Annotated in this window: 104 protein-coding genes, 1 pseudogene and 1 riboswitch (2 of these 106 running past the window's edge); of the genes and pseudogenes, 41 read left to right on the forward strand and 64 right to left on the reverse strand. The window is 37.8% G+C overall.

From position 1 onward, the window contains the following. On the reverse strand, positions 1–288 hold the 5' end (the start) of the coding sequence (locus MKY30_RS03790; RefSeq protein ID WP_341082852.1) for an NUDIX hydrolase. It extends 288 nt beyond the left edge of the window; the window shows 288 of its 576 coding nt (coding positions 1–288); the start codon lies at positions 286–288; its stop codon lies beyond the left edge, outside the window. 160 nt (positions 289–448) lie between these two features. After that, complete coding sequence (gene htpG / locus MKY30_RS03795; RefSeq protein ID WP_339283452.1) at positions 449–2,326, reverse strand: molecular chaperone HtpG; 1,878 nt, start codon at positions 2,324–2,326, stop codon at positions 449–451. Positions 2,327–2,484: 158 nt separating this feature from the next. On the opposite strand from htpG, the gene MKY30_RS03800 reads away from it, so the two are divergent. Further along, positions 2,485–3,195, forward strand: a complete 711-nt coding sequence (locus MKY30_RS03800) for an NAD-dependent protein deacylase (protein ID WP_147211749.1) — start codon at positions 2,485–2,487, stop codon at positions 3,193–3,195. Positions 3,196–3,260: 65 nt separating this feature from the next. On the opposite strand, the gene MKY30_RS03805 is transcribed toward MKY30_RS03800, so the two are convergent. From MKY30_RS03805 to MKY30_RS03815, 3 genes are all read right to left on the reverse strand, one after another. Beyond that, the gene (locus MKY30_RS03805; RefSeq protein ID WP_147211748.1) at positions 3,261–3,848 is read right to left on the reverse strand and encodes a YpjP family protein; all 588 of its coding nucleotides are present in this window, start codon (positions 3,846–3,848) and stop codon (positions 3,261–3,263) included. A gap of 170 nt (positions 3,849–4,018) precedes the next feature. Continuing rightward, complete coding sequence (gene tenA, locus MKY30_RS03810) at positions 4,019–4,687, reverse strand: thiaminase II (RefSeq protein WP_156985230.1); 669 nt, start codon at positions 4,685–4,687, stop codon at positions 4,019–4,021. A 39-nt stretch (positions 4,688–4,726) separates the two neighbouring features. Then, a complete protein-coding gene (locus MKY30_RS03815) occupies positions 4,727–5,995 on the reverse strand; it encodes an acetylornithine deacetylase (RefSeq protein ID WP_341082853.1) in 1,269 nt (422 codons plus the stop codon). Positions 5,996–6,079: 84 nt separating this feature from the next. Beyond that, positions 6,080–6,189, reverse strand: a riboswitch (TPP riboswitch). A 140-nt stretch (positions 6,190–6,329) separates the two neighbouring features. Here MKY30_RS03815 and MKY30_RS03820 point away from each other — a divergent pair. The 4 genes from MKY30_RS03820 to MKY30_RS03835 all read left to right on the forward strand — a co-directional run bounded on the left by MKY30_RS03820 (position 6,330) and on the right by MKY30_RS03835 (position 9,447). After that, positions 6,330–6,752 carry a hypothetical protein gene (locus MKY30_RS03820; protein ID WP_341082855.1) on the forward strand — a complete coding sequence of 141 codons (423 nt, stop codon included), beginning with the start codon at positions 6,330–6,332 and terminating at the stop codon, positions 6,750–6,752. 42 nt (positions 6,753–6,794) lie between these two features. After that, positions 6,795–7,829 (forward strand): S66 family peptidase, encoded by a 1,035-nt coding sequence (locus tag MKY30_RS03825; protein ID WP_341082856.1) that lies wholly within the window; start codon positions 6,795–6,797, stop codon positions 7,827–7,829. Positions 7,830–8,175: 346 nt separating this feature from the next. Then, the gene (locus MKY30_RS03830; RefSeq protein WP_147211743.1) at positions 8,176–8,472 is read left to right on the forward strand and encodes a DUF2653 family protein; all 297 of its coding nucleotides are present in this window, start codon (positions 8,176–8,178) and stop codon (positions 8,470–8,472) included. A gap of 312 nt (positions 8,473–8,784) precedes the next feature. Next, positions 8,785–9,447 carry a TerC family protein gene (locus MKY30_RS03835; RefSeq protein WP_246145202.1) on the forward strand — a complete coding sequence of 221 codons (663 nt, stop codon included), beginning with the start codon at positions 8,785–8,787 and terminating at the stop codon, positions 9,445–9,447. Between the two features lie 53 nt (positions 9,448–9,500). Here the strand turns inward: MKY30_RS03835 and MKY30_RS03840 are convergent, their stop codons facing one another. Then, positions 9,501–10,706: an MFS transporter gene (locus MKY30_RS03840; RefSeq protein WP_341082857.1), complete on the reverse strand. Its 1,206-nt coding sequence runs from the start codon at positions 10,704–10,706 to the stop codon at positions 9,501–9,503. A gap of 189 nt (positions 10,707–10,895) precedes the next feature. Between MKY30_RS03840 and MKY30_RS03845 the strand changes: the two genes are divergently transcribed. After that, positions 10,896–11,477 carry a TetR/AcrR family transcriptional regulator gene (locus MKY30_RS03845; protein WP_341082858.1) on the forward strand — a complete coding sequence of 194 codons (582 nt, stop codon included), beginning with the start codon at positions 10,896–10,898 and terminating at the stop codon, positions 11,475–11,477. A gap of 579 nt (positions 11,478–12,056) precedes the next feature. Here MKY30_RS03845 and MKY30_RS03850 read toward each other — a convergent pair. Then, positions 12,057–12,785: a MurR/RpiR family transcriptional regulator gene (locus MKY30_RS03850; RefSeq protein WP_147211740.1), complete on the reverse strand. Its 729-nt coding sequence runs from the start codon at positions 12,783–12,785 to the stop codon at positions 12,057–12,059. 178 nt (positions 12,786–12,963) lie between these two features. Here MKY30_RS03850 and MKY30_RS03855 point away from each other — a divergent pair, with 178 nt between their 5' ends. The 5 genes from MKY30_RS03855 (at position 12,964) to MKY30_RS03875 (ending at position 17,108) form a co-directional block, all read left to right on the forward strand. After that, complete coding sequence (locus MKY30_RS03855; RefSeq protein ID WP_147211739.1) at positions 12,964–13,575, forward strand: AAA family ATPase; 612 nt, start codon at positions 12,964–12,966, stop codon at positions 13,573–13,575. 56 nt (positions 13,576–13,631) lie between these two features. Then, positions 13,632–13,955, forward strand: coding sequence for a PTS sugar transporter subunit IIB (locus MKY30_RS03860; RefSeq protein WP_147211738.1), 324 nt, complete (start codon positions 13,632–13,634; stop codon positions 13,953–13,955). 90 nt (positions 13,956–14,045) lie between these two features. Further along, complete coding sequence (locus MKY30_RS03865) at positions 14,046–15,350, forward strand: PTS sugar transporter subunit IIC (protein WP_222595745.1); 1,305 nt, start codon at positions 14,046–14,048, stop codon at positions 15,348–15,350. 41 nt (positions 15,351–15,391) lie between these two features. Then, the gene (locus MKY30_RS03870; protein ID WP_147211736.1) at positions 15,392–15,730 is read left to right on the forward strand and encodes a PTS lactose/cellobiose transporter subunit IIA; all 339 of its coding nucleotides are present in this window, start codon (positions 15,392–15,394) and stop codon (positions 15,728–15,730) included. A 136-nt stretch (positions 15,731–15,866) separates the two neighbouring features. Beyond that, on the forward strand, positions 15,867–17,108 hold the full coding sequence (locus MKY30_RS03875; RefSeq protein ID WP_341082859.1) for a serpin family protein: 1,242 nt from the start codon (positions 15,867–15,869) through the stop codon (positions 17,106–17,108). A gap of 54 nt (positions 17,109–17,162) precedes the next feature. Here the strand turns inward: MKY30_RS03875 and csaA are convergent, their stop codons facing one another. Further along, positions 17,163–17,495, reverse strand: coding sequence for a chaperone CsaA (gene csaA, locus MKY30_RS03880; protein WP_147211734.1), 333 nt, complete (start codon positions 17,493–17,495; stop codon positions 17,163–17,165). Between the two features lie 230 nt (positions 17,496–17,725). On the opposite strand from csaA, the gene MKY30_RS03885 reads away from it, so the two are divergent. From MKY30_RS03885 to MKY30_RS03925, 9 genes are all read left to right on the forward strand, one after another. After that, positions 17,726–18,433, forward strand: coding sequence for an ABC transporter ATP-binding protein (locus tag MKY30_RS03885; RefSeq protein ID WP_341082860.1), 708 nt, complete (start codon positions 17,726–17,728; stop codon positions 18,431–18,433). After that, a complete protein-coding gene (locus tag MKY30_RS03890) occupies positions 18,430–19,677 on the forward strand; it encodes an ABC transporter permease (protein ID WP_341082861.1) in 1,248 nt (415 codons plus the stop codon). Before MKY30_RS03885 ends, MKY30_RS03890 begins: the two co-directional genes overlap by 4 nt. A gap of 70 nt (positions 19,678–19,747) precedes the next feature. Next, complete coding sequence (locus MKY30_RS03895; protein ID WP_341082862.1) at positions 19,748–20,425, forward strand: response regulator transcription factor; 678 nt, start codon at positions 19,748–19,750, stop codon at positions 20,423–20,425. Beyond that, complete coding sequence (locus MKY30_RS03900; protein WP_341082864.1) at positions 20,422–21,810, forward strand: HAMP domain-containing sensor histidine kinase; 1,389 nt, start codon at positions 20,422–20,424, stop codon at positions 21,808–21,810. Before MKY30_RS03895 ends, MKY30_RS03900 begins: the two co-directional genes overlap by 4 nt. 454 nt (positions 21,811–22,264) lie before the next feature. Next, positions 22,265–23,344 carry a Gfo/Idh/MocA family protein gene (locus MKY30_RS03905; protein ID WP_339283474.1) on the forward strand — a complete coding sequence of 360 codons (1,080 nt, stop codon included), beginning with the start codon at positions 22,265–22,267 and terminating at the stop codon, positions 23,342–23,344. Between the two features lie 14 nt (positions 23,345–23,358). Next, entirely contained in the window at positions 23,359–24,234 is an 876-nt protein-coding gene (locus tag MKY30_RS03910; protein ID WP_339283476.1) for a sugar phosphate isomerase/epimerase family protein, read from the forward strand. An 85-nt stretch (positions 24,235–24,319) separates the two neighbouring features. Then, positions 24,320–25,747, forward strand: coding sequence for a GntP family permease (locus tag MKY30_RS03915; protein ID WP_341082866.1), 1,428 nt, complete (start codon positions 24,320–24,322; stop codon positions 25,745–25,747). A gap of 199 nt (positions 25,748–25,946) precedes the next feature. Beyond that, positions 25,947–26,996 (forward strand): ABC transporter permease, encoded by a 1,050-nt coding sequence (locus MKY30_RS03920; RefSeq protein ID WP_341082868.1) that lies wholly within the window; start codon positions 25,947–25,949, stop codon positions 26,994–26,996. Position 26,997: 1 nt separating this feature from the next. Next, complete coding sequence (locus tag MKY30_RS03925) at positions 26,998–27,687, forward strand: ABC transporter ATP-binding protein (RefSeq protein WP_341082869.1); 690 nt, start codon at positions 26,998–27,000, stop codon at positions 27,685–27,687. Positions 27,688–27,731: 44 nt separating this feature from the next. On the opposite strand, the gene MKY30_RS03930 is transcribed toward MKY30_RS03925, so the two are convergent. Beyond that, the gene (locus MKY30_RS03930) at positions 27,732–28,454 is read right to left on the reverse strand and encodes an FCD domain-containing protein (protein WP_156985241.1); all 723 of its coding nucleotides are present in this window, start codon (positions 28,452–28,454) and stop codon (positions 27,732–27,734) included. 233 nt (positions 28,455–28,687) lie between these two features. On the opposite strand from MKY30_RS03930, the gene MKY30_RS03935 reads away from it, so the two are divergent. Then, a complete protein-coding gene (locus MKY30_RS03935) occupies positions 28,688–30,130 on the forward strand; it encodes a processed acidic surface protein (protein ID WP_341082870.1) in 1,443 nt (480 codons plus the stop codon). A 125-nt stretch (positions 30,131–30,255) separates the two neighbouring features. After that, positions 30,256–30,633, forward strand: coding sequence for a DUF488 domain-containing protein (locus tag MKY30_RS03940; protein ID WP_147211725.1), 378 nt, complete (start codon positions 30,256–30,258; stop codon positions 30,631–30,633). Between the two features lie 50 nt (positions 30,634–30,683). On the opposite strand, the gene MKY30_RS03945 is transcribed toward MKY30_RS03940, so the two are convergent. The 15 genes from MKY30_RS03945 to MKY30_RS04015 form a co-directional block, all read right to left on the reverse strand. After that, on the reverse strand, positions 30,684–31,391 hold the full coding sequence (locus MKY30_RS03945) for a UTRA domain-containing protein (protein ID WP_156985243.1): 708 nt from the start codon (positions 31,389–31,391) through the stop codon (positions 30,684–30,686). A gap of 292 nt (positions 31,392–31,683) precedes the next feature. Continuing rightward, complete coding sequence (locus MKY30_RS03950; RefSeq protein WP_341082871.1) at positions 31,684–32,805, reverse strand: amidohydrolase/deacetylase family metallohydrolase; 1,122 nt, start codon at positions 32,803–32,805, stop codon at positions 31,684–31,686. A 50-nt stretch (positions 32,806–32,855) separates the two neighbouring features. Continuing rightward, the gene (locus MKY30_RS03955) at positions 32,856–33,470 is read right to left on the reverse strand and encodes a YesL family protein (protein ID WP_147211815.1); all 615 of its coding nucleotides are present in this window, start codon (positions 33,468–33,470) and stop codon (positions 32,856–32,858) included. 47 nt (positions 33,471–33,517) lie between these two features. Beyond that, positions 33,518–34,414 (reverse strand): carbohydrate ABC transporter permease, encoded by an 897-nt coding sequence (locus tag MKY30_RS03960; RefSeq protein ID WP_147211722.1) that lies wholly within the window; start codon positions 34,412–34,414, stop codon positions 33,518–33,520. 15 nt (positions 34,415–34,429) lie between these two features. Then, positions 34,430–35,365, reverse strand: coding sequence for an ABC transporter permease (locus MKY30_RS03965; RefSeq protein ID WP_147211721.1), 936 nt, complete (start codon positions 35,363–35,365; stop codon positions 34,430–34,432). Positions 35,366–35,729: 364 nt separating this feature from the next. Then, positions 35,730–37,352: an extracellular solute-binding protein gene (locus MKY30_RS03970; RefSeq protein ID WP_246145201.1), complete on the reverse strand. Its 1,623-nt coding sequence runs from the start codon at positions 37,350–37,352 to the stop codon at positions 35,730–35,732. A 323-nt stretch (positions 37,353–37,675) separates the two neighbouring features. Next, a complete protein-coding gene (locus tag MKY30_RS03975) occupies positions 37,676–38,689 on the reverse strand; it encodes a lactonase family protein (protein WP_341082872.1) in 1,014 nt (337 codons plus the stop codon). Positions 38,690–38,744: 55 nt separating this feature from the next. Next, positions 38,745–40,652, reverse strand: a complete 1,908-nt coding sequence (locus tag MKY30_RS03980; RefSeq protein ID WP_341082873.1) for a beta-N-acetylhexosaminidase — start codon at positions 40,650–40,652, stop codon at positions 38,745–38,747. Positions 40,653–40,933: 281 nt separating this feature from the next. Beyond that, entirely contained in the window at positions 40,934–42,181 is a 1,248-nt protein-coding gene (locus MKY30_RS03985) for an oligosaccharide MFS transporter (RefSeq protein ID WP_147211718.1), read from the reverse strand. A 64-nt stretch (positions 42,182–42,245) separates the two neighbouring features. After that, positions 42,246–43,670 (reverse strand): glycoside hydrolase family 32 protein, encoded by a 1,425-nt coding sequence (locus MKY30_RS03990; protein ID WP_341082875.1) that lies wholly within the window; start codon positions 43,668–43,670, stop codon positions 42,246–42,248. Positions 43,671–44,023: 353 nt separating this feature from the next. Beyond that, on the reverse strand, positions 44,024–44,875 hold the full coding sequence (locus MKY30_RS03995; protein ID WP_147211716.1) for an ROK family protein: 852 nt from the start codon (positions 44,873–44,875) through the stop codon (positions 44,024–44,026). A gap of 111 nt (positions 44,876–44,986) precedes the next feature. Next, complete coding sequence (locus tag MKY30_RS04000; RefSeq protein WP_339283491.1) at positions 44,987–45,970, reverse strand: LacI family DNA-binding transcriptional regulator; 984 nt, start codon at positions 45,968–45,970, stop codon at positions 44,987–44,989. Positions 45,971–46,122: 152 nt separating this feature from the next. Continuing rightward, entirely contained in the window at positions 46,123–46,479 is a 357-nt protein-coding gene (locus MKY30_RS04005) for a YxeA family protein (RefSeq protein WP_341082876.1), read from the reverse strand. A gap of 1 nt (position 46,480) precedes the next feature. Next, on the reverse strand, positions 46,481–48,340 hold the full coding sequence (locus tag MKY30_RS04010) for an ABC transporter permease (RefSeq protein ID WP_341082877.1): 1,860 nt from the start codon (positions 48,338–48,340) through the stop codon (positions 46,481–46,483). Beyond that, on the reverse strand, positions 48,327–49,094 hold the full coding sequence (locus tag MKY30_RS04015; RefSeq protein ID WP_147211712.1) for an ABC transporter ATP-binding protein: 768 nt from the start codon (positions 49,092–49,094) through the stop codon (positions 48,327–48,329). Before MKY30_RS04015 ends, MKY30_RS04010 begins: the two co-directional genes overlap by 14 nt. A 208-nt stretch (positions 49,095–49,302) precedes the next feature. On the opposite strand from MKY30_RS04015, the gene MKY30_RS04020 reads away from it, so the two are divergent. Together MKY30_RS04020 and MKY30_RS04025 are read left to right on the forward strand one after the other, a co-directional pair. Continuing rightward, a complete protein-coding gene (locus tag MKY30_RS04020) occupies positions 49,303–50,013 on the forward strand; it encodes a response regulator transcription factor (RefSeq protein ID WP_147211711.1) in 711 nt (236 codons plus the stop codon). A 66-nt stretch (positions 50,014–50,079) separates the two neighbouring features. Beyond that, on the forward strand, positions 50,080–51,453 hold the full coding sequence (locus MKY30_RS04025) for a sensor histidine kinase (RefSeq protein ID WP_339283494.1): 1,374 nt from the start codon (positions 50,080–50,082) through the stop codon (positions 51,451–51,453). A gap of 47 nt (positions 51,454–51,500) precedes the next feature. Here the strand turns inward: MKY30_RS04025 and MKY30_RS04030 are convergent, their stop codons facing one another. The 10 genes from MKY30_RS04030 to MKY30_RS04075 all read right to left on the reverse strand — a co-directional run bounded on the left by MKY30_RS04030 (position 51,501) and on the right by MKY30_RS04075 (position 61,564). Continuing rightward, positions 51,501–52,265: an ABC transporter permease gene (locus MKY30_RS04030; RefSeq protein WP_339283495.1), complete on the reverse strand. Its 765-nt coding sequence runs from the start codon at positions 52,263–52,265 to the stop codon at positions 51,501–51,503. Continuing rightward, positions 52,262–53,197, reverse strand: coding sequence for an ABC transporter ATP-binding protein (locus tag MKY30_RS04035; RefSeq protein WP_339283496.1), 936 nt, complete (start codon positions 53,195–53,197; stop codon positions 52,262–52,264). Before MKY30_RS04035 ends, MKY30_RS04030 begins: the two co-directional genes overlap by 4 nt. Then, the gene (locus MKY30_RS04040; RefSeq protein ID WP_147211707.1) at positions 53,194–53,406 is read right to left on the reverse strand and encodes a PLDc N-terminal domain-containing protein; all 213 of its coding nucleotides are present in this window, start codon (positions 53,404–53,406) and stop codon (positions 53,194–53,196) included. Before MKY30_RS04040 ends, MKY30_RS04035 begins: the two co-directional genes overlap by 4 nt. After that, complete coding sequence (locus tag MKY30_RS04045; protein WP_339283497.1) at positions 53,403–54,533, reverse strand: helix-turn-helix domain-containing protein; 1,131 nt, start codon at positions 54,531–54,533, stop codon at positions 53,403–53,405. The genes MKY30_RS04040 and MKY30_RS04045 overlap by 4 nt, the downstream gene beginning before the upstream one ends. Positions 54,534–54,706: 173 nt before the next feature. Next, positions 54,707–56,251: a solute symporter family protein gene (locus tag MKY30_RS04050; protein WP_147211705.1), complete on the reverse strand. Its 1,545-nt coding sequence runs from the start codon at positions 56,249–56,251 to the stop codon at positions 54,707–54,709. After that, positions 56,248–56,595 carry a DUF485 domain-containing protein gene (locus MKY30_RS04055; RefSeq protein WP_379544685.1) on the reverse strand — a complete coding sequence of 116 codons (348 nt, stop codon included), beginning with the start codon at positions 56,593–56,595 and terminating at the stop codon, positions 56,248–56,250. The genes MKY30_RS04050 and MKY30_RS04055 overlap by 4 nt, the downstream gene beginning before the upstream one ends. Positions 56,596–56,903: 308 nt before the next feature. Further along, positions 56,904–57,659, reverse strand: a complete 756-nt coding sequence (locus MKY30_RS04060; protein ID WP_307725853.1) for a LytR/AlgR family response regulator transcription factor — start codon at positions 57,657–57,659, stop codon at positions 56,904–56,906. A gap of 14 nt (positions 57,660–57,673) precedes the next feature. After that, a complete protein-coding gene (locus MKY30_RS04065; protein ID WP_147211812.1) occupies positions 57,674–59,413 on the reverse strand; it encodes a LytS/YhcK type 5TM receptor domain-containing protein in 1,740 nt (579 codons plus the stop codon). Then, positions 59,413–60,954 carry a solute symporter family protein gene (locus MKY30_RS04070; protein WP_222595744.1) on the reverse strand — a complete coding sequence of 514 codons (1,542 nt, stop codon included), beginning with the start codon at positions 60,952–60,954 and terminating at the stop codon, positions 59,413–59,415. The genes MKY30_RS04065 and MKY30_RS04070 overlap by 1 nt, the downstream gene beginning before the upstream one ends. A gap of 220 nt (positions 60,955–61,174) precedes the next feature. After that, positions 61,175–61,564, reverse strand: a complete 390-nt coding sequence (locus MKY30_RS04075; protein ID WP_339283502.1) for an RDD family protein — start codon at positions 61,562–61,564, stop codon at positions 61,175–61,177. A 212-nt stretch (positions 61,565–61,776) separates the two neighbouring features. On the opposite strand from MKY30_RS04075, the gene MKY30_RS04080 reads away from it, so the two are divergent. The 6 genes from MKY30_RS04080 to MKY30_RS04105 all read left to right on the forward strand — a co-directional run bounded on the left by MKY30_RS04080 (position 61,777) and on the right by MKY30_RS04105 (position 68,838). Continuing rightward, positions 61,777–62,664 (forward strand): fructose bisphosphate aldolase, encoded by an 888-nt coding sequence (locus MKY30_RS04080; protein WP_147211810.1) that lies wholly within the window; start codon positions 61,777–61,779, stop codon positions 62,662–62,664. Positions 62,665–62,857: 193 nt separating this feature from the next. Beyond that, entirely contained in the window at positions 62,858–63,793 is a 936-nt protein-coding gene (locus MKY30_RS04085) for a sugar-binding transcriptional regulator (RefSeq protein WP_339283504.1), read from the forward strand. 218 nt (positions 63,794–64,011) lie between these two features. Next, positions 64,012–64,905, forward strand: coding sequence for an aldo/keto reductase (locus tag MKY30_RS04090; protein ID WP_339283506.1), 894 nt, complete (start codon positions 64,012–64,014; stop codon positions 64,903–64,905). A gap of 32 nt (positions 64,906–64,937) precedes the next feature. Continuing rightward, a complete protein-coding gene (deoC, locus tag MKY30_RS04095) occupies positions 64,938–65,702 on the forward strand; it encodes a deoxyribose-phosphate aldolase (protein WP_339283508.1) in 765 nt (254 codons plus the stop codon). A gap of 191 nt (positions 65,703–65,893) precedes the next feature. After that, positions 65,894–67,453 carry a xylulokinase gene (locus tag MKY30_RS04100; RefSeq protein ID WP_339283509.1) on the forward strand — a complete coding sequence of 520 codons (1,560 nt, stop codon included), beginning with the start codon at positions 65,894–65,896 and terminating at the stop codon, positions 67,451–67,453. A gap of 443 nt (positions 67,454–67,896) precedes the next feature. Continuing rightward, positions 67,897–68,838, forward strand: coding sequence for a hypothetical protein (locus MKY30_RS04105; protein WP_339283510.1), 942 nt, complete (start codon positions 67,897–67,899; stop codon positions 68,836–68,838). 316 nt (positions 68,839–69,154) lie between these two features. Here the strand turns inward: MKY30_RS04105 and MKY30_RS04110 are convergent, their stop codons facing one another. The 6 genes from MKY30_RS04110 to MKY30_RS04135 all read right to left on the reverse strand — a co-directional run bounded on the left by MKY30_RS04110 (position 69,155) and on the right by MKY30_RS04135 (position 78,974). Next, positions 69,155–71,149, reverse strand: a complete 1,995-nt coding sequence (locus MKY30_RS04110) for a methyl-accepting chemotaxis protein (RefSeq protein WP_156986131.1) — start codon at positions 71,147–71,149, stop codon at positions 69,155–69,157. A 239-nt stretch (positions 71,150–71,388) separates the two neighbouring features. Beyond that, positions 71,389–72,828 carry a YfcC family protein gene (locus MKY30_RS04115; RefSeq protein WP_147211820.1) on the reverse strand — a complete coding sequence of 480 codons (1,440 nt, stop codon included), beginning with the start codon at positions 72,826–72,828 and terminating at the stop codon, positions 71,389–71,391. A gap of 116 nt (positions 72,829–72,944) precedes the next feature. Next, complete coding sequence (locus MKY30_RS04120) at positions 72,945–74,096, reverse strand: M20 family metallopeptidase (RefSeq protein ID WP_147211821.1); 1,152 nt, start codon at positions 74,094–74,096, stop codon at positions 72,945–72,947. A gap of 221 nt (positions 74,097–74,317) precedes the next feature. Beyond that, complete coding sequence (locus MKY30_RS04125; RefSeq protein WP_147211906.1) at positions 74,318–76,225, reverse strand: PTS fructose transporter subunit IIABC; 1,908 nt, start codon at positions 76,223–76,225, stop codon at positions 74,318–74,320. A gap of 21 nt (positions 76,226–76,246) precedes the next feature. Continuing rightward, positions 76,247–77,116, reverse strand: a complete 870-nt coding sequence (locus MKY30_RS04130; protein WP_147211822.1) for a ketose-bisphosphate aldolase — start codon at positions 77,114–77,116, stop codon at positions 76,247–76,249. Positions 77,117–77,132: 16 nt separating this feature from the next. Next, positions 77,133–78,974 carry a BglG family transcription antiterminator gene (locus MKY30_RS04135; protein WP_341082878.1) on the reverse strand — a complete coding sequence of 614 codons (1,842 nt, stop codon included), beginning with the start codon at positions 78,972–78,974 and terminating at the stop codon, positions 77,133–77,135. 375 nt (positions 78,975–79,349) lie between these two features. Between MKY30_RS04135 and MKY30_RS04140 the strand changes: the two genes are divergently transcribed. After that, complete coding sequence (locus MKY30_RS04140; RefSeq protein ID WP_147211824.1) at positions 79,350–79,937, forward strand: LysE family transporter; 588 nt, start codon at positions 79,350–79,352, stop codon at positions 79,935–79,937. 174 nt (positions 79,938–80,111) lie between these two features. Here MKY30_RS04140 and MKY30_RS04145 read toward each other — a convergent pair whose 3' ends face one another. From MKY30_RS04145 to MKY30_RS04185, 9 genes are all read right to left on the reverse strand, one after another. Continuing rightward, the gene (locus MKY30_RS04145; RefSeq protein WP_147211825.1) at positions 80,112–80,753 is read right to left on the reverse strand and encodes a class II aldolase/adducin family protein; all 642 of its coding nucleotides are present in this window, start codon (positions 80,751–80,753) and stop codon (positions 80,112–80,114) included. A gap of 22 nt (positions 80,754–80,775) precedes the next feature. Continuing rightward, the gene (locus tag MKY30_RS04150; protein WP_341082879.1) at positions 80,776–82,050 is read right to left on the reverse strand and encodes a TRAP transporter large permease; all 1,275 of its coding nucleotides are present in this window, start codon (positions 82,048–82,050) and stop codon (positions 80,776–80,778) included. Continuing rightward, positions 82,047–82,538: a TRAP transporter small permease gene (locus MKY30_RS04155; RefSeq protein ID WP_147211827.1), complete on the reverse strand. Its 492-nt coding sequence runs from the start codon at positions 82,536–82,538 to the stop codon at positions 82,047–82,049. Before MKY30_RS04155 ends, MKY30_RS04150 begins: the two co-directional genes overlap by 4 nt. Before the next feature lie 5 nt (positions 82,539–82,543). Further along, entirely contained in the window at positions 82,544–83,533 is a 990-nt protein-coding gene (locus tag MKY30_RS04160; protein ID WP_341082880.1) for a TRAP transporter substrate-binding protein, read from the reverse strand. Positions 83,534–83,543: 10 nt separating this feature from the next. Then, positions 83,544–84,572, reverse strand: a complete 1,029-nt coding sequence (locus MKY30_RS04165; protein WP_339283521.1) for a zinc-dependent alcohol dehydrogenase — start codon at positions 84,570–84,572, stop codon at positions 83,544–83,546. A 27-nt stretch (positions 84,573–84,599) separates the two neighbouring features. Continuing rightward, positions 84,600–85,220: a GntR family transcriptional regulator gene (locus MKY30_RS04170; protein WP_147211907.1), complete on the reverse strand. Its 621-nt coding sequence runs from the start codon at positions 85,218–85,220 to the stop codon at positions 84,600–84,602. Positions 85,221–85,244: 24 nt separating this feature from the next. Next, positions 85,245–86,591: a four-carbon acid sugar kinase family protein gene (locus tag MKY30_RS04175; RefSeq protein ID WP_246145211.1), complete on the reverse strand. Its 1,347-nt coding sequence runs from the start codon at positions 86,589–86,591 to the stop codon at positions 85,245–85,247. Positions 86,592–87,090: 499 nt separating this feature from the next. Further along, positions 87,091–88,032, reverse strand: a complete 942-nt coding sequence (locus tag MKY30_RS04180; RefSeq protein ID WP_341082881.1) for a nucleoside hydrolase — start codon at positions 88,030–88,032, stop codon at positions 87,091–87,093. A gap of 115 nt (positions 88,033–88,147) precedes the next feature. Then, positions 88,148–89,146, reverse strand: coding sequence for a LacI family DNA-binding transcriptional regulator (locus tag MKY30_RS04185; protein ID WP_341082882.1), 999 nt, complete (start codon positions 89,144–89,146; stop codon positions 88,148–88,150). A 368-nt stretch (positions 89,147–89,514) separates the two neighbouring features. Here MKY30_RS04185 and MKY30_RS04190 point away from each other — a divergent pair, with 368 nt between their 5' ends. Continuing rightward, entirely contained in the window at positions 89,515–90,756 is a 1,242-nt protein-coding gene (locus MKY30_RS04190; RefSeq protein ID WP_341082883.1) for an MFS transporter, read from the forward strand. After that, positions 90,731–92,227: a glycoside hydrolase family 32 protein gene (locus MKY30_RS04195; protein WP_341082884.1), complete on the forward strand. Its 1,497-nt coding sequence runs from the start codon at positions 90,731–90,733 to the stop codon at positions 92,225–92,227. The genes MKY30_RS04190 and MKY30_RS04195 overlap by 26 nt, the downstream gene beginning before the upstream one ends. 227 nt (positions 92,228–92,454) lie before the next feature. On the opposite strand, the gene MKY30_RS04200 is transcribed toward MKY30_RS04195, so the two are convergent. The 8 genes from MKY30_RS04200 to MKY30_RS04235 form a co-directional block, all read right to left on the reverse strand. Further along, entirely contained in the window at positions 92,455–94,038 is a 1,584-nt protein-coding gene (locus tag MKY30_RS04200) for a BCCT family transporter (RefSeq protein ID WP_147211834.1), read from the reverse strand. Positions 94,039–94,424: 386 nt separating this feature from the next. Beyond that, on the reverse strand, positions 94,425–95,141 hold the full coding sequence (locus MKY30_RS04205) for a GntR family transcriptional regulator (RefSeq protein ID WP_341082885.1): 717 nt from the start codon (positions 95,139–95,141) through the stop codon (positions 94,425–94,427). Positions 95,142–95,363: 222 nt separating this feature from the next. Next, positions 95,364–96,728, reverse strand: a complete 1,365-nt coding sequence (locus MKY30_RS04210) for a hypothetical protein (RefSeq protein WP_339283526.1) — start codon at positions 96,726–96,728, stop codon at positions 95,364–95,366. Positions 96,729–96,823: 95 nt separating this feature from the next. Continuing rightward, positions 96,824–98,176: a PTS ascorbate transporter subunit IIC gene (locus MKY30_RS04215; protein ID WP_339283528.1), complete on the reverse strand. Its 1,353-nt coding sequence runs from the start codon at positions 98,174–98,176 to the stop codon at positions 96,824–96,826. A 62-nt stretch (positions 98,177–98,238) separates the two neighbouring features. Further along, positions 98,239–98,514, reverse strand: a complete 276-nt coding sequence (locus MKY30_RS04220; RefSeq protein WP_147211838.1) for a PTS sugar transporter subunit IIB — start codon at positions 98,512–98,514, stop codon at positions 98,239–98,241. A 23-nt stretch (positions 98,515–98,537) separates the two neighbouring features. Continuing rightward, entirely contained in the window at positions 98,538–99,272 is a 735-nt protein-coding gene (locus MKY30_RS04225; RefSeq protein WP_147211839.1) for a sugar isomerase domain-containing protein, read from the reverse strand. 3 nt (positions 99,273–99,275) lie between these two features. Further along, positions 99,276–99,728, reverse strand: coding sequence for a PTS sugar transporter subunit IIA (locus MKY30_RS04230; RefSeq protein ID WP_341082886.1), 453 nt, complete (start codon positions 99,726–99,728; stop codon positions 99,276–99,278). A gap of 365 nt (positions 99,729–100,093) precedes the next feature. After that, a complete protein-coding gene (locus MKY30_RS04235) occupies positions 100,094–100,957 on the reverse strand; it encodes an oxidoreductase (protein ID WP_156986135.1) in 864 nt (287 codons plus the stop codon). Positions 100,958–101,081: 124 nt separating this feature from the next. On the opposite strand from MKY30_RS04235, the gene panB reads away from it, so the two are divergent. From panB to panD, 3 genes are read left to right on the forward strand one after another with little or no spacing between them, the layout of a single operon-like run. Then, positions 101,082–101,873 (forward strand): 3-methyl-2-oxobutanoate hydroxymethyltransferase, encoded by a 792-nt coding sequence (gene panB, locus MKY30_RS04240; RefSeq protein WP_147211909.1) that lies wholly within the window; start codon positions 101,082–101,084, stop codon positions 101,871–101,873. Further along, positions 101,870–102,730, forward strand: coding sequence for a pantoate--beta-alanine ligase (panC, locus tag MKY30_RS04245; RefSeq protein WP_341082887.1), 861 nt, complete (start codon positions 101,870–101,872; stop codon positions 102,728–102,730). The genes panB and panC overlap by 4 nt, the downstream gene beginning before the upstream one ends. Further along, positions 102,723–103,106: an aspartate 1-decarboxylase gene (panD, locus tag MKY30_RS04250; RefSeq protein ID WP_339283531.1), complete on the forward strand. Its 384-nt coding sequence runs from the start codon at positions 102,723–102,725 to the stop codon at positions 103,104–103,106. The genes panC and panD overlap by 8 nt, the downstream gene beginning before the upstream one ends. 99 nt (positions 103,107–103,205) lie before the next feature. Here panD and MKY30_RS04255 read toward each other — a convergent pair whose 3' ends face one another. The 3 genes from MKY30_RS04255 to MKY30_RS04265 all read right to left on the reverse strand — a co-directional run bounded on the left by MKY30_RS04255 (position 103,206) and on the right by MKY30_RS04265 (position 108,729). After that, entirely contained in the window at positions 103,206–105,083 is a 1,878-nt protein-coding gene (locus MKY30_RS04255; RefSeq protein ID WP_341082888.1) for a beta-glucoside-specific PTS transporter subunit IIABC, read from the reverse strand. 36 nt (positions 105,084–105,119) lie between these two features. Continuing rightward, positions 105,120–106,535: a glycoside hydrolase family 1 protein gene (locus tag MKY30_RS04260; protein WP_341082889.1), complete on the reverse strand. Its 1,416-nt coding sequence runs from the start codon at positions 106,533–106,535 to the stop codon at positions 105,120–105,122. A 289-nt stretch (positions 106,536–106,824) separates the two neighbouring features. Then, complete coding sequence (locus MKY30_RS04265; RefSeq protein WP_341082890.1) at positions 106,825–108,729, reverse strand: BglG family transcription antiterminator; 1,905 nt, start codon at positions 108,727–108,729, stop codon at positions 106,825–106,827. A 267-nt stretch (positions 108,730–108,996) separates the two neighbouring features. Here MKY30_RS04265 and MKY30_RS04270 point away from each other — a divergent pair, with 267 nt between their 5' ends. Both MKY30_RS04270 and MKY30_RS04275 read left to right on the forward strand, forming a co-directional pair. Further along, positions 108,997–109,371: a YbaN family protein gene (locus MKY30_RS04270; protein WP_147211847.1), complete on the forward strand. Its 375-nt coding sequence runs from the start codon at positions 108,997–108,999 to the stop codon at positions 109,369–109,371. Positions 109,372–109,489: 118 nt separating this feature from the next. After that, positions 109,490–109,942 (forward strand): DUF2269 family protein, encoded by a 453-nt coding sequence (locus tag MKY30_RS04275; RefSeq protein WP_156986137.1) that lies wholly within the window; start codon positions 109,490–109,492, stop codon positions 109,940–109,942. Positions 109,943–110,017: 75 nt separating this feature from the next. On the opposite strand, the gene MKY30_RS04280 is transcribed toward MKY30_RS04275, so the two are convergent. Both MKY30_RS04280 and MKY30_RS04285 read right to left on the reverse strand, forming a co-directional pair. Next, positions 110,018–110,758 (reverse strand): hypothetical protein, encoded by a 741-nt coding sequence (locus MKY30_RS04280; protein ID WP_147211848.1) that lies wholly within the window; start codon positions 110,756–110,758, stop codon positions 110,018–110,020. Positions 110,759–110,976: 218 nt separating this feature from the next. Continuing rightward, on the reverse strand, positions 110,977–111,285 hold the full coding sequence (locus tag MKY30_RS04285) for a hypothetical protein (RefSeq protein WP_147211849.1): 309 nt from the start codon (positions 111,283–111,285) through the stop codon (positions 110,977–110,979). A gap of 336 nt (positions 111,286–111,621) precedes the next feature. Between MKY30_RS04285 and MKY30_RS04290 the strand changes: the two genes are divergently transcribed. After that, the gene (locus MKY30_RS04290; protein ID WP_147211850.1) at positions 111,622–111,912 is read left to right on the forward strand and encodes a hypothetical protein; all 291 of its coding nucleotides are present in this window, start codon (positions 111,622–111,624) and stop codon (positions 111,910–111,912) included. Between the two features lie 109 nt (positions 111,913–112,021). Here MKY30_RS04290 and MKY30_RS04295 read toward each other — a convergent pair. Next, positions 112,022–112,256: pseudogene (locus tag MKY30_RS04295) on the reverse strand (cation:dicarboxylate symporter family transporter); the annotation flags it as partial. Positions 112,257–112,570: 314 nt separating this feature from the next. Further along, positions 112,571–113,347, reverse strand: a complete 777-nt coding sequence (locus MKY30_RS04300; RefSeq protein WP_147211851.1) for a MurR/RpiR family transcriptional regulator — start codon at positions 113,345–113,347, stop codon at positions 112,571–112,573. A gap of 116 nt (positions 113,348–113,463) precedes the next feature. Between MKY30_RS04300 and pfkB the strand changes: the two genes are divergently transcribed. Both pfkB and MKY30_RS04310 read left to right on the forward strand, forming a co-directional pair. Further along, the gene (pfkB, locus tag MKY30_RS04305; RefSeq protein ID WP_339283535.1) at positions 113,464–114,384 is read left to right on the forward strand and encodes a 1-phosphofructokinase; all 921 of its coding nucleotides are present in this window, start codon (positions 113,464–113,466) and stop codon (positions 114,382–114,384) included. A 17-nt stretch (positions 114,385–114,401) separates the two neighbouring features. Next, positions 114,402–115,343, forward strand: partial view of a fructose-specific PTS transporter subunit EIIC gene (locus tag MKY30_RS04310; protein WP_341082891.1) — the 5' end (the start) only. Its footprint extends 957 nt past the window's final position; 942 of the gene's 1,899 nt are visible here — the first part of the coding sequence; it begins with the start codon at positions 114,402–114,404; its stop codon lies off the right edge, out of view.

A 115,343-nucleotide genomic window follows, 5' to 3' on the forward strand; every position in this document is an offset into this window, starting at 1 on the left:
GACAGCTGATTCAACCGGTCTTTCATCTGGGTCTACATGACCGCCTGGCTGCAGCCATTTTTTCAAGTTTTGATGAAGCATCATTAACATATAATCAGGATTGGATTCTTTTATTATAATTGCACTTGCAGTGATGTGTCCCGGGAGTGATTTTTTCGAAAAAATATCTGTTTTATTTTCGTTAAGCTGATGAATAAGTGGTGCTAACCTTTCCTGCTCTTCAGGATAAAGAGATAAATAATTTTCTACCTGTTTGTTAATTTCATTTGCAATTACGCTTACCCTCATAAAATCCTCTTGCCATATAAAAAATTATATTGATATCATTTTAACATTCTGAATTCACAAAATAAATATATCGTTCCTGCAGAGATTCAGAAATGCTGATGAATAAAGTAAAAAACACCGTATAAAAGGTCTCCCTCTATACGATGTTTTCTAAATGGAATCAAACCATAATCTTACTCATATCATTCGTAAATGCCACCGGATCTTCAATCGGCAGCCCTTCAATTAACAGCGCCTGGTTATAAAGTAGATTTGTATATAATTCTAATTTATCCTGATCATTTCCCTGTGCTGCTTCGAGTGCTTTAAAAATACTATGATCTACATTAATTTCAAGTACTTTGTCTGCTTTAATCTGCTGGTCATCCGGCATAGCGTTTATAATTTTCTCCATCTCCAAGGAAATCTCTCCATCTGCAGAAAGGACAACCGGATGTGATTTCAGACGTTTGGAGGCTCGTACATCCTTCACTTTATCTCCGAGAACCTCTTTCATTGCTTTGAACAGCTCATTATGGCTTTCCGTTTCTTCCTTCTCTTCCTCTTTATTATCCTCTTCAATACCCAGGTCTCCGCTGGAAACAGAACGGAATTCTTTCTCCTGATATTTCATCAGCATTTTAATTGCGAATTCATCAATCTCATCTGTGAAATAAAGGATTTCATAGCCTTTATCGGCAACAATTTCAGTCTGTGGGAGTTTTTCAATACGCTCATTGGAGTCCCCTGAAGCATAATAAATATATTTTTGGTCCTCCGGCATGCGTGATACATATTCCTCTAAGGTTACCAGCTTCTTTTCCTTCGAAGAGTAGAACAGAAGCAGATCCTGCAGTTCTTCCTTATGCTGGCCAAAATCACTGTACACACCAAATTTAATTTGCTGGCCAAATGCTTTAAAGAATGTTTCATATTTCTCTCTGTCATCGCGCAGCAGGCTGAGCAACTGTTGTTTTATTTTCTTATGAATATTTTTCGCAATGATTTTCAGCTGACGGTCATGCTGAAGCATTTCCCTGGAAATATTTAAGGACAAGTCTTCTGAATCAACCATCCCTTTCACAAAGCTGAAGTAATCAGGCAGTAAATCTGCACATTTTTCCATAATCAACACACCATTAGAATACAGCTCCAGACCTTTTTCATATTCTCTGGAGTAGTAATTAAAAGGTGCCTGTTCTGGTATAAACAAAATAGCATTATAACGGACGGTACCATCCACATTAATATGGATATGACGTAATGGCTGATCAAATCCGTAATGTTTTTCCTGATAGAAGTTCTGATAGTCCTCATCTGTCAGTTCGCTCTTATTTTTCTTCCAGATTGGAACCATTGTATTGAGCGTCTGTTCTTCAATGACATCTTCATACTCATCTTCTGTACCTTCTTTTAACTTACTTTCAGTAACATCCATTTTAATTGGATAACGGATAAAGTCAGAGTATTTCTTTACGATTTGTTTTAACTTGAATTCATCTAAAAATTCATCATAATTTTCTTCGTCTTCATTTTCTTTTATTTCAAGAATAATCTCTGTTCCAACTTCTTCACGTTCAATTGGTGTAATTGTGTAGCCGTCTGATCCCTGTGAAACCCATTTATACCCTTCTTCACTATCAATTGATTTCGTAAGTACAGTTACTTTATCTGCCACCATAAATGCAGCGTAAAAGCCAACACCAAATTGGCCGATAATATCATGACCATCTTTAATTTCATTTTCAGATTTAAAGGTGTGTGAGCCGCTTTTAGCAATCACCCCAAGGTTATTTTCCAGCTCTTCCTTTGTCATTCCAATCCCCGTATCAATGACTGTCAGTGTACGCTTATCTTTATTTGGAATCAGTTTAATGTAGTAGCTGCTCTGATCAAAAGTTAAAGAATCGTCTGTTAATGCTTTATAATAAATTTTATCAATCGCATCACTTGCATTTGAAATTAATTCACGCAGAAAAACCTCCCGCTGTGAATAGATTGAATTAATTACCATATCTAATAACTTCTGTGATTCTGCTTTAAATTTCCGCTTTGCCATGACATTCCCTCTCCTTTTTCTTTTTTTAGCACTCTTGCACGCAGAGTGCTAAACCTCTATTACATGTAATACCATATTCTATTTTACCTGTCAATATTAGTCGCATATAGCTCCAACAACATGTATAATAGAAAACATATAGAAGAGGAGGGGTCTCGATGCTTCATGAATGGTTAAAAGATTCCAATCATACCGTTATTTTCACTGGTGCAGGAATGTCTACAGAAAGTGGACTGCCTGATTTTCGTTCAACAAACCGAGGAATTTGGAGAAAAAAAGACCCGAGTAAAATCGCAAGCGTAGATGCTTTAAATCATCACGTAGAAGATTTTACCGAATTTTATCGGGAACGTGTTCTTGGTGTAAAGGAATTCGGTCCGCATAAAGGCCATCAAATTCTAGCCGATTGGGAGAAGAATGGACTTATTCAGGCCATCATTACTCAGAATGTAGACGGCTTCCATCAGGATGCAGGCAGCAAACATGTTCATGAGCTTCATGGAACGCTGCAGAAGCTTCATTGCCAAAGCTGCGGAAAAGTTTATGACAGCTCTGCTTATGTAGATGAAGATTACTACTGTTCCTGTGGTGGAATACTCAGACCTTCTATTGTGTTATTTGGAGAAATGCTCCCAGAGGATGCCTTCTCTGCTGCTTTTGAACTTGCAAAGCAGGCTGATTTATTTATTGTACTGGGATCCTCCCTATCCGTAACGCCTGCCAATCAATTTCCGGAAATCGCAAAACAAAATGGTGCAAAGCTCGTCATTGTGAATCAGGAGAAAACACCATTAGATAATTATGCAGATTTAGTTGTATTTGACCGGAAGATTGGAGCTTATTTAGAGGAAACGAATAAATTATTATAAAAAAAAAGGCAAGGAAGCGCTCGTCGCCTCCTTGCCTTTCTTAATATAAAAACATAATTTTGTTCTTATGCCATCCATTTTGGCGGTGTATTTTTATCCCAATAGATATCCCCGATGTGATAATGCTTTTGGAACCTGTCTTTATTTAAATGATAATGAAAATTAAAATAATGTCCTTCTAATGGCCGGTTTTCACGACGGACATGAAACTTTACCAATGTTTCATTTGTGTTGTTATTAGAAACATTAAAGATTCGTTCTCCATAGCCTTCTGACGGCTTTTCCGTAATAGCGATATCTTTATATTCCTCAGAATGTTCAACAAGATCTGCAAGTAATGTTTCCATTTGCGGCAAAATAACTGCGGCAAATTCGTTCTCTACTTTATCAGTGATTCTTGGTCCAAACTTTTCCAGACTCAATTCTTTTGCCTCTTTATGCAGATGTTCCAGATAAACTTCCTTTGGATTCCCTACAATATATGATTGGGTGGTTTCCTCAATAACAGATGTTGTTTCTATATCAGATGAAGAAGATAAATTACTGTCGCTCCGTTTATCTGCATCAATTTCTAAAAGGTTAGTCGGTGTATATATCCCCAACGTTAAGATAGTTATAAATACGACTGCTATTCTTCTCCACCAGAGCTTCATCTGCTTCACCCATCTTCCATATCCGTTTTCTTTATTTTACCATGAATCTATTCATTGTCTATCCAACCATTCTACTTTTTTCAATTTTATAGACAATATTGTTATACCAAACATCCTATTTATACACTATTTCACAAATGGCTTATATCTTATAGGTAATCTCTTTGCCATTAAACCGGCCAGCCTTCACGCTTATACGCCATATCCCAAAACATATATTCATAGCGGCTGGTATTCAGAAAAATAGCTTCTAAATCATTCAGTTCTGTTTCCGTACAGCCTTCAGCAAGTTCATCCAATTTTTCAATCAGCCACTTACCGATGGAACCAAATTCATCCGAGCTGTACATTTTCACCCATTCTCCGTACTGCTCATGCTCCAGCGCACCCGGCTTCTTCGCCAGCTCCAGACCAATTTCGTGATAACTCCAGGCACACGGCAGAATTGCTGCAATCAAAGCTGCTAAAGAGCCCTTCTGCGCTTCTGCAAGCATGTTACTGCTGTAAGCAAGAGTTACAGGACCTGGAACAGTAGATTCCAGTTCATCCCTTGAAATACCAAGATGTTCAGCATACTGACGATGAAGATCCATTTCAAAATTTAACGTTTCGTCCAGCGATTTAGCAAACCCGGACATCGTATCTAAATCTTTTGCAAGCACCGTTCCCAACGCAATTACTTTGGAGTACTCTATCAAATACTTGTAATCCTGACACATATAAAATTTAAATGCCTCTATATCGAGTGTTCCATTACCAATCCCTTGTACAAATGGATGCTGATGACTTTTCTCCCAAACCGGGTCTGCTTTCTTGCGAATACGCTCTGAAAATTTCATGTTATAAAAGCTCCTTTTATATATTTTTTATGAACAACGCTATTTCTGTTTTTTTGTATTACACCATTTCAAAATAAACCGCAGTAATGACGCTGTATAGTCTAATAGCTCATCTATATCTATCTGTTCATCGACTGCATGAGCGTGCTTTAATTCTCCTGGGCCATAGCAGACAGTAGGAATACCATAGGCTGCAAGCCATCCCCCATCTGTTACTGTTTCAGACATACGACTGGAAGCTTTCTTACCGAATGCTTCCTGATGACTCTCCTGTAAAAGAGCAAAGGCTGCATGCTCCTCATCTACTGAGAATGATGGGAAAATTTCACCCCGGTCAACAATCATCGATTCGCCCCCCCACTCAAATTCCGGCGGATTGTCTCTCATCCAGACGTCTGCTTCCGCTGTTTTTCGTAAATGCAGCTCAATTTCTTCTGCGACCTGTTCAGCTGTCTCATCCGGATAATAGTGAACGGTAATCCACAGGCGGCATTCATCTGCGATAAATGCGGCATGTCTACCTCCCTCAATAACTGCAGGGTTAATCGTATTCGTGCCCGACGGGAAACCTGGATAAGATTTAGTCACTGCCCAATGGCGCTCCAGCTCCTGCAGGGCAGTAATCAGCTTGTTCATCTTTTCAATCGCACTCGCTCCCTTCATTCCGCCTCCTGCATGAATAAGTTGTCTACGTGTACCATCATGATGCGTGGTTGGGCTTTTCACTATAACCCAGCCCGTAATAACACCGCCCTGTCCATGAATTTCACAATGACTAGTGTCTGCAACAATGGCATAATCTGCTGTATAACCACGCTCACCACATTGCTTCGTTCCTGCTTCGCCAACTTCTTCACCAATGACTGATTGAAGAATGACATCTCCTCCCAGCTCAACCTGATGGTCATGCAAAATTCTCATAGCAAATAAACAAGCTGCCAGTCCACCTTTCATATCCGCTGCGCCACGTCCGTATAATGTACGGTCTTCTACTGTCGGTTGAAATGGCGCATGCTTCCATTTTTCATCCTCTTCAATAGAAGCGACATCGACATGTGCATTAAGAATCAAACTATTATATGCATCAGAAGAAGTTCCTTGTAGACGGCCGACGACATTTGGATCCCCCGGATAAACATCCCATTGTTCTGTTTCAAAACCCATTTTCTTCAAATACTTTGCAATATAAGCCTGGATATCCGCTGTATTTCTTGCAGGCGGCGCCGGTGTCCTGAAGCGAATCAAATCGCTGAGTAGCTCTACCAGCTCTTTCTCCCGGTTCCATACATCCTGAACTATTTTATCCATTAAAATAAACCTCCTTTAAAGCACGCAAAAAAGCCATCTCCCCAGGAAGGAAGATGGCAGAAAGTTTTATCTCATTTGCCTATAGGCATATCCCGCCCACTTCCCTCCGCTAGTACAAACTAGATCAGGTTGGTAAGGGTTAAGGCAGTATATACATGCCTCTCTCAGCTTTATAAGCACCCCTAGTGGATTATTGCGTATTTACTTGTCAGCTTTAGATTACCATAAGGGTTTACAGGCGTAAAGCAGGATTTTATCAAAGATTATTCTGTACCTGTTTGTCTTTTCGCTATTGGGAATCTTTTCTCTCTTATTTTTAATGTCATATGTTTTTATGGGAAAAGCTGTTATAAGTGTTGTTCAATCCTATAGTGGCAATAAAATAGAAATCGAGGCTTTTATTTTCAATAAAGAGCGTGATTATAATGCCGGCCTCCATAGCACAAATTCATACTATTTGCATTTATCCTTTTACGCGGAAGATATAGAAGAAGAAACTTTTATTTCCAAACAAGTATCCTCTCGTATTTTTCCTCAAAATCGTGATTTAATAAATATCCGTTATCCTGAAGGCCAGCCTTATAAAGCGTACATATCAGGAACCAAATTCAGTGATTTTATAGGATCTAGTTTTATTATTTACAGCTGTGTTATCATCGTTACCGCTTTATTAATATATGCAGCCATATTAATGCGAAGAAAGAAGAAAACTGGATCTTATTATAAAAAACAGAAAAAGGATTTTTCAAATAAGTAACGAATACATAGTATATACCATTCACAGAAAGGAGCCTCATTTATGCTTATTCAGCCAAAAAAATTATCGCCTGGTGATAAAGTAGCAACTGTCAGCCTTTCCTGGGGAGGAGCTGGTGAACCATCACTGCGTTGGCGCTATGAACAGGGCGTGGAACGCTTAGAATCCGTCTTTGGACTTGAAGTTGTACCAATGCCCAACAGCTTAAAAGGACAAGCTTACATAGCTGAACACCCCAAGGCACGGGCTGAGGATTTAATGACCGCTTTTCAGGATCCTGAAATCAAAGGGATTATTTCTAATATTGGCGGAGATGATAGTATCCGCCTGCTTCCCTATATTGATTTTGATATTATCCGTAAAAACCCAAAGATTTTTATGGGTTTCTCTGACACGACGATTGCCCATTTATTCTGCTTCCATGCAGGATTATCTTCCTTCTACGGTCCGGCAATTATGACAGACTTTGCAGAAAATGTTGCAATGGATGATTACACAGTGAATGCCATTCAAAACATGCTTTTTAAAGTGGAAGCAGTCGGCAATATCTCTGCACCGGAGAAATGGACAAGTGAATTCCTGGAATGGGATATTTCCAATAAATTCATTGCAAGAACAAGATATCCTGATCGGGGTTATGAACTCCTGCAGGGAAGCGGTATCGCAAAAGGAAACCTTATCGGAGGCTGTATCGAAGTACTTGAATTTGCCAAAGGAACAGAAATCTGGCCACAGCAGGGAGCATGGAAGAATAGCATTCTCTTCTTTGAAACATCCGAGGAGCAGACAGAGCCCGAGTTAATAAAAAGATGGCTTAGAAACTATGCAGCTCAAGGAATACTCCACCAGGCAAATGGAATGATTTTTGCAAAACCTTATGGGGAGGTACATTATGAAGCATATAAGGAAATTATCTTATCTGTTCTAGCAGAAAGCGGGCTGGTTGATCTTCCTGTTCTTTATGGTGTTTCTTTTGGACATACTGAACCAAAAACACCTATCCCATATGGAAGATTAGCACAAGTTGATTGCCATCAAGCATCCTTTTCGATTATAGAAGCAGCTGTTACGGATTAAGGACAGCTGCTTTTCTTTAGTTAGAATAGATTTACGCCTCTCTCATTATTAAATCAAATAAGACAGTGATATACTATTGATATACTTCCTGTTTAGAAATGTTAGTTAAACGAAGTAATGACTAAGCTCTTCTGAGGCTTCGCGCTCTCTCCATTGCTCTTTTTCCCATAAAGGTTAACAATAAAATTATCCTGATTAGAAGAGTCAAGAGAAAGATTATGCCCCTATAACTACTTCCTGCTTCATGCAAATAGGGAATTTGTAGTAAGATAGAATAGAATGGGCACCATCGCTAAAGGCGGATATTAAATAAGCCGTCCAACCATATGCAGGAGGAATTTGAGGTATGCAAAAACTTATTATTCCTGAAGAGGATATTGTGCTTGCTATATGTATGTACATTGCTGAAGAACAGAATATGAATGCAGATGACGTCCAGGTAGAGTTGTTTTATGATGATTACACTGGTTTTTCAGCAGAAATCATAACGCCGTCCGGAAAACAGGAATGGATGACCAAGCAAATTATTACTGCATTAAGAAAATGGATCAAAGAGAATCTTCATGCTGATCCATATGCAGGCTTAAAGCTGGATTTAAACAGACGAAACGGCATTTACGCGCGCCTTCGCAGTGATAGCTAGTTTCTCATAAAAACTTGATAATATTTTTTAAGCTTATTTACATATTTTCAAATGATTCAAGGCCAACAGCCTCTATTCAATTGAATATAGCATTTATTTTAATTTTTTCTTAACAAGTTTTCTTTTGACAAAAAAGAGCAGGAAGGCCTCCTGGCATGTACGTACATATAAAACAGTTAACAACCCTTTTATTTCCTTTGGATAAAAAAATAAAAGGGTTTTCATTTGCCGTTCTTTATTTTTTTCTCTCCTGTTCTGATTCCTCGTACAAGCTCATATACTAAAATATCGAGCAGACAGGAAAGGAGAGATATGTTGGAGTTTATACAGACAGTCGGACAAATTCTCCTTATCAATATTTTATTAAGCGGGGATAATGCTATTGTCATTGCGATGGCGAGCCGAAATCTTCCGGAACATCTTCAAACACGCGCCATCCGCTGGGGAACTTTTGGAGCAATTGCGCTTCGTATCCTCTTTGTTTTTATCATGATTTACTTGCTACAGCTGCCTTTTATTCAACTAATTGGCGGATTTCTCCTATTGTATGTAGCATATAAATTACTGGTTGATAAGCAGGATCAAAGTCAGATGAAGAGCGGGAATTCTTTGCGTGAGGCGATAACAATTATTATTTTTGCAGATGTCATCATGAGTCTGGATAATGTACTGGCCATCGCTGCCATTGCAGACAGCGATTTGCTGCTGGTAATTGCCGGAATCATTTTAAGTATCCCGATTATTTTAACAGCCAGTGAACTCATTCTAAAATTAATCCAGCGCTTCCCAATTATTATTTATATCGGTGCAGGCTTACTTGCTTGGACAGCTGGAAAGATGCTGTTAGAAGAGGCATTTGTACAGCAGCTTTTCGCTTCAATGAAATATGGACAGCTTATCTTCCTCAATATCCTTACTATTTCCATTCTATTTATTGGTAAGTGGCGCAGAAATCAATTAGAAATGACCGTATAAAAAAACCTCTTATGTGACAAAACATCGCATAAGAGGTTTTTTTAGCTGCAGTTTTACAAACTTTGATAGGTTTTTGCTTTTTTAAATAGTACTGTTGTAATAATCAAGCCTATCGCCGCAAAGCTTAGCAGGATAACTTGAATAGAAATATCAGCAGCTGACAATCCAGAAACAAGAGCATATGAAATTGGATCGAATCCATTCATAGCCAGAAAAATAATACTCATGACTCTTCCCATAATATAGTCTTCTGTCTGCTCCTGAGCAGCTGTAAAGAACGGAATAAATACAAACGACATAGAAAATCCAATAAAGAATACAACAACCGTAAGCATTGTTAAATTAGGGACAAGTGCAAAAATAACGTACGATATTAACGCCCCCAATAAGCCGAACAGGGAAATTCTGCCTTTCCTTTTTATCAGCACGGTACTGAGTACCCCTGTCCCGGCAACCAGACCTATACCCAGACTGGCTTCCATGTAGCTTAGATTAAGCGGTGTTCCTCCATAGCTCTCCACTAAGAAGGGAATCGCAATATGCAGGGTTCCGAATACAAAGAAGTTCAGTGTAATTAAAACCGCTAAGCCTGTCAGCAAAAAGCGTGAATTACGAATATATGCCAGACCTTCTTTGATTTCCTTTATCGGTTTTTGTTTTTCCTGCAGTGCAACAGGGCCTTCATTAATAAAACGCGGATAAATAATTACCGCAGAAAGCAGCGCTAAAATCATTGCCACAAAATAACTTCCGCTGACTCCAACAGATTCCATCAGTATTCCTGCAATAATTGGACCTGCTACAAAGGAAACCTGGTCCACTCCCTGGAATAAGGCATTGGCACGCTGAAGCTGGCTTTTCTCAACAATTTTAGGAATCATCGAGGAACTTGCTGGACCGAAGAAAGCATCCAGCATCCCAAAACCGGCTGCAATCACTAGAAGCAGGCTAAGAGATAATCCATCATTTTTAATGAGGATATATAAAATAAGCAGAAGAACTGCTTGCACAAAATTTGCTAAAAACATAATCGTGGTCTTCTTATAACGGTCTGCCACCACTCCGCCGAAAATCATCATCGCAATTCTCGGAACCGTCGCAGCAATTAATACAAGCCCTAAAGAACTTGCAGATCCGCTCTCGCTGATAACAAACCATGTTGTTGTCGTCAAGAACATACTGAAGCTGACTACGCCAAAGATGCCAGCAACGAACAACAGCACAAATGTACGATTTTTAAATAACGCTTGTCCTTCCATATTATCTTTCCTCCGACTTTTTTACTGGCGAAATAAAGCTATACTGGTAACCGAAAGCTTTATATTTATCTTTTTAGATGACATGCCGCTAAGCATACTCTATAATATGAATCAACGGAACCTACCGACCGTTCGTTTCTAAGAAAATTCTACCCTAGTATAACTATTTTGTCAAAGGAGAATCACACCATGCACACAAAAGAAAAAATTCTAATGGAAGGAATGGAGCTGTTTGCAACGCTCGGTTATAACGGTACTTCCATGACAAAGATTGCTGACCGGGTCGGACTGCAGAAATCCTCGCTCTATGCACACTACAGCAGTAAAGAAGAATTATTTATGGATGTGACGACAAAGATTGCTGCCGACTATGTACACTTTGTAAAGTCAACCTTTGAAAATGATGGGCAAACAACAGAAGAAAAATTCCATCTCTCCTTTCAAGCACATGTAAAGGATCTGGCAAATCATGACAGCAGCATTGAATTTTATAATCGTTTCTCTTCTTATCCTCCAAAAGGATTTGAGAACAGCATTTTAGGGTTGCTGCGTAATAGTGAGGAGCAGGCAAGAGCTGTATTTAAAGAAAAAATAGAAAAGGCGCAAGAGGCTGGAGACATTACTGATGAAATTTCTCCGGAAGAAGCTGCACATGCTTTTTACGGCTTATTAGATGGGCTGTCCTATGAAACCAGTTATTACAATATAGATATTATTGAACGCCATGGCGAATTTATGTGGAAAGTATTTTGGAGAGGCGTTAAAGCTTAAAAGGAACAAAAACGCAGAGCGCCTGCTTAAAAACGTAGAGATTGCGCCCCCGGTCTTTGGGGGTGGTTCGACCTTGGTCGGACTTCCTTTACTTTAAACCGATGTTGACTTTCACCCGCGGGCATAAGTGCGGCGGTTTTGATGGGACGAGTAATCGCAAAAGCACTTCGATGGGGCGAGTAATCGCAGTCCCAGTCCCAACTTTACCTCTGTCTACGCCTGACGGCTTGACAATCACTAAGTCTTCTTTATCGTAGGGCGTGACGTGAAATCTCTAAAGTTTGGCGCTCGAAGCTGGACGCGGCTGTTTTTTTATAAATAGTTATCCACAAGACAATAATTCTATAATTTCCTCTGCAGCTAGAAAAAAGTCAACAGCATCTCGAAGCAGTTGACTTTTTTCTAGCTTTTTAATTTTTACCAATACTCCCCTTAAAACTGATACATTTTAGATTTTAACGGAATTTCAAGACTATCCTGGCAAATAAATCTCTAAAACTTTTTTCAAACTTAGAACATGTTTTAAGTTTCCTTCTGCTTATACTCAATCCCTTTCACCTATGCTACGATAAAACCGTATTATTCGTTGCGCTGTTTCGAGTTTTCTAAAAAATCACTAAACAGATATTCAAATATCAAAATTGTCTCTCCAAAGAAGGTATTCGGCATATATTGAAGATCTCTCAACTGGTTGTACTCATTAATTATAATTGGAAGTGTGGAACACGGTACTGCAGACGAGTTTGCATTTCCAATAAATGAAATGATGTCTATCCCATTTTGACTGGCATTCTTTATTATATCCAGCGCTCTCGGTGTTTCGCCTGATTGAGATATAAATATCAGCAGTACTTCTCCTTGATATGCTTCTGAGAAAAGCTGGAGATGTGTATTTGAAATACTGTTCCAGCCATTTATCAATAATTTCTCATTCATATAATTGGCGATAAGCTGTGCGTAACCCAGGCCGAAAACAACTACTTTTTTGGATTGATATTTTTGAAACAATTTCCGGAAAGCTCTGCTGTATTGCTGGACCATTTCCGTCGATATTGTAAACAAGTCACCTTTCATTGTTTCTGTTTTTTGATTTTTCGAAAATATTATATGGTACACCATATCTGTATATCCTTCAAAATGCAGCTTTTTAGCTAAACGAATAATGGTCGATATGGAGGTATTATTATCTTGCGCTGCTTTGCGAATACCAAGCTTACTTAATGGCTCTGGATAATTGACCAGATAAGTTAATAATTTCTTTTCTAAATGATCTAATTGATGCTTGTCGTAAAGATGCTCTATATTCATTGTTAAGTCTCCTATTTAAGCCGATTACAATTTTTATTGTACATTAACAATTCCAGGCTTACAATGCTGCTTCTTACAAGCATTTAGATTTATTGTGCTGCAATAGGCACAGCTTTAATAAGGAACATATTTATGAGACAAGTACCCTGAAAGCAGAACTTTAAGAGGAGGAAATAAAATGCAGAATTTCACAGAAGATCCATGGGCAAGAACCTATACTAGAAACGGGTTTATTTCCGAGGAAATAATATCGAGTTTACAAAAAAGTATCCGCAGAGGAAAAGAAGAAGATGCATGTGCATTTGCGTATGAGCTCTATATCACTTCTCCACAGGCGGAGGACAAGCTATGGAGACGATTAATTGCAATCTCTGTAGAAGACATTGGCATGGGAAACCCCCAAGCAGCTGTCTTAGTTAATAACTTACATGATATGAGTCGAAAATTTGTTTACGCAGATGGCGATCGTCCATTATTCTTCTTCCATGCCATTCGTTATTTATGTGCGTGTGAAAAAGACCGCTCCAGCGACTTATTAAAAAATATTGTTGCTAAAAGCTTTGCAATGGGATATCTTCCAGAAATTCCAGATATCGCTCTTGATAAACATACAACAAGAGGAAAAGAAATGGGACGTGATTCTTTCCACTTCTTAAATGAAGCAAGCAAAGTTATCCCTCAAAAAGAAGTAGATAATGATTACAAAGAACGTTATGAAGCAATTCTCAAGAAATATAACCCGGAAGAGGCTGTAGAGTCCACATTTAAAAACAACTCTTGGCAGTACTAAAGCATAATAAAGCTAGATAAAGCATGCTGTGATTCTGACTAAAGGAGAGATTATTAATGAATATTCTTTTAATTTGTGAAGCAGGTGCATCCACTGGCTATTTAGTTCAAAAAATGCAGGCGTTTATCGCGGAGCATGAAAAGCTAAAGCATAAAGAAATGAACGTGGAAGCAACCTCTGTAAACCAATTGGGACCTACCCTTGAAGCCAAAGATATCGATGTGGTGCTTATCGCTCCGCAAATTCGTTCCAGAGAAGACTCCATTCATGAAGTGTGTGAGCATCATCAAGTAAAGGTGAGCACGATTGATTTAGTCGATTACGGGCGTATAGATGCTCCGGCAATTATTAAATTAGCAATTAAGCTGTACAAAAGCTAGATAATCTTAATAGCAGATACTGCAAAAGAGGCACCTCTCTTGCAGTATCTTATTTCAAAATAAAACGCTTCATAGAGGAGTTGAATGGCGTTGGCCGAGACAGAATCAAGATTTCAACAATCATTACAGAAATACTTATTACCTGTTGCCAAAAAAATAGAAAACCAGGTGCATATTCAAGCAGTTAAAGAAGGCATGATGAGTATCGTACCAATCATTATTATCGGCTCTTTTTGTTTATTATCGATTGCTTTAATGAATATTCTCCCGGAAGGAAACAGTATCGCAGCTTTTATCGGTAATCATCTCGATAAATTTATGCTGCCATTTAATTTCACAATGGGAATCATTTCGCTATACTCTGCATTCTTTATCGCGGAATCGCTGGCAAGAAAATATAAGATGAACTCCATTGAGATTGGAATAACAGCTGTTATCTGTCAATTTATTGTCGGTGCAGAAGTAATAGATGGAGGTTTTGGAACAGCAAACCTTGATGCACAAGGACTGTTTGTCAGTATTATTGTCAGTTTAGGAATTGTAGAAATCACACGCTTTCTAAATAGCAAATCACTTGTTATTCGTCTGCCAAAAGATGTTCCAAGCATTGTTGCTAAGAGCTTTAACAATTTAATTCCCATGGTTATTAACATTGTCGTATTTACAGTAATCTCTATTCTTTCCTTCGAATTTGCCGGCAAGGCATTTTCGCAGGTTATTATGGGCGTTCTCGCTCCCGCAATTCAGAGTATTGACAATATTTTTGCTGTAATGCTGATTCTTTTCTTAACGCAGCTGCTCTGGTTCTTTGGTTTACATGGTGCTGCCATCACTTCCAGTGTCTGGCTGCCAATCGCTACTACCTATATGGCAACGAATGCAAACAACATTGCTGCCGGCGGTGAGGCTGCGCATATCTTTACAATGGGCTTTTACTACAGTATATTATCGGTAACAGGATCGGGAATTACCCTGGGGCTTGTATTCTTAATGATGCGAAGTAAATCAGATACATTGCGTCCAATTGGAAAGGTTGCTTTTATTCCATCTTTATTCGGTATTAATGAGCCAGTAATTTTCGGAACACCGATTGTACTGAATCCATTTTTATTTGTCCCATTTATCTTTGCTCCACCAATTATTGGCGGAATTTCCTACCTTCTCTTCAGCTCTGGTTTGATTGGTTATCCAATTGTAGAGCCGCCTGGATTCTTACCGCCTGGTGTCGGGGCATTTATTATGACGCTTGATTGGAAAGCTGTCATCCTGCCATTTGTAAATATTATTGTGATGGGACTTATCTATTATCCTTTCTTCAAGGCAATGGAAAAAGCTCAATTGATAAAAGAACAAAATGAGAAAGAAATAGAGGAAGATGATGCATTTGATTTCTAAATTGCTTCACACTCTTAAATAATGATTGGAGGACACAGTCCATGGAAGAGAATCAACAAAACGAAACCCCTTCTCTAGAAGCAAGTGCTTTTGAGATTATTGCACTTGCCGGGCAGGCTAAAAGTGATACACTAGTCGCTTTAAAAAAGGTAAAAGTGGACGAGTATGAAGAAGCACGCAAGCTGTTAAAAGAAGCAAATGATCTAATCGTACAAGCATCAAGCGTACATCTGAAACTTCTTTCCAGGCTGTCGGAAAATTCGGAGGAAAATTTGCCCTTTCTGGTTATTCATGCGGAAGACCATTATTCTCAAGCTTCTTACTCTTATGAATTGGTTTCGGAACTATTAGAGATTTTCGAACAAAAGCTTTCTTCATAACGGCAATAGCAACCATATTAAGCCTGGGGCTTAATATGGTTTTCTTTTATTCAATTTAGTTTCCTTCCATATTAGCTTGTTCCTCTCCTTCATGTATGATATGTTTAACAAAATTAAATGAGGAGATGCTGTTAAAATGATGAAAAAATTTCTTTGTTTTTTTACAGTCATTTTTTTAAGCGCTTGCAATACCTCTAATTCGGAGCAAGAAAACCCAGCTGACGATATAGAACAGCCGGACAATGCATCCAAAGAAACTGTCCAGTCAGGATTGAACCAGCTTGGTTTTGAAACACTCTCCGGATTAGACAAAAATGAGGATGGCAATTTATTTATTTCTCCTATAAGTATTTGGACTGCATTAAATATGACATATCACGGTGCCGGAGGAGAGACAAAAGAAGAAATGGCTGAAGTACTTGGGATAGAGAATATTGATTCTGATGCCTTACTTTCTGCAAACCACGATTTGTTAATGAATCAGGCAGGGGATAATCAGGAACTGGAGCTGTATCTCGCAAATGCCGTCTGGTTCAGGGAAGATATGGAGATTGAATCTGCTTACCAGGAAATGCTGGAAACATCTTATCTTGCACAAGTAGAGCCCCTGACAACAGAAGATGCCATTAATGATTGGGTTGCTGAACAGACAAATGACCGGATAGATAATATGATAGATGAGATTTCACCTAATTTAATTTTATTCTTGCTCAATGCTGTTTACTTTCAAGGTGATTGGACATATCCTTTTGATGAAAGCTTAACAGAGGAACAGGAATTTCATTTAGCAGATGGCTCTTCTATTGAAACACCTACGATGGTATTGTATGAGGAAGAATTAAATTACTCAGAAAACGATGATGTTCAGGTTGTTTCTCTGCCTTATGAGGAGGAAGAAACAATACAAATGCAAATTTTCCTGCCTAATGAGGATAGCAGCTTTACAGATTTCCAGGAAGACTTTTCTTTAGAAAAATGGCAGGAATGGACAGATGATATGGAGAAACAAACAGGAACCGTATTTCTTCCCTCCTTCACACTGGAATATGAATCCATATTAAATGATCTTTTTATTGATCTCGGTATGGAGCAGGCCTTCGACCCAAATTACGCTAATTTTTCTAATATGTTTACGTCAATAGAAGATAAAGGGGCTTATATCGACGAAATTTATCATAAAACATTTATAGACGTTAACGAAGAAGGTACGGAAGCAGCAGGAGCTACCTCTGTTTCTATAGAAGAAACTGCTGCGATTATACAGGATACCTTCCAGATGGATATCAATCGTCCGTTTCTATTCACAATTACTAATACAGAAGAGAATATTATTTTATTTATGGGAAGTATGGAGCAGCCTGTGAATGAAAGTGAATAGAAAAATGTCCATTCGCTGAATAATTTTTAATTCATGTGAATGGACATTTTTTATTCACGAAATTTTCGTGCCATTCGCCACTTGTTCATCTGGACCAAGTAAAACTACATCCCCCTCTCCCTCTACTCCACCAACGACAAGTACCTCTGATTTAAATCCGGCAATTCTGCGCGGCGGAAAATTAACGACTGCAACAATCTGGCGCCCTATCAAACCCTCAGGTGTATAGCGTTTGGTAATTTGTGCCGAGGATTGTTTTTCACCAATCTCTTCTCCAAAATCAATCCGTAATTTAATCGCAGGGACACGTGCCTTTTCGAGCGGTTCTGCGTGTAATACAGTACCTACACGTAAATCAATCTTTAAAAAATCCTCAAACGTTGCCATTTCATAAACCTCCTTATGCAGCAATTTTCAAATTGTTTATATTATATCTATCTTAATGGGGAAGCATACCTGAAAGCAATCAAATAAAGTCAAGTTAATACAATTGCTGCGGTAAATGAAAGTAGCTTTTAAGGTCTTTGTATCTTATTATAACGAAACTTTTCCGCCTGATTATCGTATATCTAATATACATAAATGCAAATATATCCTATAACTCATGGAGGGATTCTATGCTGCAAGTACATATAGATTCTGCAGGCTATCAGCAAAAAAAGCTTTACTTGGAAGATATTAATTTCACCATCAATCCCGGTGAAATTGTCGGTCTTATCGGGGCAAACGGTGCAGGAAAAAGTACCACTATCAAATCTATTATCGGTACCATTGAGTATTTTCACGGAAGCATTGAATTAGAAAAAGAAAAAAAGCTGGCATATATCCCCGAAGAACCCATTCTTTATGATCGGCTTACACTCTGGGAGCATCTACGTCTTGCAGCAACCTCTTATGAAATGGCAAAGGATATTTGGGAGTCACGGGCAAAGGATCTTTTAAAAAAATTCTCCCTTACCGGCAAGGAGCATGAGCTGCCTATTCATTTTTCTAAAGGAATGCGGCAAAAAACATTGATTTGTCTCAGCTTTATGACAGAAGCGGATATTTACATTATTGATGAACCATTTATCGGCTTAGATCCAATAGCAACAAAACATCTGATCACCCTGCTGCAACAAGAAAAAGAACGTGGAGCGGCTCTGTTAATGTCTACGCATGTACTTGATTCCGCAGAAAAACTATGCGACCGGTTTATTCTTTTAAACGAGGGACACACTATTTTTCAAGGGAAGCTGCAGGAACTGCAGACAGCAACAAATCAACCCGCCGGCACATCTCTATTAGACTGCTTTTATGAATTACTGGAGGAGGGTGTATCATGAAGGAGACCGCACGCATCATATTCTTCAAACGGCTCCGGTCTGATTTTCAAAATTTATGGAAAGCGAATAAGCTCGTAATGGATTGGACATTATTTGTTTATTTATTGATACCCGGAGCCGCTACTGCTGCATTTTTCTATATGGAGTGGCTCGGTGATATACCATTTACCTTAAATCTGATTGGCTGGTACGGCTGGATGATTATATTCGCGATAAGTTTTTTCCTGCATAATATAAAGTTATTCACATACCTGGCAGATCAGCTTTTTCTAAGCAGAAATATTCCCTTACTGCGGTGCATTTCCCAATACGGAATCATCTACTCCATCAGTACTTTGTTAATTATCGCAACATTGCTGTTTCTACCAGCTTTACCTTTTCTATTTAAAATATTTTCTTTATCTCTTCTTTCTTCGGGATATCTCTGGATTTACTATCTCTCGGGAGTAATTGTTGTTACGTTGTGGAAAAAATATGCACAAATACATATTCCATCATTCATTCTACGCATGCTATCTTATCTTACAGCCCTCGTGTTGTGGATAAGTTTATCTCAGATTATTATAACTACTCCTTTCCTGTGGATATTGTGGATAATCATTAGTTTCATAGTTATCATAACCCTGGCTCACACACTCTCTTATAATGGAATGCATTTTTTAAAAATTGCTGAAATGGATGAACAGACTAGAGTCAAATGGGCTAACCTATTGCTTACAAATATCAAACAGCAAGGTTATAAGCTGCCTTCCACAAAACCAATATGGCTTTGGAAAAAATCACAGGTTATGTTTCAAAGGCAAAATAGTGAAATGATTTTTACAGATGCCTATTTTAAATCCTTCTTTCGTAATTTACCAGTTTTGATGCCGCTTGTTCAGCTAACAGGTCTTTTAATTGCTGTGCTGATATTATCAGCACCATACTGGACCGGCTACTTATTTTGGCTTGCTTCCATTTATATCATTGTGGATATCACTAAAACCGGCTGGCTAGGTTTCAGATTCAATTCCTTTATTGAACTCTTCCCTTGGAAAGAAGCTTTACTGCGGAGTTCTCTGGAAACAAGTGTACTACGTTTGAGCTCGCCTATTCTTCTAGTTATCGGGCTCCTGTTTGGATATTTGAAATTTGGTATCTTAGGAATGCTGATTTTTTCTATTATCAGTGTATTACTGGGATTATGTATGATATATTGGCATATCCGCTATGTTCCTGTTAATAAGTTAACGCCAGCCGAATAATTTGGCAGCTTCCTCTGATTTGCAGTAAGCTTAGATCAAGTAATATTTAATGTGAATGGAGATTACCCACATGAAAAGTATATTAATTGTTGATGATGATACCCATATCCTGCAGCTTGTCCATATTCAACTGGAAAAGGAAGGCTTTCACGTTTCTGAAGCAAAGGATGGTGCAGAGGCTTTAGCTATATTAAAAAAGACACCTTGTGATTTAGCTGTTGTTGATGTGATGATGCCGTTTATGAATGGATTTCAACTGACAAAGGAAATTCGCGAAAAATACGATATTCCAATTATATTACTCACAGCCAAAGGGCAAATTGAGGATAAAGAAGAAGGATTTCTTGCGGGAACAGATGACTATTTAGTAAAGCCATTTGAACCCCGTGAGCTCAGTTTTCGTATTAATGCATTATTGCGCCGTTATCAGAAGAAAAAAGATACACATACTATACAATTTGGAGATACAGAAATTAATTTAAACAACTATGAGGTAAAGATTGGGGATAAAACACTTTTACTTCCCTTGAAGGAGTTCGAATTATTAGCACTATTGGCAAGTTATCCACAGCATGTATTTCCTCGTGCACAGCTGATTGAAAAAATATGGGGATTGGATTACGAAGGAGATGAGAGAACTGTAGATGTACATATTAAACGTCTTAGGCAGCGTTTCTCTTCCCTGACTTCTTCATTCTCCATTAAAACTGTCCGCGGCATCGGATACTGTTTGGAGCCGGCAAAATGATGCGGTCACTCTATGTTAAATTCGCTGCAGTCACCATTGGCATTATGTTTCTTAGCGGTGTAGTTGCCTTTCTCATCTCGAACACCTATTATCAACATTCCCTAAAGCCTCAAAATGATGAAAAGAACACCAAAATCGCTTTAGAGATGGCCGCTTTTATTGAAAATAACCCGGAAATCACCATGAGCGACTACTTATCCAATATGGCAGATATAGGTTATCAACTATACCTTGTGGATAACGATGGACGTGAACAATTATTTGGAGCAGAATTCCGGGAAAATAACTTAACAGACAGTGATATACAGAAGGTACTGGATGGAGAAATCTTTCATGGGATGGTCCATTTTCCCAGGCAGACCTTTGTCACAGGCTTCTTTGCGAATGAATTAAAAAATTCTATCGGCGTTCCTGTAACCTACCAAAATTCGGACTATGCATTATTTATCCGGCCTGATATCAAGCTGTTATTTAATGAGATGCATTTATTATTTGGTGTACTCTTTGCTTTAACAATTATTCTTAGTATTTTATTTGTTCTCTTCAGCACAAATTATCTGGTCAAGCCCATTTCCCGGCTTAGCACTGCAACAAAACAGCTTGCTAAAGGAAAACTCCAAGTAAATACCTTACCAACGAAGCGAAAAGATGAATTAGGAGAGTTATCCACAAGCTTTTCACAAATGGCAAAGCAAATTGAGAAAAATGACCGGCTGCGTAAGGAATTTGTTTCAAATATTTCACATGATATTCAATCCCCATTATCAAACATTAAAGGGTATACGAATTTACTCAACGACAAGGAGACTTCAGAAGAAGAAAAGAAACAGTATACCTCAATTATTAACGAAGAGATCAGCCGGCTGTCTATTATGACAGATCAGCTTCTGCTTCTCTCTTCTCTTGATCAGGATCAGCATATTGTGAAAAAGAAGCGGTTTAATATCAGCAGTCAGTTAAAGGATTTACTAACGAGCTATCATTGGTTGATTCAGGAAAAAGAAATCATGCTGAGCTATACACTTCCTGACTTGGAGATTGACGCTGACCCCTCTCTGTTAAATACAGTTTGGGATAACCTGCTGTCCAATGCCTTAAAATATAATCATCCAGCCGGCAGCATCGATATCCAGCTCACTTACACAGAGGGCCACTGCTCCATTTCTTTTACAGACACAGGGATCGGTATATCCAAAGAAGAAACGGAACGTATATTTGATCGTTTTTACCGCGCAGATGCTTCTCGTACCAGAAGTGTAAAAGGAACTGGATTAGGATTATCTATTGTTGCAACGATTGTAGAATTGCATGGCGGAACAATTAGTGTTCAGTCCGATAATATGGCTGGAACTACTTTTATTGTGAAATTGCCTTTAAGAGGATAATAATATGTATTAATGCAGCATCTGACCTTTTTGTCAGATGCTTTTTCTATTTCATTACAAAGAGAAAAATGTATATAATTTCCATAATATTACATATTTATCTATTTTACTACCTATCATAACAAAAATAAATTTTCCTGATGAGATTCATTTCTTGTTTTAATCAGAAGCTGTCTACTCTGTAGATTGGCGCCTTTTATATGAGGACTGAGACGGATTTCAGTGAATTATGTTTTTATAATTTTATAGCATTCTAAAAATAAACACTTGTCAAAATGAAAAGTTTCTTATAGAATACCTGTATACAAGTGTTCCGAATAAAATGAAAAAGAAATCTTTTATCTTAACTTATCTACATAATCTGCCAAAGATATTTTTAACATTTTATGTAAGCGCTTAAAAACAAAGATATTTAACAGTTAATCTACCACTGTTTATGGAAGGAGAATGGAATATGACAAAATTAAGAACAGCTATTATTGGCTGTGGAAAAGTAGCAGATTTTCATGCAAAAGCATTTGTTAATCTACCTAATTCCGATTTTGTAGCCGTTTGCAATCATCGATTAAAAGGTGCAGAGGACTTTGCTTCAAAATATAATGTAAATGCTTACGATAATGTACATGACATGGTTGAACAGGAAAAAATCGATATTGTCAGTATCTGCACCCCCCATCCGCTGCACGCTCAAGCAGCAGTTGAGGCAATTGAAAGCGGAGCCCATGTATTAATTGAAAAACCTCTGGCATCTTCCCTGAAAGATTGTGATGCAATTTTATCAGCTGCCGAAAAAGCAGGAAAAATAGTAGGGACTGTATCTCAACGCCGCTTTTATCAGTCTTGCATGCGTATAAAGGAAACAATTGATCAAGGAAAAATCGGCAAACCAGTACTTGGAACAGTTCATATGCTTGGCTGGCGTGATGAAACTTACTATCAAAGTGATGCATGGCGCGGAACATGGGACGGAGAAGGCGGTGGAGTTTTGGTAAATCAAGCACCACATCAATTAGACCTTTTATTATGGTATATGGGCGAGGTTGAAGAAGTTTATGGTGTTTGGAGTAACCTGAATCATCCGTACATTGAAGTAGAGGATACAGCAGTAGCAGTTATTAAATTTAAAAACGGCGCTCTTGGGAATGTAGTTGTCAGTAATTCTCAAAACCCTGCATTATATGGAAAAGTTCATATACACGGAGAAAATGGTGCATCAATTGGTGTACAAACAGATGGAGGAGCTATGTTTATTGCCGGCATGTCTTCTATTACAGAGCCTCCTTATAATGATATGTGGACAGTTCCAGGGGAATCCCAAATGTTAGATACATGGAAACAAGAAGACAGCGCATTTTTTAATAACGTGGACTCTATGTATTATTATCACGAATTGCAGATTAAAGACTTTATAGACGCTATTTTTAATAATACCTCCCCTCTTGTAGACGGGTACGAAGGAAGAAAAACAGTAGAGTTGTTTACAGCTATTTATGAGAGCACAAAAGAAAATAAAGTTATTAAATTCCCATTATAAAAGGGTGATTAAAAATGAAAATAGGATATAACGAAGCAACGGCAAAGGACTGCTCTACTTTGGAAAAAGATTTGGAGCTTTGTGAGAAATACGGATTTGATTATATTGAAATACGCTTAGATATGTTAAAGGATTATTTGAAAACGCACACATCAGATGATCTGAAAAAATTCTTTGAAACAAGTCATATCAAGCCTCATGCCATGAATGCCTTATACATTTACGAGGATTTATTCTCAGAGAAGGATGATTCCATCAAGCATAAAGAAGTAATGGATGATTTTTTATTGGGCTGCGAGACAGCACAGGAAATTGGATCAGAATATTTTGTAGTTGTAGCTCCTTTGAACCGTAATCCGGCTGAAGGTCCATACATTGGAGAATGGCCGTCTATTTTTAACAATTGTGTGCGTATTTTAAAAGAACTTGCAGATATAGCAGAAGGATATGGCGTAAAGCTGTGTTTTGAACTCGTCGGCAGCAAGTATTGCTCTGTACGAACAGTAGATCAGGCTTGGGAGATTGTAAAAACAGTAAATAAAAACAATGTTGGTTTAGTGTTTGACGTATTTAATTTATATTTATTTAACAAGCTGGAGGATTTTTCTGTGATGGAAATGGTTGATCCGGAAAAAATCTATGCTATTCACATTAATAATGCTGATGATGCAGCTATGGAAGAATTAACACAAGCTAATAGAAGATTTTGTGATACAGGAGAGATTAATCTAGAGAACTTTTTCCACGTACTGCAGCGCATGAATTATGATGGCATGGTTTCTATAGAAACCTTTCGTCCTGAGTATTGGAACAAAGCGTCTGATTGGGTAATTCAACATGCCTATGAGACTACTCTAAAAACATTGAAACAATTTAAAGCAATTATCTAGTTCTTATTTATAACAGAGGAAGAACCCATTAAATATTTATGTTAGTAGAATATATTAAAATGTAGATAAAATAGGAGATGAAAACATGACGCCAACAGTATTTATTTGTCTGATGATTGTTGCTGTTGCTTTACTTACTTTTATGACTTTGAAATTGAAGATGCATCCAGTTATGACTTTATTTATTATATCCGCCTTCTTAGGAATTGCACTCGGGGACTCTTTATTAGAAACCATGCAGAAAATTAATGAATACTTCGGATCCACATTATCAGGTATCGGGATTACCATTATCTTTGGAGCAATTATAGCTATGGGTATTCAGGATACTGGTGCAGCAACTCGTATTACAAACTTTTTTATTAAACTTTTTAAAGGAAAAAGGCTAGAGCTTGCGCCATCTTTATCAGCATTTGTGATGAGTTTATCCGTTTTTGGAGATATTACAATGGTATTAACATCTCCAATTGCTGCCATATTAGCATTACGAAAGAAAATCAATATGGTTATCATGGCACCATATGTTAACTTGGGGCTGACATTAACACATGGTCTAATTCCACCGACACCAGGTATTTTAGCGGTTGCTATTCTCTTAGGAGCAGATATCGGTCAAGTAATTATTTGGGGATTTGTTATTAGTTTAGTTTCTTTTGTACTTACTTATATTTTAACAAGACCAATTCTGGCAAAAGGAGAGTTTATTCCTCCAAATCCAGAATTTACAGAAGGCTATAAACCAGCTCCAAAAGGGGCCAGTTTAAATGAATTATATATTAAAGAGGATAATATCCCTTCTACTTTCTTATCATTTATGCCATTGATTATTCCTTTAATCTTAATTTCAATTGGATCATTTGCAAATATGATTTTTGAAGAAGGTTCTACCGCATATACTGTATTAGCTTCCATTGGGGATAAAACATTCGCATTATTTGTCGGAGTTATTCTCGTTGCCTTATTAGTAATGAAGAGGAAACAAAAAGTCTTGAACAACGCTCAGAAGCATGAATTTGAAGTGCCAAATAATGCCTCTGCATTAGAGATTTCAATGAATAATTGGGTAGTGCGCGCATTGAAAATTGCGATTATTCCTTTAATTATTACAGGTATGGGGGGAGCAATGGGAGGAATTCTGCGAGAAAGTCCCGTGATTGATGAAATTGGAGATTCTATTATTTCAATGAACTTCCCGACACTACTTATTCCATTTGCTCTTGCTGCTATTTTAATGGCCGTAACAGGATCGATGACAATTGCTGCGATGACAGCAGCTGCATTAGTTTATCCAATGCTCGGTGCACTTGGTCTATCTCCAGTTGTTGCAACATTAGCTGTAGGTGCAGGGTCAATGGTATTCTGGCATGTAAATAACAGCGGTTTCTGGATGATGACATCTCTCTTTAACTTTAATACAAGGCAAGGTTTGAAATACTTTACAACTATTAATGGTTTGGGGGGAATTGTAGCTTTTGCTGTTCTTTGCATCATCGCCTTCTTAGGCTGGGCATAGTGTTAGCATGAAACTGGGAACGAAGAAAGAGAAACAGATCACAATGCAAATAAAAGTGATTTGTTTCTCTTTCTTTTTTAATATCAAACGTTTTATATTTTTTCTTCTAGATTCTCATTTGAAAACTCCTGTTCATACTGTGTTCATATTCCCTTTATATACTTCTGGATATACAAAAGATACAGGAGGTTTAAACAAGATGAAAATGGCTTGGAAGGAAATGAAGAAAAATAAATTACGTTATACCATCTTAGGCTCGATTGTTTTCCTAATCAGCCTATTAACTTTTATTATATCCGGACTGGCAAACGGGCTCTCACAGGATAATGCTTCACTGATTAAAAATTTGCCAGATGGAACATTTTATATGGAGGAGGAAGCAGATGAAACCTATAGCTTCTCCAGTCTGTCAGATCAACAGCAGCAAGAAATAATAAAAAAACAGTCTGAAACAGCTTTTTTCTCAATTCAGATGGGAAATTTTATAGATCCCTCAGATAAACAGCGCAGTGTTGCTTACGTATCTGCAACAGACAGTGCATATTTTCAGGAGGTTAATTCCGGTGAAGTAATTTTAGATGCATCTCTTGAAGAAGAAGGAATAGCAGTTGGAGACGAGATAACAAATGAACAATGGGATCAATCATTAACAGTAGCAGGGTTTGTCGATCACGAAAAATATAGCCACTCCCCTGCAGCATTTATAAATCCAGATGATTTTCAAGCATTATTTCATACTGATACGATGCAAATCGCATTTATTGCTGATTCCGCAATACAAAATACAGATGGTGCACCAGCTTTTAAAGGGCTGCAAGCCTTCTCAAATAGTGAATTCTTAAATACCATCCCAAGCTACAGTGCGGAACAAATGTCACTGAATATGATTGTTATTTTTCTTCTGGTTATCAGCGGGATGCTGTTTGCTATCTTCTTCTATATGATTAATGTTCAAAAGCTTGGTATTTACGGTATTTTAAAAGCTATTGGTGTAAAAACAGGCAAGCTGTTTCAAATGATGTGGGCACAGATGTTTATTATCTCTGCTGTCTCTCTGATATTATCTATATCGATCAGTCAAGCATTCCAGTTGATGGCACCAAACGGCATGCCTTTTCACCTAACCTGGCAGGCAACAGGACTGCTTTCTCTCGTTTTTATCATCATTGGATTTATCGGGTCAACATTATCCGGCATTCAAATTAAGCGTGTAGAACCAATACAGGCTATACAACAAGGAGAGATGTAAAATGAGCTTATTTACAATGGAGAACGTTCGAAAAACATTTGCTCAAGGAGAAGTAAAAGAGGAAATATTAAAAGGAATTAATATCTCCCTGTCAAAAGGGAAAATTACTGCCCTGACAGGGGCCTCTGGTTCAGGCAAAAGTACATTGCTGACCATTGCTGCCGGATTACAGACACCCTCAGATGGACGGCTTTCCTTTGAGCAGCAGGAGCTGACATCCATGCGAAGTGAAGAACTTCGACAAATCCGAGCAAAAGATTTTGGTTTTATTTTTCAATTTGCACACTTAGTACCCTTTTTAACTGTACAGGAACAGCTGACTCTCATGCTTGAGACTGCTGAATCTCCTCTTTCCAAACAGGCACAGAGAAAGGAAATAAAGCAGGTTTTAGAGCTTGTCGGTATGTGGAAACGAAAAGATGCTTCCCCTTCTTCATTATCAGGAGGAGAGAAGCAGCGTGTTGCGGTAGCAAGAGCAATAATTCACAGCCCTAAGGTGCTTTTTGCTGATGAGCCCACTGCCAGTCTTGATTCAAAAAGATCTAAGGAAGTGATGAAGCTGATCCAAAAGCTTTCTAAAGAGCGGCATATTACCGTTTTAATGGTCACACATGATATGGATATGCTGGATTTTGTGGATGAAGTTATTGAAATGCGTGATGGGAAAATCGTTGACAGGAAAAACACTTGAAGATAAACAGAAATAAGCTATTTTGAAACAAAATAGCTTATTTTCTACTCCTTCACACTATACTCTCTGACTACCTTCATTATTTCCTCATCTACCCAAAGAGCTTCCACCTGATTTTGTACATCATGAAAATTCCTCTCAAAAGCTAAATCCACCATTTTCTTTTCCTTTTTATCAATGGCTTCCACAATCAGCTCATGATTATAGAGAATACGTTCAAAATCTTTTTCATTGGTCATCATCCGGTAACGCATCGATAAAATAATAAGGCATTCTAAGACGGGCTTTAAATTATTCCACAGCATCTTAATATGGTGATGATCAATTGATTGAATAATTGTTTCATGGAATTCAATATCCAGGAAGGAAAACTGGTCAACATCCTGATATTTAATAGCAATTTTCATCATTTCTATCATTTTTTTTAGCTCTTGAACAAGATTATCCGTCTGCATCTTTAACAGACGTTCAAAGGTAAAGGACTCTATCATTAAGCGGATATCATAAATTTCTTCAATATTTTTTTCAGAGATGCCAACGACAACTGCTCCCATTCTTTCTGGCCGAACAAGATTCTCATTCGCCAGCACACGCAAAGCTTCTCTGACCGGAGAACGACTGACTTGAAATAAAGATCCCAATTGATTCTCTGAAAGAACAGTACCTGCCTTTACTTCACGAGAAATAATCCGCATTCGGAGCTCCGCAACAACTTGTTCCCCTTTTGATTCGTTCATTAGCTTCTTCTTTGGATAAAATGCTTTCATCTTGCATAGCTCCTTTATCTAATTATGAATACTTGTATACCAATATAGTGACATAACCTTCGTATTTTGTAAACGTTTGCTGCTAAAAGTTAGAAATTTTCACTTTTGATCTAAATGTTTGATATTTTTTGGATATTAATAGAAATATTCTTCAAAATAGATTGCCAGGAAGGGACTTCGAGGCTATAATTTTATCATTGAGCTAGTTATTTTAATTGAAAAGAGGAGAATGAATGAGGAAATCGGCACAAATTTTTGCATTATTCTTATTTTTGTTTGTCGTTTTACCTGGAGCTGCTGACGCACAATCAAACAGCTTCCAAAAAAGTCTGGATGTTTATTTAAAAGAAATTAGTATTGAGCGAGGCTTTACAATCACAAAAGAAGATATTGAATTCTCTCTGTCTCTCTATGATTCTTATTTAGAAGAATTTGATACAATTGAAGATCTAAAAGAGTTCTTAGGAGACGTAATCCGTAAAGATGGAAATAATCTAAAACAGATTTATGATGATTATGATATTGACCAGGCTGCACTTGAAGCAACACTAAATGAATTTGGAGAAACTCTGGAGGATTATGTTTTCTTAGATGACCTCGAGATGAATATCGGATTTTATTTATATATATTAATTCCAAGAGACCCTGATTTTGAGCAAAAGCTGGCAGATTACTTAAAAGAAGCAACGAGTATTCGCGGTTTTCAGGTTACTCAAACTCATATCGAAAGTTCTTTAGCTCTTTATGGAAGCAATTTGAATGATTTTAAAACTATCGATGAATTATCCGATTTTTTAGGAGAAATAATCAACAAGGATTTAAGTAATCTTGGTCCTTATTTCGGAATCGATCAAGAAGATATACTTAAACTTATTTCTGATAATGATTTAGATATAAACAATTATGTCTTCTTGGATGATTTATCCTACGATTTAGAAGGAGAATTCATTTGGGAAGATGATGATTTCTTTGATCTAAGCTTTTTCATGCAGGAATTCAATTTAACAGAGGACGAGCTGCTTCGGCTGGAAGAACATATTCTCAGTATTCCTGACATTACAAGCGATGAAACCATTGAGAAATTGTTAAATTTAGCTGACCGAATGATGGCATTTTCTGAATTTGAAACAATTAAGGAACTAACACCGGGGCAAGTTGGTGAATTAATGGCTATCTTCAGGGAATTTCTTGACGTTTTCCAATTACATGCAGAATTTGTACTTGTTACAGATCAGGGAGAAGAAAACCTTTCACTGGAGACACTATTTCATTTAACAAAGCTTGAAAATGCAGATTTAAAGGTTAATATTTACAACCTGCAGGGAGATTTTCTTGCTGATATAATTATTTCCGGGGAAATGGTAGATTCCGATACTGTTATTGATACAGGGAATGCTATTCAAAAAGAGGCCTCAAAAAAATCTGAAACGGTGGTTATTAAAAGAAATGACAAAGAAGCTCCAGATGAAAACGAAGCCTCGTCTAAAGCTGTATCACCAAAAACTGCTGAAGTGAAAGCTGAATCAGAATCACAAGCAGATTTAGAAAAGAAAAAAGAAGAAAAGCTGCCTGATACCGCTTTGAACTATGCTGAGAAAGGTATCTGGGGACTGGCATTTATTATTGCGGGCGGTGCTCTGCTGTTCTTATCAAGAAAAAGAAAGCACGAAGCATAAACCATCTATTTCCCGAAGTTTTATTTACAACGTTTTCTGAGATCTGAGAATCAATCAATAGAGTTCTGAACATGTACATGGTATATTGAAGGAAAGCACACTTGATTGGAAAGGTGGAATTATGAATGTCTATCGTACTGCAGCGTATCTATGAAAAATCGAATGAGACCGGCTATCGAGTTTTAGTTGATTTAGTCTGGCCCAGGGGAATTTCAAAAAAAGAAGCAAAGCTGGATGATTGGGCAAAAGAAGTAACACCTACGCCAGATTTAAGAAAATGGTTTAACCATGATCCTGAAAAATTTGAGGATTTTAAAAAAGCGTATAAAAAAGAATTGCTAAATGATGATGAGAAGATAAAAAAATTATCTGAGCTTCAAGAGCTGCAAAAAAAGCAACGTGTTATCTTATTGTACGCAGCCAAGGATAAGGAGCATAATCATGCTCTGATTTTAAAAGAAGTTATGGAAAGTGACTTGCCTTCCCAAAATAAAGAAAGTTAAAGCTATATTGAGAGAGAACAAAAGCGTACCTGAAATGGGTACGCTTTTGTTTATACATTAAAATTTACAATATACTTATGCAAATCCGTACGATAATAAGCAACGGAATATTCTACCAGCCTGTCACGATCATCATACGAAAAACGCTCACGCTGCAGTAACGGCTGAAGTTCAATTTCCAGCATCTCGGCAATAGAAGGCTCTGGAACGGACACACTGAATTCATCTTTAAACCGGAAAAAACGAATCCCCTCCTGATATAGCATATCATACAATGAATTCACAAATACATTCGGGTCGTTTGGCAAATTAATGGATGACGGGATATAATGCCTGAAATGGATATATGGCTCTTCATTTAATGTATAAAGACGCTCCACACAATATGCACCATCTCCTGCTAAAGCGCTGACCTGCGGCATGATATCCTCTACTTTGGTAACCTCGATCAGTTTTTTGCCTAATTGATGACCTTCTCCAATCAGATATTCAGAAAAACGCTGTCCTTTTGAAAGCTTAGAAACAGCTTGGTTAGCAAGTACTGTTGTACCAATACCGCTTCTCTTCTCCACATATCCTTCCTGAGCTAACTGCTCTACCGCCCTGCGAATCGTAATTTTACTTACTTCAAATTCCTTCTCCAGCTCCGGTTCTGAAGGAATTAAACTATTTTTCGGGTACTGCCCGTTGATAATTCTTTCCTTCAGTATATCCTTTACCTGCAAGTATAAAGACCCTTGTCTTAAATTTAGCTTCATTGTAATCTCTACCTTTCTGTATCCAAATCCACTGATCCATCCGATGTCAAAACTTCCGCATAGTGCTGTGTGATGCCCTTTTATAGCTAAGAGAGAATAATTATCCTATAAGCTTTAGTATAAGTATAACTAAAGTTGCCGTTCTGTAAATATTTTTTCGTATTTCTTCTTATTGTATCAGTAATCATAACTACACTAAACTTTGTAGGCAAGAGAAAAAACAAATAATTAAATATGATACCTATCCCATCACCTGAAACAGAAACTTTAAAAAGACATACGTATCTATCTTCTATACTTCATAGGAATAATGCTTCTCCAGTTCAATGTACTCCCCGCCAAGAAAAACTGCCTGCGGTTTAATCACCTGGTTTGTAATGATTTCATTTCCTAAAGAATCTATCAGTATCTTCGTCTCGTTTTCTACTGTAAAAAAAGTAAATTCTGCACAGGAACCACGATTAAAATTCCCCAGCTCAGGCTGGTTTAAAACATATGCCGGCGTTTCTGTCACTGCACGGATAATGGTTTCCAGTGAATAGCCTAATGTTAAAAATTTAGTTAATGTATCAGCCATACTGTATACCGGTCCGTTTATCTGATTTTCCTCATAAATATCTGTACTGATTGTATCAAAATGTACTCCGGCCTCCTTTGCTTTTTTTGCAATCGGAAACGAAAAGCTTGATTTTCCATGACCGACATCAAGATAGACTCCTCTTCGTACAGCTTCAGCTAGAGCAGCCTCAACCTCCCCATTGTTCTGAAAAATATGATTGGGACTTTTCCCATGATAACAGTGTGTGAGAATATCTCCTTTATTTAACAGCGATAAAATCTCATGCAGCATTGGCGGTGCACTGCCAATATGAACCATCAGCGGTTTATTTAACGTTGTACTGTACCTTGCCGCAAGCTGCAGCGGCTTTAATCCACTATCACCTATAACACTTGCACTCATTCTTGCTTTTAAGCCGATTATAAAGGATGGATAAGCATTTACAGCATTGTTTATTGCATCCCAGGAAACCTCATCTAAATTGGCTAATTCATCTATTCGTTCTAAACCAATCCGTGAAATATTCAGGAATGCAAGCACCCTTGTTCTTGCTGTTTTTGCAATTTGGTAAAATTCCTCTATCGTATTTGCACCGCTGCTCCCAGCATCAACTACAGTTGTGACACCAGTTTGATAACCAATTTTATCAGGTGAGGCGCAATAAGGCTTATACTTCGGAAAAGCGTGTGTATGTAAATCAATCCATCCGGGGGAAGCAAACATTCCTTCTGCATCTAACAGCACTGGATAGAAACCTCCTGCATTTGCAACTATATCTTTTATTCGACTATTTTCTATTAAAATATCTACTTTTTGCCCATTTGTAAGTGATGCATTTTTTATCACTTGTATCATCTTCCATCCCCCTCCGCTCAATGCTATTTCTTATTTCTATATTTCTTTATTTATATTGCTGCTTCATACTTGGAAAATGTTTTAGATACTCCCCAAGTTATAAAGTAAGCAGAAAGGCTGCCACCAAAAAAGAAAAGCACTGCCGGGAATACTTGGAAGATAAAATAACCGGTCAAGCCGATACAAGCTAGTAAAAACACTGTGAGAATCGGATGGACAATAGATACAATCAGCGGCCATTTTAAATATTGCATCGCTTTCAAATCAAAATGGACATAGATTGGGAATAAATAAATTACGAGCATAGTCAATAAAGCAAAGACGATAACGATAGAAAATTGAGCCATCTGATAGACCAATGCGCTCTGTGCACCGAGAATTTGAAATTGAATTGAAAAGAAATATCCAAGCAGAAGCAGAATTATTCCAATACTGTTTGCTTTCCAAAATTCCTTACGATAAACTCCCCAAAATGTTGTAAAAACCGGAATCTCATCCTCGCCTCTCTGCCACTTGCGGACAATAGCAAACATCGCAACAGTTGCAGGCATGATTCCAAAGAAAAGAAGACCTGCAATCGTAAATAGAACCCATAATATATTCAGATAAGCAAGACGGGTTATCCAAATTGCAAATATATAATATCCACGAGCTACTTCTGCCATCATAATCTCTCCTTTTCTTTAAAAATATGGACTGGCATGACCCTGGTTTATTCCTTCACTGATCCGATCAATACACCCTTTACAAAAAAGCGCTGTAAAAACGGGTAAACAATAAGTAACGGCAGTGCTGACACAATAATAACCGCATATTTCACCAGAGAGGCCGTCTTTATTTGATCTGCAAAGGATTGAGCGCTTCCTGCAGCACTGGAAGCACTATCAGCACTTACTTCATTCAGTATGAGAATCTGCCTCAGTATGAGCTGGAGTGGAAACTTATCTTCTGACCTTAAATAAATCAGAGCGTTAAAATATTGATTCCATAATGCGACACCGTGGAACAGTGCCATAACTGCAATAATCGGCATGGATAATGGTAAAACTACTTTGAAAAATAAATAGATATCACTTGCTCCATCAATTTTAGCTGCTTCCACCAGCTGATCAGGTATTGTCTGCTGGAAGAAAGTCCTTGCAACTAAGATAGACCAGGCACCAACTACGCCAGGGATAACAATTGCCCACATAGTATCCAGCATTTGCAGATTGCGGACAACTAAATACGTAGGGATTAACCCGCCATTAAATAACATGGTGAATAATATAAACCACAGCCAGGCTTTCTTGCCCATTAATTCTTTCCGTGATAACGCATAGGCTGCCGGTAAGAGAACAAACAAGTGAACAATAACACCGACCGCTGTGTAAAGGATTGTATTTTTATATCCTATCCAAATAGCATCATTCTGAAATACACGTTGAAAGCCCTCAAATGTCACATCTACCGGCCATAACCACATCTTTCCTGTATTTACAGCATGGGGATCACTAATCGACGCACTAATCACAAATATTAGTGGATAAATAATGATTAACGTTATAAGCAGGACGAATAGAAAATTGATTCGATCAAACGCTTTATCCGACAAACTGAATTTTGACATCAGGCATCTCCTTCCCTACCATAGGCTGTTCTCACTGACTTTACGTGCAATTTGGTTTACGGTAATTAAAAGGACAATATTAATAGCTGATTCAAATAATCCTACAGCAGCAGCAAAGCTGTATTGACCTTCCAATATACCTGTCTCATACACAAAGGTCTGAATAACATCAGAAGTCTCTGAGTTTAGTGTATTCTGCATCAAGAGCACTTTTTCAAAACCAATTTGCATGAAATTCCCGATATTTAAAATAAATAGAATCACAATTGTCGGCATAATACTTGGAATATTAATTCTCAAAATTCTCTGCATGCGCGTTGCACCATCTACTTTTGCAGCTTCATGCAGTTCCGGATTTACACCTGCCAGCGCAGCCAGATAAATAATCGTACTCCATCCAAGTGTCTGCCATTGGCCTGACCATACAAAGATATGGCGGAACCAGTCTGGGCTTGTTAAAAATGGAATTGAATCTACCCCAAGTGCACGCAGAAAGTGGTTTATTAAACCCGTATTTGGATCCAGAAAAGCTACAAGCATTCCAACAACTACTACAACAGAAATAAAATGTGGTGCGTAAGTTAAAGTCTGTGTCCATTTTTTAAATGCACCATTTCTGAGTTCATTAAATGCCAGAGCTAAAATAATCGGCAGCGGGAACAATACAAGCATATACAGGTTTAAAATGATTGTATTTTTGAGCAGCCTCCAAAAATAATAGGAGCTGAAGAAACGCTCAAAATGTTCAAATCCTACCCATTCACTTCCCCAGATACCAAGTGTCGCAAAATAATCTTTAAAGGCAATCTGCACGCCGTACATCGGAATATAATGAAATATAAAAAAGTACAAAAAGACTGGCATCATGAAAAGGTAAAGCTGCCAGTTACGCTGAAAACTCTTCTTGATTGTGGCCCTTTTACCCCTTTGTATGGATTGGTCTTTTGCCATCTTTCAGTAGACCTCCTTCTTCATATGGAATACTGCAACCAGGTTATGAACATCATCGCAGCAAAATCCTGTTTTCATGTCTTATGTAACCCATACTCATGTTGTATCACATATCTGCTTTCCTATTATTTCCTTTAGAAAAACCAAGAAAATCACTTGGTCTTTAAAATACTGGTGTTCTTGCCGTGGAGAGGTCCGCTACGTGCAGTCACTTTCCGCGGGCTATCCTCAGCATTTTATACTTTTTTATTCTCTTAAAAAAGAGAGGGCATGAGATATACTGCCCTCTCGATGTGATATTTAGCGGGATGCTTTTAAGGAACACATGCTGATCTCTCACCCCGCGAAACGAATTATCTACAATTTAGTTAGATTGATAACGATCGTATGCAGCCTGGTAAACCTCCAGTAATTCTTCCATTCCCATCTGCTCAATCGTTTGGACATAGTTATCCCAGCCATCTAAATCTTCATCGCCTGTAATAAATTTGTCGCGCATTTCTTCAACATACTTGTTAATATCTTCACCTGTCGATTGAAGAATACGGTTTTCTTCATCTGTGAAAGTAAATCTTGGCCATACCTCATCAATTACCTGCGGTTCGATTTTTTCAGCGGCTGCCAATGATTGTGGTGCTGTTTCTCCACCTTGGAAGTAATCTTCTTTAATAATTCCGCTGATAGAACCAAGCCATGTTAAATCCTGGGCAATTGCTTGTTCAAATGTCATATCTCCTTCTGGATTTAAGATATGATCGCTATAAACAGCTTCTCCATCTTCCACTTCAAATGTTTCCCCTTCGACTCCCATATAGTAAAGCTCTGCACCTTCATCACCGTAGAAATAATCCATCCATCGTACAGTTGCCTCTGGATTCGGGTTATCACTCGAAATAACCAGGTTAGAAGGATCCCATACAGAGGACGAAAGCTTATTATAAGACTGGTGTCCGTCTGGACCTTCTAAAGCTGCTAAACTATTATACTGAGACCCTATTTCGTCTCCAAATAACTCAATTGGATCATAGAAAATCATACTTCCATACAGATTATCTGATGCATTTGCAAGGAATTGTCCCCACTCAATCGTAAAAATACTCTGATCAATTAATCCTTCTTCATAAAGCATATTAATATATTCCATCATTTCTCTATATTCATCTGTTGTTGCATAGTAACGGACTTGTGATTCATCATTTGGATCTAAGTCCAGGTTTGTATTTGATGGGCCATGATTCATTACTCCAAATGATCCGGAAAGCCATTGAACAAGCTCAACAATTGCTGTTCCGCCATAAGGAATTGTTGATCCATTTCCTGCTGGGTCAAGTTCTTTTACAGCTTTTAAGTATTCATAGAATTCGCCAGTTGTTTCCGGAATATCCATATCCAGCTCATTCAGCCATTCCTCATTAACCCAAGGTCTTGCACTCAGCCGTAAAGAAAGGAAATCCTCTTCAATCAATGCCGGCATAGAATAAATATTGCCATCCGGGAAAGTAATTGCTTTTTCAATTGTCGGGTCAGTTTCCATAAGTGCTTTTAAATTTGGTGCATATTCATCGATTAAGTCATTTAATGCTAAAAAAGAACCTTGGGAACCATAACGTAATAAATCTGTATTCGTCAGCTGTGCTAAAAAGAAAGCATCCGGCAGGTCTCCGCTTCCTAATGCTAAGTTTCGATTTTCCTCTAAAGCATCAGGACTAACCAGATTCCAATTCACATCAATATTTGTTAGATCTCTGTATTCATTCCAAATTAAAATATCATTCCAGTCATTGCCTTCATTCTGTGCGGGCTTGTTCGCAAAGAAGGTGAGCTCTAATTCTTCATCAACAATCGGGAATCCTTCCGCATTGACGTTATCACCGCTTGCTGCTTCTCCTTCTTTACCATCGCTGTCACCGCCATCATCATTGCTGCATGCATATAAAGCGCTTACAAAAACAAGAGTTGCTATTAAGAAAAACAATTTCTTTAACATAATGAACCCCCTTTTTAAGTAGAAAAAATGTAAAACGAGATTCCGCATAATGCGGTGGCTTCTATGTTCACCGTAAGTTGCGGCCGGCTTTAATAGAAGTTTCTTTTACAATCAGATACCTTCTATATTTCACTTTTTAATCTACCACTCCTTTTTCAAATTAATAATCTTAGATGCATATTATTTTGCTTATTCAAAATAGTATCACTATTTTATCAAAGTGTCAACATAACATTATAATGATTAAGATAAATTTTTTGTCTCTTTTTGTAGAACCAGCTCTAAACGCTTTAACATCACTTTATCAAAGGATATCTTAATAGTTATACACCAATGATGCACACAGGTTTTTGAATGATAAATGTATCATTTGTTATTGAATATGTATCGTTCTTTTGATGGAGGACTGTTATATTGTTACTATTCTGATTACAAACAAATAATTGATTATTTATCAATTGATTACTACAAAAATGTCTGGGCCATTCTCCACTTACAGGAATAGAGATCTCTTTTTCCAATCTGCCATTTTCTCTCACATGAAAAAGAGTCAACGAATCTGATCCTCTATTAGAGGTAATCACTTTACCATCAAAGTATTGAATTTCTGCACCATAATTCTTCAAATTATTTACTGTTTCAATTTCCTGAATGCACTGTATAGAAGCTGCCCGATCAACATACTGATATACCAATACACTTGATCGATATTCATTGGCAACATACAGCACTGGCATATCAGGATGAAAAGCGATATGCCTTGGTCCGGCTTTTTCTGGTATTGTAATGCTTTGGGATGGCAACAGACGCATCTGCTTTTCATCCCATTGATAAATATATAATCTACTTTCGCCAATATCTGTCATGATAACAAAAGAAGTCTTTGGAATTTGCCGGACTGTATGTATATGAGAGTCTTGATTATTTGCAGAGGTGAAATCAATATATTCCACCTCTTTCTGCAGATCTCCCTTTTCATCCAAAGCATAAACAACAACGCCGGCTCTTGAATAATTGCTGACAAATAAATAATTTCCGCAGTCACTTACCTCCGCGTAACACGGTCCACCATGCGTCGGTAAACGCCCTTCTTCTTTCAGACGATGATTTTCATCATCCAGTTCATAGCAGACCACTTCTCCATCTTCCACTTCACTGACCGCATACACCCGATTTTTTACCGGATGCTTCGCTAAAAAGGATGGATTAACAATACCGTTCCTCTCTCCCAAACGTTCAATTTCACCAGATTCAGCATGTATTTTTAACCAATGAATACATGCTGAACCACCTTCTCCATAACAGCCGACAAGCACTTCTGTATACTGATTATCCATCTGATTTCCTCCTTATTGAAATACTCATAGCTAAAATTAGAGTAATTTTGACTTTTTAATAAATTGGCAGTACATGGAAGAATACATTAGGTGAAGCCATCCGGTAATAATAACTGCACCAGCCTAAGCCGCTGGATTCCTCTACATTTGGAGAGTAATATAATCTCTCTTGCTCCAGCTCATCAATTTCATCCACATCGCCCTTTATATACTCATTGATTCGTACACAAGCTGTATCTAACCGTTGTAATAATCCTCCATAACGGATATCAATTACTTCCCAGCCAAAAGGTTTGTTTAAGCATAGCCATTGCTTTCGATGAGCAGCTTGAAGTGTCTTCACACGCTCTATTACCTCTGGTATAACTCTCCCGGCAATATCCTGCAGTTTTTCTCTATCGGCTGCATCATAAGCTGCTTTCAATTCGACACCTAAATTTCCTTTTTTCGCAAGGACCCGACAAAGCTTTTCCGGCACATCAAAGAAACCACCCGGGGTCTGCTGATTATATTGTCTGATTTCCTCCGCAAGCTGCTCATAAAACACTCCTACGTCCATCTTTTCAACATGCTTATCAAATAAGCCCAGCAGCACATCCTGCCATAATAAGAATTTAGAAGGATTGGTCTGCAATGTATTCCCTTTGTCCACACCCGGCGGCTGATCCATTTTATTCAACGCCAAAAGTGCATCTGGATCAATTCCGGTACAAAACAGAGCACGTTCCTTTACATGATTTACATCTATTTCTGGATGATAGGCATGTTCAGCATAATATTGCAGTCCATAAAGAGCATTGTATACATTGTTCTCATAGCCATCATCTCCCCAAAGTGTCACAAAAACATCTTCAATGCCCTCCTGCTTGCAGACAGTAAGTGCAGGTTCACTGGCAGTCAGGGAAATTTGATAGTTAGGGGCAAATGTATTCCACACCCACATGCCGCCAGCAAATGCCGGCGTACTGCCAAAACGCTTCAATTGCTGCAGCATTCGCTTATAATGCTCTTTATCTGCTTGAGCATACTGCCAATACATATATTGCACATTATCTGGCAGCTGATTAACAATATACTCTGGTAAGTCAGTCGTTTTGTCATAGCTGTCCCCCGTTTCGGAAGCCAGTTTTAAAAACATATCACTCCACATTACAGCATGCAGATGATATTTATCAGTTATCTCCACAATCTTATCCAAATGTGCCTTCATTAAATCAAAGCGGTTTTTAAACCCATTGATATTTAAATATCTGCCACGCCCTACCTCTTCCGCTTCATCCATGCCGATATGAATACGATTGCTCCGGAAAGGCTTTGTTGCTGCAGCAATCATACGGTCCAATAAATTATACGTATCGTCACTCTCTAATAATAAAGCCCCCCGCGTATCCTTATATTTATAAGCTGCATCCCATTTGAGAAACTCCTCTAAATGTGCCAAAGTCTGAATACAAGGAATCAGCTCTATTCCAAATTGATTTGCATAATCATCCAGCTCCCGCAGCTCCTCTTCACTATAGCGCCCGCGCATATAACCAAAATAAGGCTCTTCTTCTACTTCATATGTATCCTCCATATACAGCATAGCTGCATTATGACCCATCACCGCTAATTTCCGGATAAAATCCTTTAAAGTAGACAGCTTCATTGTCATATTACGCGATAGATCAAACATAGGTCCTACACTGGAAAACTGCATCTCCTCCTGAATACTAATCTGTTTATTTCCTTTGTTTAACTCTTCTAAAACTAAACCCAGCGCTCTGAAAAAATGACATGGCTGCTGATAGGTAATTGTTCCGGCTCCTTTATCAAATTCTACGATTAACCCTTTGACATGATTATCCTGCTTGCCCGTCAGCTTTGTTCCTCCTTTTTCCGCAACAGTAAATCCAAAAGCATCCTGTAATTCCTCAATTCCTGAGCGCAGATTTTCCACATCACCCTTAAACAAAATATCCAAATGTCTTCACCCCTTCATAATATATGCTGCTCACTTTAAATCATAACGTTATAATGTATTGCTTTATAAAAAAAGTTCTTCAAAGAGAACAACACTTAAATGATTTCTTTTTAATTTTGAAAACCCTTCCAAATAGTTAATTTCGCCTTTTATTCGTAAACTCCTTCTTTTTCTACAAAAAAATTTTAAATGCCAAATATTATTCCTGTGTTCTTCCGGCAGATGCATTTTTCTGCATAGAAAAAAGCAATGAACTGCGCAATCAGTTCATCGCTTTTTATTTAATCTTTTGCCATCGCAAATTCATGCTCATCTAATTTTTGTTCTTTATTATTGTTATTCAATGCAAAAATCGAGAAGATAACAAATAATACTACAATCGCACCCAGAATATAAAATGTTGTCTCATAGCTGGTCTGGTCATAAATCCAGCCAACTAATGCAGAAAAAACAATAACACCAATTTCACTCGATACCTTAAATCCAATTAGATAAACGGTTGCAGATAGCCGTACATCAAAGTTCGCAGCGATATATTTAAACACTGCAATCAATAGGATTGGTAATTCAACTGCGTGAAGCATTTTCATAAATGAAATACCAAATCCGCCTGTGACCATTGCTGAACCAATGATACGGAATGCCATGATACTTCCTGCCAATACAAGAGAACGCTTAATTCCGACCTTGTTAACGATAAATGGTGCCAGAAATAAGAAGATGGCCTCCACAAATACTTGTGCGGAGTTTAAGATTCCATAAACTGTATTACCATCGGCACCAGCTCCGGAGAACAAGCTTACAAAGTATACTGGGAAGAGCTGCTGGTCATACACTGTATAAATACATACTGTTCCAAACAGATATATAATTAAAAACCAGAATACCTTATTTGAAAATAAAAAGCGGATATCTTTCATAGATATATTAGAAACACTTTTTTCTTCCGTTTTGGAAACTTCCACCTTAAAAAATACGTTAATTAAAAGAAAGATAACTCCTGTTCCTGATGCAATCCAGAAATTAATATGCGGGTTAATGCTCATTAATGCTCCTGCACCGATGGCAGCAACAGCATAGCCTAAGGAACCCCACATCCGTGCTTTCCCAAATTCAAAATCGTATTTACGGCTCAGTTTTTCAGTAAAGGATTCCAAAAATCCTGCCCCGGCAATAAAGCCTGCTCCTAAATAGATAGCGCCGACCGCTGCACCAACATAAAAATTATTTAAAAGTAAAGGTTCATATACATAAACAACAAATGGTGCGATAAAAACCAGTACCACACTCTGTAACCAGACCAGATTTTTCTTCGTGCCCAACTTATCCTGCATATACCCATAAAGAATCATAAAGAATAAAGAAAAGAATGAGTTGAACGAATAAATTGTCCCTACCTGTGCGCCAGTCAATCCAAGACTGTTATTCAGCCAAATTGCATAGAAGGACCACCAGATAGACCACGTAATAAAGAAGAAAAAGAGATAACCGGATGAAAACCAATACTTACTGTTCTTTAAAAAATCCATTTCTATAAGATCCTTTCTTTATATACTGGGGGAGGAGCAGTTTTACTCCACTACCCAGCCGATATTATTTCCAAATAGAATTCAGGTTTGTACATGTTATATTTTCTATCTGCAATGCTTCATTTACAGTGAATATTTCCAGTTGCACTACTGTTCCTTTTGGATAAATCAGATTTGTAGATACGCTCAATCCTTTATTTAAAAATATCTCTACGGATGATCTATCAATAATCGCTTGCAGCTCCTGAACATCCAAGCCATGTAAGCTGCCTTTTATTTCTTCCGGAAAATCCTCTGAAAAGTCGGTTAATCCTTCAGTACGGTAGAGCGTATAGGTGTCTTCTGCTTTATTGAGTTCTAAACAGAATACTTCATCTTGATCTGTAACAAATTTCATGCCCCATTTCGTGCTGGCTGACGTTTTAGAAATCTGTAGATTTACTTGTCCAGTATCACTAATTCCATAGCTTTTTGTTGTATCCGTCTGAATGTCTATATTCTGATAAGATATTACTTCTTTATTGTTATCTGTGATAATCGGTTCTTGCTTTAAGAAAAGATCTCCACCTACTTCATTTAAAGACATCTTCCGCACCAGACTCATTGCACTGCGCCAAGGAGATACAGGAACAACCCCTGCGTACTGCCAATTATTCATCCAGCCAATCCAGTACGTGTCTTCTGTATTATCCCAGCTGACTGCCGCGTAAAAGTCTTTTCCTGTGTCTGCCCATTTTAAGGCATCCTCCGATTTTTCATTCGGATGAAATTCTTTTCCATCAAAGCTTCCCGTAAAGTAATAAACTGCCGAACCTCCATTAGGCCCATCATCATTAATGCTTACAATAAGAACCCATTCCTTTTTAGAGCTGTTCTCTACCGGTAAATAAAGCAGGTCTGGACATTCCCAAACACCGATATGGGAAGGATATTCTTTTCCAAATGACGATAGATATGTCCAATCAATTAAATTAGGTGAACCATAAAACTGAATATGGTCTCCACACGCTAATACCATTACCCATTGCTCACTGTCTTCATGCCAGGAAACCTTTGGATCACGAAAATCCTTTATTTTTGTATTTGGAATAACTGGGTTCCCTTCATACTTTGTCCAAGTTCTTCCTTTATCTTTACTGTAGGCGATACTTTGCTGCTGACTCTCGCCATCATGTGTAAATATTGCGACCAATCCTCCGGAACCGTTTTCAAACAAGCCACTTGTATTATTTTTATCTACGACTGCTGATCCGGAGAATATCGTTCCTAATTCATCTGGAGCTAAAGCAATCCCATGTTCTTCCCAATGGTACAGGTCTGTGCTTGTTGCGTGTCCCCAGTGCATATCTGCATGATCATTAGCATTCGGGTTGCGCTGATAAAATAAATGATACTCTCCTTCATAGTAAACAAGGCCGTTCGGGTCATTAATCCAGTTTTCCTTTGGTGTGAAATGAAGCTGTGGTCGATGTTTTTCTTGATATGACATTAAAATCTCCCTCTCTTAAAATTATCTTATATTTATGAAAACCATTGAAAACGGTATCAGTAATTTCTATGTACTATCATCTTATATTTCAGTAAATATGTCAACCGGTTGACATGAATTTTCATAAATTATTTTTAAGTAATAGAAATGTGAAACTTCTGTGAAGAAGCTGCTCACTTTTTGATTGCTTTTTTTGACAGCTTTTCTATTCCCTCCTCTAGTCCTCTTTCAAAATAAGAATCTATCATTCAAATGTGGGTACAGCTTTTTTATAAATAGTTTAATAATCTCCTGACAATTAAAAAAAGATGAATCCGGCAATACTCTCAGCCTTTGATTCATCTCCACTAAAATTATTGTTTTACTGCCAGAGCAATACAGCCCTTGACACCCTGTTCATCATTCAATCCTGGAGCAACAATTAATTCATCTACATTTTCCACTTCAATGTAGCCATTCAATAATTCCATAAATTTTTCACGAATCATTGGGTAGAGCTTTTCCTGTTTCATCACTCCTCCGCCGAGAATGATTTTTTCTGGTGAAAGTATAACAAAATAGTCCATTATTGCCTGCGCAAGATAATACGCTTCTATTTCCCAGACATGATCCTGATCAGCCAAGTCTGCTCCTTTTCGGCCATAACGGGCTTCAATTGCCGGTCCTGCAGCCAGCCCCTCTAAACACGTGCCATGACTTGGGCATGCTCCTTCAAATGTATCTTCTGGATGTTTTTTTAATAAAACATGTCCCATTTCTGAATGGTTTTTCCCCTGGAATGGTTTCCCATCTTGAACAAGACCTGCTCCGATACCTGTACCTACTGTTATGTAAAGACAGCTCGAGACATCTTTTCCAATACCATATTCATATTCTCCCATACTAGCAACAACAACATCTGTATTGATTGCTACAGGGACATTAAAGCGTTTTTCAAGCTCTTCCATAAGCGGATAGTAACGCCAAGGAATTTTAGGCGTATTTTCAATCGCGCCATAATTATCACTGCCTGCACGCAAATTGATTGGCCCGAAAGCTCCTACTCCTAATTTTTCAATTTTATGCTTCGAAAAGAATTCCTCCACTTTTGCTAATGTCTCTTCCGGTGTTGTTGTTGGGAAAGCAGTTCGATCTAATATAGTGCCGTCCGGATTCCCTACTGCACATACAAACTTTGTTCCACCTGCTTCAATTGCTCCTATCATCTTGGATAACACTCCTATCTCTGTTATATGTTTGATTATTATAGCAGATTTTTCTTACTGCGTTGCTTTTTTATTTTTTCTAAAAGTAGATTGAGAAATATTCTTTCACTTTTATCCCCCTGTTGTTTCTCCTTTCCAAAGGGAAACCGGGAATGTTTTTTCTTTCGTATCATGCGTTTTCCCATCAATCTCCTGAATCAATGTCTCTACAGCATTTTCCGCGATTTGATATGTAGGCTGAATAATCGTCGTTAACTTAGGATAAATGGAACGGATTAGACTTGTCCCATCATAACCGATAATTTTTAAATCCTGCGGTACACGATAACCCAGACTTTCAGCATACTGCATTGTACGGACAGCCAGCAAATCATCACTTGCAAAAATACCATCTACATCTGGACGCTCCTTGAAAAGCTGTTTGATGATATCAATATTACTCTCTAAAAAGGCAACATCAGGAATATGATAGGTTTCCGCAGTTCTTCCAGCCTCCTGCATCACTTTTTCATATGCGTATTGTCTATTATTTGCCGGTGTTTCCAAGCTGGCATCTCCATTAATATGAATAATTTTTTTGCATCCTGCTTTTATCAGCTCTCTGCTCGCCATTTCTCCCCCTTGAAAGTTGTCTGAGCTGACAACATGAATATTCTCTGCTAAATAATGGTCAATTGCAACTGCAGGAAATTGCTGTTTCTTATCTATCAATCCGCGATTATAAGTAACCACAATTACACCATCCACCTGATTGCGACGCAGCATTTCCCAATATTTCTTCTCTTTATCTGCTTCATGAAGACTATTACAGAGCAGAACTTTATAGCCTCTTTCATCACAAATATTTTCAATATAGGCAACTAATTCTCCAAAAAAGGGATTGCTGGTGGAAGGAACAATCACACCGATTAAGTAACTGCGCTTGTTATACAAGGAACGCGCAAGGTCATTGGGGACATAATTGATTTCCTTCATTGCTTCAAACACTTTTTCTTTCGTTTTACTGCTGATATATCCTCTGTCATTTAATACACGGGAAACCGTTGTTGGGGAAACTCCAGCTACCTTCGCAACATCCTGGATTTTAGGTTTCATATAAAATCTTCTCCTTTAAACCCGCTTTCTTTATCTATTCTTAAGCATAAAGGCTTTCTTTAGTGAAGTAAAGAACGGGTATACCGGAAAATATAAAAAGTCTTATAAGGTATAAAAATACTTTATACCTTATAAGACTCCTCTCTGCCGAACTACAACGCTTCTTTCACAGCAGCCGGCAATTCCTCTTCTTTCACTTCATCATACGAAGAAACTTCATCATCCTTATTCACATAGAGCATGAGATATGCTCCTTGACGCAATTCTTTTTGTGCAGAGAATCTAACTTGAATTTCTTCTCCATTTTCTGTATAAGCAGGCTGCTCATACCAATAAGTGTTCATTATCTCCCCTGTATCCAGCTTATCTTCTTCTGCGCTTACTGGTTCACCAACCTGCACATAAACATTGTCTTTTCCTGCTCTGTTAAAGTCTACTGTCATCAAAACAACTACAGCAGCCACAAATAAGACTACTACACCAACCACCAAAGCTACTATTTTCTTCATTTTACCCCTCCTGTGTGACAGTCTGAGTGATTGTTTTATTAAATCCCCTGACTGTGATCACGTAGTATAAAATATAAATCATTGTATAAGCCGCCATCCAAATAATAACCGGCTCCCACAGGTTCATTTGCAATAGATTAGAAAATGCCATCAAGGCAACTGTCCCATGTGTTAATCCCAATATTAGCGGTGCCAGAAAAATGAGACCGACCTGATAACGGATTGTTTTTTTCATTTCCTTTTTAGAAACACCAATTTTATATAAAACAGCATACTTATCCTTATCTTCTTCTGCTTCTGTCATCATTTTAAAGAAGATAATACTGCCAGTAGCCACTAAAAATACTAATCCTAAAAAGCTGCCGACAAATAACATCGCACCGGAAGCCTCAATGGAATCCTGATAGCTTTGCACTGCACTGGAGAATCTTTCTGTTTTAGCTTCCAGCTCTTTAGAAAGTTCTAAATGATCCTTATAGTTGGCAGTCTGTACTGCCTGATAAATGGCATTTTCTCCATCCAATTCTTGAAAAGATGCATCATCAACAACTAAGACTGTTCCCGGTAAGGTAGGAGCATTAAACAATGGTTTTTCATAAAACTGGTCCACTGTTTTTTCGTCATCATCTATTTCAACTGTGCCGACTTTATCCTTCCACCGTTCATCAAAATAAGGGTCAATCAGCACTGCCTCATCTTGTTCCAAATCTACGTTTCCAACATCCCAGCCAAGCGCTTCTGTCAATTTCATAAATGTTTCTTCATCAATGACATAATAGGACTGATCATAAGTTTCTCCTGGTACAACAATATCCTTTGCTTCAAAGCTGACAGCATCTTCAACTATTTCCGTATCTATATCTTGTTCCTCCCCTTCCCACATAAAGGAGAAAGGTATATTTTCTTCCACACTTTTTTCTGTATTATAATACGTACCGAATATCGCTCCGCCTGCTGTAATAGTTGTTGCACTTAATGTTGCGATAATCGTTAATGTTTTTACGTTCCCGCGAATCCGATAAAGAAGCTGGGAAGATGTCATTAGATTAAGCCCTTTCCAAGCCCAACTTTTGCTTTTCTTCAATAGATTTAAAACATAAACAAGAACACTGCTAAATAATAGATATGATCCTAAAACTGTCAAGCCAATAATTACAAGCGGCATCGCCAAGCCAAATATCCGCCAGACAGAAGAAGTCATTAAGTCCTGCAGAGCCAGCCAGTAAGCAGCAGCTAAAGCAATTACTCCAATTATTGCTGAGACGACGCGCGCTTTCGGCTGCGCTTCTCCTTGTTTCTCAGCATGGAATAAATCAATCAGTTTAAACTTATAAATAACTCGATAGCCAAGCAGAGAAGTAACTAAGAAAATAAGGAAGAAAACAATCACTGTCTCAATAACTGCCTGCATCGAAAATGCAAAACCGACAGAAAGAGATAATCCCATTAACTTTAATAAAAGGGATAATAAAGCTTGAGACAACAAGAAGCCTAAACCCACACCCACCACTAAAGCAACCAGTCCGATTACGATATTCTCAAAGAATAGTAAAAAACCGATAGACCGTTTGCGTACACCAAGTAAAGAATAGAGAGCAACTTCTTTCTTCCTTTTTTTCATAAAAAAGGAATTAGAGTACAGAATAAAAATTGCAACAAAAATCATCAGTACAAAGGCTGAAGCGCTCATTACCGCCTGCATTTGTTTCGATGTCTCTGCTAATCCGCTGATATCATCACTATGCTTTAACATCGCAAAGGTAAAATAAATAATAATTGAGAAAATCGTGGAGCCGATATATAATCCATAGCTCTTCATATTTCTGCGAATATTTTTTAATGCTAACTCAAACAAGGTCATTCCCGTCACCGCCTACTTCTGCCAATTCATCTAATATCATCTGGAAGAATTCCTTCCTTGTGCACGTTCCGCGGATAAGCTCCTGCGAAAGACCTCCATCTTTTATAAACAGGATACGCCTGCAAAAGCTCGCTGCATAAGCATCATGAGTTACCATCATAATTGTTGTTTCATGCTCTTTATTCAGACCGCTTAAGCTTTCTAATAAATCTGTAGCTGATTTGGAATCAAGGGCACCTGTCGGCTCATCTGCAAAAATGATCTTTGGGTTCGATACCAGTGCTCGGCAGGAAGCCGTACGCTGCTTTTGACCGCCAGAAATTTGATAAGGATACTTATCCAATAAATCCTCTATACCAAAGGTCCTGGAAATAGTGTTTACCTTTTCTTCAATTTCCTTCGCCGGCTGTTTAGCAATTGCTAATGGCAGCAGGATATTTTCCCGCACTGTTAAAGAATCTAATAAATTATAATCCTGGAAAATAAATCCTAGATGATCCCGGCGGAAATCTGCTAATTTATCCTCTTTCATCTTAGCGATATTGTCTTCTTCCACATAAATATCACCTTTTGTCGGAGTATCGATGGTTGCTAATACATTGAGAAGCGTCGATTTCCCTGCGCCAGAAGGCCCCATAACACCAACAAATTCTCCATGATCAATGGTAAAGGAAATATCTTTTAGCGCTTGAAATGAATTAGCGCCTTTTCCATATATTTTTTCTACATCATTTACTTTTAATAAATGCTCCATTATTTATGCACCTCTTTATATATGCTGTAAACTTTCTATATCTTTACTATAGCCCCCCATCCTTAAACAGCCATCAATACAACCTTACAAAATGTTTAAATCACACTCATAGTTGATGATTTCCTGTTAAGATAGTAATAATTCAACTTTTTAGCCAATAATAAAAACGAATTCACTATACATAAAACAAGAAAGGTGTGGACTTTATATGGAAAAGCCAAAAATATTAATTGTTGATGATGAACAGGATTTATGTCAATTAATGAAAACAGCGCTTCAAAAAGAGGGGATGACGGAAATTGCCACAGCTGGCTCAATCAAAGAAGGATGGCTGCAATTTACTAAATTTGAGCCGGATTTGGCAATATTAGATGTCATGCTCCCAGATGGGGAGGGGTATGATTTATGCCGGAAAATCCGTGAAACATCTCGTATTCCAATCCTGTTTTTGTCCGCTAAATCAGACGAAATAGATAAAATACTCGGACTTGCTATCGGCGGTGATGACTATATTACCAAACCATTCAGTCCAAAAGAGATGGCTTACCGTGTCAAAGCCCAGTTGCGCCGGGCGGGCATTTACACTATGGAAGCAGCAAGCTCTCATGCACCAGCAAAAGCAGATAAAAATATCGGTGTCTTTACAATCAACGGGGATGAAACGGAAATAAGCAAGGATGGGGAGGTCTTAGAGCTGACAGCTAAAGAGGTAGGGTTAATGGCCTGCTTTATGCGCAATCCAAAGCATATTTTAAGCAAGGAAACGTTATTTGAAACCGTATGGGGCGAAGAATTTTATGGAGCTGATAACACTTTAATGGTGCATATCCGCAGACTGCGGGAAAAAATTGAAGAAAACCCGTCAGCCCCTGCTTATATTGTTACTGTAAAAGGACTGGGATATCGTTTTAATCCATAAAACTTTATATCCCGCACAGTTAAGGAGTTATATATTTTTTGAATTTGAAAAAGGAGCAAATACATCATGAAATGGAAACTGACCATCCGCTATCTTATTTCCATTCTTAGTATTGTCTTTATCGTCAGTATTGTTAATACAGTTATTCTGATTGCGTTATTGCTTTCCCAGCATAATGAAGATCCAGAAGATATTATACATGACACAGGGGAAAACTTTACCCGCGCCTTTTATTATAATTTGTCAATCGAAGACGGTGTTCCTGTTGTCTCAGAAAAAGGAAAGGATGCACTGACCCGCTTTGGAGCCTGGCTGCAGATATTGGATGAAAATGGGAATGTTATCTCGGATGAATACGCACCAGAAAGTGCTGCCACACATTATACACCTGTAGAATTAGTTCATAAATACAAATATATGGATAATGATTTGAACACATATTTTATTGGAGAATATGAGGGCTACAGCTATATTGTCGGCGTTCCAGATTCCAAGCAGCAACGGACAATCATTATGGCGGATCCGCAGCAGGTATTCACGTATGCTTCCCAGTTCTTAGGCGCAATTGTTATCGTTGACTTAATTATCGCTTTTATTGTCGGATTTCTGTTCAGTACTGTGCTGACAAAGCCTGTCTCGCGGATAATCGAACGGATCAGCGAACTGAAGGAAAGAAAGTTTCAGCCAAAAAAGATGAAACGGCCCGGAGTCTTTAAGCGTGTATTCGCCAACTTAAATGATGTATCTGAAACCTTGCAGGCACATGAAAATGAACGACAAAAGCTGGAGCAAATGCGCAATGAATGGATCAGCAATGTTTCTCATGATATTAAAACACCGCTCGCATCCATCCGCGGTTATGCGGAACTGCTGCGCAATGACGAAATTTCTCCAGAGGAAAGATTGGAATATGCCGGGGTTATTGAACGCCAATCGCTTTATATGAAAGAGTTGCTGGATGATTTTAATCTGACCATGCGCCTCAGAAACCAGGATATGTCACTTAATCTTCAGGAAACCCGGATAGAAGGCTTTGTCAGAAAAATAATTATTGATTTATTGAATGATCCGCAATTTCAAACACATGAAATTGACTTTAGCAGTAATGCACCTGAGTTAACCTGGGAGATTGACCAGCATTTAATGAAAAGAGCTTTATTAAATTTTATTTTAAATGCCTTAATCCATAATGATGATGATGTAAAAGTGACAGTAGAAGTAGCAGAAAACAGCATTATTATCCGTGATAATGGAAGAGGAATAAAAAAAGAAGAACAGGCACAAATTTTTGACCGTTATTACCGGGGCACCAATACAACATCACGCGGTACAGGTCTTGGATTAGCTATTTCAAGGGATATTATTCAGGCGCATGGCGGCAGGGTAGAGATGAAAAGTGAGGTTGGAAAAGGCACAATGTTTAAAATTATTATAAAGTGATACCTGGAGTAAGGAGGAGCAATATTGTTCCTCCCTGCCCAAAGCGGCTACAGTTTCTTTTTGTTTAAAATAAAAATCGATAGATAGAGAAATAACAAAGATAAGGAAATAGAAATAAGCATTGCAGGCATATAATTGCCTAAGCTGGAAATCCCCTGCAGGAAGTTAATATTTTCACTAGTAAGTGTAATGGGATTATAATGTTTTAATTTATCAAAGATATTCACGATAAATAAAAGGACCACAAACCCTCCTGTCAGCAACAAGCCCTCATAACTGTTTCTGGAGATGGTAGAGGTTAAAAGTATCGCTGTTACTAATAAGATTCCAAAGATCCATAATGGAAGAACTGCCAGAAAAACATGCGGGCTGTTATCATCCGTAAAATAATAAAGCGTATAGACCCAGGTCACAAAAAATGCTAAAAACATACAAAGAGTCCATTGAAGAATTAAATAAATACTTTTACTAATCACGACAGTAGATCGCTTTAATCCTTTTGTAACAAGATTAACCAGCGTACCTTTGCTTACTTCCCCACTCATTGTTCCACTGAACAAAAGCGTAATCACGATTAACCCCATTTGGGTCATGCTTTGATAAAATTGCCCCCAGGAATCCAGAGAGGACGGTTCCGGGATATTCACCGGCAGTGCATCCCCAAAGCTCATCTCGATAATATCCGGTGTTAATATCGCTATCAACGGATTCATAATGCCTAAAATAAGAAAAAAAATCATTAATATAAATAATTTGGATGTACGCCAGCTTTCTAAAAATTCCTTTTTGGAAAAGTAATAGATATTTTTCATTGAATCACCTCCAAAAAGATAGATTCCAGAGAAGGATTCATTTTCCTTAAAGAAATCGGCATCGTTTTTTTAGCTATCAAGCTTTCTAAAAGCGCTGCAGCTGTCTCTGCATAATCTTTATTATAAGAAATAATAACCTGATTCCGTTTGTTTGTCTTCTCAACCTCTGTAATGACTCCTTGCTCTTTTAAAGCATTAAGCTCTGCAGTAAGAGCAGAAAAATTTGCCACTTCATCAAAAAATAATTCTATTTGCGGTTTCGCATAGGTTTGCTTCAACTCTTCTATCGATGAACTTACCTTCAGCTTTCCTTCATCTAAAATTCCTACATAATCGCAGATACGCTCCACATCTCCTAAAATATGAGTAGAAAATAAAATGGTCATTTTCCCTTTTAAAGATGCCAGGAGTTCTAAGAATTCATTTCTTCCCTCAGGGTCTAACGCAGAAGTCGGCTCATCACAAATAAGTAATTCCGGATTATTTAACATTGCCTGCGCAATACCTAACCGCTGTTTCATTCCTCTGGAAAAGCCCTTAATTCTCTTTTTATTTCCTTCCAGACCTACCAGTGCCAGAGTTTCTTTTATTCTCTGTTTTTGTTCTGCTTTTTTTAATCCGGTGATTTCACCACAGAATGTTAAATATTCTTCTGCAGACATGTACGGATAAAATTCTGGAACATCTGATAAATAACCTGTGATTCGGTTCGTTTTTGTGTTTCCAAAGGTTACTTTTTCTCCTCCGACAAATATATCTCCTCTTGTCGTTTCCTCAAGTCCTAAAATCAGCTTCATCGTCGTTGTTTTACCTGCCCCATTTCCTCCTACAAAGCCGAATATGGAACCAGTGGGAACGCCTAAATGAAGTCCGTCCAGAACCTGCTTGGAGCCAAAGCTTTTAGAAACATTCTTTACCTCTATAATATTCATTCATTATCTCCTTTCCCAAACACGAAATAAAAAACAGGACCAATGAGTTGTAGAATCACAACAATAAAAATCCACATACCTTTCGTGCCGAACCGGTAATTTGGATGCTTTATCACATGAACCAGTGCTGTAATCATCAGCGTAAATTGCAGTATAATCAGCGGTATTAATAGTGGTAAATGATCCATTAAAAATGAAATACCATTCATTTTCCTTCCTCACTTTCCAACAGGCGCTTTAACTGCATATTTATCTGCTGAAATCTTTCTTTTTCCTGTAAATTTAAAAATAAAGGATTATCTACAACTGCACTTATAAAATTTTCTTTTACCAGCATAGAGTCTCTTGGCATCTGATTGCCGATATCCAGATTATTAAACCAGTCATCTACTTGATCAAAATAATCGTCACCATGAAGAACTACCGGGAAGCTGATTTCCTTTATTACCTCTGTAAATTCCTCCAGCATAGAGAGTGCCGCATGCCCCTCTTTTATTTGTGCATAACCAAAAGCAGCTGATAATTGAAAATTCATCAAAGCCACCGGATGTAACGGAGCGAGTTCAAAGGTATCTGCAATTGCTTTTCCTCTTTGAACAGTCTCTTTAAATTTATCAGGTGATTCTATTAATAGCTGCAAATAATTTGTAAATGCACTCATTACGATAATAACGTACTGAAATAATGCACTTTGAAGCGTTCCAATTGCCCGATCTGTCTCTCCTTTCATTTGGAAGGCTCCTGAAATTAAGCTTTCCACAGGAAAAATACCAGGAGGATATTCACCAAGAATTTCTAAAACCTGGTCTGCCTCTTTTAACGTAAATAATGAATAGGCTTCCAGCTTAAAAGCCTTTGTAATCAGTTCTGGATCTTTTGCCTGTGTACGGACATGAACAAATAAATCCTTTGCCTCGTTCATATAGCGTTGATTTTTTTCCTCCCCGTCTTCTCCGGGAAGGCGGTCAATATGATTCATGATAAGCAGCCCCATTTGCAGTATAAATGGATAGCAGGAATAATATCTGCGGATAAAACTTCTGATGGAAACTAAGACATCCTCTGCCGGCTTTGTTTCAAAGGCACCCTTTAATGAAGCATATATATGCTGAATCTCTTTTGGATCCAGCTGTGATTCATATCCCAGCAAGGAATCAATACTTACATTAAAATATGCAGCAAGCATGGGAAGAGAGGTGATATCCGGATATGTTTGCCCTGTCTCCCATTTGGAAACAGAAGCCTTGGAAACACCAATAAAATCTGCCAGCTCCTGCTGCGTAATCTTTTTCTCTTTTCTTTTTTCCGTAATAATAGGGCCAATGTTCATTCTCATAGGAACTCTCCTCTCTTCTTTATTGTATGTTTTATCATGAGGCTATACAATGGAGTTATTGTTAACTAATAAAGCGTGAAATCAACTAATACGATACTTCATTTAAATCGCTAAAAAATTACATACAAAAATGCCTGCAGACAAATCTCTGCAGACATTTTTCTTTGCTTTCTCTAGTGACTCACACCACTGCTTTTGTAACCCGTATTTGCCTTCACCTTCACCTCTGCATAACGTTTTATATCCTTTTCCTTCGATAAAAGTGTTCCTAAATATCCGCCCAGGAATCCCAGAGGTACGGATACAAGTGCCGGATTGGTTAGAGGGAAAATTGGCTCCCCTACAAATAATGCTGCACCTTCGATTGGCGAGAAAACACTCGGACTAATCGATACAAGAATTAATGCGGATAATAATCCTGTCAGCATCGCTGTTACTGCCCCTGCAGTATTGAACCTTTTCCAATAAACTGTGTAAATAATAACCGGTAAATTGGCACTTGCCGCAATACAAAAGGCCAGCGAAACAAGGAATGCTACGTTTAAATATTGGGCAAATAACGCTAAAACAATGGACAAAACAGACACAGCCAATGATGCGTAGCGTGCAGCTTTCACTTGTTCCCTCTCTGTCACATTTCCTCTTTTAATAATTTGACCATATAAATCATGGGCAAATGCCGAAGCACCAGAAAGCACAAGTCCTGCCACTACAGCTAAGATCGTTGCAAAAGCAACTGCTGAGATAAAAGCAAACAGGATGTCTCCACCAACAGCCTGCGCAAGCAATGGTGCAGCCATATTGCCGCCCGGATTTGCCGCAATGATAGTATCATGGCCTACAAATGCTGCTGCACCAAAACCTAAGAATAATGTCAGTACATAAAATATTCCAATCACCCATGTTGCGATAACAACAGAGCTTCTTGCTGTTTTTGCATCCCGGACAGTGAAAAAACGCATTAGAATGTGCGGTAATCCTGCCGTCCCAAGTACTAAAGCTAACATAAGCGATATGGTTCCGAGTGGTTCTGTATACTGCAGTCCAGGCATTAAATATGCTTCTCCATGAGCAGTAACAGTTTTAACGTCCGTAAACATTTGTCCAATATTAAAATTAAATTTTAATAAGACGAGAAATGTCATAATGACCATTCCAGCCATCAGAAGAACAGCTTTTACAATTTGTACCCAGCTCGTCGCAATCATCCCGCCAAACAAAACGTAAATTGTCATCATCACACCAACAATCAGCACCGCCATCCAATATTTAATGCCAAATAATAACTGTATCAAGGCTCCTGCTCCTACAAGCTGGGCAATCATATAAAACGTACTGATTGTTATCGTATTCAGTGCAGCCGCTCCCCGAACCTTTCGCGCATCAAAACGGGAATTAATCATATCAGCCAGTGTATATTTACCGAGGTTACGCAACGGTTCAGCTACAAGGAACAGAACAACTAAATAGGCAATCAAAAATCCGATACTGTAGAAAAACCCGTCAAAACCAAATAGTGCAATGGCACCTGCAATTCCCAGAAAAGATGCTGCTGATAAATAGTCACCCGCAATCGCCAGACCGTTCTGCAGCCCGGTGAGTCCTCCGCCGGCAGTATAAAAATCCCCTGCTGTCTGCGTCTTTTTAGCAGCAAAAAAAGTGATAACTAAAGTTAATAAAACAATAGCAAGAAAGAGGATAATAACTGTTGCACTCATTGTTCTTCTCCTCCTTCTTCCATCTCTTTTATAATTTCATCCGCCTGTTTATCAAAGACCGCTGCTTTTTTTACATAGACTGTGCATAAAACCCACGTCATGATAAACTGAGCTAACGCAAACAACCATACCCAGGAAATATCACCGATTACCGGTGTGTTTAAAAAAGTTGTATATGAGGTTAAAACCGGTAGTAAGAAATAAAATACCATGAAAAAGATTGTTAACGGTACAATAAATTTTTTCCGATCATGCATCAGCTTTTTAAAGGATTTGCTTTCCGTTACTTGTACAAAATTAATTTCTTTTGCAGGCTCCTGCTTATATTCTTTTTCTGCACCCATCCGCATCCTCCTCGAAAATCGGAATGAAAAGTTTTTAGACGATATCCCTACGCCAGAGAAACCTTCCAGCTCCATAAAGTAACATTGACCAGCTTCTCTCTTTATGATTCGTTCAGCTCTTCTTACCCTTTCCCTTAACAAGCATTAAAAATTATTATTTTCTAAAGCTCGGCATTCCTCCTTCAACCCTTTGTTAACCCTTTTGTAAACGCTTTCTAAATTATAAAGGAAGATGGATGCGTACGTATGCGAATTTGTTTCAATGGTTTAAAATTACGTTTGAACGGTTGGAATTTTGTCATCAATGGTTAACTGCCAAATAAATCAAAAAGATGCTTTCTTGCTGTACGGCTGACTGGAATCTTCGTCTGATTTTTATCCTGTAATGTGATGTTGCTTGCCCCATTAAACCATGGTGTAATCTCCTGTATATGATTCAAATTAACAAGGTAGCTGCGATGTGTCCTGAAAAAAGCATGACCTTGCAGTTTCTTTTCCAGCTCCTGTAATGACATCCTGCTGTAAATCACCTTGTCCTCTGTGTGAATCTCTAACATCCGCTTATATGGTACAGCATAATAAATCGCATCAGGGGATAAGACAATTGTCCGGTCATCATTATCGATTAAAAGCTTACTTGATGAAGGAATACTTTGTTTTGATAACTGTTTATCTTTACTTTTCAATTGCCGCATCCGCTTGCGGAGACGATTCATTGCCTTTTGAAATCTCTCTGTATCATACGGCTTCAGCATATAGTCAACCGCTTCTATATCGAAAGCTTCGACTGCATAATCATCATATGCAGTTGTAAAAATAAATAATGGTGTTTCTATATAAGCAAGCTCCAATATTTTCTTCGCAGCCTCTATCCCCCGCATACCAGGCATATGCACATCCAAAAAAATAACATCGGGCTCATACTCTTTATACAGTTCTACCAGCTGCTCCCCTGTCTCCGCACTCGGCAGAAGCTTTATGTCTTGTTCCCTTTCCAATAAATATATCAATTCTTCACGTGCCAATTGTTCATCTTCAGCAACCATGGTATGGATTTTCATCATAAAAATCTTCCTTTCTAATCTTCACGATATGGAATAGTAAAATAGACCTCGCTTCCGCCTTCAGATAAATTCCGTACATGTAAGCGGGCTTCTTTACCCAGCAGATTAATTAAGCGCTGGTTGACATTATATAAGCCTGTTCCACCATGCTGCTTTTCTGCCAGTACAGTCTCTCCAGCCTGCTGTAAAATATGATCAGGAAATCCTTGACCATTATCCTGCACACTTATCTTTATCCGCTCATCAAACCGCTCCATCCTCACATCTATTCTTCCTTCCTCTGAAACATGTTCTAACCCGTGCCTGACACTATTTTCAACTAAAGGCTGAATTGATGACGGCGGGATTAACAGGTGAGAGATTCCTTCCGGCTGTAAAAAATATATTTGTAGTCTGCTCGTAAATCGGGTCTGGATAATCTCGATATACGCTTTTACATGCTCTGTTTCTTTTTCCAATGGTACAAGCTGCGTCGATACAAGCTTCAGGTTAAAACGCATAAATTGCGCTAATTGAACTGTTATATGTCTTGCTTTTTCAGGATCTTTCCGAAATAATGCAGCGATCATATGCAGTGTATTAAATAGAAAATGCGGATTAATTTGTGCTTGTAAATTGCTTAGCTCTGCATCACGGGTATGCAATTCGAGCCGCTCTGCTTTAATTGTTTTTAATTGATTAGCAATCAGCTGACCAAGCCCCTCAGCCAGCATCAGCTCTACCGGACCAATATGCTGTGGCTTGCGAAAGTATAACTTAATCAGCCCGATGGTTTGCTGCGCTTCCAAAATTGGGATAATAATTACAGCTTCCAATGGACAATTTTTATGCGTACATTGAATTTCTGTCTTAGAGTAAGCAACCAGTGTCTCCTTTGATGCTAATGCCCGTCTGGAAATTTGTGTTGTTAACCGATTGCCGATTTTATGATGATCTCCTCCCAACCCCTTATGCGCCATTACTTCCCTTTCGTCTGTCACTGTAACAGCTGCTAATTTCAAGCGTGCATAGAGCAAATCGGCGAGTCCTTCTGCCTTGCTCTGAAATGATTCCTCCTTTAGAAAAGGCAACGCCTCCTCAGCAATAGTTAATGCCTGTCTCGTTGCAAATGCTGCTTCATTTTCCTGTTCTCTGAGCACAATAGCAATCATTGCTGTAAAAATTGCAATAGCAATACTGTTGGATAATACAACCGGCAAGCCGATAACATTAATCAGCTCAATCATTGTTCTGTCCTGTGAATCAAAAATAAGTAATAAATGCATCAATAATATCGGGGGAAATATGCCGATAAACAGTGCTTTTATCGGTGATATAACACGCTCCTGCGAAAAAAAGCGTGCCGTAAACCCAGCAAGCAGTCCTGTCAGCGGATTCACGAGGCTGTTAGCCACAAAACCGATTCCTCCGAGAAAAAACAAATGTGTCCCGGCAATGATTCCGGCTCCTAAACCAACTGCCGGACCTCCAAGCAGCCCGGCAATTACAATAGCAACCAGACTGGAGCTTACCACCATTTGATCATCTTTTACATTCCAAACGAATTCATTCACCACTGTGAAGTCATTCCCGATTACTACTCCGGTTAATGTGCCCGCAATCCCGAACAAACCAAATACGCACGCATGAATCCCGGCCATTTTAAAGCTGAACTCATTGTAAAGCAGCGACCTGAACCCAGGACTTCGTGTCAAAACAAAGGCAATAACTAATAATAGACCTAAACGTTCGAATAAAACGACTGTCAAATTCATCACGATCGATCTCTCCTTAAGATAATCCCTGTTTGCGCACGAAGATAGAATGATGAAAATGGAATTGCACTTTCTTTTTCCCGTGACAGTACCGTTCCCAGATATGCTCCTAAAAATCCGGCAGGAATCGCAATTATCCCAGGATTATAAAGGGGGATTAAAGGATCGACAGCAATCCAGCCGCCATCCGGATTCATGATATGCGGTCCCAAAAGTAAAAGCAGCAGGGACACTGTTAATCCGGAGATCATTCCGGTAATTGCTCCACTCTGGTTAAAGCGCCGCCAGTAGATGGTAAATAAAAGTACAGGCAAATTACTGGATGCTGCAACAATAAATGTTAAGGAAACGAGGAAGGTTACATTCATATGCCGTAATCCAAGCGCAAGTAAAGTAGATAGAAGCCCGATAAAAAATGCCGTCCAGCGTGCTGCGCGTACACGTTTCCTTTCCGAGGTGTTCCCTTTTTTAATAATATGATAATAAATGTCGTGGGAAAAAGCGGTCGTTGCCGAAATGACCAATCCAGCTACAACGGCGACAATCGTTGTAAATGCTATTGCTGCGATAAAAGCCATTAAAAAATCTCCACCCAGGCTCTCTGCTAATAATGGAGCAGCTAAATTCCCAAACGGATCCAGCTTAACCAGCTCTTCAAATCCAACTAAAGCAACGGCTCCCAATCCTAAAATAAGCGCAATCAAATAAAATGCACCAATAATCCAGCTCGCTGTTAAAAGTGACCTGCGTACCTCTACCGTATTCCGCACTGTAAAAAGCCGGATTAAAATATGCGGAAGTCCTGCAGTACCTAGTATTAAGGCAAGATGAAGGGAAAGCGTTTCCAAAGGATTATTAAATAAATGACCCGGCAATGAAAATTGCTCTCCTAAAGGCGAGCCAAGTGTAACCTGTTCTAATAGGCTTGAAATACTCCAATTAAATCGTGAAAGCACAATAAGTGCGAGTAAAAATGTACCTGATAAAAGCAGCACTGTCTTAACAATTTGCACCCAGGAAGTTGCAAACATCCCTCCAAAAACAACATAAATAGTCATCAATAATCCTATAATTAACACAGAAGCAGAATAATTAATATCAAGCAATAACCTGATTAACAGCCCTGCAGCAACTAATTGTGGAATCATATAAAAAACGGAGATAATTAAAGCTCCAATAGCCATTATTCCCCGCATTTTATAGCTTGGAAAACGTGCGCAAATAACATCTCCTAATGAATATTTTCCTAAATGATGCACCGGTTCAGCAATAAAAAATAAAACAATTAAATAAGAAACTAAAAATCCAATTGCATACAAAAAACCGTCAAAGCCATTAATAGCAATAGTACCAACTATACCCAGAAAGGAAGCTGCGCTGATATAATCCCCTGCAATAGCCATCCCATTTTGAGTACCTGTTAAGCTGCCTGCAGCAATATAAAACTGATTCGTCGTTTTACTTTGTCTCGCCGCCCAATAAGTAATAATCAGGGTACAAACGACAATACAAAGAAAAAAGAGCAGATAGGTAATATTCATAAATTCACCTTCCGTTTTCAAGGTATATGATATTTTAGGAGAGCAGCGTTCAGTTATCAGGGTTATCAAGATATTTTCAAATATGTAAAAATTGTTTAAATTCCATTTTTTAATTACTATAAATTGTATATTATGGGAGGGCAGAAGTAAAGATAAGCTTATCTCAATAAAAAAACGACAATACCCCTTTACCTAGGTCTATCGCCGTTTTCACTTTCCTTTATACCTCTCTCACCTTCACCCCTGCTGACCGTTCATATGGAAACTGACTCCCATCTGGTCCTTCAAACTTTTCACGATTTTTAAAATAACTAAACGCACCTATCGAATCACGATATGCCATACGTTTTAAAATCTGGCTGCTGGTTAACTTCTCGCCATTTGTGCTTTCCAGCTTCAACCCTGCCTGTTTATAACCAAGTGTTCTTCCTTCACATTTCAACTGGGCATATTCCAATGACCATTGAATCAGTGTTGGATGAACCAGATTATAGTATGCCGGACTCTTGAATTTCTTTTGTAATAAGCTTTCCGTTATCAGGGAGACAGTTGTTGATACAGCTAAATCAATCAGGTAAGCCTTCACTCTTTTTTTCGTAATATCGTGCATACTTTTTCCACCTTTTTCTTTTTATCTTATAAAAATACAGAGAGAGTGTCTATTTTAAGCTTTAATTGTTGATAGATTCAAAAAAGAAAATATCTTTCCTTCACGCAGAAGACTATAATCTAAAATTATTTAGTGCTACAATAGGAGATGGAGGTTACTTCAAACTGTTTTTAAAGCCGATTATCGGCTCAACAAAAAAAGGAGTGAAAGTGATGCAGCAAAACCAATTAGAAAAAATGAAAAATGACAAAGGATTTATCGCAGCACTGGATCAAAGTGGAGGAAGTACACCAAAGGCCTTAGCTGCCTATGGAATTCCGGAGGATGCTTATCAGGGTGAAGAAGAAATGTTTGATTTAGTCCACGAAATGCGGACAAGAATTATTACATCGCCTTCCTTTAATTCCGATCAGATTATTGGTGCCATTCTTTTTGAACAGACCATGGATCGTGAAATCGAAGGCAAATATACAGGTGATTATCTCGCTGAAGAAAAAGGCATCGTTCCATTCCTGAAAGTGGACAAAGGGCTCGCAGAAGAAGCAGACGGCGTTCAGCTGATGAAGCCGATTGATAATTTACAGGAGACATTAGACCGAGCAAATGAACGTCATATTTTCGGCACAAAAATGCGCTCTGTGATCAAAGAGGATAACCCGGAAGGCATCAAAAAGGTAGTCGACCAGCAATTTGAAATTGGAAAGCAGATTATTGCAGCTGGGCTGGTTCCTATTATCGAGCCTGAAGTGGACATTAACAGCCCCTCTAAAGAAGATAGTGAAGATATTCTGAAAGCAGAAATTTTAGAGCATTTAAACCAGCTTCATTCCGATCAGCTGGTTATGCTGAAATTAACTATTCCAACGAAAAATAACCTATATAGAGAATTAATTGATCATCCAAATGTTGTCCGTGTTGTTGCATTATCCGGAGGGTATTCCACTGATGACGCAAACGCGAAATTAAAAGACAATAACGGACTTATCGCCAGCTTCTCCAGAGCATTGAGTCAGGACTTAAATGCAAATCAATCTCAGGAAGAATTTGATGCAGCTCTGAAAAAAGCTGTTGATTCTATCTATGAAGCTTCTATTTCTTAATGTTTCAAGCGCAAAGGTTATGAGCAGACTTTACAAAGTCTGCTCATAACCTTTTTTATATCTGAAAAGTCCTCTCTTTACATTCCAAAATTATGAAAATATCAAGCTATCCTTTATGATGGAAATGAAGATTACAATTAGATAAGCTATAATAGATAAAAGCAGATGTTGATTTACGAAAGAAGGTGACGGAATGGATCATAGACTTTTAATTTCTATATGCCACATGTACTACGAGAAGAATATGTCCCAGCAGCAAATCGCTAACTCCACAGGGTTATCACGGATGAAGATATCCAGATCCCTGCAAAAAGCCAAAGACTTAGGAATTGTAAAAATTATTATAGATTACAGCGGTGCCTTTCTGGAGCTGGAAAAAGGGCTGAAAGATAAATACGGCTTAAAAAACGCAATTGTTGTAGATAATCAATCAGGGGAAGACGCAAAGAAACAAGTCCAAAGCGCAGCTGCTCTTTGTTTACAGGACAAACTTTTTAAAGGTGCTACGGTTGCGGTAGGATGGGGAACTACCTTGCGGGAAACCTGTAAATATATGCAGCCATTAAAAACAAAGGATGTTTTATTTGCATCTATCATTGGCGGGCACAGTATCAGTATGCCCCATGTCCACTCTTCTTCTATCGCTTCAGAAATGGCACATAAGACTGAGGGAAAATCTATTTCTATTAATGCACCGGCATTAGTACAAAGCCAGATGGAACGGGAAACCTTCCTGAATGATTCTTCTATCTCAACAGTTATTCAACGGACAGCGGAGGCAGATATTGCTTTCTTTAGTCTTGGCAATCCAATGTTTACTTCCAGCAGTATTCACAAAGTAGAATACTTTTCAAAGAGTGACCTTTCTGAAATGGAAAAAAATAATGCCGTATGCGACCTTGTATCAATCGCTTTCTTAAACAGTGATGGACAAGAGTGCTGCTCCAGTATCAGCAATCGCAGTATCGGTATTGATAAAGAAGCTTTATTCAATATTCCTATAAAAATATGTGTTGTAGAAGGAAAAGAGAAACATGCTTCAACACTCGCAGCATTAAAAGCAGGGTATATTGACATTCTTGTTACGGACAAAGAAACAGCAGAATACTTAGCGAATCATTCTTCTTGATTTCGTTAAAGTAATTTGATTTTGACTCAACAGATTACTTACATAGAGGTTCAATCTTTACATAAAGGTTGAACCTTTTTTTATTTTAATTAAATTATTACTTGAAAAACATTCTTAATGTTGCTATTATAATATCAAGATTTGAACAAAATAACAATAACTGTTCAAATGAACAATTATTAATTTTAATTATAAAATCAGGAGAGGATGATTTTTATATGGAACGCGTTTCATTAGGGAAAGATGTTTCTTTTTCACGCATTGCACTAGGTTTTTGGCGCTTAGCTGATTGGAACTTAACAGATGCAGAGTTAATCCATTTTGTAGAAGAGTGCATGGATCTCGGTATCACCACAATGGATCATGCAGATATTTATGGCAACTATACAGCAGAAGAAATATTTGGGAACGCTTTAAAGAAAAATCCTTCATTAAGAAATAGGATGGAAATTGTTACAAAATGCGGTATCGTTTATAAATCGGAAACTGCTCGCGTTAAATATTATAACTACAGCGAGGAATATATTATCCAGCAGGTAGAAAAATCTATGAAATATATGGGCACAGACTATATTGATACGCTTCTGTTGCATAGACCAAGCCAATTCGTGAACCCGGAAGAAGTAGCTGCCGCATTTGATAAGCTTCATACCAGCGGAAAAGTAAAAACATTCGGAGTTTCTAACCATTTACCTGAGCAATATAGAACACTGAAATCTTATGTAAGCGTTCCCTTAGTAACAAACCAAATCGAATTATCTCCGTTAAACATGGAGAATATCGAAAATGGAACCATGGATGCGGCCCTTCAAGAGAGAATCCATCCTATGATTTGGTCACCCTTAGCAGGTGGAAGAATTTTCACAGGTACAGGAGATGCAGAACAGAGATTGAGAGAGACGCTGGAAATTATCCGTGAAGAGGTTGGAGCAAATGATATTGGTGAAGTAGTATTTACCTGGCTTCTTTCTCACCCGGCGGGATTAATCCCTATTACCGGGTCAGGAGAAATTGATCTCGTTAAGACCCCTGTGAATGCATTAAATTATCAGTTAACTCCAGAGCAATGGTTTATGATTTGGACTGCAGTAAAAGGACATAAGGTTTTATAATAACTTTCATTTTCAAAAGGAGACGATAAACTATGACATTACAAGTTACCAGATTCAAAAGTGGAGATCCTATCACAGTAGAGGGAATTGCAGCAACCGTTGATCATTCTTTGCTGCGCCCCGATATCACTGTTAAAGAATTAATAGAGGGCTGCGAGATTGCAAAAAAATATAATTGTGTTTCTGTTTGTGTCCGCCCTTCTGATTTACCAATCGTATGTGAAGCGCTGGAAGGGACTGATGTTCTTCCTACAACCGTCATTGGCTTCCCGCATGGAACAGCAACAACAGAATCCAAGGCTTTTGAAACAAAGGATGCTATTGAAAAAGGCGCTGTTGAGGTAGATATGGTCATGAATATCGGCCGTTTCTTATCTGAAGAATATGACTATGTGGAAAATGATATTAAAGCTGTTGTAGATGTGGCACATTCTATGGGGGCAAAGGTAAAAGTCATCTTTGAAAATCACTATTTAACACCTGAACAAATCATGAAAGCTTGTGAAATTGCTGAAAGAGCAGGAACTGACTTTGTAAAAACCAGTACTGGCTATGCTCCTACTGGTTCTAAAATAGAAGACTTAAAAACGATGCGCGAGAGTGTTTCAGACCATATAGAGGTCAAATCTGCCGGCGGGGTCAGGGATTTAGACCAAACCTTAGCCGTACTGTCTACAGGCTCTGTTCGTATAGGGACCCGCGGTACAGTGAAAATTTTAGACGAGGCTGCAGAAAGAGTGAAAGCAGGCCAGTTGATTGTAAAAGATAACAACCAGGATTTAGATGGTGGCTATTAAATAGACTGTATCCGTTCGCATCCTGTAACTAATTACAATCAGACCTGTTCAACAGACCCGCCTCAAACATGAATAGAAATTTGTTTCTAATCAGCTTGGGGCGGCAAAACAGAGCACAGCTAACTGAGATTTATAGAACAGCAGTTATGAAACTATGACAAATTTTAATAAACCAAAAGGGGGAAGTAATAATGACGAAAAGAATAATTGCGTATGATCTTGGTACAGGAGGAAATAAAGCATCCCTATATGATCTTGATGGTAATTGTCTGGAGTCTGTCTTTGTAGAATACCCGACCTATTTCCCACATAATAATTGGCATGAACAGAAGCCCGAAGAGTGGTGGAATGCTATTGTCAAAAGCACACAGGTATTAATTGAAAAATCAGGTGTAAATCCAAAGGATATTCATTGTTGCGGTATTTCTGGACATAGTCTGGGAGTTGTTCCTTTAGACAAAGAGAAAAATCTGCTGCGTGAATCTACTCCTATCTGGTCAGATTACCGTGCAGAAAAAGAAGTTGCCGATTTCTTCAGCCGATATGATGAAGAAAAATGGTATATGCTGACTGGAAATGGACTAAAGCCGGCAAACTATGCTGCATTCAAGATTCTTTGGTATAAAAATAATGAGCCTGATATGTATGAAAAGATTGATAAAGTAGTTGGGACAAAAGACTATATTAACTTTAAATTAACCGGAGAAGTTCGGACAGACTATTCCTACGCATCCGGATATGGTGTATATGACCTTGTCGGCTGGCAATATTCTGATGAGCTTTTAGAGGCAACAGGGCTTCCCAAGCATATTTTCCCTGAAATTATTGCTTCAGATGCAGTTGTAGGAACAATTCTTCCAGAGGTTGCAAAAGAAATTGGCTTATCTGAAAATACACAGATTGTTTGCGGCGGCGTAGATAATTCCTGTATGGCGTTAGGAGCGAAAGCATTTAAAGAAGGCAGAATCTATAATTCACAGGGATCTTCTTCCTGGATTGCTATTTCTTCACAAAAACCATTGCTGGACAATGATTCCAGACCTTATATTTTCACACATGTTATTCCAGGCTACTATGCCAATGCTCTATGCTTGGCTGCCGGAGGAACAAGCTTCCGCTGGATCAGAGACCAGTTTGCTCATTCGGAGAAGGAAGAAGCAGAAAAACTGGGAAAAGACCCTTATGATTTAATAACAGAGAAAGCAGCTCAATCTCCAATTGGATCAAGAGGTCTCATTTTTAATCCAAGCCTTGGCGGTGGCCTGCCTATTGATAAAAGCTTGAATATCCAAGGTGGATACATTGGGCTCAGCTCCAACCATACCCAGGCTGATTTATACCGTGCAGCTATGGAAGGGATCACTTTAGGACAGAGAATCTGCCTTGATAAGATTCGTGAACTTACTAATGTAAGCGATGAAATGCTCGTTGTAGGCGGCGGTGCCAGAAGTGAGCTGTGGCGTCAAATCTCCGCTGACGGTTATGATGTTACTATTTTGAAAACAAATGTGGATCAGCAGGCTGCTGCTTTAGGTGCTGCCGCATTGGCTGCTGTTGGGACAGGACTTTGGAATGATTATGAAAAAATTGATGCGATTCATGAGATAGAGCTTGTTATTAAGCCAGATCCAGAGCGCGTTGCGAAATATAACCAGTTATTAGAAAATTTTGTTACTGTCTCAGATACCTTATCTGATTTAGGCGACCTGTTTAAACAAAGAGCAGAAAAACAAGTCTCTGCAGTAAAATGAAAGGGTTAACATTTCTTAGATAATTATTATGTAAGAAAATAAAATTAATCGGGCAGAGAGTAAATTAATGGATTTCCTTCTCCGCCCGATTAGAAATAAAGAATTTAAATAGATAGCCTATTAACCAATCTATCTAGATTATTAATCATCTAAGAGCTTAATATTTTCCACAAGCTATGCATCTTCTTCTCTATCGTTGGGCAGGAAGTATTTTTTCTTATTAACGCAAGCAACTATGCAGATACGAAAGTATTCCTTGTTTCTCATAATACTTTCATCTGCAATGAACTACAATCTCTTCATTCTTATTTATAAGTTATTTTAGATCAGAATGTATTTTCTAATTTTTTCAAGTTACATTGATCATTTCTCAGACAAGGCAGGCCGATTTTTATTACTTTTATAGCAGAAGGATAAATTTCAATTTTCAGGGAGGAATCAGAATGTCTTTAGTAATGATTTTAGCTGCTTTTGGCGGCGGTGTATTTGGTGCACTTATCGGGGGTACGACAGCCTTTATCTTTACCGGGTTCCTAGGAATGGCCGGCGTTGCTGCAGCTGTAGCAGCCGGCAGTACACTGATCTTAGATCATGTTGCTTTCGGTCCGTTTTTCGGTCCACATGTAGCCTTTGTCGGCGCTGTGGCAGCGGCTGCATATGCAGGCAGAATCAGTAAAAAACGTTTAGAAAATGCTGCATTTCTTACAAATCCAGTCGATGCAAAGACTGTTCTTGGAGATCATGAGGATAAAGAGAAAATTTTTGCTGAAGATGACAGACATGTTGACGGTGCAGATACAACTGTTCCATTGTTTAAAACAACAGATCCAATGGTGCTTATCGTTGGGGGAATATTTGGTATTTTAGGTTATTTAGTTCAATATTTATATGGACCTGTTTTAGATATTCCGATCGATACCATTGCTTTAACCGTTGTTACTTTTGCTATTATTACGCGTTTCTTATTCGGTCATTCCGGTTTAACAGGTATCTTCCCTGCGAATGAAAAACGCTTTCCGTTCTCAGGAAAAATGTTACTTTTCAACGCTATTTGGGGATTTTCATTTGCAGGTCTGGTAGGTTATGCAGCAATTGCCTTAGATATAAACAACATCGGTTTCACCATTAGTGCAGCGTCTCTGATTTTCTTATATTTTGGATTAAAATTTCCTGTCTCCCACCACGTATCCATGGTTGCGGGTTTTGCAGCAATTGCACTGGGAAGTCCGTGGCTGGCAGCCCTATTCGGTCTATTTGCCGTTATCACAGGAGAATATGTACAGCGGCTGTTCAATACACATGTTGATACGCACGTCGATATGCCGGCAATTGTAATCGCAATATGGAGCTTTGTTATTCTAGGGATTGTTGCGCCGTTGGTTTAAAATAAATTAGAAAAATATCGAATCGCTATTGAACTTTTCTTTTAATTTTTAGGTCTATTACTGGTACATAAACCTATCATTTAACGTGGGTGTTTGCAGAGGGAAGATAAAGAGATCCAAGCGAAAATTTTTGTTGCAATGTAACACTTGCTACGTAACAGTTCTTTTTTACAGCATCACTTTATCAGGTCCATCTGCCTAAACATCTTTTTACACAAATTAATCGGATAGAAAGGAAATCATTCTCCTCTCTATCCGATTAGAAATAAAAAGTTTTTAAAAGATGCAATCAATATTTCACTGCATGAATGGATTATTAACGATCAGACAGCTTAAAGTTTTCTACCAGCTGCTGTAGATCTTCTGCAACACTAGTCAGATCTGAAGCTGAGTTTGCAATCTCCTCCATGGAAGCAAGCTGCTGTTGTGTAGATGCAGAAACATTTTCTGTTTCCTGCGATACAGCATCCCCAATGGACCCCACCTCTTCAAATGTATTCGTAAAATGTTTTGTTGTAGCTGCGATTTCTTGAATTCCAGCATTAACCTGCATAATTTGATTTGTTATCGAATCTACATAGCCTGTTATATTCGTGAACGATTTATCTGCATTATTGGCGATACTGATTCCTTTTTCTACTTCATCCGTTGCAGCTTTCATGGCATTTACAGTATTCGTTGTTTCATTTTGAATTGCATTAATCATATCTTTTATCTGTTCTGCAGAATCGGAAGATTTCTCAGCTAATTTCCGAACTTCATCTGCCACAACAGCAAATCCTTTCCCATGCTCTCCCGCTCTTGCTGCTTCTATCGTCGCGTTTAAGGCAAGTAAATTCGTCTGCTCTGATATATCTGTAATAACGTCAATAATATTACTTATCTGAGCCGACTGGTTACCAAGCCCTTGAATATTATTGGACAGTTCATACGTATTTTTCTTGATGTACTCCATTTGATCAATAGTAGTACTTAATGCAGTGTTCCCTTCTTTTACCGCCGTCATCGCATCTGTTGCTGTATCTGAAACCTGATTAGAGCTGGATTCAATATTATAGATGGACTCCGTCATTTCCTGTGCCAGCTTTGAACTGTGTGTAATGCTGGTATTAAGACTATTCATTCCTTCAGCAGCTTCCTGCATGGAGGCAGAAATTTGTTCTGTAGCAGAGGTGTTCTGGTCTGTGCTTGCATTTAGTTCCTCTGCAGAAGAAGCTAAATGATTTGATTTATCTCTAACCTGCTGAATGATCCCATTTAAATTCTCACGCATTTTATTAAACGAAAGCGCTAAAGTCCCTATTTCATCTTTTCGATCTAAATTCACGCTGACACTTAAGTCTCCCTGACTCATTGTATTACTTGCATCAGCTAAATGATTAATAGGTTTAGAAATAGAACGAATGATAAATACAATTAATACCGTACCTAAAATAAGAGCAATAATAATAACAAATACAGTCGTATTTAAAATTGGGCTGACATTTTCAGCTATCTCACTATCAAACATCGTTCCCGCAATTTTCCAGCCTGTTATCTCACTGGTATCAAATGCTAATTGCTTTTGATCACCTTCGAAGCTGTAATTGAATTGCCCTGTCTCCGATTCATATAATTTATCAAAAAATGCTTCTGATGCTTCTGTCCCAGCCTCCATATCAGGATGACTAATATATTTATGATCTCCGTCCAACAGGAATAAATAACCATTTTTACCGATAGTGACTGAATTGATAATATCCGTAAGACTTCCGAGCTCCAGGTTAACCGCAACAACGCCGTTATTATCTGCGGCAGCTTTTGCGATGGTAACCACCACTTGATTAGAGGAGGCAGAAACATATGGATCCGTTACAATGATTTCACCTTTTTCTTCCATCGCCTGCTGATACCATGGTCTTTCTCTCGGATCATAGTCAGGTGGATTTTGAAATGATGTAGGATAATTCATAAATTCTCCTGTTTCCGTCCCTACATAGGTTTGTTCAAAAGCAACATCCTTAGCATTTTGTATATCTTCTAAAATTTTGCTTGTTGCTGCATCCTTGTTATTTTCAATGTCGGTTGTTGAAATGGCTGTCGATAAATATTCAATGTTATCCATCTGATCATTCATAAATTGGTCGATCGTCTGTCGCATAATTTCTACATTTTTCTGAGTAGAATCCAGCATACTATCCTCTATATTAGATTTTGCACTTTGATAGGAAATAGTCCCAATAGCTATGCTAGGTAATAATAATATAATTAAAAATGATACAATTAGCCTATTTCTTAAACTTAATGATTTTGTTTTTTCTCTCTTTCCCAATCTTGTATCCTCCTAGTATGTATATAAATAGTCATAAACTTTATATCGGTCAAAAGTATCATTACTTTAAGAGAGAATCATAAAGTAAAAATAATCAAATAAATAAAATAATTTAAAAATACTGAGTTACCCTTTAGCTGAGGCTTCATTAATTTAATAAGAAATAACCTCCCGTTTTTCTCTGCAAACAAAAAATTCCTTTCTGTAATCAGAAAGGAATTTTTTGTTTGTTATTTTAGTTAAACCGTCCAAATAAACATATGGACAATCGTAAGAATAATGCCTCCAACAAGATAAGACAGAAGAATCAACGGAATAACCCACCGGAACCAGGTTGTCCATGGAATTTTAGCAATCGCTAAGGAAGCCATCAAAACTCCGGATGTTGGAGTAATCGCATTTGATATCCCATCACCCAACTGGAATGCCATTACCGCTGTCTGTCTGCTCACTCCCGTAAGATCTGATAATGGTGTCATAATTGGCATTGTTAAAGCAGCCTGTCCACTTCCAGACGGAACTAAAAAGTTAAGAGCACTCTGGAATGCATACATTCCTATTGCAGAAAAAGCAGTAGGAAGCTGGCTTACCAGACTGGATGCAGCAAATAAAATTGTATCAATTGTATTACTTTCCTCTAAAACAACAAGAATTCCATATGCAAAACCGACAACCAGCGCTCCGACAAGAAGCTCTTTACAGCCGTCAATAAAGGAACCGGCAATTTCATTTACACGCAGCTTACCGACAAAGCCGGCGATAATCCCCATAATTAAGAAAAGAGAAGCTATCTCCATAATAAACCAGTCAAAATAGATGACTCCAATTGCTAAAATAATAATTGTGGCTACCAATAATCCAATAATAATAGCTTGTCTGCCAGTCAATTTTGTATAATGTCCATCTAAGGAATCATCAAAATTTCTTTGCTTATCAATCTTGTACATTAGGCTTTTCTCTGGGTTTTTCTTTACTTTTTTCGCATAAATCATGACAAACGCTATACTAAATGTAACAAAGATAGCCCACATCACAAGACGGACACCCATTCCAGAGAATGTCGGTAACTCGGCAATCCCTTGAGCTACTCCAACAGTAAATGGATTCATAAATGAAGCTGTAAATCCTGCACAGGAACCGACAATAACCATCCCTGCACCAACTAAGGAATCAAACCCTAATTTCATCGCTAAAGGCACCAGAATCATAATAAATGGAATTGTCTCCTCTGACATTCCAAATGTTCCCCCGCCTAGAGCAAAGAGTGTCATTACTACAGGAATCAAGTAAATTTCCCGATTCGCCATTTTCATTGATAAATTCGCAAGTCCTGTTTCAATGGCTTTCGTTGCATTTAAAATTCCAAAAGCTCCGCCGACAATAAAGATAAAGAAAATAATATCAGCACTTTGTGTCATCCCCTTATGAATCGTTTGAAAGATTTCAAAAAATCCAGTTGGACTTCCTTCTGCTTCATGATATGTATCGTTAATAACAACCGTTCTCTCTGTGTCATTGACAATGGTTGTTTCTCGTTCGTACTCTCCAGCTGGAATAAAGTATGTCAATATTGCTGTAATAATAATCAGTCCAAACATGAGAGCAAAAACATGCGGAAATTCCCATTTTTTCTTTTTCGGCTCTTGTGTACTTCCCGCTGTATTAACATTTTCGCTCATGGTAACATCTCCTTTTTCAGTTTTTAAAAAGCTTTTACAATAAAAAACAGGCAGTTTACAACTTTTAATTAAAGAAATAAACTACCTGTTACGATGAGATACCCTCTCGTTTTTACTTACTGATTTTCAAATTCTTCTTTAATCGCATGTAGTAAATCTTTGTTGACTATAATGTCGTATCCTGTATGTGCCAATGATAGAACTGCATCATGAATCGCTGCTTCTCCATCTGGCGTTATGGTTTTTTCTGCAAATTCTGTTGTGTGGAAAACAAGTCCCGGCTCATTTAAACCGGCATATGGATGAATAGATGGAACAACCTGACTAACATTTCCCATATCCGCAGATCCTGTTGCCGGAACAGCTGGATAAACAGGGTTGGCACTATACGACTTCATATGCCTGGTAAATGTATCTGATAGAGCCTGGTTGGTAATCATATTATCGTAGCTCAGCTCATAGTTGGAAATTTCTACAGAAGCCCCTGTCATCAAGCAGGCTCCTTCAGCAATATTTCTGACCTTCGCGCCCAGCTCATCCACTAATTTCCGCTCATTAGCACGAATGTAAAATTGTGCTGTAGCTTCTGCTGGTACAATTCCCGCTGCTTCTCCGCCTTTTGTAATAATCCCATGAATTCTCACATCATCTGGAACATGTTCACGAAGTGCATTTATTCCATTAAATAATTGAATCACTGCGTCTAATGCATTAATTCCTTTTTCTGGAGACGCTGCTGCATGCGCTGCCTTACCAGTAAAGTCAAATTGAAGAGCATCCATTGCCAGCATCGGACCACTTTCCGAAGATACGTCTGCACCATGCACCATCATTGCTACATCAATATCGTCAAAAGTACCCTGCTCGCTCATCGGTACTTTCGCACCGCTCGTTTCTTCTGCAGGTGTGCCTAAGACAACTACTTTCCCGCCAATTTCATCTACATGCTGACGCAGAATCACCCCTGCTCCAACAGCAAATGTAGCAATTAAATTATGTCCGCAGCCGTGTCCAATTCCTGGCAGCGCATCATACTCTGCCAAATAAGCAATAGTTGGCCCCGGCTTACCGCTTGTATACTCTGCACGAAAAGCAGTCGGGCGATCGACGATACCTGTTTCTACTTCAAAATCATAGGATTTTAAATATTTAACCAGTAACTTCATGGATTCAAATTCCTGATCTCCCAGTTCTGGATTTTCATATAATTGATTACTGATTTGAATCAGCTCATTCTGAATAGCTTCATAGTTTTTTTCTAATGACATTTGCTGATAAACCTCCTAATTCTGATATATCATTCTATCATAAATGTATTTTTATACTAAATTCATGCAAATTTATGCGTTGTTTTGAATTATAACATAGATTATTTAAGAATGGGAGAAGCATCACATCAGCTAAATTTATATTATATATTACCCCAAAACAAAAAAGTTAAGCGACTTATTCTAGACCAGCCGCTTAACTCTTTCTAAATATATTAATATTAAAAAATGGAGCTCATTTCTTTCCCTTTTTTTCTATCTTCCTCTGATAAAGGTTTCTTCAAAAATCCTAAAATACAACAGGTAATAATGGAACCTAATAAAATACATCCAATATACAATAAAGGTTTATTACTTGCTATCGGTATTACAAAAATACCTCCATGTGGCGCCTTTAAAGAGATATCCAGTGCCATACAGATGCCTCCACCTATAGCGGCTCCAATAATATTCGCTGGTATAACTCTTAAAGGATCTGCTGCAGCAAACGGTATGGCTCCTTCTGTGATAAAGCTGGCCCCAAGTACATAACTGGCTTTTCCTGCTTCTCTTTCCGGGCCGGTAAATCTATTTTTAAAAATCGTCGTTGCCAAAGCAATTCCAATTGGTGGAACCATTCCACCAACCATTAATGCAGCTGAAGGCTCAAAAATATTAGCTGCAAACATCGCTAAACCAAAAGCAGACGCAGTTTTATTGATGGGGCCTCCCATATCAGAAGCCATCATTCCTGCCAGCAGAGCACCCAGAATAGCAGCATTAACTCCTGTTAAACCTCTTAACCAGCCCTCTAAAAATTCATTTAGTGCTGACATCGGGGTATTTAAAACGAAAAACATAAAAGCTCCGACGATTAATGTACTTAGTAAAGGTACAACTAATATAGAAATCAATCCTTGGAATGATTTCGGAACTTTTCTCATAGACTTGGCAATAAATTTTGCAGCAAAGCCCCCTACAAAACCGGCGATCATTCCTCCAAGGAATCCCGCATCTCCTATATTCGCCATCATTCCACCAATCATTGCAGGTGCTAATCCCAGTTTACCTGCAATACTATAGCCAATGAATCCTGCTAAAATCGGAACCATTAATGCAAAGGCAGCGTCTCCTCCAACCTGGCTAAAGAAATGAGCAAATATGTTATACTGCTCACTTTCAGGGTCTGCGGCATAAATTCCAAACATAAAGGATATCGCTATAAATATTCCGCCTACAACCACGAATGGAATCATGTAAGAAACACCGCTCATAATATGTTTATAAAATTGCAGGCCGCCTTTTTCTTCAGAAGCTTCTTCTTTCTCTTCTTTTACTTCTGCAGAATCTCTGTTTATCTCTTTTATATTATAAGATAGCGCCTGATCAATTAGTTCGTCAGCGTGATTAATCGCTTTTTTCACAGGTACATCTACATATTTCTTCCCTTTGAATCCAGATGTGTCCACGTTCACGTCATGTGCAACCACAATAGCATCTGCATTTTGAATATCTTTGGCAGTCAACCTGTTTTCAGGACCATTTGCACCATTTGTTTGTATTTTTGCTTTCATTCCCCGTTTTCGGGCTGCCTCTTTTAACGCCTCTGCCGCCATATACGTATGTGCAATCCCTGTCATACACCCTGTAATTCCAATTAAATATTTATCGCTGTCATTTTTTTCTATATTTTCACTCTTTTTTTGTTTCTCATATTCCTCTATAACACTAACAATTTCATCGGTAGACAGAGCAACCAGCAGCTTCGCTCTAAAGGTTTCATCCATCAGGAAAGTTGAAAGTCTGGATAACAATTCCAGATGATCATCAGAAGCATTCTCAGGTGCTGCAATCATAAATATAAGATTAGTATGCTGCCCTCCATAATCAATTCCTTCTAATGTTCTTCCAAATATAATAGCAGGCTTTGAGATTGTTTTGCTTTTAGCATGAGGAATCGCAACACTATACCCAACAGCTGTAGAAATTTCACTTTCTCTTTTATAGATAGCCTGCTTAAATTCTTCCGGATTACTAGTAAGCTTGTTGTCAGCTAATCTTCCCACTAATTCATTGATCACTTCATCCTGATTTTTTCCTTTTAAATTTAAAATAATATTTTCTTTTGTGAGAATATCAATAAATTCCATTGCTCTCCCTCGCTCTGCCATTTATTTAAAATAAAGATGCGCATGATTTGTTGAATTAAATAAATCCATTTTTTTCTTTACCACTTCTTTTGCTGCGTTACGAGCACTCGGCATAATTACATCCGGTTCATATGCACCTTGATTTTCCGTTAAAAAGCTGCGCATTTCTTGGAAGAAGGCATTTTTCATATCGGTTGAAAGATTAATTTTTGAAACCCCGTGAAGATAGGTCTGCGAAATTTCCTCATCTTTATTGTCACTTCCTCCATGAAGAACCAAGGGAATATTAACTTGCTGATGAATTTCTTGAAGTAAATCTAATTTTAATTCTGGTTTACCAGCATGTTTATATTGCCCATGAGAAGTTCCAATAGCAACAGCCAGCGTATCGACTCCAGTCTCCTCAACAAATATCTTTGCATCCTGAGGATCGGTATATAAGATTTCGTCTGCACCGCCTTCTGAGCTGTTATCATTCGATCCGATAGTTCCTAATTCCGCCTCTACAGATACATTGACAGCATGCGCCAGCTGCACCACTTCTTTCGTAATCGCTATATTGTCTTCAAAGGAAGCATGAGAAGCATCTATCATCACAGAGGTAAAACCATTTCTAATAGCCCGCATGACATCTTGAACAGAAGCCCCGTGGTCTAAATGAATAGCTACCGGTATAGAGGTGCGCTGACAAATCTCTCTTACGTAAGCTGTAAATTCATCTCCCAGCAGTTCAATTTCGTTTGGATGAATCTGTATAATAGCAGGTGCATTCTTTTCTTCCGCCGCCTCAATCACTACTCTTACAAACTCACTATTGGCCACATTATAAGACCCTACTGCAAACTGATTTTCATATGCTGTTTTTAATAAATCTTTCATATTTAATAACATCATCATCACTCCTCATTTAAATTTGATTCCAACAATGTATGAATTCTTCCTTTGTTTCCATTTGAACTAGCTTCATAACATCTTTTATATTTTTCGTTTTCTGGAAAAATTCCGTAAAAATATATTCATTTCTTTCCACATCATCAGATGGTAAATAAATAATAATCAATTGAACCAGTTCATTTCCCCATTCAATCGCTTTCTGATTTATTCCAATAATGACTTCTTCTTTATATTCCTGCATTTCAAAATAGGGATGCGGAATAGCTACTAAATTCCCGATAGAGGTATAAGACATTTTTTCTCTTTTCATAACCGCTTCAATAAACTGTCCCCGTTGATTGCTTTGTAGAAGATTTTGGATCGCTTGCTCCGGGTTATTTTCGTTTATCAAAAAAATATTGGCACGTTCTATGATAGAGTTTTGAGATTCAAGAAAAAATCGGATCTTTTTTATTTCCCCATTATGAAGCCCGTTTTGAATCATAATAATGTCTTTTTTGGTCTTTGGAGTAAACGCTAAATCGATGCCGATATACAAACAATTTTCATGAAAAGTATAATCCTGAGAGCATTTCTCTATTTTATAAATTTCCAATTCATTAAAATAGGTTGCTATTTTGGATGAGAGCAGCTTTGTACGCTCATAATTTCTGCTATATAAAATGATTGTCTTTATTCTTTTCTTATCCTGAGCTTCGAAAATATTTTGAATATGATAAGCTAAATAAGCTATTTCACTGTCATGAATTTCAACATTAAATTCCTTTTCAATCTTCAATGCAATATTCGAAGCAATGCTAAATGAGAAAAAATACTCTGATTTCGTTTCCTTTACAAAAGGATTATAAATAAGCAGGTTATGGGATACCGGGTAAATAATTCGATAAATATGATTCAAAATATTACTTTTAAATTTCTTTTGAGAATAGGTTGGTACTTGGTAAGCTTGCTCTATATTCAATAAAATCTGCTCAATTTTCTTTACAGTCTGCAAATCTTTGTTTTCTACTCCAGGTTCTTCTAAATCTAAGTGCAGCGACATTAAATAATTGGTTAAGTAAATACGTTCACTTTCTGAAGCGATTACATATTGAAGAATGCCGTTACAAAAAGCACTTGCCACTTCAAATTCTTTAAAATCTTTAAAATCCATTTCCTCACTTAATTCAATAACAACATGATTGCCGCTTTCAATTCGTGAGATCATAATAATCAATTGGACTGACATTTTTTTATACATTAAAAATTCTAAGTTTAAGTCATATTTTATATTAATTTCCTCTACCAGGTTTAAAATGCTTTCTATTACATCCTCATCAACCCAATTACAGAAGTTCTTTGTTAAAAAGTCTTTATAGACCTCCTTCTTTATAGAAATAGAAGTGAAAAGATTCTCCAGTAAAACACGTTTTTGTATTTCTGTGCCCACCAGCATAATACCTTTAAATACCTTTGTATCTATTGAAACATCAATCCCCAGCTTATCCATATTCATTGTCAATTTCTGAATTCTGCTGCGAATGGTTTGAGGTGAATAAAAGAATTTATCCGCAATTTCATCGTAAGTAGTATAATCATCTCTAGTCATCAGAAATTGAACAATTTCAAAATCCAGCAATGTCTCTTCCAGCTCTGCTTCATTAACTATCAGCATATTTATATCTTCCGTTTGAAGCTTATAGCCTTCTGAGGAAGAGACAATAGAAATTTGATTAGACTTCTCATTAATCTCCTTGATATAATTTCGAATCGTTCGATCTGTCACCCCAATAGCCTCAGCAATTTGGACAGCAGGGACATACTCCTGTTCCTGATTTGATAGAAAGTTAATTAGTTGATTGTGTTTCTTACTCACCTTAATCCCAACCTTCCTATGCATCTAATTTATAATATAATTTAAGCAATCGCTATATTAGGTAAATTTCCTCCCCTATAGGAAATTTATTCTGTAGGCGCTTTCATACAGAAATGGATTTTGTTAGGATTTCATTATATTAAATATATTTACATATAAGAGAAAAATTCTAATATAAAAGAGATACTCTTTTGTATTTTATTTCCCATAATCCGAACCAGTAAGATACATAAGAAAAGCCAAGCCCCTGTAGAAAAGACTCGGCTTTTTTCTTATGTGTTTTTTCCTTACATGAATAAATAAAAGCTGCGTTCTCAGCTTTATTTCATGTATAATAAACGTTATTCTGAATTATTCAAAAGGAGATTTACACCAATGCCAATTTCTGCTTTCCTCACATTTGTTTTTATCAGCAGTTTTACACCTGGCCCAAATAATTTTATGGCTATTTCTTTTGCAAATCGCTATGGGTTTCGAAATACGCTTTCCTTTTGTATTGGTGTTGGCTCAGGTTTCTGTCTGATTGCTTTAATTTGTAGTTTTTTTAATCGGGCTTTAATTGAAATTTTGCCTTTCATTGAAACACCATTAAAATTTTTGGGTGTTTTCTACATGTTATACCTTGCCTTTAAAACATTCACCAGTTCAGGAAACAGCGGAGAGCCTCCCACAAAAGCACATAAGAATTTATTTGTCGTCGGCACATTGATGCAATTTATTAATCCAAAAGCAATTTTATATGGTATTGCAGTTGTATCTACGTTCCTGCTGCCTTATTACAGCTCCTATTCAAGCTATATACTCTTTTGCCTTTTTCTTGGCATTGTAGGTATTTTCAGTTCTGTTACTTGGAGCTTATTTGGCTCAGTACTTCAAAATTTTTTATCCCGTTATCAGACTATATTTAATATTGTTATGGGCTTATTACTTGTTTATAGTGCTTTTTCTATTTTGATGACTTGAGTAATTGATACACACGCAATAATTTTAAAACTAAGTAAATACTCAAGAATTGTTTCAATCGTTTATATCAGTGAATAGATCGTTATACAAAAAGACCATACCTCTATAGAAGTTTTTTAAAGCACGAGTTTCACTCCACCTTTAAAAGTTACTTCATAACGAGGTATGGTTATTTTATTGCCATTTACGAAGGGGTTTATAACCTGAATGATGAAGGAAGTCATACACTGTTTCTTCACTTAATCCATTCATGTTAATATTCTTTTCTAAAGCTGTAACATGCATTCGAGCTGTATACTCTAATGTCTGTAAAGCTGTACGGGCTTCTTTTAGACTTGTATCACAGACAATTATTCCATGATTCTCCAATAAGAATACATTGGAATCCTTTGCTCTTTCTTTAACTGCCTGTGCTAATTCTTTACTGCCCGGATGATAAAACGGAATCCTTACAATTCTTTCAAGATAATACATCGACTCCACAAAATAATTCGATGGTAAATTTAGATCAGAATTTGCAATTAATGTACTGTAAAAAGGAGAAGCATGTAGAACTGCATTTATTTCTGGCCTTTCTTCATAAATCCCTTCGTGCATCAGATACTCTTTGGAAGGCTTTTCTCCGGCTATCTGATTGCCATCTTTGCATAATGAAAAGCTGCCCATATCCAATTCTCCCAAGTACGTACCAGTAGCTGAAATGATATAACCATTTTCCTCCCTCGCACTGATATTTCCTGCTGTACCCCAAGCCAGATCTTTATCCATCATAAACTTTCCTGTCATTTGCAGTTCCTTTAATATTTGTTTATTCATTCTCTGTCATCCTCTCCTCTATTTATTTCATCCATTCCACAACACTCATTGTTAATCCAGGAATAAAAGTAACTATAAGTAAACAGATCAGTATAGCTATATAAAATGGCACAAGGCTTCTTGTTAATCTGTCTATACGAAGATGAGCTATCTTAGATACAACAAATAGGTTCAGTCCTAATGGTGGCGTAACCATCCCAATCGCAAGTGTGACAATCATTACAATACCGAAATGAACCGAATTAATTCCAAGCTCTGCAGCTACCGGAACAAGTATAGGCGCTAAAATAATAATAGAAGCATTTGTTTCCATAAACATTCCAACGATTAATAACAACAGGATAACAATTCCTAAGAATATCATTGGATTGTCAGAAATAGAGGTTATGAACCCAGCTACCTGCTGTGGAATATTTTCAATCGTTAAAATCCAGCTGAACAGTCCTGCTGTAGAAAGAATCAGCATAAGTGTAGCAGTAGTTAAAGACGCTTGTGTTAAGATTGCTTTAATATTATCTTTCGTAATTGCCCGATAGAATACAACACTCACAATAAATGCATAAGCTACCGCTACCCCAGCGGCTTCCGTTGCAGTAAAAATACCACTATAAATTCCACCTAATATAATAACTGGCATAATTAAGGCCGGAATTGCTTCAACAAATGCTTTCCAAATTTCTTTTGCTGATTTTTTTGGTTCCTTTGAGTAATTTCTCTTTTTTGCAAGGATATATACTGTAATAACCAAGCCAATTCCAATTATTACCCCGGGAACCATTCCAGCAACAAATAGGTCTCCTATAGAAGCGCCTACAGCTGTACCATAAAGAATCAACGGAATACTTGGAGGCATAATAATGCCAAGTGTTCCTGAAATAGATTGAACGCCGCCAGCAAATTCTTTTTCGTAGCCTCTTTTTATCATCGCAGGGATTAAAATCGCACCGAGTGCAGCTGTTGCTGCTACACTTGATCCAGTAATGGCAGCAAAAAACATTGTGGTTACAACAGTTACAATAGCCAGACCGCCTGATACATGCCCTGTAGCAGCATTTGCCAAATTAATTAATCTTTGTGATATTCCCCCATGCTCCATCAAAGATCCAGCCAGTATAAATAGAGGAATGGCAAGTAATGGAAATGAGTCCAGAGAAACAAATGCTCTTTGTGCCAAGGCAAGTAATGGAATATCTCCCGCTACTAAAAGTGCTAAACTAGATGAAATCCCCAATGAAATGGCGACTGGAACGCCAATTAAAAATAACAAGAGTAAAGATACAACTAAAACAAAAATCATTGGACATCACCTTCCACGCTTTTTTTATCCGGATCTATTCCTGCTGCAATAATATTAAAGAACATCAAAAGTGAACCTATAGGCATAGCAGCATAAGCCCAAGCCATAGAATACTGTAAAGTTGGCGTAGACTGATCAATTACCAGATAAGTCAGATGTATCCCAAAGTACGCTAATGCTAAGCAAAAAATCGCACTTATCCATAAAACAAGTTTTTCCAGTTTTTCTCTTGTTTTTGGGCTTGAAACCTCTAAAAGAAAATCAATTGCAATATGCTGATTGTTACGAAAAGCAAGACCAGATCCTAAAAATACAATATAGATCATTAAATATTTTGCTAACTCTTCTGTCCAACTGAGAGGAATATTGATAATAAAACGAGTTGTTACCTGTAATACGACTAATATAGCCAGAATAATCAGCAATACTGCCACCAGATACTTCACACCACTATTTATTTTGTCTATTGTTTTAATATACTTATTCATAAGCTTTACTCCCTCATACTCTGTATGGTGTCATATAGCTCTCTCCCATACTTATCAGCTAATTTTTCGTTAATATCCTGCACTGCCTCTCTAAATGGCTCCTGATCAACTTCGATAATTTCTACATCGGCATCCAGCATGGCTTGAATAGCTGCTTCCTCCTCCTGAAAAACCAAATCATTTTGGTAGTTTCTAGCCTCTTCAGCTGCTTCCAAAACAGCTTCACTTTCTGCTTCCGTCAGTTCTTCAAATGTTTTATCGCTCATTAAAAGCTGCACATACCCAAATACATGATCTGTCATCACAAGATAATTTTGTACCTCTTGGATGCGGGCACTGGCAGTAAACTCTATTGGATTTTCTTGAGCATCTATTACTCCCGTTTGCAAAGAGGAATAGACTTCCCCAAAATTCATGGGCGTTGGACTGGCTCCCATTGCTTTCCATCCTTCTACAGATGCTTCAATGTTAGGTACACGAATTTTTTGTCCTCTTAAATCTTCCGGACTCTCTACCAATTTATTCGTGGTTAATTCTCTAGGTCCACGCAACCAAAATTCCAGTCCTCTGACTCCCGTCTCTTCTAACATATCATCCTGCAAACGCTTACCTTCATCGCCATAAACAAACTCTTCCAGGTGATCTAAATCGTGAAATAAATAAGGTAATTCCAAAATAGAATATGGTTCATAAAAATTGGACATAACCCCTGCTACTAATGCAAAATCTACTGTGCCTATCTGCATCCCTTCCACCAGGTCACGGTCTTCTCCCAAAGTAGAGCTTGGATAAACCTCTACTTTGACAGAGCCATTTGTTTTTTTTTCGACCAGCTCAGCAAATTTCAATGATCCTTTATGCCAAGCATTAGATTCATTTTGGATATGTCCAAGCCGTAATACTTTTGTTTCTTTTCCATCAGCAGTTCCCTGATTACAAGCAGCTAGAAAAAAGGCCGTTATTAATAAGAGTAAAAATACTATTTTTGATTTCATTTTCATCCTCCTATTCAAAAGAAATAAGAACTTTCACAGAATTATCCAGCTTTTTGTCGACCATCTTAAATCCTTTTCCAGCTTCTTCGTAATGTAATTTATGTGAAATAACCTTGTCGACACCTAATTCACCTTTTGTGATAATTTCCAGAGCCTTCTCCGAATCGGGACGATTGTATGTCATACAGCCGACTACTTCTTTTTCGTTTTGCTGCAGCTGCTCAATATCAATTTCCTGTTGACCATGAAACATAGCTACAGTTACTACACGGCCACCTTTTTTTAATAAATTCAACGCATCATTCACAATCCCGGGAACTCCGGCAGTAATGAAAACTTTATCAAATGAACCCTTATCCAGTACCTCTTTTGCTTCATTAACCCAGTTTTGTTTCTCTTTAATATTAATTACACTGGAAGCCCCCATTTCTTTTGCTTTTTCTAAAGAATATTCAAGTACATCCGTAACAACAACGTTTTCTACACCTCTATCTTTAACAGCAATAAGCGTTAAGAGGCCAATGGGACCAGCTCCTAAAATAGCGACTCTGTCTGTTTGCTGTACTTCTCCCTTATAGGCAGCATGCACACCAACTGCCAAAGGCTCTACAAGCACTCCTTCATCATACGTAACTGTATCAGGCAAAGGAAGAACCTGAGCTTCAGGCGCAATAAAGTACTCTGCCATTGTCCCCAGCCAATCTCCCATCCCCGGTGCTAAGCGATTATCAGAGTAATTAATATTCCCTGTCATAATTCCTTCACTTTCTCCTGTGCCTATTTGAGGTTCAACAGTAACCCGGTCTCCCACCTTAAAACGAGTTACCTTCTCCCCTACTTCTACTACCTCTCCAGCAACTTCATGCCCAATAATAACTGGAGGCTTCCTAAAAGGATGCAACCCTTTATATGTGTGAATATCCGAGCCGCAAATTCCTGCTACCGATACTTTGATTTGAACCTCATTTTCCTTTAATTCTGGTAATGTTGCTTCTTTAACAACTACTTTCTCTGCATCATCTACAAATACCGCCTTCATGATTCTCTCTCCCTATTCCAAACTCATCTATTGGAAATAAATCATTTTTGAATCTATCAAATGATCTCTCATCAATTCTGAGCTTCGTTTATCTTTTGCTTTAAGTGCTTCCAGGATTTCCATATGCTCCTGATAGAACTTTCTTACTCTTCCTGGATCTTTCTTTAAATGACGTAACGTAATTCTTCGCAAATGGTCTTGATAGTTTAATAAAATCTTAGTAATCTCCGTATTGCCGGCAAATTCACTAATCGCTAAGTGAAATTCATGATCCAGTGTTGCGAATAAGCTGACATCCTCTTCTTCTGCCGCTTTCTCCGTAGCATAAACAATCTCTTCTAATTCATTACATTGTTCTTTTGTTATGCGTTTATAAATCTCATTACAATTAAAAGTTTCTAAAGCAACCCGCAGATTATAAATATCATTAATTCTTTCAATGGATATATCATTCACAATAATTCCTTGCTTTGAAGAAACTGTTACAAATCCTTCTGATTCTAATCGAACCAGCGCATTTTTTATAGGTGTTTTACTCATTCCCAAATCATCTATTAGTGTTCTTTCTGACAGAAATCTTCCGGGTTCATAGTTTTCTTCTAATATTCTTTCTTTAATTTTCTGATAAGCAACATCTTTTAATAACATAATTACGCTCATTCCCTTAGTTTATTAAGAGCCGGACTGATAGACTTTCTCAAAGAATTGCGGCCCGCCTAACTGACCACTCTTCAATGCAATCTCTAGTCCATCAAATTTAGGTCTCTCTGAATATGCTAAACATAAAGGGGCACCTGGCGCAATAGAATCCAGCACTTCCAGTCCAAAAATATCTAAATTAGATGTAACAAACCCTGAAGTATCGCCCCCAGATATAATTAACCTCTTAATCTCTATCTGGTCTAAAACCTTCTTGGTCCACTCTCCTAATTTCCTTCCGATGTAAATCCCTGTATCTTCGCTAGAAATACCTTCTTCCAGTAAATGCTGTTTTGTTTTTTCAATTATAGGATCATCTGGTCCTTTAGCTGTATAAATAATTACCTTTTTCTTAAGCTCTATTTTCTTCACTATATTCCCCATGAATTCTTCAGCTTTTTCCTCATCAGTAAATAATTCATAAGGTATTTGTTCTAAATGAAAGCCAGCCTCCTCTGCATTCTCCAGCTGCTGCTTTGTCACTTCAGATACACTGCCGGAAACAGAGAATATTTTCTCTATCTTGGAGGGTGCTATGTCCTTTTCTGCTCGAGAAGCTACTTGATTCCTTTTCATTGCATCTCCCAAAGCATATTCAATGCCTGAGGACCCTAATAGAAATTGTGTATCTGTTCCCTTCATTTTCCAAAGTACTTGAGATACCTTCTCCATATGAATATCGTTTAGTGCATCAAACAATACAATATTATCCTCTTCAGCATGCTTCTCAATGATTTCTGATACATTCTGCTCTTCCAAGTCTAAGATACTGACTTTATCTATCTGCTGCTCTGTCTGTTTCTGCAAATGCACAGCTAAATCAGCTTCATCCATCGGGGTTACTGGATGTCTGGACATTACTGGATGTCTGTCCAGGCGATATACTTTATCCTGAAAAGCAGCAAAATGATTCCCAAATATTGTATATCTCCCTAACATTGGAGCTGCTACTAATAAAGGGAAATTGCCTTTATTAAAATAATTCCGGGCAAGATCACCGGCAAACCCGATACTTCCTACGTCTGGTGATGAATCAAAGGTAGAACAAACCTTATAATGAACAAAATACGGATTTATTTTTTGAAAAAAATCATAAACAGGAACTAATTCTTTTTCCATGCCATTTCTATTTTTCGCGCGGGCAGTCCCCGCTACTCCAACGCAATCAACACCCTGGAAACGCTCCATCATCTTTTCATTTGGTATTTTTAAAAATAAAATTGTTTTTAAGCCATATTGATCCAGTGCTTCCATTGCATCTGTTGATCCAGTGAAATCGTCTCCATAAAAACCTAATATCAATCTCTTCAAGTATTCCACCTCCTAAAATCTAACATAGATCTAAGTTGAATCTAAAAAAGATACTATCATTGCTATTTTATTTTGTCAACGCTTTCTTCAAATATATTTTATAACTATTAGAAGCAAACTTGATAAAGACTAAATTTTCTTCTATAAAACCTCACTTTTTTATTTATCAGACTATATTATATAATTCTAATTATTTGAAGATATTATAAGATAATAGAAATATCATGCGTATTATGCTAATTAAGTATATTTCTTAAATTATATGAACATTTTTTATATCTTTAATGTCCGGAATTGCATCGTCTTCTCTCTTTAGTACAATAACAAGTAAGACAATACATAAGAGCGAGGAGAGTTATTATGAAAAGAGGGATTCTATTTATTTTAGGCTTCTTACTTGGAGCGTTGATTTATTTCTGGTTTCTCTATTAGAGTGAAATTTTTTCTGACACACAAAAAACCAAGTCTTCCTAAAAAAAAGACTTGGTTTTTATCATACATATTTACTTTATTTCTCCTGTCTTGCCAAATTCGTAATGTAATCAAAAAAATCATCACGATTAACTTCATAAACAAATTGTACAGGGCGTCCGGACTCTGAAATCTCGGTTTTCCCCTGACTGGCTCCGTTTGGATGCACAATGCTTTTGACCTCTTGCTTCTTTACCAGTTCCGGCTTTCCAACTGTCGCTGTTGTCAATACATCCCATAAAAAGTAAGTGGAGTTCGTTTGAAAATGCATAAGCGGAGGAACCATTGCATAGCACTGTCCAAGAAAATCTATTCCGATATCGCGGCGTTCAGCAGCCCATCTGTCTCTGACATCGATTGTCAATGGAACCATATTCGTGCTTTCCAAAGCAATTAAATCAATTTCAATCGAACTATCCCAAACGGTTTTCACTGCTTCCGGGTCCCAAAAAGCATTCCATTCCGCAGTCCCATCATGCTCCGGCTCCTCAACATTGCCATTTTCCAGAAATGTTCCGCCCATCCAGATAAGCTTTTCAATTTTCTGTTCAATATCCTGGGCGATTTCCAATGCTCTTGCCAGGTCTGTTAAGGGGCCGACAAATACAAGTGTTATTTTCTCATCACTCTTACGAAGAACCTTTACCAGGTGCTCGTGTGCAGCTTCTTCCGCAAGCTTTGCTTCTATCTTTCCAGACTCATTTAGTATAGGCAGAGCATCTACAAAGAAAGCGTGCATCCGCCAATCTTTTGGAAATGGATTTTTCCCGCGGGAAGTGGATGCAGCAACCTCTATATTCTGCCCTTTTCCAAAACGGTCAATAATTTTACGGCTTGCATAAACAGCCGGCTCCAAATAACAGTCTGCTGGAATAACCCCGACCCCTGCTAAATTGATATCCTCCATTTGCAACAACAAAAACAGCGAGATTAAATCGTCTACACCGCCATCATGGTTTAAATATACTTTCTTTTTCATGGATAAACTCCTCTTTTCTTTTAAAATCGCCATACACAGGGCGCTTCATATATTTATAACTCACAAAAGATTATTGAATGTTGGCCCCACATTCCTTTACTAACAACCATCAAGCTTATGATTTTTTATAATTAGAGCTTGTCCGTTCAATTAATACAGGGTCTAACTTGATATTAACTTTTTCTGTGGATACTTCATTTTCAATACGATTGAGAAGAACCTCAAGCGTCGTCTTCACCATATCTTCAATCGGTTGATGAATACTGGAAATTCCCATTATTTTTGAAAGGTATGTATCATCAAAACCAATTAAACTGATATCTTCAGGTATTCGAATCTTTCTTTCCTGGGCCATTTCTAAAAATTCCAAAGCCACCAGATCATTCCTGGCAAAAATACACGTGAAATCAAGTTGCTCTTTCTTCTCTTTTAAGTATGATTCAATATCCTGCCGGATTAAATAATTGTTTGTAGAAGCCTCTTCAACGCGGATAAAATTGTTCAAATCAAAATCGAAACCATTTTCGTACAATACACTTTTATACCCTAAAAATTTATCATCGAGTGCAGTGCCAATAAACCCAAATTTTGTATGACCTGCATGTATAAATTTCTCAGCAGCAATTTTCCCGGCCTGCATATGATCAAGGCCAACGCTATCCAAAGATTGATGGTTCTGTGTAATGATTACTGTTGGGATACCAAGTTTATTCATTCGTTGTAAGTTGTACTCACCCGTAGGTATACAAATTACTCCATCCGCCTGACGAGCTATAAAATTTTGAATACTTTCCCATTCTGTGATTGGGTTATGTTTAGAGTTATGCAGGAGAATACTATATCCTAGTTTTCTCGCTTCGGATTCCAGCACATCAACCAGCTCTACAAAATAAGGATTGTACGTTTCTGTAACGCACACACCAATAATTTTAGATTGGCTTCTTTTCAAAGTTTGTGCAGCACTATTCGGAATATACCCTACATCTTCTATAACCTTAAGGACCCGTTTTGCTGCATCTTCATTAACTTTTTCATTCCCGTTAATAACACGCGAGACAGTAGATTGTGAAACTTTTGCCAGTTTAGCAATTTCTTTCATTGTCAATTTAGCCATAGCAGACTCCTTCCCTTTCCGTGAATTCGTATTCTAATAAACGAATTATTCATTCGTATAGAGTCTTCAAAATAAAATCTTTTTATAATAATAAATCCCTAAATCATCCCTCTCTAATATAGCAACACCAGGCAGTTAAGCTCAATGAAAACACAAATTCAAGCGAGAAATCGTTTTCTAAAATCATTGACTTACTATTTTTCGAGGAATATAATAAATAACATCGTTTTGAATACGTATTCTCATTATATTCACAAAGGAGGTTATAAAGACGTTTTAACTTTATTTGTTTCGCTTTTCCAATTCATAAACCATCCCTTTTACAATATTATTTTACTACATTTAGAGAATAGGTGATAACAATGCATATGTTTAAAAATAAAAATTACTGGTTTTCATCCGGCTATTTATTTCTTTTCTTTATTACATGGTCAGTTTGGTGGTCTTTTTATTCCATTTGGTTAAACGGGACGCTCGGTTTAACGGGGTCTCAGACAGGCACCGTTTTTTCAATCAATTCCTTTCTGTCATTGATATTTATGCTCCTATACGGTGTTATTCAGGATAAAATCGGCACCAAGAAACATTTAATCTGGTTTCAGAGTATTTTTCTAATCGGAACAGGGCCGTTTATCATTTATGTATACGAACCGCTCCTGCAGTCAAACTTTACGCTCGGTGCTATTCTAGGCGGTATTTATTTTGGAGCCGGTTTCATTGCAGGGGTTGCGTTCCTTGAATCATACGCCGAGAAACTAAGCCGGAAATTCAAATTCGAATATGGGACATCAAGAATGTGGGGATCCATTGGATACGCATGTGCTACTCTAACTGCTGGATTATTGCTCAGCATTAACCCTCATCTTAATTTCTGGATTGCTTCTGTTGCAGGGATCGGCTTCTTTCTTCTAAACTGCTTCTTTAAAGTCGATGTAAATGAAGTAGAGGAAGATAAAACAGCAAGCTTACGCATAAAGGATATTGTTTCCATTGTTAAAGTGAAAAAGTTCTGGTATTTTGTTTTATTTCTTTTTGGAACTGCTTGTATTTACACGATTTATGATGTTCAGCTGTTTCCAGTTTATTTAACACAGCATTTCACCGATACAGAAATCGGATATCAAGTATTTGGGTATTTAAATTCATTCCAGGTTTTTCTTGAATCAGCCATGCTGTTTGCAGCACCCTTTATTGTTAATAAAGTCGGAGCGAAGCAATCATTGATTTTAGCTGGTGTTATTATGGGTACTCGTATTATAGGCTCTGCGCTTGTCGACAGTACTATTGCTATTTCTTTGATCAAGCTTCTTCACGGGATTGAACTGCCTATCCTGCTCATTGCTATTTTTAAATATATTGCACTCAATTTTGATCAAAGGCTTTCTGCTACAATTTACCTGATTGGTTTTAAAATATCAGGTGAAATCGGTGTTATTGCTTTTTTGTCTGTAATTGGCAAGCTTTACGACAGCACTGGTTTTATAACGACATTTTTTGTCCTTGGCACAATTGTTTATATTTTCACAGTTGCTGCTATCTTCTTCTTAAGTAATCACAAATCAAAACGAAATGAGGTTATTCCATATGAAACAGCCGAAGACACACAATGAACAGCTTTTACTCGCCAATCAATCAGTAGCAAATTCAAAAGACGAGTTAAAGGATGCTTCATATCGTCTCAACTATCATTTTATGGCTCCTGTAGGTTGGTTAAATGACCCTAACGGCCTTATCCAACATAATGGGATTTACCATTTATTTTACCAGTTCAACCCGCATAGCTTTCACTGGGGGCCGATGCACTGGGGACATGCCACAAGCACAGATCTTGTTCACTGGAACCATGAACCAGTTGCCTTAGCCCCATCTGAAGCCTATGAGTATGATGAAACCAAAAGCGAAATGGGGTGTTTCTCCGGCTCTGCAGTAATGAACGGCGATGTCATGACGCTGTTTTACACAGGTCATCTAGAAGGAAAAGAAAATAAGGAAGTACAGGCTATTGCAACTTCAACAGACGGGATACATTTCACAAAACATCCTGCAAATCCAGTTATCAGTGAAAGTCCTGAAGGTTTAAGCAATGAATTCCGGGACCCGAAAGTATGGAAACACGGAGAATTCTGGTATATGGTTGTGGGAACAGCCATAGATAAGGATGGAGCAATTGTACTATACAAATCCAGCAATCTTACGGAATGGGAATATGTAGGCATTGCTGCGAAAAGTGACGGCACTCAGGGTGATATGTGGGAATGTCCAGATCTATTTCCGCTTGGCAATAAGTATGTATTGATTACATCTCCAATGAATATGGATAATGGAAAAAGTACAGTTATGACAGGCAGTATGGATTATGAAAAAGGAATTTTCACACCCGAATCACAGCGGGAAATTGACTATGGAATTGACTTCTATGCTGCACAGACTTTTGAGGACGAGAAAGGACGGCGTATCCTTATTTCCTGGATGGATTTTCCTTTTACAGAATTTCCATCCAAAGCTGATAAGTGGTCCGGCGCAATGACAATCCCTCGCGAGCTCACATTGGGTGAGGACGGATTCGTACGCTCCCATCCGGTTCAGGAACTAAATACACTCCGGGATATCCATAAACATTATGATAAACTTATGCTATCAAAGGATGATACTTATAATCTTAATTCCAATGTTTATTTCAAACACAGCTATGAGCTGAAATGCAAATGGACATTACCAGAAATTGAAAAAGGCGGAAAAGCCGGCTTGCGTCTACGTCAATCAAAGGATGGATCTGAGCAGACAAATGTTTTCTATGACTCGGCAACGAATGAAATAATTGTCGATACAACAAATGCAGGAGAACTTTCACATAAAGCTGTTAATAAAGCACCCTTGCGCACTAAAAATAGCGAAATTGCACTTCACGTGTTTGTCGATACATGCTCTGTTGAGGTATTTGTAAACGATGGTGAAGCAACTCTCTCCACAAGAATTTATCCAGATCTCGCAAGCAATGGCATAGAGTTATATACAGAAGAAATGGAAGCGATGGTAGAATATACTGATATTTGGTCGCTTAAAAATACCGGGATTTCATAAGATGAAATTTAAATCAATAAATGAGGTTTTATGGACCATTATCTATGCTAAAAATAGCTATGTATTATTGTAAGAAAAAAGCAGAATAACTGATTTACTTGATACTAAAAAAATGAAACGGATCTTTCATAACGGGCGAACTAATTTCGCTCCCGCTTATGAAAGATCCGTATTATTATAACAAGTATAATTTTATGCGCCCTGTCTTTCTTTACAATTCACGCTTATCAATCGGTCTGCTTTTCAGCAGAATACCTTGCTTTCCGAACATTTTTTACCCAGGCCCGATCTTCGTCCATCATTTTTTTAGCAGCATAAACCGTTAGAACCTGAATAATAATAATTGGTATCCCCATTAATCCCGATAGCACTTCCAGCGGAGAAAGGCCTCCTACACTCATAAGCGTCAGAGCAAGCACTGTAATCAAAACTGCCACTAAGATCCTTAACGATTTATAAGGGGCAGATTTCGTCATATCCTGATTAGACATATAGGTTGCTACGGTATAAGTTGTTGAATCTAATGTAGTAATTAAGAAAACCGTCGCAATAATCGTAAATAAGATGATAGTTAATGCCGGTAATGGCAACGAACTCAAAATAGCAGGAATCGATTGCTCCAAGCCTTGATTTTGAACAATATCCAGAACCGGCACTGCATCTGTCACCTGCCTGTGAACACTTAGTCCTCCAAGGACACCTGTCGCAATCCAGGATAATAGTGTAGGCGCCAATAGATACGTTAAAATCATTTCTTTAATCGTTCTGCCTTTGGATACGATCGCTGCAAAAACACCGTGAAGCATCGCCCAGGTTGCATTGTAAGCAAACCAAAAGACGGTATGGCTTTCAATATGTGTACTGCCCTCCATATCAAGTGAATTAGTATACAGAGAAAAGTTCATATAATTAGTGATTAAATAACGTACGGAATCAGAAAAGAAATTCATAATAAAGATTCCTGGCCCAATTACAAGAATAAGGAGAGCAAAAGCTCCTGCAAGATACATATTCAATGTACTTAACCGTTTGATTCCTTTATCAATCCCCACATAAGCACTGATGGAAAACCCTAAAACCCACACTAATGTAACAATCACAGTAAATGGAAATGTCACCTCAATATTCAATATATCCGCCAGATTATACGTAACAATCGGTGTACCAAGACCTAAGGTCACTGCGGCTCCAGCTAAAATACTGACTAAGAAAAGGATATCAAGAATAACCCCGCCTATTCCGTCTGTAAACTTGTCACCGAATATAACGCGGCACGCCTCTGAAATACGCATTTTTGGTTTCTTTCGGACATACAAAAGATATCCCATCGCCGGAGCTACCATAACAAAGACGGCAAAGGTCTGAAAGGTCCATAAAAACATGCTGTAGGAATTCCCGGCAAGAATTGCTTCCATTGATCCTGCTTCCAATCCAAATGGCGGATCATTTGCAACCTCACTCCATTGCGTCAGACCCGTCCGCATGATAGTTGAACCAAGGCCCATCGCAACTAAAATAGATGCATATTCAAACAAGTTGTACCTTGGTTTCTTTGCCGGATCTCCTAAAACTACTTTCCCATACTTAGAAAATGAGAAATACACTGCGGCTATAACGATTAAAAGGGCATACCATAAATAACCCCATTTAAAGGAATCTACTAATGTATTAAAAATACTGTCCAATAATTCCTTAGATTCACTTGTATACACTGCAAATAGAGCACTAAAGATTGCTATAATCACAATAGAAGGAATAACAATGCTTTTCTCCACCAAGCTTTTTTTCTTCTGTCGTCCTGGCGCTTCCATTTTAAGCTCTCCTTTCTCTACTACCTGATTAAAAAAATAGATATTAATATTACACATGTTTTTTACACCTACTAATACCACAGAAGAAAAGTTATAAAACATCGGAGAGATAGAAGCACACTGCAATCAACATATTTTTATGGATGGCTATCTGTGATTAAATTTTACATTTATCTTCCATATTAAATGTTATTTACGAAAATATGTACCAGCTCACTATAGTCAGACAATATAGAAATCATTTTACAATCAGGCGTCCTTAAAGATAAATAATAAAAAAGGATTCAGACAAATATCAAATCTTTAACTTGATATTTGTCTGAATCTCCTTTTAACGTCATGTTCTTATATAATTTATTTCTTTATATTATTCTAATTTAAAAATGTTATGTCAATTCTACTATATAGTCAAACTTATCTCCACGCGCAATACCCAGTGTATATCCAATCAGATACTCATTATGATAAGCATATCGTTTAATCATCATTGCTGACTGATTAGAAGGTAATTGAAAATGCTTCGCTTCTTCTTCACGTAATGTAGTGGCTTTAAAGCTTTCAATTGCCTTTGTAACTCCAAGCGAATAGTCCTCTATAAAAATTTGGTACATCGATCTTGACTCTAAATCTTCTTTTGAGAGGTTTTGAAAAAACTTTTTCGGTAAATAAGTTGTCTCATAAAGCAAGGGCTCATCATCGGCAAGTTGCAGCCGGACCACTTTAATAACTATTTCGAAGGGAGAAATTTTTAATTTACTTGCCAGCCGGTCATCTACGACTGTCTCTTCAAAATTCAAGACAACTGTAGAGGGAGCCTTTCCATTCTTTTTCATCTCTTCTGTGAAACTATAAAGTTTTACAAGATGCTGATTATAGCGTTTTGATGATACAAACGTTCCTGCACCATGCACCTTATAAATATATCCTTCTCTTTCCAATTCTTGCAAGGCCTGACGCACAGTGATTCTGCTCAGCTTATAAATTTCACATAGCTCCCGTTCCGGAGGCAGTCTTTCTCCTTCAAGATAATAACTTTCATCTATTTTTTTTATTAAATCCTCCATTAATTGTAAATAAAGAGGCAATCTATTATTTTTATCCATTACTTCATATCTTCCCTGCACATATATTCTTTATCCATGAAATACATACATGAATAAAGGAGGTTAATAAAATACTGCTAAATTACTGCGATTATATCATAGGAAAGAATAGATATATATGGCTTATTCCAGAACCAGCAATAAAAATTCGCAGTTATTAAATCCAGAACCAGCACACCGCCTATAACCAACTACTATTTCCTTCTCTCTAAAACAGTCTTGTTATTCAGATTCATCCTGCCCAGGAACAAATAGCTTTACATCGTCTATTACCGCAGAACCTTCATAATAATTAATATGAGGTATACCCAACAGAAAATAATCTGGATAAGCAGAATCCTCGGGCCATTGTTCAACAGAATAGCTGCCATGAGGACCTTCAAAAGTTAATGTAGAATTGAACTCTCCATTATATTCTTCTGACGTATTATTGTAGTGCCAAATTGGCCTTCCATCTTCAATAAAATCTCTTTCATATCTAAATGTTTGCTGACCAACATGCTTGAAGTTGCCGGACATCTCCATTACATAGCTGTTATCTGTACGTTCTATTGCGAATGTATAAGATTCTTCCGGCATAAGCTCAGGCTGTATTTCTGCATTGGAAATAATAGAGTATTCTGTATCACTATCATAGAAAGAACCACATTCTGTTTCAAACATAAACGAATTATAGCCAATAGATTCATCTCTAAACGTATCACCTGCAAAAAAGATTCCATTAATTGCATTATTGGAACTTTGTTCATCTGCCTGACTGTATAATTCACCGGTTTTGGGATTACAAACAGCATAATCACTATTCCAGGATGAACTAACATTATATGCATCCATTCCAACTTTACGATGATTATGGATAAAAACATTATTATGTGGAGCCGGATTCTCATAATCCATAATGGACAAGAAATAATATCCATTTTCTTTCGTAACATCTCCAAAGTTCGTATTAAGATGACTGGATTCTCCCGAGAAATCTCCTTGACGCTTCCATGGGAAATTTGATTTTCTCTCATCGATTGTATATCCATTGTGTTTATCATCATAATCAAAGGTTCCGTCTCGCTTTCCTCCATAATCTATTCCTTTTAAAATATATTCGACACGATATTGAGATGGCAGTGCTTCTGTTGATCGAATAATCAAACCAGAATCAAAGCTGGTAGACAGTTCAGCAGCTTGTTGGCCGTCCTTACTTACATTAGTCAATGAAGCTTCCGTATCGGGCTGACCATCTCTATCATAATCCCGAACAGCAAATTCAGCTGTCAGCCACCCGTCTTTACCAAAGCTGACCCTTTTCCTCAATAAATCAAAGCTTTCCAGCTGCTTCTCAAAATCAACTCCACCTTGAATTTGAAAAAATTCCCCATCGTCATCTAAATGATCTACATGCCAAGGGCTATTATCTCCATAATTGTCTATTTCCCATGGTATGTCATCAAATGATAATAAATCTTGAAAATCTTCATGGTACATCAACTTCCATCCATCTTTTTCTTCTGCAGCTGCAATTTTGCTATCTATAAAAGTAAAAAACAGCAAAAATACCAACCCTGTAAAGAAAATCTTCCGTTTACGAATCATGTAAGTTGTTCCTCCTTTAAAAAGTTTTTACTTACTATAAGGGAGCACTCTTAATTAAAGATTAATTCTGTATATTGAAATCACATTGAACTTATTTATTTAATAGATGCCTGCTTCTTTTTATAAAAAATACTTAACAGGACTAATGCAATCACCGCTAATATAAATCCTGGAATTGGTATTTTCAAAGTAAAGAACAATTTAATTAGCGCGAGGACAATAATACCATCTGGAACCAGGAAGGCCAGACCTTCTACTCCATAAATATCTAATCCAAATAAAGGATAGAAAAGTGCAACTGGTATTGTCAGGATGATACCATATACACATCCAGATACCATTGCTCCTCTTCTGCCTCCCATGGCATTCCCAAATATACCTGCAATACCTCCTGTAAAGAATCCACCAATAATTGATGGCAGAGGAACAATTGTGCCAAATAGTATGGAAATAAACATTCCAATGACCATACCTATGATAGAAAAGATGAACCCTAACATCAGCGCATTCGGTGCATATGGAAAGAAAATAGGTACATCCAGAGCAGGCTTAGCTCCAGGGACAAGCTTTAAAGCAATCCCTCTAAAAGCAGGAACAATTTCACCAAGAAACATTCTGACACCTTGTAATAGAACAAGTACTCCCGCAGCAAATCCTAGAGCATTTAGTGTACTAAACACAAGATAGTTCTGTCCGTCAGATAATGGATTCACTACTTCCGGTCCTGCAAATAAAGCAGTAATAATATAAATCACAAACATAACAATTGATACGGAAACTGCTGTATCTTTAAAAAAGCTTAATTTCTCCGGCATCTTAATCGATTCACTATCATGCGCTTTATTCCCTGCTGCTTTCCCAACCAAAGCGGATAACACGACCCCAGTTGTTGTCAGATGTCCATAGGCTACTTTATCATTACCTGTGATTTTTCGGACAATGGGTTGTGCAATTGCCGGCAATAATACTAATGTCATTCCATGAATCAATGATCCAAAAATAATTCCATTTGTTTCAGATACACCTAGGTCGTAGAAAGCCCAAGCCAGCGCCCCTGCCAAAATCCACATCATATGTCCGGTTAAAAAAATATACTTAAAAGGTGTAATACGAGCCAACAACACATTTGTTAAAAAACCAAATAATAAAATAAAAGATGTCATTCTCCCAATAGCTGTTACGGAGTCAACAAGAGCTGCTACAATAGCTTCATCTACTGGAACAACTCCCTTTAAATTAAATGCTTCCTCAAACATTGCTGCAAAAGGAGCTAAATTTGTAACGATTAATGATGAGCCTGCTCCTAAAATGAGTATACCTAAAATCGTTTTTATCGTGCCTTTTACAACTTCTGTCACTTCTTTCCGTTGCAGTAATAAGCCGAGCAATGCTACAAGACCTAGAGTAATGGCTGGGACTGTTAAAATTTCTGCTATTGCCCTTAACATTTTTGGACCTCCTTATATTGGCAAATCAATTATTTCAGCATTGTTTAAAAACGAATCCTTCATTACTCTTTTTGGTTTAAATATCCAAGTAGTTTTTTCTCTATTTCGTCATCATCTGTAAGGTTATGAATATATATTTTATCTATCTCTACTCCTTCCAGCGCTGATTCTAAATCCGCTGAAGCCATAATTAAATCTGCTGTTCTTCCTTTTGCTGATCCGGCGTCAAGTGCACTTACTTCCGCTTTTATCCCTTCTTTTGCCAATATATCGTCAACTGTCATTTTAAGCATTAAACTCGTTCCAAATCCCATCCCGCATACTGTAATAATTTCCATAATGAATCCCTCCGTTTATAAGTTTATAAGCAAGTTATCCTATTTCGATACTTTTCTATATGCTGCCTATTTATTTGATCACCTTGATCTAAATTAGAACTGACATATACAGGAGGCGCTTCTCCACTCTTTACAAGATTATCAATTACTTGGACAACAACACTTTGCAGGATAGTGAATCCAATAATTGATGAAGTCGGTCCGAATTTTGCTTCCAGTCCATGAACTTCCATAATTGCGTCCCCGGCATTGCCGTGATTATCCAATACAACATCAGCTAATTGATAGAGTTTTTTACCGTCTTTATGTCTGGATTCCACTTCTTCTGTAAACGCCATTGATGTCAATACAATGACTCTCATTCCTTTTTCTTTCGCTTCAAATGCCATTTCAATCGGGACAGCATTTCTTCCGGATGTAGATACAATTAACATTACATCTTGAGATGCCACATTTTCGTTATTAAGTACCACCTTGGCCAGCCCTTCCTGTCTTTCTGAGAAAGTGCTTAACGGAGCCGACGGAGCCAATGATAACGGCGGTGATAAAATTGCATTAATCGGCACCAAACCTCCCGCACGATAAAATAGCTCCATGGCATACATCTGTGAATGACCGCACCCAAATACATGTAATACACCATTATCTTTTATCGATGTTTCAATAATTTTAGCTGCTTCCAAAATGTTCTTTTCTTCTTTCTGTGAAACTTCTTTTAAGATATCTTCTACTTTTGAAAAAAATTGTTTGTATAACATAAACTACTCCTCCAATTTCTTTTTAATCATTTCTAATACTTTCTTTGCATCCGTTGCTGTTCTGATTCTCTCGACCAGTTGCCCATCCTTCAATATTTTCATTAGCTCCGCCATTAATTGCAGATGAGAATCATGATCTACAGCCCCCAGAGCAAATAATAAGTCAACCGGGTCTTTATCACCTGCTCCAAATTCAATTGGCTTTTCAAGCGTAAGTAAACTTAAACAAATCTCGTTCACGTTTCCTTCAGGTCGCGCATGAAATAATGCAATGCCCGGAGCAATTACAATATAAGGGCCAAACTCATGCACAGACGCTATCATGTCTGCTATATACTCCTTTTTAATAGATTGATTATCCAATAATAGTCCGCCGGCTTTTTTTGCTGCCTCCCCCCAATAGATAGCGCTTTCATTTAATAGAATCGTGTTTTGGCTTAAAGCTTGATAAATCATCTTTTCCCCGCTTTCTTGTATAAAATATAAAATCTCCATCCAAATTGGTTATGTTGACATAACCAATTTGGATATTTATAAAAGGTCTTCTAGATTTATAGTAGACCTTTATCCTTACAAGCTATGTCATTATCACTATTGGTTATAACCAATTTAAATACATTCTAAATGAAAACGCTTTATTTGTAAACCCTTATTTTTGAATTTTTATGAGATTACGCGTCAAAAACATATGTAATTTTTGATTCTTTTTTATATCATAAAAATGGTGACTGCTATAATAACGATACTTTTCAGCAAAATAAACAGTCTCTCTTTATACTGTCATTCATGAACAAAGAGAAACTGTAAATACCATCTATATGCTAACCCTTCATCTCACTTGCCAAAAGCAAGCTGTACACGGTATCCAAACAAGGTGTATCAAGGTCATGCTCTCTGCTCTTCTCATATAAAAAACCTTGAATATACTCCACTTCCATTGATTGCCCATTTATCATATCGTAATACATACTTGTTCCCATCTGAGAAGGATATCCAGCGTAAATCTTCATAATTTCCTCCAGCACCTTTTCCTGGAAATAAACACCTTCTGCTGCTGCAATTTCAACTCCTTCTTGAATTAATCTTTTACACAGGCTCTGTACTTTTTCCTCCTGCAAAATAAGTGCTGTATTTCTGCTGAGTGCGGTTACAGAATTAATTGCTACATTAACGATCAGTTTATACCAAACCTCATTACGATAGTCAGATTGTAATTGGATATCGAGATTACTTGCAGCAATCACTTTCTTTAATTTTTTGGTTACGGTATTCTCCGGTAAAATCAGGGTTCGGTCACGAAAATGCATGACTACATTTCCTTTCTTTTGCCCGCTAATATAAACAACAGCCTGATAAGTATTGCCCGGGAGCTGGAATTTTCCCAACTGTCCATAGCCATTCTGACAAAGAATACAAACGGTATCTGCATGCATCAGCTTATCCAAGTGTGGCATAATCCCTTCCAATTGTGTTCCTTTCACTGCGATAAATAAATAATCAAAAACAGTTTCCACTTCAGAAATAGCCTCTACAGGAAAAGTGGTACTTTCTGGATCTTCTACGCGTTCAATACACACTTTCCCCTCTTTTCTGCCCAGAAATGTCACATGATAATCGCTGTTTTGTAATGATTCGCCGATGACAGCACCGACTGCACCTGGTCCAATAACTCCAAACTTATACATTTTTACCTCTCCTCCTTTTCCTCAAGCTAATAACTTGCCATTGTGAATCTATACAGATAATTTTATAATAAGAAAAAGAATAAAAATAGTAGGTGATCCAAAAGTGAAACTCCTTAAAGATTTCATGGAAATGAAAAATAACGGAGAGAAGATAACAATGCTCACGGCATATGACTTCCCAAGCAGCAAGCAGGCAGAACAGGCCGGGCTGGATATCATCCTTGTCGGAGACTCACTCGGCATGACGGTACTTGGTTATGAAAGCACCGTTCAGGTGACACTAGATGATATGAAACATCATGGCAAAGCTGCACGCCGGGGAGCAAATGATACATTCATGGTCGTTGATATGCCCTTTGGAGCAGCTGGTGTAGACGAAAAAATAGATATGCAGCATGCAATTGAATTATATCGGGAAACAAAAGCCAATGCACTAAAAATTGAGGGGGCACATACCGCTCCTTTAATTAAAAAATGCACACAGAATGGAATTCCGGTCGTCGCTCATCTGGGATTGACCCCGCAAAGCTTTGGCATTACCGGCTATAAGCTTCAAGCAGCATCTAAAGAAGAAGCTGAGACGTTAATTGAAGAAGCAAAGCTGGTCCAGCAAAGTGGAGCTGTCATGCTTGTGCTGGAAGCAATCCCCAGTGACCTTGCAGCAACCATCTCAAGAAATTTATCCATTCCCGTCATTGGTATCGGGGCTGGGGCAGATACCGATGGGCAAGTACTTGTTTATCACGATGTGTTAAACTATGGTGTGGACCGTAAGCCGAAGTTCGTAAAACGCTACGGAGACTTTACAACTGGTGTGGATGCATTAAAAGCTTACCACGAAGAAGTTAAAGCAGGCATCTTCCCTTCGCCTGAATTTACGTATAAGAAACAAATTATGGATGAGGTAGACGCATGACCCAACGAATAACAACAGTACAGGAAATGAAAGATATTGTAAAAGCATTAAAAAAAGAACAACAGCAAATCGGCTTCGTTCCTACGATGGGAGCCTTACATGACGGTCATTTAACGATGGTTAAGACCTCATTGAAAAAAAATGACATCACTGTTGTCAGCGTATTTGTAAATCCGCTTCAATTTGGCCCGAATGAAGATTTCGATGCTTATCCAAGAGATATTGAGAGCGATCAGGAAAAATTGGACGCACTTGGAACCGATTATGTTTTCTATCCAAGTGTGGAGGAAATGTATCCAAAGCCATTAGCTCTTTCGGTAAAAGTAAACCGCATGGCTGAGGTACTGGAAGGAGCCAAACGCCCTGGGCATTTTGACGGTGTTGTTACAGTTGTAAATAAACTATTTAATATCATTCGTCCCGATTTTGCTTATTTTGGAAAAAAGGATGCACAGCAGCTCGCAATTATCGAAAGAATGGTTGCAGAGTTTAACCATTCAATTGAAATTATCGGGGTTGATACGATCAGGGAAGCAGATGGTTTGGCCAAAAGTTCACGCAATGTATATTTAACTGTACAGGAGCGGCAGGAGGCAGTCCATTTATACCAAAGCCTGATCAAAGCAAAAAAGCGATACGATGCCGGGGAAAGAAACAGTGCTGTTCTGATTAATGTAATCAATGAGCACCTTACCAAAAACACCTCTGGAAGTGTAGAGGATATAGCCATTTACAGCTACCCGGAGCTCGTGGAACAGCCACAGATTACCGGTCAAATTTTTATATCTCTGGCTGTGAAATTTTCCAAAGCCAGACTGATTGATAATATCATTATTAAAGGAGACAATCATGATTAGAACAATGATGAACGGCAAGATTCACCGTGCGAGAGTGACAGAAGCCAACTTAAATTATGTCGGCAGCATCACAATTGATGCCGATATTTTAGATGCCGTCGATATATTGCCCAATGAAAAGGTTGCTATCGTGAATAACAACAATGGTGCACGCTTGGAGACCTATGTGATTGCGGGAGAACGCGGGAGCGGTAAAATTTGTCTAAATGGGGCAGCTGCCCGGCTGGTACAGATTGATGATGTGATTATTATTATTTCTTATGTACAGCTAAATCAGGAAGAAGTTAAAAAGCATGTGCCAAAAGTTGCTGTGATGAATGAGAAAAATAAAATTGTAGAATTGATTCAGGAGAAGGAAAACCAGCTGGTTTTTTAGACTTTCCGGAAATAAAATAAGCAGAAACGTGCTGTCTCTATAAAAAAAGAGCAGCACGTTTTATTTAATTCTATTTATTATTGAAGACAAACTCCTGAATTATTCCTTTACTGCTTTTAAAATCCATTCGTCCTGCTTCACTTGTCCGGCTTGATCATTAGGGAGTATCTCCTGATAATCAGAGCTGTTTGTTACAATAACAGGAGTAACTGTCGGATATCCAGCATCTTTAATTTTATCGATATCAAACGTAATAAGCAATTCTCCCTGCTTGACAGCTTGTCCCTGTTCTACATGCGCTTCGAAGTGCTTCCCTTCCAGATTTACGGTATCCAGACCAATATGGATTAATAACTCCAAACCTTGTTCTGAACGTAAACCAATCGCATGCTTGGTTTGAAATAGTGATTCAATAGACCCGTTAAAAGGAGCAATAACTTCTCCATTCGTTGGTTCAACTGCTATTCCTTTCCCTAAAAGACCTTCTGCAAAAGTTGGATCACTTACCTCTTGAAGCGGTATAACCTTCCCTTCCAGCGGACTGTTTACAACTGTCTCTTTGTTTGCAATCTGCTGTCCATCTTTAACAGCTGCAGCTTCTGTCTTTTCTTTTTTAGTTTCCATGTCTTTAAATCCTAGTATAAATGTTAGCACCATCGTAACTGCTATCGTAATGATTAATCCAATAATTAGATAGATAAATTTCGGCCCACTAAACACAGGCAGACTTGTTAAACCCGGTAACACGAAGGCAGATGCAGTTACACCGAATCCAGTTATAAAAGCTCCTCCAATACCGGAACCAATTAATGCTGCAATAAATGGTTTCTTCAGCCGCAGATTTACCCCGTACATAGCAGGTTCCGTTATTCCAAGGAACGCGGAAACCGTAGAGGAAGCAGCTATTGTTTTCAAATCTTTATTTTTAGTCTTAATAAATACTGCAAGAGCAGCAGCTGCCTGTCCCATATTAGCCATTAGAAATACCGGTACTAAATAATCAAAACCAAGAACAGCAATATTTTGAATCGCAATTGGCATTAATCCGTAGTGCATTCCAACAATAACTAATAGTGGGCGTGTTGCTCCCAGAATTCCTCCTGCAAGAATACCAGCGTGCTCAAACAGCCAGGTAATTCCATCTGCTAACCCTATACCAAGATATGATCCCAGCGGTCCAATAGCCACCAGCTGGAAAGGAATCATAATGAGTAAAACAATGGTCGGTGTAAAAATAACTCGAAGTGCGTTTGGCATAATGGCATCTACCCATCTGTGCACATAGCTTAACAGCCATATGGAAATGATGATAGGAATAACCGTCGAGCTATAATTTATAAACGGCAACGGGATACCAAATAACGATAACCCTTCCGCCCCCCCTTCAGCAATTGCTTTAGCTCCTTCAATTAATGTTGGATACATCAATCCGCCAGCTAATGCAAGCGCAATAAATTCGTTTGTTTTAAACTTCCTTGCAGCGGATACAGCAAGAAAGAAAGGCAGAAAGTAGAACACAGCATCTGCAACAATATTTAATACAGTTACAATATCACTATCTGCAGGAGCCCAATTAAATGTCGTGACTAAGCCTAAAATCCCTTTAACTAATCCTGCCCCGGCAATTGCCGGAATAATCGGTGTGAAAATAGAAGCAATTACTTCAAAGAAACGGCCGATAATATTTCCCTTTTTTTCTTCCTGAACAGTTTCGTCATTCTCTCCACTCTGGAAGTCACCTTGTTTCTCCAGCTCTTTGTATACTTTCCCTACTTCGTTACCGATAACCACTTGAAATTGTCCACTCTGAATTTGGACACGTATAACACCATCAAGTGATTCAATCTTTTCTTTATCGGCTAAATCATTGTTTTTTAAATTAAAGCGTAATCTTGTATAACAGTGGGTAACACTCCCCACGTTTTCTTCTCCTCCAACAAGAGAAAGAATATCCTTTGCCAGCTTCTGCCGATTCATCCCAAATCCTCCTTTATTTGTATGATTTATAAAAAATTACAAATCCTCTCCATTAGAGGCAATGACCTTTTGGTACCAATAAAAACTATCCTTCTTAATTCTCCGCATATCCTTAAAATCGAAATCTTCCCGGTTAATGTAAACAAAACCGTAGCGCTTCTCCATACCATTCCGGCCGCTGACCAGATCCATAAATGACCATGCACAGTAGCCTAACATTGGCACGCCATCATTAATGGCGAGCTTTACCTGTTTAATGTGCTCTCTCAAATAAGAAATCCGGTAATCATCCCGGACAATGTCTTCATCCTCCAATTTATCGTAAGCTCCAATGCCGTTTTCTGTAATAATCATTGGCAGCTTATAGCGGTCGTAAAGCTCCCGCAATGTCAATCGCAGCCCGACAGGATCAATTTCCCAGCCCCAATCTGTTGCAGCCAGATTTTCGTTCTTAACAACCTCGAAAACTCCAGCCTCTGCTTCTGGAAGAAGAGATTTTTTTTGATAACCAATCGGAAATTCTTCTGTAGCAGGAAAAGCACGAACTGCTTCAGAGAAGTAGTAGTTTACTCCCAGCATGGTAGGCGGATATTTTTTCATTAATTCCAAATCACCATCTTCAATAGCCGGAGTAAAATTCCTCTCTTCCAGGTATCTTTGAAAGCTATAGCTATATTCTCCATGGCAATGCAAATCCATTAAATAATTGTGTTTAATTAACATGGCATCTTTACTCGCAAGAATGTCATCTGGATGGGAGCTTGCAGGATGAACCATAGAATAAGAAACGGCAGGACCAATCTTTCCTTCCATACCTAATTCATGGAATGTTTTAATGGTAAGTGCGGTTGCCACACACATATGGTGATTTGCCTGATATCCGAGTCTCAGCTGTTCATAATGATCCTCGCCGGTTAACCCTAGCCGAGACGGAATACGAACCACATGATCCTGTTCATTAATAGTCAACCAGTATTTGACGCGGTCCCCATATGTTTTAAATAAGAACTCTGCATAGGCCCGGTAATCCTCAATACTTTCTCTTGAAATCCATCCTCCGTATTGCTCGACAAGACTTTGCGGATAATCAAAATGGTATATAGTCACTAATGGCTCAATTTGATGTTTTATCAAGGCGTCAATTAATCGATTGTAAAAATCTACTCCAGCTTGATTGACCTCACCATTTCCTTTTGGGAAAATACGTGTCCAGGCAATGGAGAAACGGTAAACTTTCAAACCCATCTCTGCCATGAGGGCAACGTCTTCCTCTATATGATGATAATGATCGGCAGCAACAGAGAAATCTGTTATAGCAGGATTCTTTGGCATTACATCGATAACCGAGAGTCCTTTTCCATCTTCTTTAACTGCTCCTTCCACCTGAAAGGATGCTGTCGCAGCGCCCCATAAAAAACCCGAATCAAAAGAAGTATATGCTTTATGTTCCATTGATAAATTCCTCCCTATTGTGAATAAGTATTATATTGATTTAGAAGCTTTCAGCAAATAAAAATAGACCAGGAAAGATGAATCTAGCTATTACAAATTGCTATTTTTTAGCATGTACGATTAACCCCATAACATATTGGCTTTATCCGCTTTCAAAACACCAAAAATCATTAAATTATATGGATGTTTCTGGCTAAGCTTCTTTATAGTTCTAAGATAATAGTAAAAACGCAAAAAGACCATTTAGTTTTTTTAACTGAAAATCGGTAAAAAAACTAAATGGTCTCTATTAATTAAATATCTTCTTGAATTCAAGGTAGCCCTTAACCCTTCCTAATTGATTACTCTGATTTGGCTCCATTAAAAAACGAATACACTGGTAGTAGGAATGAGATAAAGCATAATCATTTTTATAGTAGAACGAGATAACAATGGTGTGAAGTGTTTTATTCCTATAAGTTATACTCTTTGGCAATTTACCAATGATGATCCTTGACCGGCCTGGGCGCTCTTCCATAAAAGAAATATATGCTGTTTTCGTATCATTAGGTATAAAATGATTACCCGTCATCACCCCATTATCCAGCATTTTCTCATATCCGAACTGTTCAAGAAGATAATGTACGCAGTCATCGAACTCCTTCAAACTTTCAGGAATCTGAAGAAAATGATTTTGCCCAACAGCTATACTTTCCATCTCTCTCAGTCTTTTCATTTTAGACTGATTTAAGTAATCATTCAGAAGCGACTGTAAAAAATTCTGCTCTGTTTTCCCAAACAAAGACTGAATGAAAACAATATTCCAACCACGACTTACATTAATTTGCTCGGTTGTTAAAATCACATCCACATCATTTAAAAATAATTCATCTTTTTCTTCAAATAAGTAAGTTGGTATTGCATTTACAATCCGGACAGATGCTCCCATCAGACGCACAACTTCAGACACAATCCAATTTACAAGTGCTGTATGTTCATCTGAAATAAATAATAGCTTTAAAGGGGGTTCTTCCGTTTCCAATAAGTTGCCCAGGAAAAGCGTAATATAAGCCAGTTCTGCATCTGAGTACGTCATTTCCATATCCTGCAAGCAAGGCTGACAAAAAGCTACAATGCTGGCCGACATCGGAAACATTCGGTTAATTTGCCGCTTATTAAAATTGGTATAGTCATGACCATTTTTTGCCCGTTGATTTAACTGGTTAATATAGAACAGAAAATTTTTCTCAAAGTCAGGATACTTTATGAGATCAACCTGAAAGAACTCTTTTACTACATGAGTGAACAGCGATACAATTTTTTGGTCCGCTGCATCCCAATTCTCATTTGTATAAGGATAAAGATGGTTTTGTTCCACGATAAATTGTTGTATATAGACCAAATCTGCATTTGTAAAAGCTGTTGTCCCCATCTCCGATTTCAGGTGCTCCTCTAACCCCTTCATCATTGATGAAAGCGGCACTTCTGTTTGATTATCCGCAAAATGATACCCTAACTGATTCCGAATGGCAGTTATTAAAAGACCCGCGCTTACCAATCCAAATGCTTTTCCAGAAATGATAAACTGATATTTCACGATAGCTTCTTTTAACATTTTATTCATTTGAAAATATATCTCAAATATACAAAAATCCTTTTCCGGGAATACATGCTGTAGCGTCTTCTCCAAATTCAATCCTTGAAGGACCATCTTAGCCAAAAAGTAACGGATTCCCTCTTCACTTCCTTCAAATTTCAGACCCTTCGTGCTGGAAACGGTAAAACGGATACCGGACATTCTGCTAATCAGCTTCTTAATCTCCGTTACATCCAAGTTAATCGTTGATTTGGAGACATAGAGCCTGTCAGCAAGTTCTTCCATACTTACATAATCTGATTCAAAGCAAAGCATCCCCATGATTGTGTAAATCCTATCCCAAATGACATGATTCTCTATATTGTTTTTGTCCACAAATATTGGATTTACTAATAACTTTTTAATCGTTTCTTCTTCCCCTTGCTCTATATAACATTGACTCTTCTTTGAAATGTGTACCTGTGTTCCCGTTTCAGAAAGAAGGAGATTTATATTTTCCAGTTCCATCCGGATGGTGCGAATAGAAGCCTGCAGCATGTCAGCGAGCAGATCAAGTTTTATCGGCATATCGGTATACATAATATAGGACAAGATAATTTTTTGCCGTTTACTGAACATCTTCTAACCCTTCTTTCCTTTCTGCTTTTAGAATAATATAGCCTTATTATACTCCTTCTATAGCTTTTCATCTGTTGTAAAAGCCTATGATATATACGCAGGATCCCAAGGCAGTTCATTTCATTAAGCTGTTAACAGCGTCCAAAAACTACACAAATTAGTCATTTTATTTTCATTTACGAGTAGCAAATATATAGTAAAATAGAAGTAATTTCTTACAGAAAATACTCTGGATGCATTTCATTCTAAGCTGAAGTTGGTGTTGAAATGAAAAAGGCGATTTTGGTCAGCTGCGGCTCTCTTTCACTTGGTCTTGGGATAATTGGTATTATTTTACCACTGTTACCTACGACGCCATTTTTGTTATTATCTGCAGCGTGCTATGCAAAAAGCTCAGAAAGACTATACAATTGGCTGCTTGAAAATAAATACTTTGGTTCTTATATTAAAAATTACCGCGCAGGAAAAGGGATTCCGTTAAAAGTGAAAATTACTGCTGTATCCGTTCTATGGCTCTCCTTATCATTTACCATCTTTTTTGTGATTCCGCTGGTTGCCGTGAAGCTTCTGCTTGCGGTGATAGGCTCCTACTTTACTTGGTTTATCCTGAAACAAAAAACACTTAAAAAGCATGCTTTCTAACCATGGTTTTTGCCATGAAGGGCAGAGACTAAGTACGCAACGTCGTGTCGCAACGCCTTTGTGACCAGCACCCTGTAGGCCCGAACATGCTATTTGATTTTGGGGGTAGCTTTCAATAATGACATTTTATGAAATTCTCGTATTTATACATATATTTTCTGCTATTTTAGGGATGGGGCCTGGTTTTGTAATGACTCCAATTGCAAAAAAAGCTTCCAATATGACAGAGCTGAGGCATGCGTATGCATTGCGAAACAAGCTGCATCAATTTGTTATGATTGGCGGCACGTTGCTGTTGGTAACCGGATTATGGATGGGATTTTTAAATATGTATCTTTTCCAGCAAGGGTGGTATATTACAAGTTTAATTCTTTTCTTACTTGCTCTGGCTTCCGGTCCTACTGTATTAGTTTCCAGCTCCAAGCCGATTAAAGCTTTATTGAAGGAGCATAAAGGAGAAGACATTCCTGCTGAATATTTCACATTGTCTAAGCGTTTATTTTTCTATGAAAATCTGATTAATACGCTGTTTTTAATTATTATTGCTTTAATGATTACAAAGCCTTTTTGAGTTTAAGGATATACGCTACTACAAACATCATGTGTTGCGGGTTTGAAAACCATCACAACACACGATGCTTTTGTACTAAGGTATTTGAAATGTCTCAGAAACCCGTTCAACCATTGTCTCGTATTCTTCTTGTAAATCTGCAGGATACTCAATTAATAGATTAGCTATATAATCATCGGCTAAGATTGATTTTTTATAAATATTATTGGTTCCGTCAAAATAGGAAATGACATACCAATCGTCTTCCAGTCTTTCATAGCTTACCGATTCACTCTCTTCTTCCGCCTCTGCAACATCATACTCATAATAAGATTCGATTGATCCTTTATCACTGGCAAGGGTACTTCCCTCTTCCGTAAGTCCAAAATGACTTCCCGACGCGATAATGGTAGCTGTATCATCATGGACTTCAATGCCATCGCCGTTGTCTGGCATGTAGTCTGCTTCAAAGGTGGATGGATATTCAACAGAAAAGCCGAATCTTGCATTTGCGTAGGATTCATAAGCTTCCTCGGCAGCACTTTCATTATCTTCTTCATTTGCTTCCGTACCCCCGCCGGTTTCTGACGGGTCCTCGTTATCAGCATTCTGATCTTGTGTGTTGTCCTCATCAGCCTCTTCGGAGTTGTCACCATTCTCATTTACATTTTCCTGATCTTCGTTGTTTTGGTCATCACCTTCATTTTGTGATTCATTATTGTTCTCGTCTATAATTTCCTGATTATCATTTGCTTTTTCATTATTATCACTATTACAAGCTATTAGCAGGATACTGCATACTAAAAGAATGCTTATCGACAGCATAAATCTCTTCATTCATTTTCTCTCCCCTCATTGTTTTGATTATTCAGAAAAATATTCCGAATAGATAGCCATAAAAGAAAGAAGCCCTAAAATACTAGACCCAATTCCTACGATATATATACTCACCTTTTCAATAATTTCATATAATAATCTATTACCTTATATCTACTTGTTAAAACATATAACTATCATTTAACATTGTAAGAATATATATTTCTTCCCTTAACATGTTACATCCCTCCCCCGCCAGAGCTTCTTATTACTCTTTTCACATACCCACATCGCTGGCAACGATAAATAAGACGAAATGAAACTTCATCATCCCAGCCAATATGCTCAAACTTATGGAATCCTATTCTGCAAAGCAGATTCTTTTCACTCCTGGTTGTTAAATAATAAATCAAAAGAACAACTACACCAACAACGATAGCAACATAATGAATATAATACATATTAAACATCGCATCAGCATCTGCAATAATAAACGCCGCTCCGAGAAAAATGAGGGAGTAACCTATTAAAGGAGCTTTATTCTTCATATGGCACCTCCTCGGATTTTAAAATTTGTCCTTTATATTATTTAGAAGTCATTTTCCCTGACACAGGATTATTAAACAAAAAGACAGAGACCAGTAAAACAGAAAAAACAACTTTCTATTCAGCAAATGAAACACCTGTACAAGCAAGGAGATCTTGACATGATTGCAAATTATATTTCGACCGGCTCCACCAGCTTTATATTGATTAAGTATAATTTTGAATGAAATGCAATCAATTTACAGAGAATATTCAGAGGGTATACAATTAAAGATAGGAAAGCATTTAACTTCTTGCACAAAGATTTAATTAATTACTTGAATAGGAGAGGATTTCTCATGAAGTCAACTTCTGAAAATAAATTAAGAGGAAACAACAATCGTTCCTCCCTGCTTTATTTCATCATAACAGGATTTATCACCATCATCTTATCTTTCTTTTTCACGGGAAGAGCTATTGCTGAGGGAGCTAATGATGATTTTGGTCTGGACTTCTTTTTACTTATTGCAGTCTGGGCTTTTGGAGCAACTTTTTACTATTTATTTCAATTAAAAAAGATTGGTGCCCTTATTTCAATCCTTCCCATCATTTTCTATATATGCTGGTTTATAGTATCTTTTTTCATGTAAAGGAAAAGCAGCATAATCCTTATTTGGATTATGCTGCTGTCATTAGGATGCTTTTCTTTATAAGCCCTAAAAAGATACGGACAAGAGAAGAAAATTCAATTCTTTATTCCTATTCATTCAACTGCTTTTTATCCTTCCGCTTTTCCCGCTCAGATAAAATATAGGCACATGCCGCATCACCAGAGATATTGTGAGGCGTTCTTAACACATCAAGAGGTCAATACCAATAATTAATGCGATACCTTCAACAGGGAGACCAACTTGATTCAGCACCATGCCAGCATAATCAATCCAACACTAAGCACACCCGCAGTACCAACACTTGCCAAGGTGGCAACAAGCACACCCAACATAACAAGCCAGCCTAAAATATCGTTTGCTCGTTCAAATAAGTTAAAAATACCTTTCAAATTTAAACCACACAAAAGATAGTACTGTCATAAGATAAGAAAACAAATAGCACTATGTTGTAGTGACTGAAAAGTCTATAAAAAAGATGCAGACACACTTACAATTACAAGTGTTTCTACATTTTTATAAATATGCTAGATCGTATATTCCAATTTCAAAATTAGCACGCAGAAAAATTATTTCTTTAATATTTCCACTGGGATTTATTTACTTAGGTTATAAAGCATAATACTTTCTCTCCTAAAAACTACTTAAATCGAATCACATATGCATCCAGAAATATCCGCGCCAGCACCTGCAGCGGCAACCGCGAACGCACCTCATAATCAGGAAAAAAGCTTTGCTTCGACTTATAACCTAACAAATTAATATCACACAGCCGAAACAGACTGCTCTCCTTATTCGTTGTAAGCAGAATCGTTTTCACATTATTTTGCTTACAAAATTGTGCAGCCTCCACCAGCTCCTCTGTCTCTCCATTCAACGAGACAAAGATAACTAAATCATCCCTTGTAAACTTTCTCGATTTAATACGGATAATATTCGGATCTGTATGCTCTTCACAATGCTTATCAAGCAGCTGCAGCTTTACCGTCATTTCATTGGAAATATGCTCTGAAAATCCCCTGGCAAATATTGTAATCTTTTTACTATATTTCACAGCAACTAAAGCGTCTTCAATCAGCGAGGAATCCAGATAATTTAACGTATTTATCACTTCCTCCTGATTCTTGAAGATAGCCGACTGAATTTGCGAATCAATATTTTTAATTTTTTCCAGCGCTCCCGGAAACTGCTGTGATTTTTCGGAGATAAATTGAAATTTAAAATCCGTAAATCCCCGGTAGTGGAGTTTTTTCATACATCGGACAATCGTGGAAGTGGAGACGTTCGCCTCCTCACTCAACTGCGTAATCGAAATATCGCCCATCGTCGAATAGTGCGATTCTATATAATTTAATAAATGCTTGTCGCTGCTGCTTAATTCATTATAGTAATGCTGAATCCTCTGTTGGAAATTCATACTAAACACCCGCTTATCTTGAAATCTTTTTCATCTATTTTCTAACTATAACACATATAATGCAAACATTTTCATTTCCCACTGTGCCATACTTTAAGAAGGAAAGGATGAATGCCATGATTTATACATGCACATTAAATACAGCAATTGATATGTTCATCGAAATGGAGGATTTTCTTCCTGACAAGGTGAACCGAAGCATATACGATGAATTCCAGCCAAACGGCAAGGGAGTTAATATATCCATTATTTTAAATAAGCTTGGTACCCCTTCTACAGCTTTAGGTTATATAGCCGGCTTCAGCGGGCATTATATTCAGGATGAGCTGAAAAAAATGGGCATCAACACGGATTTTACAGAAGTAGATGGCGTCACAAGAATTAATGCGTTTGTAAAATCTAATCAGGGCGAGTATAAAATTGTCAATAGCGGCCCGGAAATAACGGATATAAAAATAGATGAATTATTAAATAAAATTGCCGGATTTACAAAGGAAGATGTTTTATTTGTATCAGGCAGCCTGCCCAAAGGCGTGGAACCATCCATCCTGGTAGCAATAGCAAAGCATGCTGCTGATATCGGATTTCGATTAATTTTAGATATAAGTCATCCTATCTTAAGTGAATTAGTTCACTATCAGCCTTATTTAATCAAACCGAATGATGAAGAGCTCCAAAACCTGTTTCCAGAGGATAACCTGGATTCAGAACAGGCAATCATTCATGCAGCCCGAAAATTATTAGATAAAGGCTGTCAAAATATCTTAGTCTCTATGGGCGGCCAAGGTGCTTACTTTGTCAATAAAGAGTCATCACTCTACTGTCCTGCACCGAAAGGAGAGGTAGTGAATACAGCTTGCGCCGGAGACACAACATTAGCTACTTTTTACATTACTTTACAGACTAATACAGCTGAAGCGGCATTAAAGAAAGCTGTGGCAGCTGGTTCCTCTACTGCTTTCCGCTCCGGATTAACGGATTTTGAGGATGTTGAAGATCTGATGAAAGACTTGAACGTAAAAACATTAACCGTATAAATGAAAGGGTGAAAATCATGACATATCGTTTTTTAGGCGTTACTGGTTGTCCTACAGGTATTGCGCATACGTTTATGGCTGCAGAAGCACTTGAGAAAACTGCTGAAGAAAAAGGCGTTTCCATCAAAGTCGAAACCCATGGACAAAGAGGTACAGAAAACCAGTTTACTGCTCAGGAAATTAAAGATGCAGAGGTCATTATTATTGCTGCTGATAAAAACGTGGACATTGACCGTTTCCATGGAAAAAAAGTGATTAACGTTTCTGTTTCAAAAGGAATTAAAAACCCTGAGGAATTAATCGACAGAGCTATCTCAGGAGATGTCGCTGTCTATAAAGGATCCGGTGAAGCGGCATCCTCAAATAACGAAAAAAGTGATCAGGGATCAGCCAATATCTGGCACCAGCTCTATGTGCATTTGATGAATGGTGTCAGCCATATGCTTCCTTTAGTTGTTGCCGGCGGGGTGATGATTGCTGTTTCCTTTATGTTTGGAATTTATTCAGCTGATCCTGAATCATCCCAGTATAATGTCATTGCCGAACAAATGAATACCATCGGCGGACTGGCTATGGGGCTGATGGTTCCTGTATTAAGTGCTTATATCGCCCAATCCATTGGTAACAGGCCCGGCCTTATCATCGGTTTTATTGTCGGTATGATTGCCGATACAAACGGTACAGGATTTTTAGGCGGAATTGTTGGTGGTTTCTTAGCTGGTGGCCTTGTTTTACTGCTGATGAAAGCATTAAAGAATCTGCCAAAATCACTTGACGGTTTAAAAGCAATTTTCTTAATTCCGGTTCTCGGTATCTTTATCGGCGGATTTGCCATGTGGTATCTGTCCGTTCCTATGGAAGCAATTAATCAGGGAATGATGAACTTCCTAAGCAGCTTCCAGGATTCTAATCCGCTCTTATTAGGGTTGATTGTAGGTGTTATGAGTGCATTTGATATG

The sequence above is a fragment of the Oceanobacillus sp. FSL W8-0428 genome (assembly GCF_038004405.1).
Lineage (GTDB): Bacteria > Bacillota > Bacilli > Bacillales > Amphibacillaceae > Oceanobacillus > Oceanobacillus sojae.

Bases quoted from the DNA above. Each gene is read 5' to 3' on its own strand.
- MKY30_RS04155 (WP_147211827.1), bottom strand. From the start codon at position 82,538: ATGAATAAGTATATTAAAACAATAGACAAAATAAATAGTGGTGTGAAG.
- MKY30_RS04270 (WP_147211847.1), top strand. From the start codon at position 108,997: ATGAAAAAGGCGATTTTGGTCAGCTGCGGCTCTCTTTCACTTGGTCTT.
- MKY30_RS04235 (WP_156986135.1), bottom strand. From the start codon at position 100,957: ATGTATAAGTTTGGAGTTATTGGACCAGGTGCAGTCGGTGCTGTCATC.
- MKY30_RS04205 (WP_341082885.1), bottom strand. From the start codon at position 95,141: ATGGATAAAAATAATAGATTGCCTCTTTATTTACAATTAATGGAGGAT.
- MKY30_RS04120 (WP_147211821.1), bottom strand. From the start codon at position 74,096: ATGTCATTAGAAAAAAACTATGAAGCTATTCAGAATGAGCTGATTCAA.
- MKY30_RS04230 (WP_341082886.1), bottom strand. From the start codon at position 99,728: ATGATTTATCAAGCTTTAAGCCAAAACACGATTCTATTAAATGAAAGC.
- MKY30_RS03845 (WP_341082858.1), top strand. From the start codon at position 10,896: ATGCACACAAAAGAAAAAATTCTAATGGAAGGAATGGAGCTGTTTGCA.
- MKY30_RS04195 (WP_341082884.1), top strand. From the start codon at position 90,731: ATGAAACAGCCGAAGACACACAATGAACAGCTTTTACTCGCCAATCAA.
- MKY30_RS04035 (WP_339283496.1), bottom strand. From the start codon at position 53,197: ATGAATATTATAGAGGTAAAGAATGTTTCTAAAAGCTTTGGCTCCAAG.
- MKY30_RS04040 (WP_147211707.1), bottom strand. From the start codon at position 53,406: ATGAATGGTATTTCATTTTTAATGGATCATTTACCACTATTAATACCG.
- MKY30_RS03990 (WP_341082875.1), bottom strand. From the start codon at position 43,670: ATGTCATATCAAGAAAAACATCGACCACAGCTTCATTTCACACCAAAG.
- MKY30_RS03820 (WP_341082855.1), top strand. From the start codon at position 6,330: ATGGGAAAAGCTGTTATAAGTGTTGTTCAATCCTATAGTGGCAATAAA.
- MKY30_RS03900 (WP_341082864.1), top strand. From the start codon at position 20,422: ATGATGCGGTCACTCTATGTTAAATTCGCTGCAGTCACCATTGGCATT.
- MKY30_RS04055 (WP_379544685.1), bottom strand. From the start codon at position 56,595: ATGGGTGCAGAAAAAGAATATAAGCAGGAGCCTGCAAAAGAAATTAAT.
- MKY30_RS04260 (WP_341082889.1), bottom strand. From the start codon at position 106,535: ATGGAACATAAAGCATATACTTCTTTTGATTCGGGTTTTTTATGGGGC.
- MKY30_RS03830 (WP_147211743.1), top strand. From the start codon at position 8,176: ATGCAAAAACTTATTATTCCTGAAGAGGATATTGTGCTTGCTATATGT.
- MKY30_RS04190 (WP_341082883.1), top strand. From the start codon at position 89,515: ATGTTTAAAAATAAAAATTACTGGTTTTCATCCGGCTATTTATTTCTT.
- htpG (WP_339283452.1), bottom strand. From the start codon at position 2,326: ATGGCAAAGCGGAAATTTAAAGCAGAATCACAGAAGTTATTAGATATG.
- MKY30_RS04065 (WP_147211812.1), bottom strand. From the start codon at position 59,413: ATGAATTTGACAGTCGTTTTATTCGAACGTTTAGGTCTATTATTAGTT.
- tenA (WP_156985230.1), bottom strand. From the start codon at position 4,687: ATGAAATTTTCAGAGCGTATTCGCAAGAAAGCAGACCCGGTTTGGGAG.
- MKY30_RS03855 (WP_147211739.1), top strand. From the start codon at position 12,964: ATGCAGAATTTCACAGAAGATCCATGGGCAAGAACCTATACTAGAAAC.
- MKY30_RS04130 (WP_147211822.1), bottom strand. From the start codon at position 77,116: ATGTTATTAAATATGAAAGATTTATTAAAAACAGCATATGAAAATCAG.
- MKY30_RS03975 (WP_341082872.1), bottom strand. From the start codon at position 38,689: ATGGATAATCAGTATACAGAAGTGCTTGTCGGCTGTTATGGAGAAGGT.
- MKY30_RS03950 (WP_341082871.1), bottom strand. From the start codon at position 32,805: ATGATACAAGTGATAAAAAATGCATCACTTACAAATGGGCAAAAAGTA.
- MKY30_RS04185 (WP_341082882.1), bottom strand. From the start codon at position 89,146: ATGGCTAAATTGACAATGAAAGAAATTGCTAAACTGGCAAAAGTTTCA.
- MKY30_RS04090 (WP_339283506.1), top strand. From the start codon at position 64,012: ATGGAACGCGTTTCATTAGGGAAAGATGTTTCTTTTTCACGCATTGCA.
- MKY30_RS04045 (WP_339283497.1), bottom strand. From the start codon at position 54,533: ATGAGAATGAACATTGGCCCTATTATTACGGAAAAAAGAAAAGAGAAA.
- MKY30_RS04030 (WP_339283495.1), bottom strand. From the start codon at position 52,265: ATGAAAAATATCTATTACTTTTCCAAAAAGGAATTTTTAGAAAGCTGG.
- MKY30_RS04255 (WP_341082888.1), bottom strand. From the start codon at position 105,083: ATGAATCGGCAGAAGCTGGCAAAGGATATTCTTTCTCTTGTTGGAGGA.
- MKY30_RS04000 (WP_339283491.1), bottom strand. From the start codon at position 45,970: ATGAAACCTAAAATCCAGGATGTTGCGAAGGTAGCTGGAGTTTCCCCA.
- MKY30_RS04010 (WP_341082877.1), bottom strand. From the start codon at position 48,340: ATGACCTTGTTTGAGTTAGCATTAAAAAATATTCGCAGAAATATGAAG.
- MKY30_RS03895 (WP_341082862.1), top strand. From the start codon at position 19,748: ATGAAAAGTATATTAATTGTTGATGATGATACCCATATCCTGCAGCTT.
- MKY30_RS03800 (WP_147211749.1), top strand. From the start codon at position 2,485: ATGCTTCATGAATGGTTAAAAGATTCCAATCATACCGTTATTTTCACT.
- MKY30_RS03945 (WP_156985243.1), bottom strand. From the start codon at position 31,391: ATGAAGCTAAATTTAAGACAAGGGTCTTTATACTTGCAGGTAAAGGAT.
- MKY30_RS03985 (WP_147211718.1), bottom strand. From the start codon at position 42,181: ATGGATTTTTTAAAGAACAGTAAGTATTGGTTTTCATCCGGTTATCTC.
- MKY30_RS03825 (WP_341082856.1), top strand. From the start codon at position 6,795: ATGCTTATTCAGCCAAAAAAATTATCGCCTGGTGATAAAGTAGCAACT.
- MKY30_RS03860 (WP_147211738.1), top strand. From the start codon at position 13,632: ATGAATATTCTTTTAATTTGTGAAGCAGGTGCATCCACTGGCTATTTA.
- MKY30_RS03815 (WP_341082853.1), bottom strand. From the start codon at position 5,995: ATGGATAAAATAGTTCAGGATGTATGGAACCGGGAGAAAGAGCTGGTA.
- MKY30_RS03955 (WP_147211815.1), bottom strand. From the start codon at position 33,470: ATGGCAGAAGTAGCTCGTGGATATTATATATTTGCAATTTGGATAACC.
- MKY30_RS03805 (WP_147211748.1), bottom strand. From the start codon at position 3,848: ATGAAGCTCTGGTGGAGAAGAATAGCAGTCGTATTTATAACTATCTTA.
- MKY30_RS04215 (WP_339283528.1), bottom strand. From the start codon at position 98,176: ATGTTAAGGGCAATAGCAGAAATTTTAACAGTCCCAGCCATTACTCTA.
- MKY30_RS04300 (WP_147211851.1), bottom strand. From the start codon at position 113,347: ATGAATTTCCAACAGAGGATTCAGCATTACTATAATGAATTAAGCAGC.
- MKY30_RS03970 (WP_246145201.1), bottom strand. From the start codon at position 37,352: ATGTTAAAGAAATTGTTTTTCTTAATAGCAACTCTTGTTTTTGTAAGC.
- MKY30_RS03905 (WP_339283474.1), top strand. From the start codon at position 22,265: ATGACAAAATTAAGAACAGCTATTATTGGCTGTGGAAAAGTAGCAGAT.
- csaA (WP_147211734.1), bottom strand. From the start codon at position 17,495: ATGGCAACGTTTGAGGATTTTTTAAAGATTGATTTACGTGTAGGTACT.
- MKY30_RS04165 (WP_339283521.1), bottom strand. From the start codon at position 84,572: ATGAAGGCGGTATTTGTAGATGATGCAGAGAAAGTAGTTGTTAAAGAA.
- MKY30_RS03890 (WP_341082861.1), top strand. From the start codon at position 18,430: ATGAAGGAGACCGCACGCATCATATTCTTCAAACGGCTCCGGTCTGAT.
- MKY30_RS03870 (WP_147211736.1), top strand. From the start codon at position 15,392: ATGGAAGAGAATCAACAAAACGAAACCCCTTCTCTAGAAGCAAGTGCT.
- MKY30_RS03960 (WP_147211722.1), bottom strand. From the start codon at position 34,414: ATGTCAAAATTCAGTTTGTCGGATAAAGCGTTTGATCGAATCAATTTT.
- MKY30_RS04075 (WP_339283502.1), bottom strand. From the start codon at position 61,564: ATGCACGATATTACGAAAAAAAGAGTGAAGGCTTACCTGATTGATTTA.
- MKY30_RS03875 (WP_341082859.1), top strand. From the start codon at position 15,867: ATGATGAAAAAATTTCTTTGTTTTTTTACAGTCATTTTTTTAAGCGCT.
- MKY30_RS04105 (WP_339283510.1), top strand. From the start codon at position 67,897: ATGTCTTTAGTAATGATTTTAGCTGCTTTTGGCGGCGGTGTATTTGGT.
- MKY30_RS04125 (WP_147211906.1), bottom strand. From the start codon at position 76,225: ATGGAATTTATTGATATTCTCACAAAAGAAAATATTATTTTAAATTTA.
- MKY30_RS04085 (WP_339283504.1), top strand. From the start codon at position 62,858: ATGGATCATAGACTTTTAATTTCTATATGCCACATGTACTACGAGAAG.
- MKY30_RS03915 (WP_341082866.1), top strand. From the start codon at position 24,320: ATGACGCCAACAGTATTTATTTGTCTGATGATTGTTGCTGTTGCTTTA.
- MKY30_RS04025 (WP_339283494.1), top strand. From the start codon at position 50,080: ATGAAATGGAAACTGACCATCCGCTATCTTATTTCCATTCTTAGTATT.
- panB (WP_147211909.1), top strand. From the start codon at position 101,082: ATGGAAATGAAAAATAACGGAGAGAAGATAACAATGCTCACGGCATAT.
- MKY30_RS03910 (WP_339283476.1), top strand. From the start codon at position 23,359: ATGAAAATAGGATATAACGAAGCAACGGCAAAGGACTGCTCTACTTTG.
- MKY30_RS04145 (WP_147211825.1), bottom strand. From the start codon at position 80,753: ATGAATAAACAAATATTAAAGGAACTGCAAATGACAGGAAAGTTTATG.
- MKY30_RS04280 (WP_147211848.1), bottom strand. From the start codon at position 110,758: ATGAAGAGATTTATGCTGTCGATAAGCATTCTTTTAGTATGCAGTATC.
- MKY30_RS03995 (WP_147211716.1), bottom strand. From the start codon at position 44,875: ATGATAGGAGCAATTGAAGCAGGTGGAACAAAGTTTGTATGTGCAGTA.
- MKY30_RS04265 (WP_341082890.1), bottom strand. From the start codon at position 108,729: ATGTTCAGTAAACGGCAAAAAATTATCTTGTCCTATATTATGTATACC.
- MKY30_RS04005 (WP_341082876.1), bottom strand. From the start codon at position 46,479: ATGAAGAAAATAGTAGCTTTGGTGGTTGGTGTAGTAGTCTTATTTGTG.
- MKY30_RS03885 (WP_341082860.1), top strand. From the start codon at position 17,726: ATGCTGCAAGTACATATAGATTCTGCAGGCTATCAGCAAAAAAAGCTT.
- MKY30_RS03840 (WP_341082857.1), bottom strand. From the start codon at position 10,706: ATGGAAGGACAAGCGTTATTTAAAAATCGTACATTTGTGCTGTTGTTC.
- MKY30_RS03935 (WP_341082870.1), top strand. From the start codon at position 28,688: ATGAGGAAATCGGCACAAATTTTTGCATTATTCTTATTTTTGTTTGTC.
- MKY30_RS04170 (WP_147211907.1), bottom strand. From the start codon at position 85,220: ATGTTATTAAAAGATGTTGCTTATCAGAAAATTAAAGAAAGAATATTA.
- MKY30_RS04115 (WP_147211820.1), bottom strand. From the start codon at position 72,828: ATGAGCGAAAATGTTAATACAGCGGGAAGTACACAAGAGCCGAAAAAG.
- MKY30_RS03965 (WP_147211721.1), bottom strand. From the start codon at position 35,365: ATGGCAAAAGACCAATCCATACAAAGGGGTAAAAGGGCCACAATCAAG.
- MKY30_RS03835 (WP_246145202.1), top strand. From the start codon at position 8,785: ATGTTGGAGTTTATACAGACAGTCGGACAAATTCTCCTTATCAATATT.
- MKY30_RS04160 (WP_341082880.1), bottom strand. From the start codon at position 83,533: ATGAAATCAAAAATAGTATTTTTACTCTTATTAATAACGGCCTTTTTT.
- MKY30_RS03930 (WP_156985241.1), bottom strand. From the start codon at position 28,454: ATGAAAGCATTTTATCCAAAGAAGAAGCTAATGAACGAATCAAAAGGG.
- MKY30_RS04100 (WP_339283509.1), top strand. From the start codon at position 65,894: ATGACGAAAAGAATAATTGCGTATGATCTTGGTACAGGAGGAAATAAA.
- MKY30_RS04225 (WP_147211839.1), bottom strand. From the start codon at position 99,272: ATGTTATACAAACAATTTTTTTCAAAAGTAGAAGATATCTTAAAAGAA.
- MKY30_RS04020 (WP_147211711.1), top strand. From the start codon at position 49,303: ATGGAAAAGCCAAAAATATTAATTGTTGATGATGAACAGGATTTATGT.
- MKY30_RS04150 (WP_341082879.1), bottom strand. From the start codon at position 82,050: ATGATTTTTGTTTTAGTTGTATCTTTACTCTTGTTATTTTTAATTGGC.
- MKY30_RS04210 (WP_339283526.1), bottom strand. From the start codon at position 96,728: ATGATTCGTAAACGGAAGATTTTCTTTACAGGGTTGGTATTTTTGCTG.
- MKY30_RS04060 (WP_307725853.1), bottom strand. From the start codon at position 57,659: ATGATGAAAATCCATACCATGGTTGCTGAAGATGAACAATTGGCACGT.
- MKY30_RS03940 (WP_147211725.1), top strand. From the start codon at position 30,256: ATGTCTATCGTACTGCAGCGTATCTATGAAAAATCGAATGAGACCGGC.
- MKY30_RS04080 (WP_147211810.1), top strand. From the start codon at position 61,777: ATGCAGCAAAACCAATTAGAAAAAATGAAAAATGACAAAGGATTTATC.
- MKY30_RS03850 (WP_147211740.1), bottom strand. From the start codon at position 12,785: ATGAATATAGAGCATCTTTACGACAAGCATCAATTAGATCATTTAGAA.
- MKY30_RS04290 (WP_147211850.1), top strand. From the start codon at position 111,622: ATGAAGTCAACTTCTGAAAATAAATTAAGAGGAAACAACAATCGTTCC.
- MKY30_RS03920 (WP_341082868.1), top strand. From the start codon at position 25,947: ATGAAAATGGCTTGGAAGGAAATGAAGAAAAATAAATTACGTTATACC.
- MKY30_RS04220 (WP_147211838.1), bottom strand. From the start codon at position 98,514: ATGGAAATTATTACAGTATGCGGGATGGGATTTGGAACGAGTTTAATG.
- MKY30_RS04140 (WP_147211824.1), top strand. From the start codon at position 79,350: ATGCCAATTTCTGCTTTCCTCACATTTGTTTTTATCAGCAGTTTTACA.
- MKY30_RS04285 (WP_147211849.1), bottom strand. From the start codon at position 111,285: ATGAAGAATAAAGCTCCTTTAATAGGTTACTCCCTCATTTTTCTCGGA.
- MKY30_RS04180 (WP_341082881.1), bottom strand. From the start codon at position 88,032: ATGAAAAAGAAAGTATATTTAAACCATGATGGCGGTGTAGACGATTTA.
- MKY30_RS04050 (WP_147211705.1), bottom strand. From the start codon at position 56,251: ATGAGTGCAACAGTTATTATCCTCTTTCTTGCTATTGTTTTATTAACT.
- MKY30_RS04200 (WP_147211834.1), bottom strand. From the start codon at position 94,038: ATGGAAGCGCCAGGACGACAGAAGAAAAAAAGCTTGGTGGAGAAAAGC.
- panD (WP_339283531.1), top strand. From the start codon at position 102,723: ATGATTAGAACAATGATGAACGGCAAGATTCACCGTGCGAGAGTGACA.
- MKY30_RS04275 (WP_156986137.1), top strand. From the start codon at position 109,490: ATGACATTTTATGAAATTCTCGTATTTATACATATATTTTCTGCTATT.
- MKY30_RS03925 (WP_341082869.1), top strand. From the start codon at position 26,998: ATGAGCTTATTTACAATGGAGAACGTTCGAAAAACATTTGCTCAAGGA.
- deoC (WP_339283508.1), top strand. From the start codon at position 64,938: ATGACATTACAAGTTACCAGATTCAAAAGTGGAGATCCTATCACAGTA.
- MKY30_RS04015 (WP_147211712.1), bottom strand. From the start codon at position 49,094: ATGGAGCATTTATTAAAAGTAAATGATGTAGAAAAAATATATGGAAAA.
- panC (WP_341082887.1), top strand. From the start codon at position 101,870: ATGACCCAACGAATAACAACAGTACAGGAAATGAAAGATATTGTAAAA.
- pfkB (WP_339283535.1), top strand. From the start codon at position 113,464: ATGATTTATACATGCACATTAAATACAGCAATTGATATGTTCATCGAA.
- MKY30_RS04070 (WP_222595744.1), bottom strand. From the start codon at position 60,954: ATGAATATTACCTATCTGCTCTTTTTTCTTTGTATTGTCGTTTGTACC.